The 113,056-nt window shown below is 60.9% G+C and carries 109 protein-coding genes, 1 tRNA gene and 3 pseudogenes (1 of these 113 cut by a window edge); 62 read left to right on the top strand and 51 right to left on the bottom strand.

Annotated features, from left to right (window positions below):
* On the bottom strand, positions 1–367 hold the start of the coding sequence (locus tag ACKLNI_RS09760; protein ID WP_413718872.1) for a serine/threonine protein kinase. Its footprint begins 1,139 nt before the window's first position; only the first 367 of its 1,506 coding nucleotides appear in the window; the start codon lies at positions 365–367; its stop codon lies off the left edge, out of view.
* A 393-nt stretch (positions 368–760) separates the two neighbouring features.
* Here ACKLNI_RS09760 and ACKLNI_RS09755 point away from each other — a divergent pair, with 393 nt between their 5' ends.
* Entirely contained in the window at positions 761–1,453 is a 693-nt protein-coding gene (locus ACKLNI_RS09755) for a M48 family metallopeptidase (protein ID WP_413718871.1), read from the top strand.
* On the opposite strand, the gene ACKLNI_RS09750 is transcribed toward ACKLNI_RS09755, so the two are convergent.
* The gene (locus ACKLNI_RS09750; protein ID WP_413718870.1) at positions 1,444–1,989 is read right to left on the bottom strand and encodes an RSP_2648 family PIN domain-containing protein; all 546 of its coding nucleotides are present in this window, start codon (positions 1,987–1,989) and stop codon (positions 1,444–1,446) included. The genes ACKLNI_RS09755 and ACKLNI_RS09750 overlap by 10 nt on opposite strands.
* Complete coding sequence (locus ACKLNI_RS09745) at positions 1,986–3,182, bottom strand: RSP_2647 family RNA methyltransferase (RefSeq protein ID WP_413718869.1); 1,197 nt, start codon at positions 3,180–3,182, stop codon at positions 1,986–1,988. The genes ACKLNI_RS09750 and ACKLNI_RS09745 overlap by 4 nt, the downstream gene beginning before the upstream one ends.
* A 332-nt stretch (positions 3,183–3,514) precedes the next feature.
* Between ACKLNI_RS09745 and edd the strand changes: the two genes are divergently transcribed.
* From edd to ACKLNI_RS09730, 3 genes are all read left to right on the top strand, one after another.
* Complete coding sequence (edd, locus tag ACKLNI_RS09740) at positions 3,515–5,320, top strand: phosphogluconate dehydratase (protein ID WP_413718868.1); 1,806 nt, start codon at positions 3,515–3,517, stop codon at positions 5,318–5,320.
* A gap of 73 nt (positions 5,321–5,393) precedes the next feature.
* Positions 5,394–6,035 carry a bifunctional 4-hydroxy-2-oxoglutarate aldolase/2-dehydro-3-deoxy-phosphogluconate aldolase gene (gene eda / locus ACKLNI_RS09735; RefSeq protein WP_413718954.1) on the top strand — a complete coding sequence of 214 codons (642 nt, stop codon included), beginning with the start codon at positions 5,394–5,396 and terminating at the stop codon, positions 6,033–6,035.
* 163 nt (positions 6,036–6,198) lie between these two features.
* Entirely contained in the window at positions 6,199–7,080 is an 882-nt protein-coding gene (locus ACKLNI_RS09730; RefSeq protein WP_413718867.1) for a YHYH protein, read from the top strand.
* An 11-nt stretch (positions 7,081–7,091) separates the two neighbouring features.
* On the opposite strand, the gene ACKLNI_RS09725 is transcribed toward ACKLNI_RS09730, so the two are convergent.
* The 3 genes from ACKLNI_RS09725 to ACKLNI_RS09715 all read right to left on the bottom strand — a co-directional run bounded on the left by ACKLNI_RS09725 (position 7,092) and on the right by ACKLNI_RS09715 (position 11,423).
* Positions 7,092–7,991 (bottom strand): LysR substrate-binding domain-containing protein, encoded by a 900-nt coding sequence (locus ACKLNI_RS09725; RefSeq protein WP_413718866.1) that lies wholly within the window; start codon positions 7,989–7,991, stop codon positions 7,092–7,094.
* Positions 7,992–8,318: 327 nt separating this feature from the next.
* The gene (locus ACKLNI_RS09720; RefSeq protein WP_413718865.1) at positions 8,319–8,600 is read right to left on the bottom strand and encodes a hypothetical protein; all 282 of its coding nucleotides are present in this window, start codon (positions 8,598–8,600) and stop codon (positions 8,319–8,321) included.
* 48 nt (positions 8,601–8,648) lie between these two features.
* Complete coding sequence (locus ACKLNI_RS09715) at positions 8,649–11,423, bottom strand: [protein-PII] uridylyltransferase family protein (protein ID WP_413718864.1); 2,775 nt, start codon at positions 11,421–11,423, stop codon at positions 8,649–8,651.
* A gap of 102 nt (positions 11,424–11,525) precedes the next feature.
* On the opposite strand from ACKLNI_RS09715, the gene ACKLNI_RS09710 reads away from it, so the two are divergent.
* From ACKLNI_RS09710 to ACKLNI_RS09690, 5 genes are all read left to right on the top strand, one after another.
* Positions 11,526–11,996, top strand: a complete 471-nt coding sequence (locus ACKLNI_RS09710) for a YbaK/EbsC family protein (RefSeq protein ID WP_413718863.1) — start codon at positions 11,526–11,528, stop codon at positions 11,994–11,996.
* A complete protein-coding gene (locus ACKLNI_RS09705; RefSeq protein WP_413718862.1) occupies positions 11,993–12,619 on the top strand; it encodes a transglycosylase domain-containing protein in 627 nt (208 codons plus the stop codon). The genes ACKLNI_RS09710 and ACKLNI_RS09705 overlap by 4 nt, the downstream gene beginning before the upstream one ends.
* 131 nt (positions 12,620–12,750) lie before the next feature.
* Positions 12,751–13,176 (top strand): DUF2852 domain-containing protein, encoded by a 426-nt coding sequence (locus ACKLNI_RS09700; protein ID WP_413718861.1) that lies wholly within the window; start codon positions 12,751–12,753, stop codon positions 13,174–13,176.
* 83 nt (positions 13,177–13,259) lie between these two features.
* Positions 13,260–13,721, top strand: a complete 462-nt coding sequence (locus ACKLNI_RS09695; protein WP_413718953.1) for an RDD family protein — start codon at positions 13,260–13,262, stop codon at positions 13,719–13,721.
* Positions 13,722–13,806: 85 nt separating this feature from the next.
* Positions 13,807–14,634, top strand: coding sequence for an arginyltransferase (locus tag ACKLNI_RS09690; protein ID WP_413718860.1), 828 nt, complete (start codon positions 13,807–13,809; stop codon positions 14,632–14,634).
* 180 nt (positions 14,635–14,814) lie between these two features.
* Here the strand turns inward: ACKLNI_RS09690 and ACKLNI_RS09685 are convergent, their stop codons facing one another.
* The 4 genes from ACKLNI_RS09685 to ACKLNI_RS09670 all read right to left on the bottom strand — a co-directional run bounded on the left by ACKLNI_RS09685 (position 14,815) and on the right by ACKLNI_RS09670 (position 19,685).
* Positions 14,815–15,255 (bottom strand): hypothetical protein, encoded by a 441-nt coding sequence (locus ACKLNI_RS09685; RefSeq protein WP_413718859.1) that lies wholly within the window; start codon positions 15,253–15,255, stop codon positions 14,815–14,817.
* On the bottom strand, positions 15,252–17,606 hold the full coding sequence (locus ACKLNI_RS09680) for a TRAP transporter large permease (RefSeq protein WP_413718858.1): 2,355 nt from the start codon (positions 17,604–17,606) through the stop codon (positions 15,252–15,254). The genes ACKLNI_RS09685 and ACKLNI_RS09680 overlap by 4 nt, the downstream gene beginning before the upstream one ends.
* A 12-nt stretch (positions 17,607–17,618) precedes the next feature.
* On the bottom strand, positions 17,619–18,521 hold the full coding sequence (locus ACKLNI_RS09675; protein WP_413718857.1) for a TRAP transporter small permease subunit: 903 nt from the start codon (positions 18,519–18,521) through the stop codon (positions 17,619–17,621).
* An 81-nt stretch (positions 18,522–18,602) separates the two neighbouring features.
* Positions 18,603–19,685 (bottom strand): TRAP transporter substrate-binding protein, encoded by a 1,083-nt coding sequence (locus tag ACKLNI_RS09670; RefSeq protein ID WP_413718856.1) that lies wholly within the window; start codon positions 19,683–19,685, stop codon positions 18,603–18,605.
* 210 nt (positions 19,686–19,895) lie between these two features.
* Between ACKLNI_RS09670 and ACKLNI_RS09665 the strand changes: the two genes are divergently transcribed.
* Entirely contained in the window at positions 19,896–21,314 is a 1,419-nt protein-coding gene (locus ACKLNI_RS09665; RefSeq protein WP_413718855.1) for a cache domain-containing protein, read from the top strand.
* Positions 21,311–21,952, top strand: a complete 642-nt coding sequence (locus ACKLNI_RS09660) for a response regulator transcription factor (RefSeq protein ID WP_413718854.1) — start codon at positions 21,311–21,313, stop codon at positions 21,950–21,952. The genes ACKLNI_RS09665 and ACKLNI_RS09660 overlap by 4 nt, the downstream gene beginning before the upstream one ends.
* On the opposite strand, the gene ACKLNI_RS09655 is transcribed toward ACKLNI_RS09660, so the two are convergent.
* Entirely contained in the window at positions 21,931–22,797 is an 867-nt protein-coding gene (locus ACKLNI_RS09655) for a YihY/virulence factor BrkB family protein (protein WP_413718853.1), read from the bottom strand. The two genes, ACKLNI_RS09660 and ACKLNI_RS09655, sit on opposite strands and share 22 nt — an antisense overlap.
* Positions 22,798–23,098: 301 nt before the next feature.
* On the opposite strand from ACKLNI_RS09655, the gene ACKLNI_RS09650 reads away from it, so the two are divergent.
* Both ACKLNI_RS09650 and ilvN read left to right on the top strand, forming a co-directional pair.
* Positions 23,099–24,862, top strand: coding sequence for an acetolactate synthase 3 large subunit (locus ACKLNI_RS09650; protein WP_413718852.1), 1,764 nt, complete (start codon positions 23,099–23,101; stop codon positions 24,860–24,862).
* Positions 24,863–24,929: 67 nt separating this feature from the next.
* Complete coding sequence (gene ilvN, locus ACKLNI_RS09645) at positions 24,930–25,496, top strand: acetolactate synthase small subunit (RefSeq protein ID WP_413718851.1); 567 nt, start codon at positions 24,930–24,932, stop codon at positions 25,494–25,496.
* A gap of 72 nt (positions 25,497–25,568) precedes the next feature.
* Here ilvN and ACKLNI_RS09640 read toward each other — a convergent pair whose 3' ends face one another.
* The 8 genes from ACKLNI_RS09640 to pdxH form a co-directional block, all read right to left on the bottom strand.
* Positions 25,569–26,204, bottom strand: coding sequence for an EF-hand domain-containing protein (locus tag ACKLNI_RS09640; RefSeq protein WP_413718850.1), 636 nt, complete (start codon positions 26,202–26,204; stop codon positions 25,569–25,571).
* Positions 26,205–26,507: 303 nt separating this feature from the next.
* Complete coding sequence (locus tag ACKLNI_RS09635) at positions 26,508–27,137, bottom strand: EF-hand domain-containing protein (RefSeq protein ID WP_413718849.1); 630 nt, start codon at positions 27,135–27,137, stop codon at positions 26,508–26,510.
* A 229-nt stretch (positions 27,138–27,366) separates the two neighbouring features.
* Positions 27,367–27,672, bottom strand: a complete 306-nt coding sequence (locus ACKLNI_RS09630; RefSeq protein WP_413718848.1) for an EF-hand domain-containing protein — start codon at positions 27,670–27,672, stop codon at positions 27,367–27,369.
* Positions 27,673–28,105: 433 nt separating this feature from the next.
* Positions 28,106–31,792, bottom strand: a complete 3,687-nt coding sequence (locus tag ACKLNI_RS09625) for a vitamin B12-dependent ribonucleotide reductase (RefSeq protein WP_413718847.1) — start codon at positions 31,790–31,792, stop codon at positions 28,106–28,108.
* Positions 31,793–32,369: 577 nt separating this feature from the next.
* Positions 32,370–32,446: transfer RNA gene (locus tag ACKLNI_RS09620), tRNA-Pro, on the bottom strand.
* Between the two features lie 84 nt (positions 32,447–32,530).
* Positions 32,531–32,992 carry a DUF192 domain-containing protein gene (locus tag ACKLNI_RS09615; protein WP_413718952.1) on the bottom strand — a complete coding sequence of 154 codons (462 nt, stop codon included), beginning with the start codon at positions 32,990–32,992 and terminating at the stop codon, positions 32,531–32,533.
* Positions 32,992–33,531, bottom strand: a complete 540-nt coding sequence (locus ACKLNI_RS09610) for a cold-shock protein (RefSeq protein ID WP_413718846.1) — start codon at positions 33,529–33,531, stop codon at positions 32,992–32,994. The genes ACKLNI_RS09615 and ACKLNI_RS09610 overlap by 1 nt, the downstream gene beginning before the upstream one ends.
* 111 nt (positions 33,532–33,642) lie before the next feature.
* Positions 33,643–34,248, bottom strand: coding sequence for a pyridoxamine 5'-phosphate oxidase (pdxH, locus tag ACKLNI_RS09605; RefSeq protein ID WP_413718845.1), 606 nt, complete (start codon positions 34,246–34,248; stop codon positions 33,643–33,645).
* A 79-nt stretch (positions 34,249–34,327) separates the two neighbouring features.
* On the opposite strand from pdxH, the gene fabI reads away from it, so the two are divergent.
* The 6 genes from fabI (at position 34,328) to trpE (ending at position 40,998) form a co-directional block, all read left to right on the top strand.
* Entirely contained in the window at positions 34,328–35,143 is an 816-nt protein-coding gene (fabI, locus tag ACKLNI_RS09600) for an enoyl-ACP reductase FabI (protein WP_413718844.1), read from the top strand.
* A gap of 4 nt (positions 35,144–35,147) precedes the next feature.
* A complete protein-coding gene (gene gpt, locus ACKLNI_RS09595; RefSeq protein WP_413718843.1) occupies positions 35,148–35,651 on the top strand; it encodes a xanthine phosphoribosyltransferase in 504 nt (167 codons plus the stop codon).
* Between the two features lie 3 nt (positions 35,652–35,654).
* On the top strand, positions 35,655–36,836 hold the full coding sequence (locus ACKLNI_RS09590) for an aminotransferase (RefSeq protein WP_413718842.1): 1,182 nt from the start codon (positions 35,655–35,657) through the stop codon (positions 36,834–36,836).
* Positions 36,833–37,573 (top strand): YkgJ family cysteine cluster protein, encoded by a 741-nt coding sequence (locus ACKLNI_RS09585; RefSeq protein WP_413718841.1) that lies wholly within the window; start codon positions 36,833–36,835, stop codon positions 37,571–37,573. Before ACKLNI_RS09590 ends, ACKLNI_RS09585 begins: the two co-directional genes overlap by 4 nt.
* Positions 37,574–37,643: 70 nt before the next feature.
* Positions 37,644–39,485, top strand: a complete 1,842-nt coding sequence (locus ACKLNI_RS09580; protein WP_413718840.1) for a peptidylprolyl isomerase — start codon at positions 37,644–37,646, stop codon at positions 39,483–39,485.
* Position 39,486: 1 nt separating this feature from the next.
* Positions 39,487–40,998 (top strand): anthranilate synthase component I, encoded by a 1,512-nt coding sequence (gene trpE / locus ACKLNI_RS09575; RefSeq protein ID WP_413718839.1) that lies wholly within the window; start codon positions 39,487–39,489, stop codon positions 40,996–40,998.
* 68 nt (positions 40,999–41,066) lie between these two features.
* Here trpE and ACKLNI_RS09570 read toward each other — a convergent pair whose 3' ends face one another.
* Together ACKLNI_RS09570 and ACKLNI_RS09565 are read right to left on the bottom strand one after the other, a co-directional pair.
* Positions 41,067–41,372 (bottom strand): hypothetical protein, encoded by a 306-nt coding sequence (locus ACKLNI_RS09570; RefSeq protein ID WP_413718838.1) that lies wholly within the window; start codon positions 41,370–41,372, stop codon positions 41,067–41,069.
* A 274-nt stretch (positions 41,373–41,646) separates the two neighbouring features.
* The gene (locus ACKLNI_RS09565; RefSeq protein ID WP_413718837.1) at positions 41,647–42,090 is read right to left on the bottom strand and encodes a type II toxin-antitoxin system RatA family toxin; all 444 of its coding nucleotides are present in this window, start codon (positions 42,088–42,090) and stop codon (positions 41,647–41,649) included.
* Positions 42,091–42,161: 71 nt separating this feature from the next.
* On the opposite strand from ACKLNI_RS09565, the gene hpt reads away from it, so the two are divergent.
* Together hpt and ACKLNI_RS09555 are read left to right on the top strand one after the other, a co-directional pair.
* Positions 42,162–42,707 (top strand): hypoxanthine phosphoribosyltransferase, encoded by a 546-nt coding sequence (gene hpt, locus ACKLNI_RS09560; RefSeq protein WP_413718951.1) that lies wholly within the window; start codon positions 42,162–42,164, stop codon positions 42,705–42,707.
* 126 nt (positions 42,708–42,833) lie between these two features.
* Positions 42,834–43,433, top strand: coding sequence for a hypothetical protein (locus ACKLNI_RS09555; RefSeq protein WP_413718836.1), 600 nt, complete (start codon positions 42,834–42,836; stop codon positions 43,431–43,433).
* A gap of 7 nt (positions 43,434–43,440) precedes the next feature.
* On the opposite strand, the gene ACKLNI_RS09550 is transcribed toward ACKLNI_RS09555, so the two are convergent.
* The gene (locus ACKLNI_RS09550) at positions 43,441–44,301 is read right to left on the bottom strand and encodes a LysR family transcriptional regulator (protein WP_413718835.1); all 861 of its coding nucleotides are present in this window, start codon (positions 44,299–44,301) and stop codon (positions 43,441–43,443) included.
* An 82-nt stretch (positions 44,302–44,383) separates the two neighbouring features.
* On the opposite strand from ACKLNI_RS09550, the gene ACKLNI_RS09545 reads away from it, so the two are divergent.
* The gene (locus ACKLNI_RS09545; protein ID WP_413718834.1) at positions 44,384–44,854 is read left to right on the top strand and encodes a c-type cytochrome; all 471 of its coding nucleotides are present in this window, start codon (positions 44,384–44,386) and stop codon (positions 44,852–44,854) included.
* 39 nt (positions 44,855–44,893) lie between these two features.
* Entirely contained in the window at positions 44,894–45,778 is an 885-nt protein-coding gene (locus ACKLNI_RS09540) for a cytochrome c (protein WP_413718833.1), read from the top strand.
* Positions 45,779–45,826: 48 nt separating this feature from the next.
* Here ACKLNI_RS09540 and ACKLNI_RS09535 read toward each other — a convergent pair whose 3' ends face one another.
* From ACKLNI_RS09535 to ACKLNI_RS09525, 3 genes are all read right to left on the bottom strand, one after another.
* Positions 45,827–47,116 carry a tetratricopeptide repeat protein gene (locus ACKLNI_RS09535; protein WP_413718832.1) on the bottom strand — a complete coding sequence of 430 codons (1,290 nt, stop codon included), beginning with the start codon at positions 47,114–47,116 and terminating at the stop codon, positions 45,827–45,829.
* Between the two features lie 10 nt (positions 47,117–47,126).
* On the bottom strand, positions 47,127–48,083 hold the full coding sequence (lipA, locus tag ACKLNI_RS09530; protein ID WP_413718831.1) for a lipoyl synthase: 957 nt from the start codon (positions 48,081–48,083) through the stop codon (positions 47,127–47,129).
* Between the two features lie 338 nt (positions 48,084–48,421).
* Positions 48,422–48,748 (bottom strand): DUF4342 domain-containing protein, encoded by a 327-nt coding sequence (locus tag ACKLNI_RS09525; protein ID WP_413718830.1) that lies wholly within the window; start codon positions 48,746–48,748, stop codon positions 48,422–48,424.
* Positions 48,749–48,969: 221 nt separating this feature from the next.
* Here ACKLNI_RS09525 and ACKLNI_RS09520 point away from each other — a divergent pair, with 221 nt between their 5' ends.
* The gene (locus ACKLNI_RS09520) at positions 48,970–50,643 is read left to right on the top strand and encodes a saccharopine dehydrogenase family protein (RefSeq protein WP_413718829.1); all 1,674 of its coding nucleotides are present in this window, start codon (positions 48,970–48,972) and stop codon (positions 50,641–50,643) included.
* Here ACKLNI_RS09520 and ACKLNI_RS09515 read toward each other — a convergent pair.
* Positions 50,604–51,728, bottom strand: a complete 1,125-nt coding sequence (locus ACKLNI_RS09515; RefSeq protein ID WP_413718828.1) for a DUF6456 domain-containing protein — start codon at positions 51,726–51,728, stop codon at positions 50,604–50,606. The genes ACKLNI_RS09520 and ACKLNI_RS09515 overlap by 40 nt on opposite strands.
* Positions 51,729–51,933: 205 nt before the next feature.
* Between ACKLNI_RS09515 and ACKLNI_RS09510 the strand changes: the two genes are divergently transcribed.
* Positions 51,934–52,221 carry a DUF6477 family protein gene (locus ACKLNI_RS09510; RefSeq protein WP_413718827.1) on the top strand — a complete coding sequence of 96 codons (288 nt, stop codon included), beginning with the start codon at positions 51,934–51,936 and terminating at the stop codon, positions 52,219–52,221.
* A 7-nt stretch (positions 52,222–52,228) separates the two neighbouring features.
* Here ACKLNI_RS09510 and ACKLNI_RS09505 read toward each other — a convergent pair whose 3' ends face one another.
* Entirely contained in the window at positions 52,229–53,773 is a 1,545-nt protein-coding gene (locus ACKLNI_RS09505; RefSeq protein ID WP_413718950.1) for a trimethylamine methyltransferase family protein, read from the bottom strand.
* Between the two features lie 156 nt (positions 53,774–53,929).
* Between ACKLNI_RS09505 and guaA the strand changes: the two genes are divergently transcribed.
* The 5 genes from guaA (at position 53,930) to ACKLNI_RS09480 (ending at position 59,395) form a co-directional block, all read left to right on the top strand.
* Positions 53,930–55,489 carry a glutamine-hydrolyzing GMP synthase gene (guaA, locus tag ACKLNI_RS09500; RefSeq protein ID WP_413718826.1) on the top strand — a complete coding sequence of 520 codons (1,560 nt, stop codon included), beginning with the start codon at positions 53,930–53,932 and terminating at the stop codon, positions 55,487–55,489.
* A 169-nt stretch (positions 55,490–55,658) separates the two neighbouring features.
* Positions 55,659–56,300: a YdcF family protein gene (locus tag ACKLNI_RS09495; RefSeq protein ID WP_413718825.1), complete on the top strand. Its 642-nt coding sequence runs from the start codon at positions 55,659–55,661 to the stop codon at positions 56,298–56,300.
* Positions 56,297–57,172, top strand: a complete 876-nt coding sequence (locus ACKLNI_RS09490; RefSeq protein ID WP_413718824.1) for a DMT family transporter — start codon at positions 56,297–56,299, stop codon at positions 57,170–57,172. Before ACKLNI_RS09495 ends, ACKLNI_RS09490 begins: the two co-directional genes overlap by 4 nt.
* A 120-nt stretch (positions 57,173–57,292) precedes the next feature.
* Entirely contained in the window at positions 57,293–58,375 is a 1,083-nt protein-coding gene (locus ACKLNI_RS09485; RefSeq protein ID WP_413718823.1) for an OmpP1/FadL family transporter, read from the top strand.
* 156 nt (positions 58,376–58,531) lie between these two features.
* Complete coding sequence (locus ACKLNI_RS09480) at positions 58,532–59,395, top strand: DEAD/DEAH box helicase family protein (protein ID WP_413718822.1); 864 nt, start codon at positions 58,532–58,534, stop codon at positions 59,393–59,395.
* A gap of 51 nt (positions 59,396–59,446) precedes the next feature.
* Here the strand turns inward: ACKLNI_RS09480 and ACKLNI_RS09475 are convergent, their stop codons facing one another.
* The gene (locus ACKLNI_RS09475) at positions 59,447–62,434 is read right to left on the bottom strand and encodes a methyl-accepting chemotaxis protein (protein ID WP_413718821.1); all 2,988 of its coding nucleotides are present in this window, start codon (positions 62,432–62,434) and stop codon (positions 59,447–59,449) included.
* 136 nt (positions 62,435–62,570) lie between these two features.
* Between ACKLNI_RS09475 and metA the strand changes: the two genes are divergently transcribed.
* The 7 genes from metA to ACKLNI_RS09440 all read left to right on the top strand — a co-directional run bounded on the left by metA (position 62,571) and on the right by ACKLNI_RS09440 (position 67,702).
* Positions 62,571–63,509, top strand: a complete 939-nt coding sequence (gene metA / locus ACKLNI_RS09470) for a homoserine O-acetyltransferase MetA (RefSeq protein ID WP_413718820.1) — start codon at positions 62,571–62,573, stop codon at positions 63,507–63,509.
* 64 nt (positions 63,510–63,573) lie between these two features.
* Entirely contained in the window at positions 63,574–64,557 is a 984-nt protein-coding gene (locus ACKLNI_RS09465; protein WP_413718819.1) for an alpha/beta fold hydrolase, read from the top strand.
* A 44-nt stretch (positions 64,558–64,601) separates the two neighbouring features.
* Positions 64,602–65,465 (top strand): polyphosphate kinase 2, encoded by an 864-nt coding sequence (ppk2, locus tag ACKLNI_RS09460; RefSeq protein ID WP_413718818.1) that lies wholly within the window; start codon positions 64,602–64,604, stop codon positions 65,463–65,465.
* The gene (locus ACKLNI_RS09455) at positions 65,458–66,075 is read left to right on the top strand and encodes a TetR/AcrR family transcriptional regulator (RefSeq protein ID WP_413718817.1); all 618 of its coding nucleotides are present in this window, start codon (positions 65,458–65,460) and stop codon (positions 66,073–66,075) included. Before ppk2 ends, ACKLNI_RS09455 begins: the two co-directional genes overlap by 8 nt.
* Positions 66,076–66,173: 98 nt before the next feature.
* Positions 66,174–66,404, top strand: a complete 231-nt coding sequence (locus tag ACKLNI_RS09450; protein ID WP_413718816.1) for a hypothetical protein — start codon at positions 66,174–66,176, stop codon at positions 66,402–66,404.
* 51 nt (positions 66,405–66,455) lie between these two features.
* Positions 66,456–67,082, top strand: a complete 627-nt coding sequence (locus tag ACKLNI_RS09445) for a MarC family protein (RefSeq protein WP_413718815.1) — start codon at positions 66,456–66,458, stop codon at positions 67,080–67,082.
* A 38-nt stretch (positions 67,083–67,120) separates the two neighbouring features.
* The gene (locus ACKLNI_RS09440; protein ID WP_413718814.1) at positions 67,121–67,702 is read left to right on the top strand and encodes a retropepsin-like aspartic protease family protein; all 582 of its coding nucleotides are present in this window, start codon (positions 67,121–67,123) and stop codon (positions 67,700–67,702) included.
* Here ACKLNI_RS09440 and ACKLNI_RS09435 read toward each other — a convergent pair.
* Complete coding sequence (locus ACKLNI_RS09435) at positions 67,699–68,160, bottom strand: DNA polymerase III subunit chi (protein WP_413718813.1); 462 nt, start codon at positions 68,158–68,160, stop codon at positions 67,699–67,701. The genes ACKLNI_RS09440 and ACKLNI_RS09435 overlap by 4 nt on opposite strands.
* A gap of 4 nt (positions 68,161–68,164) precedes the next feature.
* A complete protein-coding gene (locus ACKLNI_RS09430) occupies positions 68,165–69,643 on the bottom strand; it encodes a leucyl aminopeptidase (RefSeq protein WP_413718812.1) in 1,479 nt (492 codons plus the stop codon).
* Positions 69,644–69,776: 133 nt separating this feature from the next.
* Between ACKLNI_RS09430 and lptF the strand changes: the two genes are divergently transcribed.
* From lptF to rsmA, 6 genes are read left to right on the top strand one after another with little or no spacing between them, the layout of a single operon-like run.
* Entirely contained in the window at positions 69,777–70,904 is a 1,128-nt protein-coding gene (lptF, locus tag ACKLNI_RS09425; RefSeq protein ID WP_413718811.1) for an LPS export ABC transporter permease LptF, read from the top strand.
* Positions 70,901–71,998, top strand: a complete 1,098-nt coding sequence (gene lptG, locus ACKLNI_RS09420) for an LPS export ABC transporter permease LptG (protein ID WP_413718810.1) — start codon at positions 70,901–70,903, stop codon at positions 71,996–71,998. The genes lptF and lptG overlap by 4 nt, the downstream gene beginning before the upstream one ends.
* Positions 71,995–74,106: an LPS-assembly protein LptD gene (locus tag ACKLNI_RS09415; protein ID WP_413718809.1), complete on the top strand. Its 2,112-nt coding sequence runs from the start codon at positions 71,995–71,997 to the stop codon at positions 74,104–74,106. Before lptG ends, ACKLNI_RS09415 begins: the two co-directional genes overlap by 4 nt.
* Positions 74,107–74,112: 6 nt before the next feature.
* The gene (locus ACKLNI_RS09410) at positions 74,113–75,333 is read left to right on the top strand and encodes a peptidylprolyl isomerase (protein ID WP_413718808.1); all 1,221 of its coding nucleotides are present in this window, start codon (positions 74,113–74,115) and stop codon (positions 75,331–75,333) included.
* Between the two features lie 3 nt (positions 75,334–75,336).
* Positions 75,337–76,326, top strand: coding sequence for a 4-hydroxythreonine-4-phosphate dehydrogenase PdxA (pdxA, locus tag ACKLNI_RS09405; protein WP_413718807.1), 990 nt, complete (start codon positions 75,337–75,339; stop codon positions 76,324–76,326).
* 2 nt (positions 76,327–76,328) lie between these two features.
* Complete coding sequence (rsmA, locus tag ACKLNI_RS09400) at positions 76,329–77,168, top strand: 16S rRNA (adenine(1518)-N(6)/adenine(1519)-N(6))-dimethyltransferase RsmA (RefSeq protein WP_413718806.1); 840 nt, start codon at positions 76,329–76,331, stop codon at positions 77,166–77,168.
* A gap of 6 nt (positions 77,169–77,174) precedes the next feature.
* Here rsmA and ACKLNI_RS09395 read toward each other — a convergent pair whose 3' ends face one another.
* The 3 genes from ACKLNI_RS09395 to prfA all read right to left on the bottom strand — a co-directional run bounded on the left by ACKLNI_RS09395 (position 77,175) and on the right by prfA (position 79,943).
* Positions 77,175–77,891, bottom strand: coding sequence for a DUF4167 domain-containing protein (locus ACKLNI_RS09395; RefSeq protein WP_413718805.1), 717 nt, complete (start codon positions 77,889–77,891; stop codon positions 77,175–77,177).
* 175 nt (positions 77,892–78,066) lie between these two features.
* Positions 78,067–78,891, bottom strand: coding sequence for a peptide chain release factor N(5)-glutamine methyltransferase (gene prmC, locus ACKLNI_RS09390; RefSeq protein ID WP_413718804.1), 825 nt, complete (start codon positions 78,889–78,891; stop codon positions 78,067–78,069).
* The gene (gene prfA / locus ACKLNI_RS09385) at positions 78,888–79,943 is read right to left on the bottom strand and encodes a peptide chain release factor 1 (protein ID WP_413718803.1); all 1,056 of its coding nucleotides are present in this window, start codon (positions 79,941–79,943) and stop codon (positions 78,888–78,890) included. Before prfA ends, prmC begins: the two co-directional genes overlap by 4 nt.
* Positions 79,944–80,014: 71 nt before the next feature.
* On the opposite strand from prfA, the gene ACKLNI_RS09380 reads away from it, so the two are divergent.
* Complete coding sequence (locus ACKLNI_RS09380) at positions 80,015–80,347, top strand: hypothetical protein (RefSeq protein WP_413718949.1); 333 nt, start codon at positions 80,015–80,017, stop codon at positions 80,345–80,347.
* Here ACKLNI_RS09380 and ACKLNI_RS09375 read toward each other — a convergent pair.
* From ACKLNI_RS09375 to ACKLNI_RS09365, 3 genes are all read right to left on the bottom strand, one after another.
* Positions 80,249–80,677, bottom strand: coding sequence for a DUF1499 domain-containing protein (locus ACKLNI_RS09375; protein ID WP_413718802.1), 429 nt, complete (start codon positions 80,675–80,677; stop codon positions 80,249–80,251). The genes ACKLNI_RS09380 and ACKLNI_RS09375 overlap by 99 nt on opposite strands.
* Before the next feature lie 117 nt (positions 80,678–80,794).
* Entirely contained in the window at positions 80,795–81,754 is a 960-nt protein-coding gene (gene speB / locus ACKLNI_RS09370; RefSeq protein ID WP_413718801.1) for an agmatinase, read from the bottom strand.
* A 32-nt stretch (positions 81,755–81,786) separates the two neighbouring features.
* Entirely contained in the window at positions 81,787–82,947 is a 1,161-nt protein-coding gene (locus tag ACKLNI_RS09365) for a M20 aminoacylase family protein (protein ID WP_413718800.1), read from the bottom strand.
* Between the two features lie 63 nt (positions 82,948–83,010).
* On the opposite strand from ACKLNI_RS09365, the gene mazG reads away from it, so the two are divergent.
* The 6 genes from mazG to ACKLNI_RS09335 all read left to right on the top strand — a co-directional run bounded on the left by mazG (position 83,011) and on the right by ACKLNI_RS09335 (position 88,456).
* A complete protein-coding gene (gene mazG / locus ACKLNI_RS09360) occupies positions 83,011–83,826 on the top strand; it encodes a nucleoside triphosphate pyrophosphohydrolase (RefSeq protein WP_413718799.1) in 816 nt (271 codons plus the stop codon).
* Complete coding sequence (gene thpR / locus ACKLNI_RS09355; RefSeq protein ID WP_413718798.1) at positions 83,823–84,371, top strand: RNA 2',3'-cyclic phosphodiesterase; 549 nt, start codon at positions 83,823–83,825, stop codon at positions 84,369–84,371. The genes mazG and thpR overlap by 4 nt, the downstream gene beginning before the upstream one ends.
* A gap of 85 nt (positions 84,372–84,456) precedes the next feature.
* Positions 84,457–85,479 (top strand): Fe(3+) ABC transporter substrate-binding protein, encoded by a 1,023-nt coding sequence (locus ACKLNI_RS09350; RefSeq protein ID WP_413718797.1) that lies wholly within the window; start codon positions 84,457–84,459, stop codon positions 85,477–85,479.
* Between the two features lie 141 nt (positions 85,480–85,620).
* Positions 85,621–86,565 carry a nucleoside hydrolase gene (locus ACKLNI_RS09345; RefSeq protein WP_413718796.1) on the top strand — a complete coding sequence of 315 codons (945 nt, stop codon included), beginning with the start codon at positions 85,621–85,623 and terminating at the stop codon, positions 86,563–86,565.
* A complete protein-coding gene (locus ACKLNI_RS09340) occupies positions 86,562–87,005 on the top strand; it encodes a GNAT family N-acetyltransferase (RefSeq protein WP_413718795.1) in 444 nt (147 codons plus the stop codon). Before ACKLNI_RS09345 ends, ACKLNI_RS09340 begins: the two co-directional genes overlap by 4 nt.
* A 26-nt stretch (positions 87,006–87,031) precedes the next feature.
* Entirely contained in the window at positions 87,032–88,456 is a 1,425-nt protein-coding gene (locus ACKLNI_RS09335; protein WP_413718794.1) for a protein adenylyltransferase SelO, read from the top strand.
* Here the strand turns inward: ACKLNI_RS09335 and ACKLNI_RS09330 are convergent.
* Positions 88,435–89,331: a DMT family transporter gene (locus ACKLNI_RS09330; protein WP_413718793.1), complete on the bottom strand. Its 897-nt coding sequence runs from the start codon at positions 89,329–89,331 to the stop codon at positions 88,435–88,437. The two genes, ACKLNI_RS09335 and ACKLNI_RS09330, sit on opposite strands and share 22 nt — an antisense overlap.
* Positions 89,332–89,512: 181 nt before the next feature.
* On the opposite strand from ACKLNI_RS09330, the gene ACKLNI_RS09325 reads away from it, so the two are divergent.
* The 4 genes from ACKLNI_RS09325 (at position 89,513) to ACKLNI_RS09310 (ending at position 93,272) form a co-directional block, all read left to right on the top strand.
* On the top strand, positions 89,513–90,379 hold the full coding sequence (locus ACKLNI_RS09325) for a PhzF family phenazine biosynthesis protein (RefSeq protein ID WP_413718792.1): 867 nt from the start codon (positions 89,513–89,515) through the stop codon (positions 90,377–90,379).
* A gap of 41 nt (positions 90,380–90,420) precedes the next feature.
* Positions 90,421–90,834 carry a Fur family transcriptional regulator gene (locus ACKLNI_RS09320; protein WP_413718791.1) on the top strand — a complete coding sequence of 138 codons (414 nt, stop codon included), beginning with the start codon at positions 90,421–90,423 and terminating at the stop codon, positions 90,832–90,834.
* Between the two features lie 323 nt (positions 90,835–91,157).
* Positions 91,158–92,393: a peptidase T gene (gene pepT, locus ACKLNI_RS09315; RefSeq protein WP_413718790.1), complete on the top strand. Its 1,236-nt coding sequence runs from the start codon at positions 91,158–91,160 to the stop codon at positions 92,391–92,393.
* Between the two features lie 132 nt (positions 92,394–92,525).
* Positions 92,526–93,272 (top strand): L,D-transpeptidase family protein, encoded by a 747-nt coding sequence (locus ACKLNI_RS09310; RefSeq protein WP_413718789.1) that lies wholly within the window; start codon positions 92,526–92,528, stop codon positions 93,270–93,272.
* A gap of 31 nt (positions 93,273–93,303) precedes the next feature.
* Here the strand turns inward: ACKLNI_RS09310 and ACKLNI_RS09305 are convergent, their stop codons facing one another.
* From ACKLNI_RS09305 to ACKLNI_RS09290, 4 genes are read right to left on the bottom strand one after another with little or no spacing between them, the layout of a single operon-like run.
* Positions 93,304–94,512, bottom strand: coding sequence for a beta-ketoacyl-[acyl-carrier-protein] synthase family protein (locus ACKLNI_RS09305; RefSeq protein ID WP_413718788.1), 1,209 nt, complete (start codon positions 94,510–94,512; stop codon positions 93,304–93,306).
* A gap of 9 nt (positions 94,513–94,521) precedes the next feature.
* Positions 94,522–94,788, bottom strand: coding sequence for an acyl carrier protein (locus ACKLNI_RS09300; RefSeq protein WP_413718787.1), 267 nt, complete (start codon positions 94,786–94,788; stop codon positions 94,522–94,524).
* A gap of 47 nt (positions 94,789–94,835) precedes the next feature.
* Positions 94,836–95,927, bottom strand: coding sequence for a UDP-3-O-(3-hydroxymyristoyl)glucosamine N-acyltransferase (gene lpxD, locus ACKLNI_RS09295; protein ID WP_413718786.1), 1,092 nt, complete (start codon positions 95,925–95,927; stop codon positions 94,836–94,838).
* A 51-nt stretch (positions 95,928–95,978) separates the two neighbouring features.
* Complete coding sequence (locus ACKLNI_RS09290) at positions 95,979–97,589, bottom strand: L,D-transpeptidase family protein (protein WP_413718785.1); 1,611 nt, start codon at positions 97,587–97,589, stop codon at positions 95,979–95,981.
* Positions 97,590–97,896: 307 nt separating this feature from the next.
* On the opposite strand from ACKLNI_RS09290, the gene mepK reads away from it, so the two are divergent.
* Positions 97,897–98,466 carry a peptidoglycan L,D-endopeptidase MepK gene (gene mepK / locus ACKLNI_RS09285; RefSeq protein ID WP_413718784.1) on the top strand — a complete coding sequence of 190 codons (570 nt, stop codon included), beginning with the start codon at positions 97,897–97,899 and terminating at the stop codon, positions 98,464–98,466.
* Positions 98,467–98,606: 140 nt separating this feature from the next.
* On the opposite strand, the gene ACKLNI_RS09280 is transcribed toward mepK, so the two are convergent.
* From ACKLNI_RS09280 to ACKLNI_RS09250, 7 genes and pseudogenes are all read right to left on the bottom strand, one after another.
* Entirely contained in the window at positions 98,607–98,759 is a 153-nt protein-coding gene (locus tag ACKLNI_RS09280; RefSeq protein WP_413718783.1) for a hypothetical protein, read from the bottom strand.
* A 236-nt stretch (positions 98,760–98,995) separates the two neighbouring features.
* Positions 98,996–99,334, bottom strand: a pseudogene (locus ACKLNI_RS09275) (transposase); the annotation flags it as partial.
* Positions 99,335–99,402: 68 nt separating this feature from the next.
* On the bottom strand, positions 99,403–100,359 hold the full coding sequence (locus ACKLNI_RS09270; RefSeq protein WP_413718782.1) for a hypothetical protein: 957 nt from the start codon (positions 100,357–100,359) through the stop codon (positions 99,403–99,405).
* A gap of 434 nt (positions 100,360–100,793) precedes the next feature.
* The gene (locus ACKLNI_RS09265) at positions 100,794–101,762 is read right to left on the bottom strand and encodes a PP2C family protein-serine/threonine phosphatase (protein ID WP_413718781.1); all 969 of its coding nucleotides are present in this window, start codon (positions 101,760–101,762) and stop codon (positions 100,794–100,796) included.
* Complete coding sequence (locus tag ACKLNI_RS09260) at positions 101,734–102,357, bottom strand: FHA domain-containing protein (RefSeq protein WP_413718780.1); 624 nt, start codon at positions 102,355–102,357, stop codon at positions 101,734–101,736. The genes ACKLNI_RS09265 and ACKLNI_RS09260 overlap by 29 nt, the downstream gene beginning before the upstream one ends.
* Before the next feature lie 32 nt (positions 102,358–102,389).
* Positions 102,390–102,914, bottom strand: a complete 525-nt coding sequence (locus ACKLNI_RS09255; RefSeq protein ID WP_413718779.1) for a hypothetical protein — start codon at positions 102,912–102,914, stop codon at positions 102,390–102,392.
* A 535-nt stretch (positions 102,915–103,449) separates the two neighbouring features.
* A complete protein-coding gene (locus ACKLNI_RS09250; protein WP_413718778.1) occupies positions 103,450–103,752 on the bottom strand; it encodes a hypothetical protein in 303 nt (100 codons plus the stop codon).
* A 248-nt stretch (positions 103,753–104,000) separates the two neighbouring features.
* Between ACKLNI_RS09250 and ACKLNI_RS09245 the strand changes: the two are divergent.
* The 7 genes and pseudogenes from ACKLNI_RS09245 to pssA form a co-directional block, all read left to right on the top strand.
* Positions 104,001–104,317 (top strand): annotated as a pseudogene (locus ACKLNI_RS09245) (transposase); the annotation flags it as partial.
* A gap of 12 nt (positions 104,318–104,329) precedes the next feature.
* The gene (locus ACKLNI_RS09240) at positions 104,330–104,713 is read left to right on the top strand and encodes a hypothetical protein (protein ID WP_413718958.1); all 384 of its coding nucleotides are present in this window, start codon (positions 104,330–104,332) and stop codon (positions 104,711–104,713) included.
* A 227-nt stretch (positions 104,714–104,940) separates the two neighbouring features.
* On the top strand, positions 104,941–109,020 hold the full coding sequence (locus ACKLNI_RS09235; protein WP_413718777.1) for an AMP-binding protein: 4,080 nt from the start codon (positions 104,941–104,943) through the stop codon (positions 109,018–109,020).
* 393 nt (positions 109,021–109,413) lie between these two features.
* The gene (locus ACKLNI_RS09230) at positions 109,414–109,923 is read left to right on the top strand and encodes a phosphoethanolamine transferase (protein WP_413718776.1); all 510 of its coding nucleotides are present in this window, start codon (positions 109,414–109,416) and stop codon (positions 109,921–109,923) included.
* Positions 109,920–110,141 carry a hypothetical protein gene (locus ACKLNI_RS09225; protein ID WP_413718775.1) on the top strand — a complete coding sequence of 74 codons (222 nt, stop codon included), beginning with the start codon at positions 109,920–109,922 and terminating at the stop codon, positions 110,139–110,141. The genes ACKLNI_RS09230 and ACKLNI_RS09225 overlap by 4 nt, the downstream gene beginning before the upstream one ends.
* A 10-nt stretch (positions 110,142–110,151) precedes the next feature.
* Complete coding sequence (locus ACKLNI_RS09220; RefSeq protein WP_413718774.1) at positions 110,152–110,844, top strand: phosphatidylserine decarboxylase; 693 nt, start codon at positions 110,152–110,154, stop codon at positions 110,842–110,844.
* 7 nt (positions 110,845–110,851) lie between these two features.
* Positions 110,852–111,607, top strand: coding sequence for a CDP-diacylglycerol--serine O-phosphatidyltransferase (gene pssA / locus ACKLNI_RS09215; RefSeq protein WP_413718773.1), 756 nt, complete (start codon positions 110,852–110,854; stop codon positions 111,605–111,607).
* A 253-nt stretch (positions 111,608–111,860) separates the two neighbouring features.
* Here the strand turns inward: pssA and ACKLNI_RS09210 are convergent.
* The 3 genes and pseudogenes from ACKLNI_RS09210 to ACKLNI_RS09200 all read right to left on the bottom strand — a co-directional run.
* Positions 111,861–112,079 (bottom strand): annotated as a pseudogene (locus ACKLNI_RS09210) (integrase core domain-containing protein); the annotation flags it as partial.
* A 365-nt stretch (positions 112,080–112,444) separates the two neighbouring features.
* Positions 112,445–112,579, bottom strand: a complete 135-nt coding sequence (locus ACKLNI_RS09205; RefSeq protein ID WP_413718772.1) for a hypothetical protein — start codon at positions 112,577–112,579, stop codon at positions 112,445–112,447.
* Positions 112,580–112,920: 341 nt separating this feature from the next.
* A complete protein-coding gene (locus tag ACKLNI_RS09200) occupies positions 112,921–113,043 on the bottom strand; it encodes an integrase core domain-containing protein (protein WP_413716966.1) in 123 nt (40 codons plus the stop codon).
* Between the last annotated feature and the right edge of the window lie 13 nt (positions 113,044–113,056).

The following is a 113,056-nucleotide window of genomic DNA, read 5'->3' as shown; positions in this document are numbered from 1 at the left end:
CAAGGACCATGTAGGCGGTCTTGTTTTCCTCAAAGGCGCGGTGAACTCCGACGACGTTCGGATGACGCAGCTTGGCGAGACTGCGGGCTTCGCGCATGAACATCTCTATGACCGACCGCATTTGCGAGGCATGAGCCGGGCTATTGGAAACGACCGCCGTGCCGTCTCGATGGCAGAGATCCGCAGGAAAGCACTCCTTGATGACGATTTCCCGACCAAGGACATTGTCCGTGGCCCGGTACGTCACACCGAACCCCCCGGCCCCGAGCTGTCCGGTGATCGTGAACTGCCCACCAGAAAGAACTGTGCCGACAGGAAGCGCCTGCTCCGACAAATCGTTCCTGTGTCCGCCGCTTTCGCCCGCCATCGGAACTCTTGCTTGAAATCAAAGGTTTCGAATCCTGTTCCGCATGGCGACGAAATGCGTCCGTTTTGAGTTGACGACGCGGCATAATTTGGGCGCCCTCGCTTATACCGGGACGATACGTTCCTTGGTCGCATGACGTTCTGTTAACCAAGGTAAACGCCCGCACCACATCTGGTGCCGGGCGGGAAGATGCCCATAGCCTTGCCATACGCTTTGCCGACGCAACGCCGACGCTTTGCCGACCCGGGGACAACCATCGGACGCCTGCGCCACAAGGCCGTTAAGGAATGAAAGCCGTGCTGATTGCACTACCGTGCGCCCGTTGCCTGCGCACGGTGCCGGAACGCAACGGAAGTGATTGGAAATGCCGCGCGGCGCCACCATATTCACCTCATGCTGAAGTTCACGCCCATACTCCTTGCGATTGTCTACGCGCTGGTGATGTACCGGTTTTCTGTCTGGCGCACGAAGCATGAGCTTGACAGCAAATCGACCGAACTGGCCGATCCGCTGCTCAAAGTCCTGACCGATCGCATGGCGGCAGCCCTCGACCTCGAACGGATTCGGGTCAATATCTACGAGATCGAACCGGTCAACGGCTTGGCCGCCCCGGATGGGCGCATCTTCATAACCCGTGGTTTTTACAAGAAATACCGGGCCGGAGAGGTGTCGGCCGACGAGATGGCAAGCGTGATCGCCCATGAGCTGGGGCATGTCGCACTCGGCCATTCCCGTCGCCGGATGATCGATTTTTCGGGTCAGAACGCGCTCCGCACCGCGCTGATGATGCTGCTCTCACGCCTGCTGCCCGGCATCGGCATTCTGATCGCCAATGCGCTCACCTCGCTTCTGGCCGCGCGCCTTTCGCGCTCCGACGAGTACGAGGCCGACGCCTATGCATCGGCGCTGCTGGTCAAGGCGGGGATCGGGACCGAACCTCAGAAATCCCTGTTCCGCAAGCTGGAGAAACTCACTGGCGCGCGCGGAGGCACACCGGTCTGGCTGATGAGCCACCCAAAAGTCGAGGACCGCATCGCCGCGATCGAGAAGCTGGAACAGCGCTGGACCGTCGCCGGTCAGAGTTGATCCAACGCTTTGGCAAAGCGGGGAATTTTTGCTCTCTTCAGCAGTTTTCGCCGGTTCGAGACGTCAATCCCGAAGGATTGCGCGCGGGCCAGGACATCGGCCACAAGTGCAATCATCTTGTCCGGCCGGGCGTGCAGGGCCTCGAGCAGGAACTCGTCCGGATGGCGGCGGATGATGCCATGCGCGGCCAGCGCATTGGTCGGAAAATCCCGAACGTTCAGGGTCAGGATCTCGTTGGCGCCGCCGTCTATGGCCGCGGCCAGAACATGGCAGTCATCGGGATCGGGCAAGTGAACGGTATCGAGCGTTTCAGGTTGAACGATCACATCCGCATCGGGGAAAACGGCAGTAAGCCCGGCGATTTCATGCGCCGCGATCTCGGCCTCTCCGGGCCCGTTCCGCGCGGCGGCCCGCCGCCATTCCTCGAGAATGCGCTCTGACCAGAGCGGTTTGAACTCACCCGCCGCAGCCCATCCCGTCACCAGTTCGCGCAAGAGCGTCGGGTAGAGAACGCAGGCGTCGATCACGACTTTCATGGAAGAAGCCGTACCGTGATCGCTTTCAGATAGCCGCTTTCGGCCAGTTGCGGGTGCTGAGGATGATCGGGGCCGGCAAATCCGGTGCGTAGGATCTGGCAGGACCGCCCCGCCCGACCGATGCCTCGAATGCTTGCCGTGCGGAATTTCTCCAAATCCGCCGCATGGGAACAGGAGCAAAGCGTCAGCGTGCCGCCTTCCGCCACAAGCGGGGCCGCCAGGCGTGCGACCTTCTCATAGGCGCGAAGTCCAGCGTCGAGAGCGCCCTTGTGAGGTGCGAACGCCGGTGGATCGCAGATGACCGTGCCGAAACTCCGGCCTTCGGTGGCCAGAGCAGCCATCACATCAAAGGCATCGCCCTGTCGCGTCTCGAACCGATCCGCCACGCCCGTCGCCTCGGCTCCCTGCCGTGCGAGCGCAAGAGCGGGTTCGGAGCCATCTACGGCAAGCGCGCTTGACGCACCGTTGGCAAGCGCAGCAAGGGCGAAGCCACCGACATGGGAAAAGACGTCGAGAACATCGCTGTTCGTCGAAAGACGGGCCACGAAGGCGTGGTTGTCCCGCTGATCGAAGAAAAGACCCGTCTTCTGCCCGCCCAGAATGTCTGCGAAATATGTCGCCGCATTCATGGGAACCGGGATCGGACCCACGATATCCGGGCCATGCACGTCCGAGATATCGTCCAGTCCTTCGAGAGACCGGGCTCGCCCGGAGGCGTTCCTGACGACGGTCGCGGCCCCCGTGACGCGTTTGACCTCGTCGGCCAGCGCCGCGAAATTCCGCTCCGCCCAGGCCGAGTTCGGCTGGATGACCGCGACCGTGCCGAAGAGATCCACGATCACACCGGGAAATCCATCGCCCTCGGCATGGATCAGGCGGTAAAAGGGAGCGTCATAGAGCGTCTGCCGAAGTGCGGCGGCTCGTGCGACACGCTCCGCGATCCACTCTCGGTCGATCACGGCAGTTGCATCGCGGTCTAGGACGCGCGCGAAAATCTTGGAATTCGGATTGACCGTCACGGTGGCCACGGGCTTTCGCTCGTGATCTTCGAGGGTCGCGACGCTGCCGGGCTCGATCGCCTTGGTGCGGCGGTCGCTGACGATCTCGTTGTCGTAGACCCAAGGGAAACCCCGCCTGATGCGGCGGGGATCGATCTTGGGTTTCAGGCGGATAATTGGACGCTCTGGGCTCATGGCCCTCCCTTATCCGCTTCCGGCGGAAGCCGAAAGAGGATCAGCCGCGGCGGCGCGACATAATCGAGCGCAGCCATTCGGCGCGCAGGCGGCGTGCCTTGCGTTCAACGTCCAGCGAGTCGATCAGGAATACGGTCTTGGGGTCGGTCATGTTGCACCTTGGTTTTTCGTGTTGCCGACCACATAGACCCTGTACCTTCCTGAAACATCGGACAATTCCACATTCCCGTCATGCACTCGCAGCATGGCTTGTGCAGCAAAGGCTTTCCTCATTGTTAGCGCTAACTAATAATGGTAGAAGCCAAGCACCACCCATCCGTTGGAGACAAGCGATGCATCTCAATGACACGATCGCCCGCGTAACGGAGCGCGTCATCGAACGATCCCGCCCCGCTCGCAGCGCATATCTCGACAAGATCGCCCGCGCGCAGGACGCCGGAGTGAAACGCGCGCATCTGACCTGTGGTAACCAGGCGCATGCCTATGCCGCAATGGGGGACGACAAGGCGGCGCTCGTCGCCGAAGAAGCTCCGAACCTCGGCATCGTCACTGCCTACAACGACATGCTGAGCGCGCATCAGCCCTTCAAGGACTACCCCGACCGGATCAAGGCGGCCGCCCGCGCCGCCGGTGCCACGGCCCAGGTTGCGGGCGGTGTGCCGGCCATGTGCGACGGGGTCACGCAGGGCCAGACCGGGATGGAACTGTCGCTATTCTCGCGCGACGTCATCGCGTTGGCGACCGGCGTATCCCTGTCTCACAACACATTCGACGCAGCGCTCTATCTTGGCGTCTGCGACAAGATCGTGCCGGGCCTCGTGATCGCTGCGGCGACCTTCGGTCATATCCCCGGCATCTTCGTTCCTGCGGGACCGATGACCAGCGGACTGCCCAATGACGAGAAAGCCAAGGTCCGTCAGAAATTCGCCACCGGAGAGGTTGGACGCGACAAGCTGATGGAGGCCGAGATGGCTTCCTACCACGGACCCGGAACCTGCACGTTCTATGGCACGGCGAACTCGAACCAGATGCTGATGGAGTTCATGGGGCTGCATCTGCCCGGCGCCTCCTTCGTCAATCCCGGCACCCCTTTGCGCGATGCGCTGACCGACGAAGCCGCGCGACGCGCCGCGGCGATCACTGCGCAGGGCAACGACTATCGTCCGGTCAGCGAGATTCTCGACGAGAAAGCCATCGTCAACGGCATCGTCGGGCTGATGGCGACCGGGGGATCGACCAACCTCGTCATCCATCTGCCGGCGATGGCGCGGGCCGCGGGCGTGATCCTCGATATCGAGGATTTCAACGACATATCAGCGGCGACGCCGCTGATGGCCAAGGTCTATCCGAACGGATTGGCAGACGTGAACCATTTCCACGCGGCAGGCGGCCTGGCCTACATGATCGGTGATCTGCTGGATGGTGGCTACCTGCACCCCGACACCAAGACCATCGCGGGCGACGGACTGGCGCTCTACGCCTCCGAGCCCAAGCTGAAGGATGGCGCGCTTGTCTGGGAGGCCGGCCCGAAGGAAAGCCTGAACGACAGGATCCTGCGTCCCACCGCCGACGCCTTCCAGCCCACAGGCGGGTTGCGCGAACTGAAGGGCAATATCGGGCGCTCGGTCATGAAGGTCTCGGCGGTCGCACCCGAACACCGCGTGGTCGAGGCAAAGGCCCGCGTGTTCCACGACCAGGACGCCGTCAAGACCGCGTTCAAGGCCGGAGAGTTCACCGAGGACACTGTCGTCGTCGTGCGCTTTCAGGGCCCGAAGGCGAATGGCATGCCCGAATTGCATTCGCTGACACCGACTCTCTCGGTGCTGCTCGGCCGGGGGCTGAAGGTGGCGCTGGTCACGGATGGCCGCATGTCCGGCGCATCCGGCAAGGTGCCTGCCGCCATCCATGTATCGCCGGAAGCGGCCGATGGCGGTCCGATCGCGAAAGTCCGTGATGGCGACCTGGTGCGCGTCGACGCGGAAACAGGATTGCTCGAAGTGCTGGAGGCCGATTTCGACGCCCGCTCGCCCGTGACCGCGGATCTCTCCGCCAACGAGACCGGACTGGGGCGTGAATTGTTCGCGGCCTTCCGCCATCACTGCGGACAGGCAAGCGATGGCGCGGGTACGGTGGTCTGATCTCCCGCTTGACGACATGAACGGCGCGCCCGAGAAACAGGCGACGCCTTTTCCGGACAAAGGAACCAAGAAGATGACACCCGAAGACGCCAGCAAGAAATCCGCCGAGATTTGCAGACTTGCCCCGGTGATACCGGTACTCGTGATCCACGACGCCGCCATCGCCGGCGACCTCGCGCGGGCGCTGGTGGCCGGAGGGCTCCCGGCGCTCGAAGTGACTCTCCGCACGCCTGCCGCGTTGGACGCGATCCGCGAGATGGCAAAAGTCGAAGGCGGCGTTGTCGGCGCAGGCACGCTGCTGACGCCGGACGACGTCACGGAAGCGAAGGACGCCGGCGCGCGCTTCGGCGTCTCGCCGGGTTCGACCGACCGGCTTCTGGATGCCGCGGAAGCCGCAGACCTGCCGATGCTTCCCGGCGCCGTCACGTCGAGTGAAGCGATGCGTCTTCTGGAACGGGGCTACACCGTGCAGAAGTTCTTTCCCGCCGAAGCGGCGGGCGGCGTGCCGACGATCAAGTCGCTGGCCGGTCCCTTGCCCCAGATCAGCTTCTGTCCGACCGGAGGGATCACGCTGACGAAGGCACCTGACTACCTGAAGTTGCCGAACATCCTCTGCGTTGGTGGATCATGGGTGGCGCCGCAGCATCTGATCGATGCCCGTGACTGGGCCGGGATCGAGAAGCTGGCCCGCGAGGCCGCGGGACTGGCGCGATAGAACCCAGTTTTTCATAAGAAATTTTTAATCGATTTTTTCAATCTCGGCCGACGGAAATCTCTGGCTGAACCGTTAAAGTCCCGGAACATTCAAAAACGAGGTACATTCTGTGACAAAAAATGTTCAAAGGCCGAACCGGATCCGGTTCGCAAACCGACTTGTAATGGCTCTTTGCGGAGGGCTTGCGATGCAGTCGGGGGCTGCCAGCGCCCATGACATGACTGCCGAGATCCTGACGGACCGCTCGGCCAGTTGCGCAGATTACGTGGCAACGCATTCGGCAAGCGCCACCGACGTTCAGAACCGCAGAGATTTCACCGCCGCAGTCGAAATCACGCACAGCGGCAGTGAATGCACGATCGTCTCCAATTCCGTGCCCAACCACGATTTCAATGCGACGGGCCGCTTCGCAACACCATTCAGCGAACAGGACCTGACGTACACGGTGACGACAAACCCCAAGGCGGCGTCCTCTCCGACGCCGCTTTCGCTGCAGTATGACAACGCAATCTTCCTGAACGGGGTCAAGTTGGACCTCATGGCGGCCGGATGCTACGGCGTCGGCAATGGGAAGATCGGCTGTTTCGACATGAGTTCTCCCTACCGGTATGATCCCATGGGACCCGGAGGCGGGTTTGGCGCGGACGAGCACAATGCGCATACCCAGCCGGACGGCACCTACCATTATCACGGCAACCCTATGGCATTGTTCGAGCAGGACAACGCGACCGGGCCGTCACCGGTTATCGGATTCGCAGCGGACGGGTTCCCCATCTTCGGCAGCTATATCCAGGACGGTGACAAGGTGCGCCGCGCGACGACGAGCTATCGGCTGAAATCAGGCACGCGCCCGGGTGGCCCGGGTGGCGCTTATGACGGCACCTTCATCGACGACTGGGAGTATATCGCCGGCTCGGGCGATCTCGATCAGTGCAACGGCATGGTGCAGGACGGTGTTTACGGCTACGTCGTGACCGAGACCTATCCCCATGTGATGGGCTGCTTCACCGGGACGCCTGACGCGTCTTTCCGCAAGCGCCGCTGAGCTTGTTAACGTCAGGCCGGTTCTGACGGCCTGACGTCGCCCTGAGCCTGCTCTCGCATCCAACGCCGCACGGCCCGGACGGCCTTGCGCCGCCCCGCTCGGGCGTTGGTGGCAAGGAAATAACCTCCAAAGAGAAGCTCGGCTTCGGTCAAGCGCACCAATGCGCCCGAGGCCACCTCGGGTTCGCACAGACGCCGATCCATAAGAACGGCCCCCAAACCGGCCACCGCAGACTGGATCGCCAGTATCGCGCTCAAGGGATGCGGCAGATGCAGGTCGGGAAGATCGACCAGGCCGGCAGTCCTGAACCACTCCGGCCAGAGCCGGAACGTTGCCTCTTCGATCAAAGGCCCACGTGCCAGGGCAGCAAGGTCGACGGAGCCGTTCTCGATCCCCGCAAAGCCCGGCGCGGCAAAGGCACAGACCGCGCTGGGGAACAGGAGCTCGTGTGCATCGGGCGGTTCTGTTCGCAGGTACCGGAGACCCAGATCGAAATCATGGGCTTCGATATCCATCAGTTCGGTCGAAACCGAAAGCCGGAGATCGATCTCGGGATGGCGCGCTTTCAGATTTGGCAATCGGGGGATCAGCCATTTCTGAGCGACAGTCGTTTCTGTTGTCATCGTCACTACGCCTGACGCCGGCTCGGTCAGTGCCTCGGTGGCCAGCGCGATACGATCCAGCGCGGGAGTCACCTCCGCCAGATAGGCGCGACCCTGATCGGTCAGCGTGACTCCGGTCGGACCGTTTCTGAAAAGATGCACGTTGAGACGGTGCTCCAGCCCACGGACATGGCGGGAGACAGCCGAATGGGAAACGTTCAACTCTTCGGCGGCGCGCGTGAAGCTGCCAAGCCGTCCAGCGGCCTCGAAGGCGCGCAGCGGGTTCAGGGGCGGCAGAGTTCTCGGCATGCAACGTTGTGACTTTTTGGAACATCGGCTGTCAAGGAAAGGCATTTGTCGAGACCTGGTCCGGCAAGGCAGACTTTACGGGCTTCAAGAAAACTGGAGGACAGGATGGACCATGCAAGACGCCTTATCAATTCAAGCCTTCCGAAGACGCGTGGGCGTAACATTTTCTCATACCTTGGAGGCGCGCTGAAACGTCTGGTCGCAAACGGGCCCGGCCCGCTTGATCTGACCGAGCCACAGCGGCGCGATTCCGGCATCGACAGGTGCGAGATCGCACGCCTTAAGGCTGTCAGGCGACCATTGATCCGGTGAGAAGCGACCGAGCTGTCAGGCGTTACCCGTACGCCGCCCTCTGGCTCCGCCTCTTCGGACACCGCCTGTCTGGGGTCCCAGGGCGTCCTGCAGGACACTCGTCATCGGGTGGTCGGGATTGTCGCCCCCGTAGCGCAGAAGGAGATGTCGGACCATCGCGCAACTGTCTTCACCGACAGGAACCGAAATGGCCCAGTCGAGGAAGATGCTTCGGCACTCGGCGTCTCCGATGCCCTCGATCCGGTAGCTTTCATAGATCAGCCCCTTGGGATCGATACTGTCCGTCACGCGCGCCATGCAACCGGCCTTTTCCTGTTTCAGGCGCGGACATTAGGGCGATCGGTGTCAACTTCCAACATGTTTCGCGATCAGACCGGCGATCCGGGCGGAGAGATCGGTAAGACGACCCTCCAGCGCTTCGACCGTTGCGTCTCCGGTTTCCCGCAAGAGAAACGAGCTGGCCCCCGCACCCGTGGTCTCGGACTTGACCGATCCTTCTCCCGCAACCAGCCGGGCCGCAGCCTGCACACGCCAGAACAACGCCACGGCTTCGGTCAGCAGACTTGTTTCATCGGGAGAGAGATCGAATGCAGCGACCGCAGCCGCGACCTGATCGGCGATGTGGCGCTCGGGGCTGCCGTTCAAAAGGGCTCCGGTCTCGGCAAAGAGTTCGATATCCTGCAACCGGCCAGGGCCTGCCTTGGCGTCCAGAGGAAGGCCGCCGGGGCGCGCTTCGGCCAGACGCGCGCGCATGTCCGCGACGTCTTTCAGTACCTTGGCTCGATCCTTTGGACGCGCCAGCAACTCGCGGCGAAACGCCTCGATCTCCTCTGCGACCTCAGAATTCCCGGCGACGGGCCGCGCGCGGGTAAGCGCGAGGTGCTCCCATGTCCATGCCTCTTCCGACTGGTAGGCGCGGAACGAGGCCAGCGACGTCGCAACCGGCCCCTGCCGACCCGAGGGACGAAGTCGCATGTCCACCTCGTAGAGCCTGCCCTCGGCCGTGGGTGCGGAAAGTGCCGTCACCAGCGCCTGTGTCAGCCGGGCATAATAGGCACGTGTTGCCAGCGGACGGCGGCCGTCGGACATCTCGGCATTGCCGCCGTCGTAGATCACGATCAGGTCCAGGTCCGATGCAGCGTTCAGCCGCTCGGCGCCGAGAGACCCCATGCCGAGAACCGCAGCGCCGCGTCCGGGCGGCGGCCCGTGTTTCTCGGAAAAGGACGCCACCACCACCGGCCAGAGCGCCTCGACGGTGGCACTGGCAACCTGCGCGTATTCGAGTCCAGCACGCTCGGCGTCAGTGAGGCCCCGCAGATGGTGAACGCCAGCCCGGAACCGCCACTCCCGCGCCCAGACACGCGCCCGGTCAAGCTGCTTCTCATAGTCCCCTTCCTCGGAAAGCGCGGCCGTCAGCATGTTTGTCAGCGCAGCCTGTCCCGGCCAATCCGAGAAGAAATCGCCGCCGATCACCGCATCGAAGACAGCCGCGTTTCGGGACAGGTACTGCCCAAGCGCCGGCGCCGTGTCGACGATATCGACCACAAGGTCCAGAAGCTGGGGATTTGCCTCGAACAGCGAGAAGAGCTGCACCCCTGCCGGCAGACCGGCAAGGAAGCCATCGAGATGCGCCATCGCTTCTTCGGGACGCGCCGCTTTTTCCAGTCGTGCGATCAACTGTGGCTGGACGCGCTCGAAGATCTGAACTGCGCGTGAGGAGCGTAGCGCGGGATACCCCTGCCATCGCTCGATGGTCTCGCGGAACCGCTCGGGCGGCCCTTCGCGTTTTCCCGTCCCGCCCGGCGCGAAAAACTGCTGCGTCAGACGGCTGACGCGCCTCAGTCGTTCGGTGATCTCGACGGCATACTCGCCGGGATCGCGTCCGGCGAGGCAGGCCAGGCGGCGGAACTCGTCCTCGGTCGAGGGTAGCATGTGGGTCTGCTGGTCCGCGATCATCTGCACCCGGTGTTCGGCTTCTCTGTGAGCCCGGTAATCATCGATCAGCGTCCGCGCCTCGTCGTCTCCGATCCAGCCTTTGGTGGCCAGGACTTTCAGCCCTTCCACGGTGCCTGACACCCGCAGGTCCGGGTCCCGGCCGCCCGCGATGATCTGTCGTGTCTGGGTGAAGAACTCGATTTCGCGGATACCGCCCTCGCCAAGCTTGAGGTCGTGTCCGAGATGTGAGGGTGCACGATGGAGCCCCTTGTGATCGCGGATCCGCAACCGCATGTCATGCGCATCCTGGATGGCGGCGAAGTCGAGATGGCGCCGCCAGATGAATGGCCGTAGAGCCTCGATGAACCGTTCGCCGGCCCCGATGTCCCCGGCGCAGGCGCGCGCCTTGATGTAGGCGGCGCGCTCCCAGGTGCGCCCCAGGCTTTCGTAGTATCGCTCGGCCGCCTCCATCGACAATGCTACCGGAGTGACCGACGCGTCGGGACGCAGGCGCAAGTCGGTGCGGAAGACATAACCTTCGGCGGTGCGTTCGCTCAGTGTCTGCGTCATCCGGCGGACGGCCCGGACGAACGATGCGCGGGCTGCGGCATAGTCCTCTGGAGCGAAGCGGGTTTCGTCGAACAGACAGATCAGGTCGATGTCAGACGAATAATTCAGCTCGAACGCCCCCATCTTGCCCATGGCCAGCACAGCGAGGCCACCGGCGACCAAGACGTCGTCCTCGCCCTGCCCAGGGAGTTTCCCGCGCCGGATCTCGGCCGCGATGGCGGATTTCAGCGCCCGGTCCGTGGCGAGATCGGCAAGCGCGGTCAGGGCGCCGGTGACCTCCTCCAGGGACCACACTCCTCCAAGGTCCATCAGCGCAATCAGAAGGGCCATGCGCCGCTTCAGAAACCTGAGCTCGGTGGGGAGATCGCGGTCTTCAGCCTCGCGCGCGTGGGTCAGCAATTCGTCGCGAACAACCTCCGGGGACCGCATCAAAGCGTCTTCCAGCCAAGCGGCGTCCCGCTGCATGATGCCGTCAAGGAAAGGCGAACTGCCCGCGGTTCCTTCCAGCAGGCCCGCGATCTCTGGCGGTTGGCCGGGCAAATACCGCAACGCCTCGCGTCCGCGGTCGGGTTCGAACGGGATCGGCTGGCGGGTGATGCGGCTGGCGAGTCTCATGGGGTCAGCAAAGACAGGAATGCCGGAAAGTTCAATCACCCTGACAGCGCGACAAATTCGCGGTAACAGGTGAGTCACAAGAAGAAACGTGGCGTGGGTGGTATGAGCAAAAGCCTCAAGCGGGTGGCGGAAGCGCTGCGGTCCGCCGGGATCGAAGCCGGGATGATGGAAATGCCCGACAGCACGCGGACCGCGGCCGAGGCGGCGCGCGCGGCTGGCTGTGCGCTCGACCAGATCGCCAAATCCATCATCTTCAGGGGCGAAACGACCGGAACGGTGCATTTGTTCATCACAGCAGGCGGCAACAAGGTGGACCCTGTAATGGCTTCCATCTGTGCGGGGGAACCGCTGGGGCGTGCCGACCCGGGCTTCGTCCGCGAGGTCACCGGCTTTGCCATTGGCGGAGTGGCCCCGGTCGGGCACCTGACGCCGCCCATTGCCTATTTCGATCCGAAACTTCTGGAATTCGACACCGTCTTTGCCGCCGGCGGAACGCCGCGGCACATCTTCCCCATAGCGCCCACAGACCTGATGAAGGTCGCAGCCGCCCGTGCAGAGAGGTTCACCCAATGACCCGGATCATCGCATTCGTCCTTGCCCTTGGCGTCAGTACGCTTCCTGCCGTCGCGCAATCCCGGTTGAGCGAGAAGGCTCTGGGCCAACTTCGCGCGACCGCCGCCGAGATCGGGGCCATTGAGCCCGGAACTGTTCCGGAGATGCTTCTGAAGGCGCTGATCGCAGCCGAGGACCCCGCTCACCTGAGGCGAAGCCCCGAGACCAGCAACCTGACAAAGCAACTGGCGCGTCTGCATCTGGGCGCGATGCCGTCTCTGCAGCGGCAGGAGGCCGAGACAGCGCTGGCAACCTACCTCTCCGAATCCATGTCTCCGACGGATATTGCGCGCGCCTATGCGGCCTTGGTCTACTTCGGACGCAATTGCTACGGCTACCGCGAAGCGGCCGGAGGACTGGCGCGCCTGTCGCCCGAAAAGGCAGACGACACCGTTTGGCTTGCGCTGGCGGCGCTTCCCCGGTCGCCCAGCTTCTATCTGCGGGACCGCGCGGCTTTGCGGGACAGGGTTGCCACGCTTCTGGTCGCCATGCAGAAGGCGGGACTGATCGATCCGGAAGAGGCGCAGCGCCTTGATAACCTGCCTCTGGCAAGCGTGGATACCGGGCCGGGATGCTCTAGCTGATTGATTTTAAAAGACTTCCCAAAAAAATGTAAAATTCTTTCACATAAGGCATTGAATGCCGGCTTCCGGCTTCCGATATCGGTGATGTGAAAGCAATTCACATTAACTCGAAAACGGAGAAGGAAACCCTGATGACCTCCGCAACCCTGGACGCCGCACCGATGCACCGCGGTAACTGGCTTCGCCGCAGCGAGCTCTGGCTCGACGAGCGCGGCAAAGGGGCCTGGATCGCCGCGATGGTAGTCGGCTTCATCGTCTTCTGGCCCATCGGCCTTGCCCTTCTTGCTTACATGATCTGGAGCAAACGCATGTTTAACGGATCGTGCGCCGCGCGCACCCGCCACGCCCATACCGCCTTCAAGTCCAGCGGCAACTCGGCTTTCGACGCCTACAAGGCCGACACCCTTCGCCGTCTTGAAGAGGAACAGGACGCCTTCGAGGCCTTCCTGAACCGCCTGCGGGACGCCAAGGACAAGGCCGAATTCGACCAGTTCATGGACGAACGCTCACGGAAGAAGTCGCAGTCGGACGTCGACGGTGACGCGCAGCCTGCCTGATCAACCGGCTCCCTCCCCGCCGGTGGCGGTCCCGATGAGCGGGGCCGCCGAACCCTTCCCGACCAAGGACAAAGACCGTGACCATGACGCACCCCGCCCATTCCAGCCGCGCTTGGGGCCTTCCCGACCCTCATAGCCAAGCGGAATTCTATGACGACGTGCCCACCAAGCGCCTGATCGCCTGGATCGTGGACTCGATCATCATCGGGCTCTTCGTCTTCCTGCTGACGCTTCTTTCGATCTTCACCGCGCTGCTGATCCTGCCTCTGGTCTGGCTGACCGTGGGATTTCTCTATCGCTGGATCAGCATCGCCGGCAGTTCCGCCACGCCGGGCATGCGCCTTGTGTCGATAGAACTCCGCCGTCAGGACGGCTCTCCGTTCGACGGCACTACCGCGCTTCTGCATACGGCCGGTTACACGTTCTCGGTCGTGACCTTCCCGCTGCAACTCATCTCGATCGCCCTGATGCTGATGACCGAGAGAAAACAGGGGCTGACCGACCTGATACTCGGAACCGCAGCCATCAATCGACCAATCGATTGATCGTGCCGGAATTGGGGATTGGCGGAAGCATTTGGTATTGTTAACGTGTGGCGCAACCAAAGGACGAAGACCTTCAGTCTGACACATGCGCCACACGCTGCCCATCGCGCCCCAGTTCTATGTGACGGCTCCTCAGCCCTGTCCGTATCTTGACGACCGGATGGAGCGGAAGCTGTTTACCGCACTGCAAGGCGAATTTGCCGAACAGCTGAACAATTCACTTTCAAAACAAGGCTTTCGCCGCTCGCAGAACGTGCTGTACCGGCCGTCCTGCGCGGAATGCTCGGCCTGTCTTTCGGCCCGAATCCGGGTGGCGGACTTCAAGCCATCCCGCAGCCAGCGGCGGACCATGAAGCGCAATGACCACCTGGTACGCGAGGCGACATCGCCCTGGGCGACCGAGGAGCAATACGCACTGTTCCGGGCCTACCTGGACAGTCGTCATGCTGATGGCGGCATGGCCGACATGGACATTTTCGAGTTCGCCGCAATGATCGAAGAGACCCCGATCCGCAGCCGCGTGGTGGAATATTCGCGAAGAATTGACCGTGGACGCAAGGAACTGGCGGCGGTCTGCCTGACCGACGTTCTCGATGACGGGCTGAGCATGGTCTATTCGTTCTATGACCCCGACGATACGGCTGCGAGCCTTGGGACTCAGGTCATCCTGGACCACATCCAGATCGCGAAGGATGCGGGCCTGCCCTATGTCTACCTGGGCTATTGGGTGCCCGGGTCGTCGAAGATGGGGTACAAGGCCAAGTTTTCGGCGCTGGAAATCTATGTCGGCGGGCAGTGGCAGGACATCGGAGATCCGGACCGGCATCGCTCCGAGATGCATCCCCTTTCGACCGATCCCATCGCCGAGCAAGTGGCCCGGATCAATCTGCCGGATACGCGTCCGACGAAGTAGCGTTCGATAGGGTTAAGAAGGGGTGAAAGGCCGCCAACCTAGCGGCCTTTTGGTTTCTTAGCTTCGGACTATAATCCTCTGTTATCATGTCATTTTTTGCTCAACCTTAGAGGGACGGCCACTTGTCGGAAAACCGTATGCAAAGCGTCGGCAAAACGTATGGCAAGGGCGCGCGGTCGGTTAAGGAACGAAATCGGGATCGAGGCTGACAAACAGCGTCTCGATACCGGTCTTTCCACCGCTCCAGTCGAAGTCGTGATGAAAGGTCGCGATCCCCAGCATGGGGACGTGGATGCCGTAGCTGTCGACCTCCCAGTGCAGGCCGAGACGGACGAGCGCCGCCACAAGTGCCTTGCCATCGTCGAGGAGCAATTCCTCTCCCGACAGCTTCAGCGACGCGCCGGTCTCGGGAAACAGCTCGACACCGTTGCAACCGCCCGCTCCATCGAAGCCGACATGCAGAAGCCCCGGGCCGACATCCAGAGTTGGGTGCGAAGCCAGGGGTGTTTTGCGGAACTTTTCGACCTGGTGGCCAAGCGCCTGCTCCACAATATGTGCCGGCAGCCCGCGTTTCAGCGGGCCGCAGCTTTCATATGGTTCGAGCGTCAGCCGAAGCGTCAATTCGGCATGAGATCAGGAACGATGGTCACGACCCATGGGAAGAACCACAGGAGTGCAAGCCCGACGACCTGGATCAGCACGAAGGGAACAATACCCCGATAGATATGACGGGTCGTCACTTCTGGTGGCGCCACACCCCTGAGATAGAACAGCGCGAAGCCGAAGGGCGGCGTCAGGAAGGATGTCTGCAGGTTCACCGCGATCATGATCGTCACCCATTTCGGATCGAAGGTGCCGCCATAGATGACGGGACCCACGATCGGGATGACGATGTAGATGATCTCGAGGAAGTCCAGCACGAAGCCCAGCAGGAACAGCACCAGCATCACGATCAGGAACACCTGGAACTCGTTGTCGAAACTCTTGAGGAAGTCCTGAATGTAGTGTTCGCCCCCGAAGGAGATGACCACGAGGTTGAGAAGTTGCGAGCCGATCAGGATGGTGAAGACCATCGAAGTGACCTTGGCCGTCTCGCGGACCACCGGAGACAGAACCCCCGAACGGAAGAGCGTCCAGCAGGCGTAGAACAGGCCGAACATCGCGAAGAGATAGGTCGCCTGGGCGAGGAAGAAGGCGATCCATGTCTCTGCGGAGACTTCCTCGACATGGGTGCGCAGGTCGAAGTTGACGCCGATCAGCAGCATGATCACCAGCGAGAAGCTGGCCATGATGATGAGTTTGCCGGACTTCTGCTCGTCCCTCAGCTTGCGGAAGGCCGCCAGCATGATCGCGCCACCCGCCCCCAGCGCCGCCGCAGGTGTCGGGTTGGTGATGCCACCCAGGATGGACCCAAGCACGGCGACGATCAGGACCAGCGGCGGGAAGACCACCCGGAGAAGTTCGTTCCGCCCAAGGCGCTCGACCGCGTGGCGGCAGGACCAGAGGACCACGAGAAGCGGCGCGAGGATGATCAGGAAGGTAAAGCCCGGCGATGTCAGCGGAGAGACTGCCAGCGCGTCGAAGACCAGCACCGCGAGGATGCCCCCGGCGCCGATCAGGAGCGGCGTCGGATCGGACGAGGGCGAAATCCCGCGCGCGGTGGAAAGCACAAGACCGAAGAGCACCATCGCGATGGCGATGCCGGTACCGATCGGCGCCGCATTGGCAATGTTGATTTCCAGCTGCGCCGCACGCTCTTCTTCGGTCAGTTGATGGGCTTCCGCAACACCGCCCGCAGCGTCGATCGCGGCCTGCTGTTCGACAGCTTCGTCCCAGGCGTCCTGGCCGTGAAGTTCGATCATGGCTGCCTGACACTCCGGTCCGACGTTGGTACGCAGCGATGCCGTTTCGCCCGCTGCCGAGAAGCTGTCGACGGCGACGTTCTGGCTGCCGATCAAGCCGGCGCCCGAAAGGATGATCATGCCGCCGATCAGCGCAGCCGGAACCGCGAGGAACCATGTCAGCCCTTCGTTCCGGGTAATGACCTCGGAGTTCGTCGCCCCCATCTCCACGGCCGGAGCCTTGGACGGGTTCAGGAGCGCGTATCCGAAGGCATAGAGCGCGTAGAGCACGGCCAGCATGATGCCCGGCAGAAGCGCCGCCTGGAACAGCGTGCCGACCGAGACCACCGCGGGTTCACCAAGGTAGGTCAGCGCGTCCGAGCATCCGACGGAAGAGGCACGCTCTTCCTGTGCGGCGGAATAGAGGTCGCCCGCCAGCGTGCCCAGAAGGACGATCACGATGGACGGCGGGATGATCTGCCCAAGCGTACCCGAGGCAGCGATCACGCCCGTCGCCAGTTCCGGCGAGTAGTTGTTCCGGAGCATCGTCGGCAGGGCGAGAAGGCCCATGGTCACGACGGTCGCGCCGACGATACCGGTCGAGGCGGCCAGGAAGGCACCGACGACGACGATCGACACGGCCAGGCCACCCGGCAGCGGGCCGAAGACTCGCGCCATGGTGAGAAGCAGGTCGTTGGCGATCTTGGAGCGTTCCAGCGTGATGCCCATCAGGACGAACATCAGAACCGCGAGCAGCGTTTCGATCGACTGGCCTGCAAGCACGCGTTCGTTCATCCGGTTCACGATGAAGGACACGTTCCGGTCAAGCGCCGTCTCCCATCCCTGCGGGAAGACGGGTTCGCCCATCCGCGGTAACTCGGGGTACTTGAATATGGATATGCTGTCCGGCCGTATGCCCTCGGCGATCAGCGCGGCGTATTCCGCCGAACCGGTGTCAATCGCCTGGTGAATAAGCCAGCCCGCGCTGTCGAGACCGGCGATGATCCCGAAGGAGATCACCGCGGAGCCGCCGATGGCGAAGGCCACGGGGAAGCCGGAGAGAATTCCGCCGAAGAGGCAGAGGAAGACGATCAGCAGGCCGATCTCGACGCCATCAAGTCCAAACAACATGGGTACGGCCTCTTAGTGGTGTTCTTCGATTGCGTGGACAAACTCGGCTTCGTCATCGCCGAGAACATCGCGGTCAAGGTACTTGCCCTCGCTCTCCGGGCCTTCCTTCCACTCCAGATAGGAGCGGTAGAAGAACGCGATCGCCTGGATGAAGACCAGGGCGGTGAAGAGAACCAGCAGGATCTTGAACAGGAAGTAGCCGTCGAACCCGTTGGGCGAGAAGCCGATGGTTTCGACATTCCAGCGGAACGCACGCGACTTGTTCAGAAGCTGCTCCAACTGGTCGGAGGCCGAGGGCTTCGGCACGACGAGGTGCCGCCAGAGGAAGTACCATCCGTACATCCATGTCAGAACGGCGGCCGGGATCATGAAGAAGACCGCGCCGAACATGTCGATGATCTTCTTCCGGGAATAGGAAACGGCGGAGTAGACGAGGTCGACGCGCACATGACCGCCCTGGATGAACGTGTAGGACACGCAGAGGCAGACGACGATGGCGTTGTAGAGTTTCAGCTCTTCCGCCCACCAGGAGATGTCCTTGGTCAGCGGCAGACCGAAACCGAAGGAGATTTCAGCCGAAGCGAAGACGCGCTGTACGAAGACGATGATGATCTGCTGAAGAACCATCAGAAGGCCGGCCCATGCGGCGAACCGGCCGACGGTGTTGCCTATCCCTTCGAAGAAGCGGACCGAGGCCCACATCACGTTGTTCTTCCACATCCCGATGGCGGTCAGGATGAGGACGGCAGTGAACACGACGAAGAAGAACTCGACAGAACCGCCGTAGTAGATGACACGCATTACCGCCTGCGGGTCGGACCAGTTCAGCCAGAGCCCCGGATGTGTAATGGCGTAGAAGAAATTGTAGAACGCCAACGCGATGTTCTGGAAGAACCAGAGGATTCCCTCGACCACGTTCCCCTCCCCGGTCAATTCGTCCGAATAGCATGACGGAGAGCCCCCGCGGGGGGCTCTCCGGTTTTCGTGCTGTCAGGCTTAGCCCAGAACGCGGTCGCGCTGAGCGACGTAGGCGCCCGTCGACTTCTGGATCCAGCCCGAGGACGAACGCATGGAGACCATGGCGCTGTCGTAGATCTTCTTGAACAGCGGATCGCCGATGTTCTCGTCGATGACCTGCTGGCTGGCCGCACCGAACGCATCCCAGACCGCATCGGGGAATTCGCGAATGGTCACGCCGCCCGACTGCAGGCGCTGGAGCGCCGCGCCGTTCTCGGAGAGGAACTGCGACAGGTTGTGCTGGTGCGCTTCGCCTGCGGCGATTTCGCAAACCTTCTGCTGCGACGGCGTCAGGCTTTCGAAGACTTCGCGGTTGAAGGCCAGCGACAGGCCCGCGCCCGGCTCGTGGAAGCCAGCGGTGTAGTAGATCTTGGTGATCTCCTGGAAGCCGGCCTTCTCGTCGGCCCAGGGACCGATCCACTCGGTGCCGTCGATCGCGCCGGATGCCAGCGCCTGGTACACTTCCGAACCCGGCAGGTTCTGGACCGAAGCGCCAAGCTTGCCAAGCGCCTGGCCGCCAAGGCCGGGCATACGGAACTTGAGGCCCTGGAAGTCCTCGGGCGAGTTGATCTCTTTCGCGAACCAGCCACCGGCCTGAGCGCCCGTGTTGCCGGCCAGGAACGACTTGAGACCGAAGATCTGGCCCAGCTCGTCATGCAGCTCGTGGCCGCCATCGTGGTAGTACCAGTTCACCAGTTCCTGCGCGGTCATGCCGAAGGGAACGGCGGTGAAGAACGCATAGCCCGGGTGCTGACCCACGAAGTAGTAGTCGGCGCCGTGGTACATGTCGGCCTGACCTGCGGTCACGGCGTCGAAGACCTCGAACGCGCCGACGAGTTCGCCAGCGGCCTTGAGGTCTACGGTCAGGTTGCCATCGGTCATGGCCGTGATCATGTCGGCGCAACGCTGGGCAGAGTCATGCACGCCGGCGAGGCCGCGACCCCAGGTGGTGACCAGCGTAAGCGTGCGCTTGCCCTGAGCGTAGGCCGGAGCCGCCAGAGCGGTTGCAGCAGCCGCCGAGCCGCCAATCGCAGTGTTTTTCAGAAATGAACGACGATCCATTCGGTAAGTTCCTCCCATTCAAGAAAAGCCCGCCCCGAGGCGGGCGGATCGATGCAAGTGGGCCGGACCATAGAGGGGGCGTGAGAAATTAAAATACCCGGAACTGAGTAGATTTGCCGGGTAAACGGGCGCAAAAGGTTATGTTAGCGCAAGCAGGAGGCAAAAAGATATCTTGCCCCGCCCGGTCATGCCTGCGATTCGTATTGAACCATGTCGTCGCAGGACAAAGACATCATCGATCAGCGCCAGACGAGGCGGTATCGCAAGAAGTTCTTTCTTCTGGCGGCCCTGCCTCTGATCCTGGCGATCTCGGCAATCGCCGCCCTTGTCGCCATCCAGTCGCGCGCGCTGGCCGATCGCGAGATCGACGCTCTGGAGACCCAGCTGATCGAGGCGAAACGTGCGGAATTGAAGAACTACATCTCCATCGCGCGGACGGCGATCGGGGCGGTCTATGGCAACGCCGCGCCGGACGACGAGATATCAAAGACCCAGGTCATGCAGACGCTGGCGGCGATGATCTATGGCCAGGACGGCTATTTCTTCGTGTTCGATTACGACGGGACCAACCTCGTCGCGCCTCGCCAGACCCACCTGATCAATCAGAACTGGCTGGGCCTGCGGGACATCAACGATACACCGATCACCTCGGAATGGATCCGGCTGGCACGAACTGGCGGCGGGTATCACAGCCATCTCTGGTGGAAACCCACCACCGGGGAACAGGCCGAGATGATCTCGTACGTCGTGGGCTTCCAGGACTGGCGCTGGGCCTTGGGCACCGGCATCTTCATCGACGACATCCGGGACACCGTCGCCGCTGCGCGGGCGGGCGTCGAGATGCGCATCCAGAGAACGTTTCTCTATATTGGCGCCATCGCCGCCGCTGCACTTCTGCTGGTGTTCGTGACCGGGTTGCTCATCACCCACCGGGAACGGGTTCTTGCTGACGCCGCGCTGAAGCAGCTTACCCAGCGGATCATCGACACGCAGGAAGAGGAACGCGGTCGCGTCGCACGCGAACTTCACGACTCGATCAGCCAGATCCTCGTCGGCGTGCGCTATGCACTCGACCTGGCACAGCGCCGTCTTCAGACAGGAGACGCGCGCGCGGCTGAAAGCCTGCGCAAGGGACAGGACAGTCTTGCGACCGCCATTCAGGAAGTGCGCCGCATCAGCCGCGACCTGCGCCCCGGCACGCTGGACGACCTGGGGCTGGCCCCTGCCCTGCGCGCGCTGGTCGACGAGTTCAGCGAGCGCACCGGGATCACGTCTGAGTTGGAGACTGTCGTCTTCCGGAACCGTCTGGACGAGGATTCCAAGATCGCGCTCTTCCGCGTGGCGCAGGAGGCGCTGACCAATATCGAGCGCCATGCCGGCGCCACCCACGTCGCCATTCGCATCGCCGGTCACAAGCGGGGCGCGACGCTGCGCATTCAGGACAATGGCCACGGCTTCCGCCTGGACGAAACCACAGGCGGGCTGGGCTTGCGCAACATGCAGGAGCGGATCGAACAGCTTGACGGCACGCTGCGGATCCTTTCTTCGACCTCGGGCACCGTGATCGAGGCCGAAGTGCCTCTGAGCCACCTGTTGAGACCCGACACCGCATCGAGGGAAAGCGCATGACACAGAGAACGCGCGTCATGATCGTGGACGATCATCCAATGGTCGCCGAAGGGATCGAGGCCATTCTGGAAACCTATGACGATATCGAGGTGGTCGGAACCCTGTCGAGCGGGCGGCAGGCCCTGACCGCGGCTGAAAGCCTGAACCCGGACGTGGTGCTGCTGGACCTGAATATGCCCGGAATGTCGGGGCTGACGGCAACCGAACTGCTTCTGGAACAAAGGCCGGATATCCGCATCCTGATCCTGACCATGCATGACAGCCGCGAGTATATCTCGACTGCCCTGAATCACGGAGCGCGGGGCTATGTGCTGAAGGACGTGCCGACCGAGGAAATCAAGACGGCGATCGACGCGGTGATGCGCGGCGAGCAGTATCTCTGCACTGGCGCCGAGGCCTCTCTCCAGCCCCGCATCTCGGACGGGCGCGAGCCGCTGACGTCGCGCGAGCAGACGGTGCTCCTGGAACTGGCGCAGGGCAAGTCGAACCGAGATGTGGCCGAGGCCCTGAACATCTCGATCCACACGGTCGAAACGCATCGGAAGAACATCAAGCGCAAGTTGGGCATTTCCTCGACGGCCGGACTGACGCGCTATGCCCTGGAGCATGGCGTGCTTCAGGGCACGGGAGAGCTTTGATCTCGGGCGCTCGCGGCGCCCGTTCCCATCTCCGCGTCGATCAACGCACCCAGCAGAACGACATAGGCCGACAGCCAGAGCCAGGTCAGCAGAACGATGACCCCGCCAAGGCTTCCGAAGGTCTGATTGTAGTGGGCGATATTGGCGACATAGAAGGCAAAGGCGTAGGAGCCCGCGAACCACAGAAGCGTGGCGATGGTCGAGCCGAGTGTCAGGAACCGCCATTTCGGTGGCCGCCCCGACGGCCCCCAGTGATAGAGAACTCCCAGACCGACCACGACAACCACCGCCACGACGCCCCAACGCACCCAGCCGATCAGCGCCTCGGTTCCGATATCCACTCGCAGGAAGGCGAGCGCCGCCGGCACGCCTATCATGAGGAGAAGCAGCAGAAGCGAGCCGAAGAGGAGCGCGGCGGTCAGCAGGATGACGACGCACCAGAAGTGGACGACGCCTCTGTCCTCGGTCTTGCCGTTGATCATGTTGAGCCCGTGAATGAGGCTCGAGGTTGCCCGGGTCGAAAGATAGATCGCGAAGGCGACACCCAGCCAGAGCGTCAGCGAAAGCCCCTCGTCGGGAGCGCCCGCCACGAGTTGCGCCTGGTTCAGGAGGATCGCGGCCGCCTGGTCGGGCATCAGCTCGGTCACTGTCCGAAGCTGGTCGACGATGCTGGCCGGATCAGTGACGAGACCCGCAAGCGCCACCAGCGCGGCAATCGCGGGAAACGCGGCCATAAGCGTGTAAAACGCAACGCCGGCGGCGATCAGCCCGATCTGCGTCGTACTGATCCTCGATACGAAACGGACCGGCGGCATGGCGCCGATGCGGTGAATCCTGTCCCTCATGGAGTGGAGCATAGCGCAGAGACAGCCCTGAGACAGGGTGATAACGCATCAACAGGAGGGTCAGCAGGAAATTTCACAAATCGCCCTCGAAACGAAAGATTCCGCAATTTTTGCGGTTGACGCCCCTGGAACCCCCGCCTAGTCTCCCCGCACTTTGACGGAGGAAGCCCGGATGGTCCGGATCGTACTTCTTGTAGGAACATGGCGCATGGGCCGGTAGCGGAAACCCTGAACGGTACCCCATGCGCCCCCGAGAACCGGGGGCTTTTTTTATGCGCGGAATACAAAGGAAGCAGGCGCGATGAGCAAGACGCAGATGACTGGAGCGAAAATGGTGGTCGAAGCCCTGAAGGATCAGGGTGTCGAAGTCGTATTCGGGTATCCCGGCGGCGCCGTGCTCCCGATCTATGACGAGATCTTCCAGCAGAACCAGATCAAGCACGTGCTCGTGCGCCACGAACAGGGCGCGGTCCATATGGCCGAAGGCTATGCGCGTTCGACCGGCAAGCCGGGCGTCTGCCTTGTGACCTCCGGTCCGGGCGCGACGAACGCGGTCACCGGAATGACAGACGCTCTGATGGATTCGATCCCGATCGTCGTGCTGACCGGCCAGGTGCCGACCTTCATGATCGGCAACGACGCCTTCCAGGAGGCCGATACGGTCGGCATCACGCGGCCCTGCACCAAGCACAACTGGCTGGTGAAGGAGACCGACAAGCTGGCCGACACCATTCACCAGGCGTTCCATGTCGCCAAGTCTGGCCGCCCCGGCCCGGTGCTGATCGACATCCCGAAAGACGTCCAGTTCGCCAGCGGCACCTATGTCGGGCCGAAGCAGGCAAAACCATCGCGCTATCAGCCCCAGGTCAAGGGCGACGTCGAGATGATCACCGACCTCGTCAAGGCGATGGAGACGGCGAAGCGCCCGATCTTCTATACCGGTGGGGGCGTCATCAACTCGGGCACCGCGGCCAGCCAGCTTCTGCGCGAACTGGTCGATGCCACGGGCTTTCCGATCACCTCGACACTGATGGGTCTTGGCGCCTATCCCGCCTCTGGCAAGAACTGGCTGGGCATGCTGGGGATGCACGGGCTGTACGAGGCCAACCTGGCGATGCACGGCTGCGACCTGATGATCAACATCGGCGCGCGCTTCGACGACCGGATCACCGGCCGCGTGCAGGATTTCAGCCCGAAGAGCCGCAAGGCTCATGTCGATATCGACCCGTCGTCGGTCAACAAGGTCATCCACGTGGACTGGCCGATCATCGGCGACGTAGGCCATGTGCTGGAAGACATGCTGAAAATCTGGAAGGCCCGCGGCCGCAAGACGAATGCCGAGGCCGTCGCCAAGTGGTGGGACCAGATCGAAGAGTGGAAGAAGGTCGATTGCCTGAAGTTCACCCAGAACGGACCGACCATCAAGCCGCAGCATGCGCTGGCGCGGCTGGAGGCGCTGACCAAGGACCATCCCGACCGCTATATCTGCACCGAGGTCGGCCAGCATCAGATGTGGGCTGCGCAGTATCTCGGCTTCGAGGATCCCAACCGCTGGATGACCAGCGGCGGCCTGGGCACCATGGGATATGGCTTCCCCGCGTCGATCGGCGTCCAGATGGCGCATCCCGACGCGCTGGTCATCAACGTGGCCGGCGAGGCGAGCTGGCTGATGAACATGCAGGAACTTGGTACGGCCGTGCAGTTCCGCCTGCCGGTCAAGCAGTTCATCCTGAACAACGAGCGTCTTGGCATGGTCCGCCAGTGGCAGGAACTTCTGCACGGCGAGCGCTATTCGCATTCCTGGTCCGAGGCCCTGCCCGACTTCGTCAAGCTGGCCGAGGCATTCGGCGCGAAGGGCATCCATTGCCACGACCCCAAGGATCTGGACGATGCGATCATGGAAATGATCAACTACGATGGACCCGTGGTGTTCGACTGCCTTGTCGAGAAGCACGAGAACTGCTTCCCGATGATCCCGTCAGGCAAGCCGCACAACGAGATGCTGTTGGGCGAAAACGCCGATACCAAGAACGCCATCAAGGAAGGCGGCGCGGTCCTGGTCTGAGGGGGCCTTGCCCCCTCGCCGCCAGGGCGGCTCACCCCAAGAGTATTTCGGAAAAGAAGAAGCGATCATGTCCCCTCTCAAGATCAAAAAAGGCACTTCGAAGCATTCGGCCTATGACCTGCGCGACCCGAATGCCGAACCGGTGGAACGTCACACGCTGGCCGTGGTTGTCGACAACGAGGCCGGTGTTCTGGCGCGCGTCATCGGGCTGTTCTCGGGCCGCGGCTACAACATCGAGAGCCTGACGGTGGCCGAGACCGATCACACCGGTCACGTCAGCCGGATCACCATCGTGACCACGGGCACGCCCAGTGTGATCGAGCAGATCAAGGCGCAGCTTGGCCGGATCGTTCCGGTGCACGAAGTGCATGACCTGACGGTCGAGGGTGCCTCGGTCGAGCGCGAACTGGGCCTGTTCAAAGTCGTGGGCACCGGCGAAAAGCGCGTCGAGGCGCTGCGGCTGGCCGATATTTTCCGTGCGAATGTGGTCGATTCCACCTTGGGGAGCTTCATCTTCGAGATCACCGGATCGCCCGAGAAGATCGACGCCTTCGCCGATCTGATGCGGCCGCTGGGCCTGCGGGAAATGGCGCGCACCGGCGTTGCCGCGCTTTCGCGCGGGGAAATGGCCTGACGCCACGGCACGCGCCGCACAACGAAAAAGGCCGCCCGTCCGGGCGGCCTTTTCTTTTGATCCCGCCGGGGATCAGAGGTTCTTGCCAAGCACCTCTATGGCGTCGAGGTCATAGAGTTCGCTGAAGGAAATCCGGTTGTCGTCGTTCGCATCCAGCCGCTGGAAATCCACCGCCGAGAGGTTCGGGTACTGCGCCACCAGTTCGTTCAGCGAGGCGAAGCCCGATCCGTCGGTGTCGACCTCGTTCAGAGAGACGAGGATGGACGACCCGGTCTCGTAACGGCTGACAACGTCCTGGGCGACCGGGGCATAAAGCTCGACCGCGCTGATCCGGCCGTCGTTGTTGGCGTCGATATCGTCGAAGTCGATCTCGCCGAAGCCGGGATAGGCCGTGGCCAGTTCTGCCGGCGATGCAAAGCCGTCGCCGTTCGTGTCGATCTCCGTCACGTCACGGACCGGCACGCCGGCCACGTGCTTGTTCAGAATGGCCGCCGCCCCCGGCGCCGTGAATTCGGCGGCGCTGATGCGGTTGTCGCGGTTCTGGTCCAGATCGCGGAAATCATTGACCGACAGCGTCGTGTAGACGGCGGCGATCTCGGCCTTGGAGGCGAAGCGGTCGCCGTTCTGATCGACGGCGCCGATGCCGGCGGCGGAAGCGACGGTTGCGGTCAGAGCGGTGGTGGCGATGGCCAGCGCGAGGGTTTTCATGGTCAGTGTCCTTTCGGTGAACCCGGTCTTCCGGGCTGATTGTTTTCAAAGTTCAGTCTCAGGGAGTGGCGGCGTTTGTCGCCGTCCGTGACAGAGCATTTGGGGATGATTTCCGGTCTTCAAACCCGGCGTTCCGCACAGGGCCCTGTGCAGTTTTGTGAATTTTAAGTGTTTGATTTCAATATGTTCACGAATGCGAGAGGCCGCGTGAACACGCCGTCACCGCAAGTTGCCGCTAGAATGCGAAAAGGGCCGCCGGTTCCCCGGCGGCCCTCTCCCTTTGTTACCAATGACTGTCGGCGATTACTTGCCTTCGAGGCACTGTGCCGTCGGCGCCAGATACTCGACCGAACTGATCCGGTTGTCGCGGTTCAGGTCGATGGTCTGGAAGTCGAACGCCGTGACCCCCGGATATCCGCCCTTCAGTTCTTCCATGGACAGGAAGTTGTCGCCGTTCGCATCCAGCGAGGCGAGATCCTGGAAACTGGAAGCCGAGCACTGGGCGATGGCGATCTGAGCATCCGTCGAGAAATACTCGGCATAGCTGAGGCGGTTGTCGCCGTTCGAGTCGATTCCCTGGAAGGTAACCCGAGTCATGGTGGGATAGACCCGGGCCATGTCGTTCCAGCCAATGAAGCCGTCTCCATCGGTATCGAGGTTGCGGATCGGCTGATCCTTGTGCATCAGGATAGAGTGTTCTGCGAGGCGAGCCTGAGCGGCAGGATCGTTGATCTCTTCGGCGCTGAGGCGCATGTCACTGTTCGCGTCGATGGCCTTGAAGTCGACCATGTCCATTTTCGGCATGGCGTTCTTCACTTCTTCGAACGTGGCGAAGCTGTCGCCCGAAACATCGAGGTCCTGAATGGTTACGGCCGCAAAGCCGGCGGTGGCAGCGAAACAAGCGGCGGTGGTACCAAGGATAATACGTTTCACGGTCATCTTCCTCCTTCATGACTGCGCCTGAAATGACGCTATAACCCCTTTGTAGGACTCATTCGGGATGGCGGCGTTGATGGATGTCAAATAGCAAATGTTTTATGCGTCTGACCTAGGTCAATCTTTTTGCCAGGCCTCCGGGGCATCATCCTGCACCCCAAAAATCATGGCCGCTGCCGGGGAAAGCAGCGGCCATGTCATTCGCGGCCAGGGAGGGGATTGGGGACTAGTTGCCGCGAAGTAATGTCAAAGACGGGCCGTCGGCGCGATAGAGCTCTTCGAAACTGATCCGCCCGTCGCCATCGGTATCGATCTCGGAAAATCCGAGTTTCCGGAGATGCAGCATGCCCGGCCCTTGACCGTCCTTGCCAGCGTCGTTCCGAAATACCGACATAGCAACGGCGGCATTTCCGGGATTGGCGACAAGCAAGGAACCGGACGCGCCAGAAGGCGATGCATTGAAATTCTCGCCAGCCGAAGCCGCCTGGGTGGCAAGCACGGTAACAACAAGGGCAAGCGCTTCTCGTTTCATGGACCTGGCTCGTTCGAAATGGCGATACGTTGTTTCTTGCAGAGCAGATGGTGACCCGGTGTCGGGAGCAAAACGTCAGAAACCGCACATCGAATTGTGCAGTTTTGCATTTTCTCCATAATTTTCAGTGAGTTCACGGATTTGTGTAGGAAGAGAGAGGGCGTGTAACCGTGCGGACAAAAGAAAATGGGCCCCCGAAGGGGCCCAGTTTCGCTGATCAGGCTCACTCTGTTGTACCGCCCGGTTTCTGCCTGCGGCCTGATCCGCGTTCAGGGCGAGCGCACCCGCCCCACGTCGAAAGGCAGCGCCTTCCAACAGGCCAGAGGTAAGGGGTTCCTGTAAAACCCCGGGCCTCCGGCCCAGTTTGAGTGGGGAGGCGTTGCCGCCCCACCCGGTTCCTTGCCGGAGCTGAAGTCAACCCCGGCAAATCTCGTCAGCTACACCCGCTTGTCGCGCCGCAGGTGTTGCACTTCATGCAGGTGCCGTTGCGCACCAGCGTGTAGTTGCCGCAGTCGCCGCAAGGATCGCCTTCGTAGCCCTGCATCTTGGCCTTCTGGCGCGCGTCCATCTGGATCGTGCCGGTGGCGATCGCGGTCGTCTCGGTCATCACCGCCGCGCCGATCTCGGGCACGAGCGTCTGAAGCGCGGCAGAGGGATCGCCAGCCGTGGAAAGCGCCGTGGCCCCTGCTCCGCCCTGGACCACGAAGAGGTCCTGAGGCACGCGGCCACGGGTGTAGCCCGCCGAGGCGACCTTCTTGATCACCTCGAAGGCCGAGGTGCCGGTGCTTTCGGGCACTTCCTTGAAGTTGCGCTTGCCCTCGTCCTCGCCACGGCCCATCTCGTCGAAGGTCATGCCGTCCGGCTTGACATGGGCGAGATCGGTCCGGTCGAGGTAGGACACGGCCAGTTCGCGGAAGATGTAGTCGAGGATCGACGTCGCGTTCTTGATCGAGTCGTTGCCCTGTACCATGCCCGCCGGTTCGAACCGGGTGAAGGTGAAGGCGTCGACGAACTCCTCCAGCGGCACGCCGTACTGAAGGCCGACCGAGACCGCTATAGCGAAGTTGTTCATCATCGCCCGGAAGCCAGCGCCTTCCTTGTGCATGTCGATGAAGATCTCGCCCAGCGAACCGTCCTGGTATTCGCCGGTGCGCAGGTACACCTTGTGCCCGCCCACGATCGCCTTCTGGGTATAGCCCCGGCGGCGTTCCGGCATCTTCTCGCGGTGGCTCTTGACGATTTCCTTGACGATCACCTTCTCGACGATCTTCTCGGCCAGCACTGCCGCTTTCTCTTGCGGAGAGCCCGTGGCGAGGATTTCCTCGGCCTCCTCGTCGTCTTCCACCAGCGCGGCGGCCAGCGGCTGCGACAGCTTGGAGCCGTCACGGTAGAGGGCGTTCGCCTTGATGCCGAGGCTCCAGGACAACTCGTAGGCCGATTTGCAGTCTTCGATGGTCGCATTGTTCGGCATGTTGATCGTCTTCGAGATCGCACCCGAGATGAAGGACTGAGCGGCGGCCATCATGGTGATGTGGCTGTTGACCGAGAGGAACCGCTTGCCCTTCTTGCCGCAGGGGTTGGCGCAGTCGAAGACATGGTAGTGGTCTTCGCTGAGGTGCGGCGCCCCTTCCAGCGTCATCGTTCCGCAGACGTGATCATTAGCGGCTTCGATGTCCTTGCGGCTGTAGCCGAGGTGACGCAGCAGGTCGAAGGAAGGGTCGTTCAACTTTTCGGCCGGGATGCCCAGCGTCTTGGTGCAGAACTCCTCGCCCAGCGTCCACTGGTTGAAGACAAAGCGGATGTCGAAGGCCGAAGGCAGCGCCGCCTCGATCTTGTCGATCTCCTTCGGGCCGAAGCCGTGGCCGATCAGCGAGGTGTGGTTGATCCCAGGCGCGTTGCCGATGGTGCCATGACCGACGGCATAGGAGACGATCTCCTCGATCTGCGACGAGGAATAGCCAAGCGTCTCGAGCGCACCGGGAACCGAGCGGTTGATGATCTTGAAGTACCCGCCGCCGGCGAGCTTCTTGAACTTGACCAGCGCGAAGTCGGGCTCGATGCCGGTGGTGTCGCAGTCCATGACGAGGCCGATCGTGCCGGTCGGCGCGATCACGGTGGCCTGCGCGTTGCGGTAGCCGTTCTTCTCGCCAAGGCTGAGCGCCTCGTCCCAGGCTTCGGCGGCCAGTTGCACCAAACGCTGGTCCGGGCAGTTGGCGCGGTCAAGCGCCACCGGGTTCACGTTCATCGCCTCGTACCCATCCGTCTCGCCATAGGCCGCGCGGCGGTGGTTGCGGATGACGCGCAGCATGTGCTGGGCGTTGCGCTCGTAGCCCGGGAACGCGCCCAGCTCGCCCGCGATCTCGGCCGAGGTCGCATAAGCCACGCCGGTCATGATCGCGGTCAGCGCGCCGGCCAGAGCCCGGCCCTCGTCGCTGTCGTAACCAAGGCCCATGTTCATCAGAAGGCCGCCGATATTGGCGTAGCCGAGACCCAGCGTGCGGAAGTCGTAGCTGAGCTGCGCGATTTCCTTCGACGGGAACTGCGCCATGGTCACCGAGATTTCCAGCGTCAGCGTCCAGAGACGCGTGGCATGCATGTAGTCGTCAGCCTGGAACTCGCCGTCCTTGTAGAAGGTCAGCAGGTTCATCGACGCCAGGTTACAGGCCGTGTCGTCCAGGAACATGTATTCCGAGCACGGATTCGAGCCGCGGATCGGGCCGTCTTCAGGGCAGGTGTGCCAGGCGTTGACGGTGTCGTGGTACTGGATGCCGGGATCGGCGCAGGCCCAGGCGGCGTGGCCGACCTGTTCCCAGAGATCGCGGGCCTTGATCGTCTTCGACACCTTGCCGTCCTTGCGGCGCAAGAGTTCCCAGTCGGCATCGTCACGGACCGCCTGCAGGAAGGCGTCGGTCACTCGGATCGAGTTGTTCGAGTTCTGGCCCGAGACGGACGAGTAGGCTTCGCTGTCCCAATCGGTGTTGTAGGTCGGGAATTCGATCGAGGTGTAGCCCTGACGCGCATAGTCGAGGACTCGCTTGATGTAGGTCTCGGGAATCGCCGATTTCTTGGCCGACTTGATCGCAGCCTTCAGGCTGTCATTCGCTGCCGGGTCGTAAGCGCCCTCTTCCGAGCCGTCGAAGTCGCGGATCGCGGCGAAGATACCGTTCAGTTCGCGCTCGTGCATCTTGGAGCCGGCGACGATCGAGGCCACCTTCTGCTCTTCGATGACCTTCCAGTTGATGAAATCCTCAATATCCGGGTGGTCGGCATCGACGATCACCATCTTGGCCGCGCGGCGCGTGGTGCCGCCCGACTTGATCGCGCCCGCTGCGCGGTCACCGATCTTGAGGAAGCCCATCAGGCCCGACGATTTGCCGCCGCCCGAGAGTTTCTCGCCCTCGCCGCGCAGGTGGCTGAAGTTTGTGCCCGTGCCCGAGCCGTACTTGAAGAGCCGCGCTTCCCGGACCCAGAGGTCCATGATGCCGCCTTCGTTCACGAGGTCGTCGGCGCAGGACTGGATGAAGCACGCATGCGGTTGCGGATGCTCGTAGGCCGAATCCGACTTGGTCAGCTGGCCGGTCTTGAAGTCCACATAGTAATGGCCCTGGCTGGGGCCATCGATGCCGTAGGCCCAGTGAAGACCCGTGTTGAACCACTGCGGGCTGTTCGGCGCCGCGCGCTGGGTGGCCAGCATGTAGCGCATCTCGTCGAAATAGGCGCGCGCGTCCGACTCCTTGGTGAAGTAGCCGCCCTTCCAGCCCCAGTAGGCCCAAGCTCCGGCCAGACGATCGAACACCTGACGGGCCGATGTCTCGCCGATGAAGCGCTCGTCTTCAGGCAGTTCGGCCAGGGCCTTGTCGTCGGGCACGGAACGCCACAGGAACTCGGGAACGCCTTTTTCACGCAGTTTCTTCAGACGTGCAGGAACGCCAGCCTTGCGGAAATATTTCTGAGCGATGACATCCGAAGCCACCTGGCTCCAGCCCGCCGGAATCTCGACATCATCGAGCTTGAACACGACCGTACCATCGGGATTCCGGATCTCCGACGATGTCGTGGTGAATTCCAGCTCCGCGTACGCGTCTTTACCTGCTTTGGTGAACGAACGTTCGATCTTCATGTTTTTCCGTGCCCCGCATCCGGTCTTGTATTCGGCTCGCCTCTGAGTGCGATGCCATTGCCTGGTCGCGCCGGTCGGATGGCTTGGGACAATAATAACCACTTCGCCGGAAACGAGTTTCGCGGCGGCACCTCGGCCCTCGAACGAGGGCGAGAATTCGGTGATCATCTGTCCCCTGCCGGAACCACTACATCTTGTGGCCTCCCGACCGGCTCACACAAACTGCTGCAAACCGGAGCGACTCGTCAACGACCTTTTTCACAAAATCGTCACTTTTTTGAGTTGACCCCGACCCTCGCTTGAGCGGTCCGATTCTTCGTGGGATTTACGTCTCCGAAACGGTGCCGGATGCCCCAGACGTCATCATCGCAAAAACCCTTTTCGGGTTGGTAGGTTAGAAGAAGATACCGACACCCGACATGAACACACCCGTCGCGAAAGCGGTCCTTTTTCCGATCATTCCTGAAATTAGCGTCCACCCGGAGAAATGCGCGCGTGCCACAAATTCAGGCAACACATATACCACAGCTAGCGGCTTTCCCCGAAGAGAGCACACTAGATGTAGTTGTTGTGGTGGTGGTCGGGGCGGCGAGATTCGAACTCACGACCCCCTGTACCCAAAACAGGTGCGCTACCAGACTGCGCCACGCCCCGACTCTCTGCGCTGTTAATCGGATTTTCGCCGGGACGCAAATTCCTTTGACCACAAAGACGAGAATCTTTTTGCGGCGTTCCGCGTCAGTCGCAGGGCCAGGCGGCATCCGGCCCGATCGCCGGATGGCGCAATACACTTCCTTCGACGATCCCCAACCGCCCTGCCAGGCCGCCATTGATTTCGAGCACGAACTGAACGTTTTCTCCGCCATCGATTCCTGTCAGGTCCAGCGGTATGGCGTTCTCGTGTATGCGTGTCACGGTTCCCGCGGAGTCCATGAAGATCATGTCGAGCGGGATCAGCGTGTTCTTCATCCAGAACACCGCGCGCTGCGGCCGTTCGTAGACGAACAGCATTCCGGCGCTGCGCGGCATGACTTCGCGATTCATGAGACCCTGAGACCGCTCACGGGGATCGTCGGCAACCTCGACGGAGAATCGCGCGGCGCCCCAGTCGCCCTTCAGATCGACACGTCCGGCATCACATTCCGCAAGCGCAGGCAACGCGTACGCAGCGCATGCGCAAAGCGTTGCAACACATCGGATCAATGGTGATCCTTGAGCGCCGCTTCCCAGCTTGTGACCTGCATGGCCATCCTGCCGCGCTTGCCTTCGACGACCCTCAAGGAGACAGCTTCGCCGGGCTGCAGATCGGCAAGCCCGGACCTGCGAAGGACTTCAATGTGAAGAAAGACATCTTCGGGTCTGCCAAAGACATTCGCGAAGCCAAAACCCTTGGCTTTGTCGAACCATTTGACGCGTGCCGGCTCCAACGGCAGGGACATATCGACGGGTTCGGTGATTTCGCTGTTCTCGTCGGACATCATCGCTGCGCCGACGCCGGTCGCCGGGGGCTCGATGTGGAGGACTTCCACCGCCTGGATCCCGCGCGCGGTTTCCTGAACGATAATCTCGATCCCGGCCGAGTCCGCGATAGAGGACTGACCGAAATTGCGCAGGACATTGGCATGCAAAAGAATGTCCGGACCACCTGTATCGGCAACAACGAAGCCGAAGCCCTTGGTCGGGTCGAACCACTTCACGACACCCGTGACATGCACCCCGTCTTTTTCCGTGTCTGACATAGACAAATTCATCCCTCGGGTCTTTCGCCCTTTATACCGAGTGTGCTTTATCGGCCCCCGGAAATGCAAGGTTAAAGATTGAAAAAATCACAATTTTAAAGCGTGTGCTCATCACGGGTTTAGACGCTGGACCGTCCAGGGGTCCAGCGGGCCGTTTCTGGTCCACCGGAATCGGTCGTGTAGCCTAAACGCCCCATCCGCCCAGAACTCGATTTCCACGGGGCTGATACGGAATCCGCCCCAGAACGGCGGCCGTTTCGGCGAGGTTCCATGGGTCAGGCCAAGTTTCGCCGCCTTTGCCATCAATGCCTCGCGCGAGGCAAGCGGACGAGACTGTTCCGAGGCCCATGCGCCGATCCGGCTTTCCAGGGGGCGCGACGCATAATAGGCATCCGCCTGCGGTCCGTCCTCTTTCGTGACATGCCCGCGCACCCGAACCTGACGGCGCAGCGACTTCCAGTGCATAACGAAAGCGGCCTTTCCACTGGCGATGATCTCCCGCCCCTTGGCGCTTTCATAGTTGGTGTAGAAAACGAAGGCGTCGTCCTCGATTTCCTTCAGAAGCACCATGCGCACGTTGGGCAAACCGTCGGGATCGACCGATGCCAGCGCGATCGCGTTGGGGTCGTTGATCTCGGACGTTTCCGCCTCGGCCAGCCAACTGCGGACGATGGCGAAAGGGTCGTCTCCTGCGAATTTCCCGCTGCGGGCGCTCATCGACTGGTCTCCTGCACTTGATGGTGGTGCCGTGATGGCATAGACCCGGCCCACGGTAAACGGGTCGAGGAACAAGAAAATGACCGGGGGATTGATGGCGGGCAAGCGCGGCCTGATCATGGGACTTGCCAATGACAAATCGATCGCATGGGGCATCGCGAAGGCCGTTGCCGAACAGGGCGCGGAACTTGCCTTTTCCTACCAGGGCGAAGCACTTCTGAAGCGGGTCGCACCGCTGGCCGAACAACTGGGATCGGATTTCGTGATCCCGTGTGACGTCAGCGATACCGACAGCATGGACGCGCTGTTCGCGGCGCTGAAGGACCGCTGGGGCAAGATCGACTTCGTCGTTCACGCGATCGGGTTCTCGGACAAGAACCAGCTGCGCGGACGGTACGTGGACACGACCCGCGACAACTTCCTGATGTCGATGGATATTTCCGTCTTCTCCTTCACCGAGGTCGCGCGCCGCGCCGCAGAGATCATGCCCGATGGCGGATCGCTTCTGACGCTGACCTATTACGGCGCCGAGAAGGTCATGCCGCATTACAACGTGATGGGGCTGTGCAAGGCGGCGCTGGAATGCTCGGTGCGCTATATCGCCGAGGATCTGGGCCGTGACGGCATCCGCTGCAACGCGATCAGCGCGGGCACGATCAAGACGCTGGCCGCAAGCGGCATCGGAGACTTCCGCTATATTCTGAAGTGGAACGAGTACAACTCGCCGATGCGCCGGAACGTCTCGATCGAGGACGTGGGCGGTGCGGCGATGTACCTTCTCTCGGATCTCTCGCGCGGCGTGACGGGCGAGGTTCACCATGTCGACTCGGGCTACCATGTGGTGGGCATGAAGGCGCTGGATGCGCCGGACATGACCTACGACAAGAAGGAGTAAGGTCATGACCGACCGCCTGCCCCACGAGAAAGGCTTTCACGTCAGCTGGGACCAGATTCACCGCGATGCACGTGCGCTGGCATGGCGTCTGGACGGGCGCGGCCCGGACAACGGCACCTGGAAGGCCGTCGTCGCGATCACTCGCGGCGGCATGGCACCCGCGATGATTGTCGCCCGCGAACTGGACATCCGCACCGTCGATACCATCAGCGTGAAAAGCTACGACCACCAGTCGCAAATGGATGCCGTGGTTCTGAAAAGCCCGGACAAGGACATGATGGGCGACGGCACCGGCATATTGATCGTCGACGACCTCGTCGACACCGGAAAGACGCTGGAAGTCGTGCGCAGACTTTATCCGAAGGCACATTTCGCGACGGTTTATGCCAAGCCGCAGGGCGAGCCGATGGTGGACACGTTCATCACCGGCGTAAGCCAGGACACGTGGATCTTCTTTCCGTGGGACATGGCGCTGCAATATGTCGAGCCCTATCGCGGCAAGGAGTGACGCTTGCGCCTGAACCCGGTCATGCTGGCGACCGACGCGCCGCCGATCCCGGAGGCGAAGCGCTGGCTTGACGGCGTGACATTCCCGCCGGAACGCCCCCTTCTGAACGTCAGCCAGGCCGCGCCGGTCGATCCTCCGCCCGAAACCCTTCGGAGAGCCATCGCGGAAGCCGCGTTGAACGACGCAGAATCGCATCTCTACGGGTCGGTTCTGGGCATGGACGATCTCCGTGCCGAAGTCGCGGCGAACTGGTCGGCCCACTACGGCGGCCATGTCGCCCCGGGACAGGTGGCGATCACTGCAGGCTGCAACCAGGCCTTTGTCGCGGTGATGGCGACTCTGGCCGGACACGGGGATGAAGTCATCCTTCCAACCCCATGGTATTTCAACCATAAAATGTGGCTGGACATGACGGGCGTGCGCACCGTTGCTCTGCCCTGCGATACGGCCATGATCCCCCATGCTGGCGACGCAGAGGCGTTGATCACGGACCGCACGCGCGCCATCGTTCTTGTCACGCCGAACAATCCCACAGGCGCGGAATATCCGCCGGAGACCCTTGCCGCGTTCCGCGACCTGGCCCGCGCCAGGGGCATCGCCCTCGTCGTCGATGAAACCTACCGCGATTTCCACAGCCGTCCGGGCGCGCCGCACGACCTGATCGCCGATCCCGACTGGGACGATACCGTGATCTCGCTCTATTCGTTCTCCAAGACCTACCGCCTGACCGGGCATCGTGTCGGTGCAGCAATTGCGTCCTCCAAGCTGCTGAGAGAGATGGAGAAATTTCAGGACACCGCCATCATCTGCGCAAATATGCTGGGTCAGAAGGCGGCGCTTTGGGGAATGCGGAACCTGAGCCAGTGGGTGGCGGGCGAGCGCGCCGAGATCCTCGACAGGCGCGCGGCGGTCGAAGACCATATCGGTCCGCTGGCCGGATGGGACATTCTGGGACTGGGCGCCTATTTCGCCTTTGTCAGCCATCCGTTCGATGCCCCTTCGGACACGGTCGCGCGGAGGCTGGTTCAGGAAGCGGGCGTGCTGGCCCTGCCGGCGACGATGTTCGCCCCCGAAGGCGACCCGATTTGCGCCAAGGGGCTGCGCATCGCATTTGCAAATATCGACCGGTCTCAGATCGCCGAACTCGCCAGACGGCTGGCCGCCATGACACCCGAACGCGCATGAGCGCGCCGAAGGACATGGCGGGGCTGCGCGCTCGGGCACTGGCCGCCCGCGCCTCTGGCCTGCCGCCGGCGCTGCGCGACACGGCGCGCCGGACGCTTGTCGCCTGGATCGACACGGCCGCCGCGCATGGCATGCCGCTGCGCGAGGCCCTGCGGCGCCTGCGGGACGGGGAAGCCGCCCAGCAGGCCGGTCTGGCGGTGATCGCGGGGCAAATGGCCGATTCCGAAGGGCCTGCCGCCTCGGCGGCCTGCGCCGAGGGCTGCGCCTTCTGCTGCATCCTGACGGGCGAGGATGGCGGCACCATGACCGGGGCCGAGGCCAGGGCGATGCAGGCCGCCCTTGCGCCGGTGAGCGGCCAACCGGACGGGCGCGCATGGCATCCTGCCGCCTGCCCGGCGCTCGATCCCGACCGCCGCACATGCCGCGCCTATGACGCGCGACCGATGATCTGCCGCAGTTATCTCTCGCCCGACGCCGCGCTCTGCCAGCGGATCGCAGAGGGCGAGGCGGTCTCCGGTCCCGGCGTTCTCGGGGCCTATCCTGTCTATCTCGCGGTTCTTGCGCTGACCCGCGAAATGCTGCGTGGGACGGTGGCGGTCCCGACCTATTCGCTCCGGCGCATCGCGGCTGGCTCCGTCGCTGGCGAGGATGCTGAAACCGCGCTCGACGCCGCCCGCCACGCGCCCCGCGAACTGACCCGCGAACTGGACCGTCAGGCCGCCGCGATCCGCCGCTGACGCCTGCCCCTTGCCCTGCTTCCGTGGCTCGCGTAGGAAGTCCCGACCTTTGAAGAACGGGCTTTGATACATGGCGAAGAATAAGGCTGGAAACGCGGCGCTCTGGGTAATCATCCTGCTTCTGATCGTGGGGCTTGCGGGCTTTGGCGCGACGAATTTCGGCGGCTCGGTCCGCACGGTCGCCACGGTCGGCGATGCCGAGGTCGACGTGAACGAATACGCCCGCGCCGTCGAGGCCCAGGTACGGAATTTCCAGCGTGCCACCGGCCAGCAACTGACGTTCCAGCAGGCCCGGCTGATGGGCCTGGACAGAACCGCGCTGTCCCAGCTTGTCTCCGGAGCGGCGCTTGAAAACGAGATGAACCGCCTTGGCATTTCGGCCGGCGATGCAGCCGTCAGCGAGGAAATCCTGTCCTCGCCCGCATTCCAGGGCGCGGGCGGCACCTTTGACCGCCAGATTTATGAGCTGTCGCTGGAGCAGAACGGCATCGACGTGCCCGAGTTCGAGGACCGCGTGCGCAGCGATATTTCCAGCGGCCTGCTGCGCAGCGCCGTGGGGTCCGGCGTCCGCACCCCGGAGGTCTTCGTGGATACGCTCTTCAACTACGTGCGCGAGACACGGGACGTGACCTGGGCGCGGCTGACCGAGGTCGACATGACCGAGGCGCTGCCGGAGCCGACCGACGCCGATCTTGCCGCCTTCCACGAGGCGAATATCGCCGAATTCACCCGCCCCGAGACCAAGACCGTGCGTTACGCATGGCTGTCACCGGACATGATCGTGGACCAGATCGAGGTGGACGAGGCGCAGGTGCGCGCGCTCTACGATGGACGCATCGACGAATTCGTTCAGCCGGAACGCCGGCTTGTCGAGCGGCTGGTCTTCACCAGCGAGGCTGATGCGGTGGCCGCCAAGGCGCGCATCGATGCCGGCGAGGCCGAATTCGATGCGCTGGTCGCCGAGCGGGGTCTGACGCTGGCCGATGTCGATCTGGGCGACGTGTCGGCTGCCGATCTGGGCGAGGCCGCCGCGGACATCTTCGCGCTAAACGAACCGGCAGTCGTCGGCCCCCTGCCCTCGAATCTCGGACCCGCGCTGTACCGGATGAACGGAATTCTGGCCGCGCAGGAAACTCCTTTCGAAGAAGCCAGGGAAGAACTGGCCGCCGAAGCCGCCGCCGATCGCGCGCGGCGCATCATCGCCGAGACGATTCCGCAGATCGAAGACCTGCTGGCCGGAGGCGCCGACATGGACCTTCTTGCCGAGCGGACCGACATGCAGGCCGACACCATCGAGTGGAACGTCGACAGCTTCGACGGTATCGCGGCCTATGACGCGTTCCGCAACGCCGCCGGCGCCGCTCAGCCCGGCGACTTCCCGGTGGTGATCGAACTGGACGACGGCGGGATCTTCGCGCTGAGCGTCACCGAGATCGCCGAGCCCGCCCCCATCCCGTTGGACGAGGTGCGCGAGGAGGTCACGACCGCATGGGAACGGGCAGAGACCGGCAAGGCGCTCGCTGCCCGCGCCGAGGCTCTGGCGCAGGACATTCGCAACGGCCGCGAGATGGCGGCGCTGCGGCTTTCGCTGGAAACGGACCGCGGGCTGACCCGCGACACCTTCCTCGACAGGACCCCGCCGGATTTCATCTCTGCGGTCTTCGAAATGGAGCCGAACGAAGTGCGGGTCTTGTCCGCCGATGGCTTTGCCTGGCTTGTGCGTCTTGACGCCGTAAACGCACCGGATCCGACGACACCCGAGGCGGAGGCCGTGCGCGGCCAGTTCGCCGGCCAGACCGCGGTCGAGATGTCGACGGCGCTGATCCAGGCCTACACCCAGTCGCTGCTGGATGAGACACCAGTCGAACTGAACCAGGCCGCGATCAACGCCGTCAACGCGCAGTTGCCCTGATATGGCTCTCGAACCTTCATACGAAGCCTTTGCCGAGGGGTACGACGCCGGCCGCAACCAGCTGGTCTTTACGCGGCTTGCGGCCGATCTCGACACGCCGGTGTCGCTGATGCTGAAGCTCTCGGGCGCGCAGGCAGATGCCTTCATGCTGGAGAGCGTCACGGGCGGCGAGGTACGCGGGCGTTACTCTATCATCGGCATGAAGCCCGACATCATTTGGGAGTGCCATGGCACCGGCGCGCGGATCAACCGGCAGGCCCGTTATGACAGGAACGCGTTCGAGGACGAGACGGCAGACCCGTTGACGTCGCTTCGCGCCCTGATCGAGGAAAGCCGAATCGACCTCCCCGAGAGCCTGCCCGCTGCGTCTGCCGGGCTCTTCGGCTATCTTGGCTATGACATGATCCGGCTGGTCGAACGCCTGCCCGACATCAATCCCGATCCCATCGGCCTGCCCGACGCGGTTCTGCTGCGCCCTTCGGTGGTGGCCGTTCTGGACGGGGTGAAGGGCGAAGTGATCGTGGTCTCGCCCGCCTGGGTCTCGTCGGGCCTGACGGCCAAGGCGGCCTATGCCCAGGCCGCGGAACGAGTGATGGACGCCGTGCGCGACCTCGACCGGCCACTGCCGAATGTCGGACACGGGTTTGGCGAAGCGCTGGAGGTGGCCGAGCCGGTTTCGAACTTCGCCAAGGACGACTACAAGGCGGCGGTCGAGAAAGCGCGCGAGTACATCGCCGCCGGCGACATCTTCCAGGTGGTGCCTTCGCAGCGCTGGCGGCAGGACTTCAAGCTGCCCCCGTTCTCGCTTTACCGGGCGCTGCGCCGAACGAACCCGTCGCCTTTCATGTTCCATTTCGATTTCGGGGGCTTCCAGGTGATCGGGGCTTCGCCCGAAATCCTCGTTCGCGTCTTCGGCGGCGAGGTCACGATCCGTCCCATCGCTGGAACGCGTCCGCGCGGCGCAACCCCGGAACAGGACCGCGCCTACGAGGCGGATCTTCTGTCGGATGAAAAGGAACTGGCCGAGCACCTGATGCTGCTCGACCTCGGCCGGAACGATGTGGGCCGGGTGGCGAAGATCGGCACGGTGCATCCGACTGAAGAGTTCATCATCGAACGCTACAGCCACGTCATGCATATCGTCTCGAACGTCGTGGGCGAGTTGTCGGAGGAACACGACGCGCTCTCGGCGCTTCTTGCGGGCCTGCCTGCGGGCACCGTCTCGGGCGCACCCAAGGTGCGCGCGATGGAGATCATCGACGAACTGGAGCCGGAAAAGCGCGGCGTCTATGGCGGCGGCGTGGGGTACTTCTCGGCAGGCGGCGACATGGACATGTGCATCGCGCTGCGCACGGCCGTGCTGAAGGACGAACAGCTTTACATCCAGGCCGGCGGCGGCGTTGTCTGGGACAGCGACCCGGAAGCCGAATGGCAGGAAACGGTGAACAAGAGCCGCGCGCTGAAAGCGGCGGCGGCGGAAGCCGGCCGGTTCACGCGCGACGGGAACCGCTAGGCGATCGTTTCATTCCCAGAGTTGCGCCGAGCGGCAGAAAGTGCAGCCCGGCACAGGCGCAGAGCGCCTCAGCAATCCTCCGAGGGCAACATCGTCACGTCGGAAAACCGGCCGTCCCAAGTGCTGATCCGGGCACAGGCGCCGGTCGAGCGGTTGAACCAGTAACTGGTCAGCCCTTCTGTGCGGACCACCTCGTAGCCAAGAGCACGCAAGCCTCCATCGGCCTGTCCTGCCCGGGCGCCCTCAAAAGCTGTCACGTCCGTCGAGCTTCCGACAAGCGGCAGGCCCGATTGGCTCGACGAACCGGTATCCTCGACGCAGCCCGCCAAGGCCGAGACTGCGACCGCTCCCAGAGCGAATTCAATGATATGCATATTAAGTCATCCATCTTTGGGTTTTGGAATCACAGCCGAAGCATGGCGAAAGATGAATGATTCTTCCACGGACAGGAGTACGCCTGGAGCCGTTCCCCTGATCAAGCTCTCGGACTTCGGGAAGAATGTTATCAGCGGATGCGAAGAACGCTTGCCATACGTTTTGCCGACGCTTCGCCGACCGATGGCTGACGCTCCCTTTCGCTTGAAGACGGGCATCGCGGAATTGGCCTTGCCCGAACCACGCGCGATTCGCCGGTTTGCAGGGGCGTCGCTATCCGTAGAGATCTGCCGCGCGGCGCTCGAATGCACGCACGACGCGCTGCATCGCTTCGTTGAAGAACACCGTCGCAGTGGCCTGCAGTACGCGGTTCCGGAACTCGAAATCGACGTGGAACGAGACGTCGCAACCATCCTCGACCTGGGCAAAAGACCAGTTGGAAATCATGTACTTGAAGGGCCCGTCCAGGTATTCGGTGTCGATTTTTCGCGCCTCGGGCCAGAGCGTCACGCGGCTGCCGAACCGCTCTCTGAACACCTTGAACGAAATGACGAGGTCAGCCAGCATCACGACATGATCGCCCTCGTCCCGCGTCTCGCGGATCCGAGCCGCTGCCGTCCAGGGCAGGAACTCGGGGTATCGCGCCACGTCGGCCACGAGGTCATACATCTGTTGCGCCGTGTAAGGGAGGCGGCGCGTCTCGGAATGCGTCGGCATGCGCTCTCGGGACTGGTGCTGTCGATGCCCTTAGGTGTAAGGACGGGACGCAAGGGTCAAGGGGGAGCGTGATCGTGACGCAGCCATATGTGATCGACGAGATGATCTCCGCCAAGGCAATCGCCGCGCGGATCGAGGCGTTGGCCGCCGAGATCAAGAAGGCCTACGCGGGCACCGACAAGCTGGTCGTCGTCGGACTGCTGAGGGGCTCTTTCGTCTTCATCGCGGACCTTGTGCGCGAACTTGACATGAACGTCGAGGTCGATTTCCTCGAGGCGTCTTCTTACGGCGACAGCATGGAATCAAGCCGGGAGGTTCGGATTCTGAAGGACCTTCGGGGCGAGATCGGCGGCCGAGACGTTCTTGTCGTGGAAGATATCGTTGATACAGGGTTTACGCTGAGCCACGTTCTGCAGCTTTTGAAATCGCGGAATCCCCGCAAGCTGGAGACGATTGCACTGCTGGACAAGCCGTCCCGGCGCGAGACGGAAATTCGCGCCACGTGGACCGGTTTCGAAATTCCTGACGAATTCGTGGTAGGTTACGGGATCGATTTCGCGCAGAGGAACAGAAATCTTCCCTACATCGGCAAGGTTCGGTTCCTAGAGGAAAGCTGATCGGCGAACCCTTGCCACTGAGGCTGAACTGCCACAACCGGGTCGCGTTCCGGCGCACTGCCTCTGGCTCGTTTCGCTGTTCTGTCGCAATGTCCAAGCGGGTGGGCAAAGGACAGGACGGGACCCTTGCGCACCCTTTCCGTTTCACTTGCTGTTTTCCTTCTGACGCTTCAGGCGCAGGCTCAGGCGATTCCGGATCTGGCCGAGTCGCCCGGCCCCGAAATGGAATTCGAACTGGGCGGTTCGGCCACTCTGGCTGCGAGACTGGCGCCCCAGGACAATATCTCGGGCAGCACGGACAACCCGACGGGCTTTCGCTATCCCGTGATCCCTCCCGTATCGCTGCTGACAGCGGCGGGCCACGGCTATGACCCAGGCGATCTTTCGGTTTTCGGCGGCGGTGAAACCCAGGACGGCGAGGACGTTCTCAGGCTTGGCTCTGCACTGACGCGGGGGCGCACCACCACAGGCATCAGCGTGACCTATGGTTCAGAAAGACAGCGAACCCGTTCGGAGGTGTTCTTGGACTATGCGGTGACCGACAGCTTCAGCGTAGGCCTGTCCGGCATCCTCGCGCAGGACGGGCGACGGACAGATAAGCCACTGGCACGGTTGGGTATCAGCGCCGCCTACACGCTGGAGGACGGCAGCTTCCTGCAAGGTGGCGTAGCAAACGCCCCGGATACAGACCCCGTCTTGGGCCTCTCACTTGGGTTTCGGTTCTAGGGAGCACTCAGCCCATCAGCGTAGGTTCGACTTCGGATAGGCGTTCAGCAAGGTAACTGCGCGCGCGCCGCAACCGCCCGGAATCCAAAAGATCCACATGGCTGGCGACCCAGATCGGCAGAGCGGGCACATCCTCAGGGATTTCGATCAGTTCGAGTTGCGGCCACGCATTGCCCACGAACATCGGAAGGATGGCCCGACCGCGACCCTCGGCCGCGAGAGAGGCCAACATGATGAAGCTGTCAGAAGATACGGGGGCCCGTGCCCCGTGCGCCTTGCTGCGCATCCACTCTCCTGCACTGCTTCGAGCGATCGCGCCTTCGAGTCCAAGCCACGAGCCATCGCAGTCCCCGGTGCTGAAGATCCCGAACCGGAAATTCGCGGCGTGAATACCCGACAGCTCGTCGGGAAGTTTGCGCGCCGGGCGCACGGTGATATCAGCCTGAAGCCTGTCGAAGTCTAGGTGAATATTGCTCGACAGAATACTGATATTGCTTGATATTTCTCTCGGCAACCCTGAAATTATGGGGCCGAGTATGAAGTGGCAGAACGCATCAGTCGATGTGATCCGAATGCTGGATGACAGGTTCGGGCGCTCGGCTTCGATCAGTCGCTCGACCTGACCGAATGCTTCTCCCGCTTCGCGCAATGCCTCGATCAGACTGCGGCGGTCGGCCGATACACGGTAACCTGTCGGGGTCTTTTCAAAGACTTTCAGGCCATGGCGCGTTTCGAAGGCCGCGATCCGGCGAAGCACGGTGGCATGATTTACACCCAAGGTCCGCCCTGCGCTGGCGACGGACCCTTCGTCCGCAACTGCCAACACGAAGCGTAAATCATCCCAGTTCGTCTGTGCACTCGTACTCATGGGTTCCGCATATTCGCATAGTTTCCTTTTGCCTAGCGTAAACTATTTTTCCTAATGCGAGTCACATTTCTGGGAGAACCCAATGACCTTTAAGCGCACCATCATTGCATCTGTCATCATCGCCGCCACAGCGAGCTTTGCCTTTGCAGGCAGCCACGGCGGAAATCCGGCTGTCAAGGCGCGCAAGGCGCATATGCAGCTCTATGCCCACAACCTTGGAATTCTCGGTGCCATGGCGAAGGGCGAGACCGAATACAGCGCAGATGCCGCATCGGCCGCGGCGAACAATCTCGTGGCTCTCGCGAACATGAGCGGGATGAGCTACTGGGCTCCCGGCACCTCCAACGCGGAACTTGGCGAGGAAACCCGCGCCCTTCCCGCAATCTGGGAGGCCGGATCCAAAGCGGGCGAGATCGCGGGGCAACTCCGCGAGGGCGCTGCAGCCCTGGCTGCCGTTGCCGGCAACGGACAGGAAGCTCTTGGACCGGCGCTGGGTCCGGTAGGTGGTGCCTGCGCCGCATGCCACAAGGACTATCGCCAGTCGAACAACTGATGACGTCGCGGGGCCTTCGGGCCCCGCGTATCCTTAGACATGAAAAAGTTTCTCACAGCACTTGCCGTCGTGGGGCTTGCGGTTGTTGCCGCAGGTCTTTTGCTGACTCGCCCAAAGACCGTCGATACGGCGCGCTTCGCGTCGCTGGAGGCAGATTCAAGCCGTGGGGAGACGGTATTCTGGGCCGGCGGTTGTGCATCTTGCCATAAGGCTGAGGGGAGCGAAGACGCTCTCGCTCTTCCCGGCGGACGCCGGTTCGTGACACAGTTCGGAACGTTCGTCGCACCGAACATCTCGCCGGACGCCACACACGGCATCGGGGGATGGACTCTGGATCAATTCGCGTCCGCTTTGCTGGAAGGCACTTCGCCTGAAGGAGAGCACTACTATCCGTCGTTCCCCTACGCGACTTATGCCAAGATGACCGACCAGGACGTTGCCGATCTCTGGGCGTTCCTCCAGACGCTTCCGGCCGAAGATCGCGCAAACGAAGCGCACGAACTGGGGTTTCCGTTCAATATCAGACTGACGCTCGGCGGCTGGAAGATGCTGTTCCTGAACGAGGACTGGGTTCTGACTGATGCGAGCGATCCACAACTGGAGCGCGGGCGTTATCTGGTCGAAGCGCTGGGGCATTGCGCGGAATGCCATACGCCGCGTAACGCGCTTGGTGGACTCGACACGTCGCGCTGGATGGCCGGTGCGCCCAACCCGTCTGGCAAGGGCAACATTCCCGGGATCGCTCCGGGCAAGCTCGACTGGGCCGCCGAAGACATTGCGTATTATCTTGAAACCGGGTTCACGCCTGAGTTCGACAGCGCGGGAGGCGAGATGACCGAGGTCGTCGCCAATATGTCCAAACTGTCCGCGGAGGACCGGGCTGCGATCGCGGTCTATGTGAAAGCGGTACCCGCAGTCGAGTGATTCAAGCTCTTTCGGCCCGAGACTTTCGCAGAAAACGGTTCCAGATTTTCAGGCCGCGGACAGTTCCGGCAAGTCCGGGAGCCCGGAGCGGTAGTCTGTGCGCGGTCGATGCATCGCCAGCAATCTGGCGGCTTCGTCACCCTTGCCCAATCTGAGCAGAGCAATCGCCATGGCATATTCGATGAGGTCACGCTGCGCTCGGCTTCCGCCAAACCGGGCATGTTGCGCCATAACCGGGGTGAGCAGGTTCAGCGCAGAGCGCCAGTCGGCACGGGCCATGGCACCGAACGCCTCGGCAGTCGGTCGAACGATGTCGGCAGCCGGTCCCGCGGCATCGCGCATGACCTTCATCAGCGCTTCTCCATCTCCTGCCATGGCATGGGCCAAGGCCGCATGGATATCGGCGAACTGCACACCCGGAGTGGGAAACGACTGTGTGGCGTAGGCGCTTAGTTCTGCCCAGCGACCATCCGGAACCGCCAGTCCTGCCCATTCAGCACGCGCATAAAGTGACGCAAGGTCCGTCAGGATGTTCAGCGAGGGGCTGACCGAGACCCCTGGCCGGAGATCTCGTTCGACGACCTGCCACATGGCGGTCTCGTCTCCGCTGGCCAATGCCCAGAGGGCAATATGCCAGGCATTGTGGCAGTGCATCAGCGCGGTTCTGTCATAGCCCTTCATCCAGGCGCTGAGAAATGCGAGCCCTTCCGACGTCTCGCCCACTTCGTAGTAGAGATGCGCGCGGTAATGGGCAGCATTGGCGTTTCGCGGATGAAGCTCAAGCGCACGGTCGATGTTCGGCAAAGCGGCATCGAGAAGACCCGATTCCAACTGCGCGAATGACAACTGGCCAAGGAACCACCAGTCGTCGCCAAAATGAGGCGCAAGACTTTCAGTCAATGAAAGGTTTTCCATTTCGCGGCCCGGACGGCCGGAAAATCCCAGCAGGCTGAACACGCCCATCAGCGTCCCGGTGATGATTGCGTCGCACGGCCATTCAGCGGCATGTGCCATCGCGGCCAACCGCGCCGCCTCGGCTTTCCCCCGGATGGCCAGACCAAGCATTGCGATGTGGCTGGCCTCCCGCGGGGTCACGCCACCGAGACGCCCCTCGGCGGCCTCGATGGCCGCCTGCGCCTTGTCGCGAAACCCGAAACTTTGATGCGCGCGGGCAAGACCAGCATGGCCAAGAGCGAAACTATCATCCAGTTCGACAACTCTCGCGAAAGCCGCGGCTGTGTCGGGCCCGGCCGCCAAGAAGTTGTCTACGGCAGAGATATAGGCGTCGCGTGCGTCAGGCGAAGTCGTGGTGAGCAGGTTTCCGTAGCGATCCTTCACCGTATCTGTCTCAGGCGTTCAGTTTCCTGAGACGCGCTTCTCGCAGGCGCGCGAAGTCCTCGCCCGCATGGTAGCTGGAGCGCGTAAGCGGCGTGGCGGAGACCATCAGGAAACCCTTGCCCCAGGCTGCCTTCTCGTATCCTGCGAATTCCTCGGGCGTCACGAAGCGATCAACGCGGTGATGCTTGGGCGTGGGCTGGAGGTATTGGCCGATGGTGAGGAAGTCGATGTCGGCAGCACGCATGTCGTCCATGACCTGGAGAACCGCCTGGCGGTCCTCTCCTAGGCCAACCATGATGCCGGACTTGGTGAACATCGTCGGGTCCAGTTCCTTGACCCGCTGCAGCAGTCGCAGGGAATGGAAATAGCGCGCACCGGGGCGCACTTCCGGGTAGAGGCCCGGAACGGTTTCGAGGTTGTGGTTGAAGACGTCCGGTTTCGCGTCAACGACAACTTCCAGCACCTTCGGATCGCAACGCAAGAAATCGGGTGTCAGGATCTCGATCGTAGTTCCGGGCGACTGTTTGCGGACCGCGCGGATTGTCATGGCGAAATGCTCCGCGCCACCGTCCTCGACATCGTCGCGATCGACCGAGGTGATGACGACATGATTGAGCCCGAGCTTCTTGACCGCATCGGCCACCCGGCCCGGCTCGAACACGTCGAGCGCCTCGGGTGGCTTTCCGGTGGCGATGTTGCAGAAGGTGCAAGCACGCGTGCAGACCTCGCCCATGATCATCATGGTGGCGTGGCCCTGGCTCCAGCATTCGCCGACGTTGGGGCAGCCCGCCTCTTCACAGACCGTGACCAGCTTGTGCTCGCGCATGATATCGCGGGTCTGCTTGTATCCTGTACTTGTCGGAGCCTTGACGCGGATCCAGTCAGGTTTTTTCGGCTGCGGGTTGTCCGGGCGACGCGCCTTCTCGGGGTGCCGCAGTTCGGGAATTTTCAGGTCTTTCGGGCTCATGTCGGCTCCGTCCTCTGCTGGGCCGGATGTAACGCCTTCCTGCATGAAAGTCCAATGGAGAGGATGGCTGGCATGACGGGTATGCATTCGGCGCAAACTGTTGTTTTAAAGATTTTTCAGCTCGCGAGGTGTCATCCAGAAAGGAGGTTCAGGTCATCCTTCTTGCCAGAGAGTTCCTTGCCCGTGATTGCCGGGCATCCTGAACAGCAAGGACGGCAACGGGCAGACCTTTACCTCAACGCACAATCGCAGATGTGCTTCAACACAAAAACAGAAAGATGGCATCCGCCGCCACACCGCGCGTGCAGCCGGACGGCGATGTTGCGGCGGAGACCCGTTCAGGATCCCGGCTGATCGGCGCTGTCTTCGGGCTCTTCGTTGATGATCTCGACTTTCACCTTGGCTACCAGCGCGGCCAGCGCGCCGACGACGGCAAGTACGGGCGCGGCAATGACAACCGCTCCTCCAGCGATGGCGCCGTATGTCAGCGGGATCTCCAGCGCGATGTCGCCGTCAGGCTCCACGACGCGGATCTTCTTGACCTTGTTGTCCGCCGCCAATTGCTTGACGCGGGCGACAAGCTCGTCACCCTTGACCTCGATCTCTTCCTTCCAGGTCCGGGTTTTTCCTTGCTCCGGGGACGCGTTCTGTTCGTTCTCGCTCATTGGGACAATCCTTTGTTTGCTGGAATGCGCGCAGTCTGAAGTGAGGGAACTGTCATGTCCTTGACCCGGATCAAGCGAGGCGGGAGCGAAGTCAGATCGGCGAGACGTTCCCCGAAAGTCGGCGTTTCGGAGCGCCGCCGAATGCACCCGTCCGGGCAGCGGCACCTGACCGCATCGCTTCGGGAGGTGCGAGGACTAATCTCGCTGACATGCAGGAAGGAATGGAAAAGCCTGTAGTCGTCATCGGCGGCGCGGGAGTGTTCGGAAGCCGGCTGGCCGAGGGGCTGGTCCGTGATGGTGTTCCGAACGTGGTCGTCGCGGGGCGCAATTCCCAGGCCCTGCAGAAGACAGCAAAGCGCATCGGCTGCAGCTGGATCGAACTGGACCTCGACGCAGAGGATGTGACTGAACGACTTTGCGCCAAGAGGCCGTTCGTCGTGATCGACGCTGCCGGCCCGTTTCAGGCCTATGGCGGCAAGGGCGCCTATTCCTTGCCGCGCATTGCGCTGGCGGCGGGTGCTCATTACTTCGACCTATCGGACGACGCGACATTTACCGCGGGAATCGCGGAATTGGACGTGGAAGCGCGGCGGGCCGGCCTGTCTGTTCTGTCTGGTGTTTCGAGCGTGCCGGCGCTGTCTGCCGCGGCAGTCCGGGCGCTTTCGTCGGACATGACGCGGATCGACCTGATCGACAGCATGATCCTGCCGGGAAACCGCGCGCCACGGGGACGGTCGGTCATGGCTGCGATCCTGGCGCAAGCTGGCAAACCCCTTCCCCGCACGTCAGCGCGTGCCTGGCTTGGAAGTGAGAAAATCCGGATCGAACTGAAGGATGGCAGATCCATTGAACGGCTCGCAAGTCCGATCGGCGCACCTGACCTTGTCTTGATGCCAGAACGGTTTGGCTGCGACGACGTGCGTTTTCGGGCCGGGTTGGAACTGCGGCTTATGCATCGCGGGCTGGAGGCGATGTCATGGCTGGTTCGCTCAGGCTTGCTGAAATCGGCCTCACCCTTCCTGCCGATCCTGTTTCGGGTTGCGCAGTACCTGGAGCCTTTCGGAACCGACATCGGAGCAATGCGTGTGCTGGTGCGGGGGCAAACTTTTGGCGGAGATCTCGTCGAGCGTTGCTGGACACTGACGGCCAAGGCCGGCGACGGCCCACATGTTCCGGCCATTCCGGGGCGCGCGATCGTTCGCAAGCTCTTGGCTGGCGAAGTTCCTTCTGGCGCGCGGGCCTGTCTCGACGATCTGGACCTCACCGAATGCGAAACTGCGGCGCCGGAACGTGCCGTTGGCTTTGAGCGCTCCGAAATGCCCTTTGTGCCGCTCTTCAAGGGCATTCTGGGCGATGCATGGCTCCGTCTTCCGAAGGAAGTTCGGGCGCTGCATGAGGTGGCGGGGACCCGCAGTTGGAACGGAGCGGCAAAGGTCATCCGAAGCAGGAATCTCGTAAGCCAAACCGTCGCGTGGTTGTTCGGTTTTCCTCCCGAAGCCGAGGATACGCCGGTGTTCGTCACGATGCGGCGAGACGGCCGAGAAGAAATCTGGACGCGGGATTTTTCCGGGCATCGCTTCCTGTCCCATCTCCGCGCCGATCCGAGGCGACCCGGGCGCATGTGGGAACGCTTCGGCCCGTTTCGGTTCGCCATCGATTTGAAGGTGGACGAAGCCGGCCTGAGCTATCCTGTCAGCTCAGGCCGGTTCCTGGGATTTCCCATCCCGCGCGTCCTTTTGCCAAAGAGCAATACGCACGAGGCGGTTGACGATCGGGGGCGAGTCACGTTCGACGTGGCACTGTCCATGCCGGTTTTCGGCCCGGTCGTCCGATACCAGGGCTGGCTGGTGGCAGATCAGCCAATCATGGGAGACCAGGAACTGACCGTGTCGTAGTGTGTCTTCAAGCGCATCAGCGCGATCCTGAGGACGATTTTTCCTGAACGGGCGGACCAGCCCATGTGCCGTTCAACCGCTTCCATACCTTCAAGAAAGCAGCAGCATCGCAGGACAACATCGCCGAGGCCCGGCCCCAGATCCTTGAGCGCTTTCAACACCCGATCCTTTGCGGCCTCGGAACCCCCGGAACCCGAATCTGAGAAATCGCCGCGCGCGCCTCCGGTCAGGAACCTTTCCCAATTTTGCGTCACGCGCGGACCGAGTTGCGAAAGTTCGAAGTCCTCGCGCAATCGCTCGCCCGCCGCCACAAGATCAGGCTGAAGAAACGCCTGGCCATCCTTGTCCTTGCGTCGCGCCAGTATCGAGAGCGGACTCTCGGCAGCGTTGTAGCGTATGCCGTATTTCTTGTTTTTGTCCCCGGAGGCATGGCGCATGACCCAGTCCCGGTGCTGTTCGGAAGCGGGATCGGCGCCCTCGCCCATGCCGACACGCATCGCTTCCTCCTCCGCCAGAATGCGTCGAAGCGCCATTCGGCCCGGACCGCTGATCTGGTAGCGCGCGATGCGTCCTTCGCCGGTTTGGGTAAGCCAGTCCTTGAGCGCCATGGCTTCAGCAACAGCGCGGTCGACTATCGCAGTGCGGATTGTTTCTCCATCCGGCATCTCGCGGACCACCACCGCTTTTTCCATGTCGCGAGCAATGGCCAGACTGGCCCCTCGCTCGTTCATCCGTCGAAGGACCCGGGATGCAGTCGTCCGGAATTCCTGGTCGTCAGGAAGTGAGTTTTCGTGAACCGTTTCGCCTATCGTCATGGCCTTTGTCGCCCCTTCTGATGCTGTGCCAGTTGTGAAGGGCATGCGCTTGTCCCGAAGCCGGCTAAGTGCCAAGTCCACGAGCAGGTCCTCACGCCTTTGCTCTGTGCGCCGCACCTGCCTGAGAACAGTCGAGGCATGGCATCCGGCCTGTCGAGCGATGGACCTGATAGAGTGTCCTGCTTCGACATGAGCGAGATACCTGCGAGCCTCGTCAGGGACCCAATCCGGCATAGAGGACGACTTCTGGACATTCGTTTCGGCGAGCACAATTTCCCTCCTAACGCCGCAATTGATGGGATGAACAAATGCAACCTGAGATTGTATTTGTTACCAGACAGTTAATCTTGCGGCGAGGACGAGGATTGAGGGCAATTGTAAATATTGAGAAATTCGTCCGAACGCTCTGAAGCGATGCACCGCAACACCCGCATAGGTTGTGTACCCTGCAAGGCGAAAACCGCAGGAGACCACCATGAACGACGCCTTCAGCATTCTCGGCAGACTCAAGAGACCCCGGCTATTGGTTCGTGCCGCGCACCTTGGGCTTGAAGATTACAACCGTGAACGAAGCCTCCGGCAACTTCTTCCGGACGGAACAGGTTCGACAGGCAGCGAAACGTTCAGAATGTTGATCGAACACGAGGCAGATTTGGATTCCAACCGCGTGTCCGGCGACGCGACCTACTCGGCCGCGCGTCATATAGAAACCCTGGCCGCGCTTATTTTCGAAGCGCGACTGTTGCGGATATCTGCACTCTAGCGGTTGTTCAGGTGAACGCGTCCGGAACAGACGCCTTCTTGCGGGCGACATAGCTCGCAAGCCCTTCCGCTATGCCCGGATCGATAGGCGGCGCCTGATACTCTCCGAGCATGCGGGCGACCTTGGCCGACGCCAAAGCAACGGTATCTCTTTCGCCTTCGTCGGCCCATGTCTCGAACGGTTTGTAGTCGAGCAGACCAGTCCGCCAGAACGCGTCCTTGAAGTTGGCCTGTGTGTGGGCGCACCCAAGATAATGCCCCCCCGGCCCCACTTCGCGGATCGCATCCATCGCCTGGGCGTTCTCCGAGACATCAACGCCCTTCGCGAGGTGATGAAGCACCCCAAGCTGATCGGCATCCATGACGAATTTCTCGAAACTCGCCACCAATCCGCCTTCCAGCCATCCGGCGGCGTGAAGCATGAAGTTGACGCCGGACAAGAGCCCCATGTTCAGACTGTTGGAACTTTCGTAGGCAGCCTGTGCATCCGGGAGTTTCGATCCGCAGAATGCACCCGCGGAGCGGTACGGCAGACCCAATCTGCGCGCCAGTTGCCCCATGCCGTAGGTGATCTGCGCGGCCTCGGGAGTGCCAAAGGTCGGCGCCCCGGAATTCATGTCGATCGACGTCACGAAGGCGCCGGCGATGACCGGTGCGCCAGGACGGACAAGCTGCGAATAGGCGACGCCTGCCAGAACCTCGGCAAGAACCTGGGTGAGCGTGCCGGCCACGCTGACGGGCGCCATCGCTCCGCCCACGATGAACGGCGAAATGATCGCTGCCTGGTTTGCGCGGGCATAGACCTCGAGTGCGCCCATCATGGTGCGGTCGAACGTCAGCGGCGAGTTTATGTTGATAAGCGACGTCATCACCGTGTTTTCAGCCACGAAATCCTTGCCAAAAAGAATCTCGCACATCTCGACGGAGTCCGCTGCCCGCTCGGGTTCGGTAACCGAGCCCATGAAAGGCTTGTCCGACAGGGTCATGTGGGCGTGCAGCATGTCGAGATGCCGTTTGTTGACGGCGATATCGGTCGGTTCGCACACGGTACCGCCGGAATGGTGCAGCCACTTGGACATGTAGGTGAGCTTCACGAAGGTGCGGAAGTCTGCCATTGTCGCATAGCGGCGACCGCCGGTGACATCGCGGACGAAGGGTGGACCGTAGACCGGAGCAAGCACGAGGCTGTTTCCACCGATCGTGACGTTGCGCTCGGGATTTCTGGCGTGCTGGATGTAGCTGGACGGGGCGGTCTTGCAGAGTTCGCGTGCCAGACCTTTCGGAAGCCGGACACGTTCGCCATCGACGCTGGCCCCGGCGTCTTTCCAAAGCTTGAGCGCTGCGGGGTTCTCGACGAAATTGACGCCGATCTCCTCAAGGACGATGTCGGCGTTGGTCTCGATGATCTCGATGGCCTCAGCGTTCAGAATGTCCAGATTCGGGATGTTTCTTTCAATGAAACGCGCCGCTTCGATGCGCACCGCTGTGCGCTCCGCCCGCCGAGCGGCACCGCCGCCACCTCGCGCCCTGCGACGTTCACCTACATCACCCATGCCCGTATGCTCCGAAAAGGCCTTGTCCCTGCCTTCAAATACACCATGGGACGGCACGCCCCGGACGAATAACGTCAGATCCGGTGCGAAACCGACATTTGCCCCGACGCCGCGATCCATCTTGCACCTATTGCGGGTCCCTCGTATGTCGCTGGCATGACCCAGCACGACCGTCTTCTCATCATCGACTTCGGCAGCCAGGTGACGCAATTGATCGCCCGGCGTCTTCGCGAGCTGAATGTCTATTGCGAAATCCATCCCTATCAGAATGTCAGCGACGAATTCCTGAAAGATTTCGCACCAAAGGCGATCATCTTTTCGGGCGGTCCCGACAGCGTGATGCGCGAGGGCAGCCCAAGACCGCCCAAGGCGGCGTACGAGTTGGGCGTGCCGATTCTCGGCATTTGTTACGGTCAGCAGGTCATGATGCATGATCTGGGCGGTCGGGTCGAAGCAGGCGAGCACGCCACTGCGGAGTTCGGGCGCGCCTATGTGACGCCGGCCGGAGCGGACATTCCGCTGCTGAATGGATGGTATGAGGCCGGTCGCGAGCAGGTTTGGATGAGCCACGGCGATCATGTCGCTGAAATTGCACCGGGATTCGAGGTTTACGGCACTTCTCCCGGCGCGCCTTTCGCGATCACGGCGGATACATCGCGCAATTTCTTCGCGGTGCAGTTCCACCCGGAAGTACACCACACGCCGAACGGCGCGAAGCTCTACGAGAATTTCGTTCGGCTAGCCGGATTCGGCGGCGACTGGACGATGGGCGCCTACCGCGAGGAAGCAGTTGCCCGGATTCGGGATCAGGTCGGCGATGCCAAGGTGATTTGCGCGCTTTCGGGCGGTGTCGATTCTTCTGTCGCCGCGGCTCTTATCCACGAGGCGATCGGCGACCAGCTGACCTGCGTTTTCGTCGACCACGGCCTGTTGCGACTGAACGAGGCGGAAGAGGTCGTCGGCATGTTCCGAGACCACATGAACCTCTCCGTGATCCACGCGCAGGAGCAGGAATTGTTCCTGGGCCGCCTGGAGGGCGTCAGCGACCCCGAGACCAAACGCAAGATCATCGGCGGACTCTTCATCGACGTGTTCCAGAAATATGCCGACCAGATCGAGGGAGCGGCCTTTCTGGCGCAAGGAACATTGTATCCGGATGTTATTGAATCCGTGAGTTTTTCCGGCGGACCCTCGGTGACGATCAAGTCGCACCATAACGTCGGAGGTCTGCCCGAGAAGATGGGCCTGAAGCTGGTCGAGCCCCTTCGGGAACTGTTCAAGGACGAGGTGCGGGCTTTGGGCCACGAACTGGGCCTGCCCGATCATTTCATTGGACGCCACCCCTTCCCCGGCCCCGGACTTGCGATTCGCTGCCCGGGCGAAATCACCCGGGAGAAGCTGGAAATCCTGCGCAAGGCCGACGCGGTTTATATCGACCAGATTCGGAAGCATGGGCTTTACGACGAGATCTGGCAGGCCTTCGTCGCCATCCTTCCGGTTCGGACGGTTGGTGTCATGGGGGACGGGCGAACCTATGACTATGCCTGCGCACTTCGAGCCGTGACTTCGGTGGACGGGATGACAGCGGATTACTATCCGTTCAGTCATGAGTTCCTCGGCGAGACCGCGACGCGGATCATCAACGAGGTCAAGGGCATCAACCGGGTGACGTATGACATCACATCCAAGCCGCCGGGAACGATCGAGTGGGAATAAGCGCGATAAGCGTGGGTCAATTGTGCCGCAGTGAGCATATCTGCCACGGGTTGTGAACAGTTTGATGTTTACACGTCGAGGCACTTTGGCGCTTTGGGTTGCTTTGTTAATGTTTCATAAATCAACCTGAACACGTCCTTAGCGGGACATTGAGCACAGGAACTTTGGTATGAAACTCGTTCGCTGGATTGTCGCCATAGTTGTGTTGTCGATCTGGGCAGCATTGATTGGAACGGCCCTCTACGTCGCGCTCTACGAACCGTCGGAAGAAGTGCCGTCTGGCGAGGCGATCATAGCGCTGGCCGGAAACGCCGGGAAGACCGGCGTTGTAACCGGAGAGACCGAGGCTCGCATCAAGCGAGCCGTCGAACTTTATGAGGCCGGAGCGGCGCCGCTGATTGTTGTGACTGGCGGGACAGGTCAGGCAGACGGCCCCTCGGTTGCTGAGGCCATGCGGGACTTCGCCTTGGCCGCCGGCGTGCCCGAAGACGCGATCCTGATGGAAGACGCGTCCCACTCCACTTTGCAGAATGCTCTCTTCACGGCCGATCTGAGCGAATTGGACAAATCGAAACCTGTCATCATCGTGACCCACCGCTATCACCTGCCCCGCGCTAATGCATCTTTCCGCTGGGCAGGCTTCGAAAACGTCGCGAATGCGGCAGCGGACAACGTCTCAGGCTTCCTTCTTACCGAAGGCTTGCTTTGGGAGGCCGTGAAATGGCCCCTGAACATCGTGCGCGCAGCAGCGGCAAGCGCCGCCATGGCGGGTGACGTGCCTCGCGAGAACTTCGTGAAGTACCTCGAATGACCGAAGGGTCGCGGCCGCTTTTGGCCGCGGCCTGGATGACGGGGGCAATCATCTCGTTCTCATCCATGGCCGTTGCAGGTCGTGCGCTTAGCGGGGAACTCGATACATTCGAAATGATGATGTACCGCTCGTTCATCGGATTGGCGGTCGTCTTGGTTTTTGGTCTCTCCACCGGCAAATTGCGCGAGGTTCGTTTCGATCGTCTGCCGCTTCACCTTCTACGAAACATTGCGCATTTCACAGGCCAGAACCTTTGGTTCTACTCCCTTACCCTGATCACGCTCGCCCAGGTGTTCGCTCTGGAGTTCACCTCGCCGATCTGGGTCGTTGTCTTTGCGGTTCTCTTCCTTGGAGAAAAACTGACGCGGGTGCGGACGCTGGCCGTGGTTCTGGGGTTTCTGGGAGCCTTGGCGGTGGCGCGCCCCGGCGCGGGCGGCGACCCCCTGGGGCTCGCCCTGGCTGCATCTTCCGCGCTTGGCTTCGCCTGCTCTATCGTTTGCACGAAACTTTTGACGCGGACGGAGACCATCCTCGGCATTTTGTTCTGGCTGACCGCAATGCAGGCGGTGATGGGGTTGATTGCGACGGGATGGGACGGGGACATCGCCTGGCCGTCAGCCGCGGCCTGGCCCTGGGTCGCGCTGATTGGATGCGCCGGCCTCGTTGCGCACACCTGTCTGACGAACGCGCTTGCCGTCGCGCCCGCAACAGTTGTCACGCCGATGGATTTTCTGCGGCTACCAGTGATCGCCCTGGTCGGAATGTTGTTCTATGGCGAACCTTTGGATGTCTGGGTTTTCGCGGGCGCTGCCCTGATTTTTGGCGGCAACTACCTGAATATATGGTCGGAATCACGTCGACATCGAGGTTGATGTCTCTTTTGTGACGCTACGGCAAAACCAGAAAGTAACGCTCCGTCAATAATTGACGCTCCCGTGGTCGTTTCACTAACGTGCGCGAACTTTTTTCGTCTTTCAGGGAGGGGACCCCACATGAAGACACTATTGCTTTCGACTGTCGCTATGTCGATGGTTACCAGTGTTGCGTATGCCGGCGGCGTCGAACGCTCGAACCAATCGGTCGCTGTGCTTTTCGAAAAAGGCCGTTATCTGGAACTCGGTCTTGGCACGGCGGATCCTTCAGTTTCGGGCTCGATTGGCACATTTCAGTCCGGCGATATGACAGAAAGATTCCTGAACTTCGGGGCGGCCTACAAAGCCGACCTCAACGAGACGTGGTCTTACGCAATTATTTACAACCAGCCCTTTGGCGCGAATGTCTCCTATCCGCTGGTTGCCTACCCATTTGCTGGCTCAACAGCAGAACTGACGTCCCACGCATTGACCGGAATGCTGCAATACAACCTGCCCTCCAATGTCAGCTTTTACGCTGGCATCCGAGCGCAGTCTCTTGAAGCTCAGGCTTCAGTTAACGCCGTACCTTCCTTCAGCGGCTACAACGCAACTACGGAGCGGGACTTCCGGTTAGGATATCTCGTCGGGGCTGCGTACGAACGGCCAGACATCGCTCTGCGGGTATCCCTGACCTACAATTCGGCAATCGATCATAAGCTGGACACTGTGGAAACCGGGTTCACGCCATCGCCCGTGCCCTCTGTGACGAACATCACGACACCGCAGTCTTTGCATCTGGAATTCCAAACCGGTATCGCCGCGGACACCCTGCTCTTCGGCGGAATTCGCTGGGTCGACTGGACCGAATTCGATATTTCGCCCGCTGTTTACTCCAGCCCGCTCGCCGTGAATGCGCCGCTGGTCAGCTATGCGGATGACCGCACGACGTTCACTCTGGGCGTCGGGCGCCGCCTGAACGAAACATGGTCGGTCGCGGCCTCCGTAAGCTACGAAGAGCATACCGGTAGCTTGACCGGAAACCTCGGCCCCACCGACGGGCTTCTCGGGGTTACCCTTGGCGGGTCCTACACCAAAGACAACATGAAGATCACAGGCGGAGTCAGTTATATCGATATCGGTAATGCGACCACGACCGCCAGCGCCAACTTCACCGGCAACAGCGCTGTTGGTGTAGGTCTGAAAGTCGGCTATACATTCTGAACGTGCGCAAACACGGCTGATGGGCCCCGCGTTCGCACGGGGTCATGTTATTAGCTGCCCTATTTCGCCACAGGTTTCCATTTTGAGGGATTGTCCGATTGACCCGCTGCAGTCGGCAACGTAACCCATCCGCTGCAAGCGGGAGACCAAATCGCGATGATTTACGGAAGCGCGGATGAGTGGCGGGAAGCGCCCTCGAAACGGATCATGCTGTTCGGCATGTCCGGACTTGGTAAAACGCATATCTCCAACCTTCTCAGGGCCGAGGGCGGCTGGTTCCACTATTCGGTCGACTACCGCATTGGCACCCGCTACATGGGCGAACATATCGCGGACAACTTCAAGCGCGAAGCCATGAAGGTGCCGCTTCTACGCGAACTGCTGATGTCGGACTCGGTTCACATCGTTTCGAACATCACCTTCAACAATCTCGCACCACTTTCGACTTACCTGGGGAAACCGGGTGATCCCGACAAGGGCGGCGTGCCCTGGGAGGAATACCTGCGGAGACAGGAGCAACACCGCGTGGCTGAAACCGCCGCGATGCTCGACACCGCGCATTTCATCCGGCGAGCGAGTGAGCTTTACGGGTACGAAAACTTCATCTGCGACACCTCGGGGTCCATCTGTGAGATCGTTGATCCGCATGACCCGAACGATCCTGTTCTGTCGGCGCTTGGGCACAATCTTCTGATGATTTGGATCGAAGGTTCCGAGGCGCATACGCAGGAACTCGTTCGCCGGTTCGATCGTGCACCGAAGCCGATGTGCTATCAGCAGGACTTCCTGGAAGACGCCTGGGCGGAGTACCTGACCTTGAAAAAGGTGCCAGCCTCAAAAGTTGACCCGGATGATTTCGTACGCTGGACGTATGCGCGTGCGCTGGCGCACCGCCAGCCCCGTTATCGCGCCATGGCCGAGAACTGGGGGATAACGATCGCCGCCGATGACATTGCCAAGGTACGTCATCAGACTGACATGATAGAACTTGTCGCGCACACGATAGAAAGTTCGCGGTAAGCGTCCCCCCGCAGAGTTCGCCCAGAAAACCGTTTAGTACCACTCCGAGTGTCATACAGCCGCGCGGGCCGTCACGCCTTGGCGTTCGAAACGGCTCTGACCGTCCTGGTTGCCCCGGACTATGAACTTGCCCGCAGTCTCTGTCAGACGTTCGGATTCGAGAAGCAGAGCCTGAGTTGCCGCAGTCGTTTCCTCGGCCATTGCGGCATTGTGCTGCGTCGTCTGATCCAGGTTGTTCAAGGCCGAGTTGATTTCGCCAAGACCGTGCGATTGTTCAGTCGAAGCCTCGGCAATTTGACGGACGTCGTCAGAAATCTGAACAACTGACGTCGCGATCTTTTCCAGAGCCGATGCAACATCCCCCACAAGTGTTACGCCGCGCTTTACGGTATCGCTCGAGACAGTGATCAAGGATGTTATCTCATTCGACGCATCGAGGCAGCGCTGTGCCAGCGCGCGAACCTCGGAAGCCACTACGGCGAAACCTCTCCCAGCCTCACCTGCCCTCGCCGCTTCGACGCCGGCGTTCAGTGCCAGAAGATTCGTCTGGAAGGCGATATCGTCGATGACCCCGATGATTTTCGAAACTTCCAGAGAGGAAGACTCGATCTCTTCCATTGCCGACGCCGCCTCACGGACAACGGCGCCGCTGGCCTCCGCACTTGCGCGCGCTTCCTCGGCTACGATCGCGGCGTTTTCGGCACCTTTGGATGACGAAGCGACCGAGGCCGTGAGTTCACCCATCGCGGCGGCCGTCTGTTCCAACGTCGCCGCCTGGGATTCCGTACGCCGCGACAATTCCGATACCGCGGAGTTGATCCCGCCTGCCTCGGAGCCGATCAGCTGAGCATTTTCAATCACAAAAGTCACAGTCTCGCGCAGACGTTCGACTGTAACGTTGAAATCGTGGCGGAGAGGTTCGTACTCCTGCGCGAACACCGTCTCGATCTCTACGGTAAGGTCCCCTCCAGACAAGCGCTTCAACTCGTGGCTTAATGCATCGACCACATGAGCCATGTCCGCTGCGACCCGCGCCTCTCGAGCCGAAGCCTCGGCCTTTTCCAATTGGGCTTCGGAGACGTCATTCCCTATAAGAAGAAACCCTTTCGCCACCCCGTCCTGATCAGGAATCGGGCTGAAACTGCCTTCTATGATCCGGCTTCCGCTTTGAGCTTTCATGCGGAAGAGGCCAGACGTCCCGCGACCGCCCAATGCCGCGGTCCAGATGTCGTGTTCCTCGCTTCCTTCCATGGAAATCAACTTACGGCCCGGCCGCCCAAGGAGAGATGCTTCCTCTTCCCCTACTGCTTCGCAACACCGTGCATTTGCTGACTGCACCGCGCCATCGACATCCATCTCCATGCGGATTTGTTGCGCATCGATGGCCTGAAGAACGGTTTCACTCATCATCTGGAAAGTCTGGTTCTTCATATCCAGAACATATCCGATCGGAGACCCGTCCTTTGCCCGAACAAGATCTATCAGCAAACCTACGTAGCTGTTGCCAACTGGCAGCTTTCTCTTGATTGGCAGCCTCTCGTGATTACGGACCGCGGCACGGATTTCCGCTGGTGGAAAAGATAGCGAGGCAAGCTCGGCGCCCAGAACATCAGCATGAGATAGTTCCTTTGCACTTACGCCGAAATCGGCGTTGTTTTCATTCACAAGACGGAAAAACGCATTGTTGGCTCCGACGATCTGAAGCTCGAGATCCGTCAGCAGCATCGGGGCGCCGGTTGACTCGAATGCCGCGCTCTTGAAGGCCGCATCGCGAGCTGTACGATCCGATTCAGCAAGCTGAAGGCGAAAGGCGTCCAGCGCTCGCGCGATCCCTCCGATCTCGTCGCCCCTTGCCTTCGCCGGGATCTCGACGTCGTAGTCCTTTGCGGAAATCCTGTCGACGGCCAGGTTGAGACCCTGAAGAGGTGTGCTGAGACTTCGGGAAAAGACGATTGCAACCAGAGTGGCCACGCTGAGCGCCACAGCACTGACCAACAGCATTGTGTCCCGATTGCGCTTCACCTGAGCGAAGAGTTCCTCGGTTTCCTGCTGAACGATGATGATCCAGCCCGTTCGAAGTGTCTGTAAAGGCGCGTAATAGCCCGTAAACTCGACCCCATCGTTGTTGAGATATCGCGCCATGCCCGATCGACCGGCGGCACCTTCCGTCAGTGCGACGCCGTCAAAGCGTCGGTTCAGCACGTCATCCTCTTCCGTCAGATGAGAGTCCGTGCGCAACAAGCCGTCTCTGCCAACCACGATGGCCTCTCCGGTCGATCCAATGCCTGATGCATGCCCCACGGCAGCGTTCATAACATCGATCGGCATCTGGTAGGCGAGCACGCCGAGCTGCGTTCCGTCTTCGGAAAACACAGGCCTCCCTACAAAAGCCGCCGGCGCATTCGCACTCGGAGCATAAGGCGCGAAGTCTATGAACGCCGTCGGATCACTGCCGGATAGCGCCTTCGCAGCCCGAAACACATCGCCAAGACCGGATTTGGCCCATTCGCCGTTCATGAGATTGGTGGCGTAGTCCAATTCCTTGAAGACGCTGTAGACAAGGTTTCCATCCATATCGAAAAGGAAGATGTCGTAGTAGCCCATCGCATCCTGAAGCGCGTCGAATTTCCCGTGAAACCGGTGATGAACGCGGTCATATTCCGTCCCGTTCCCGACGCTGAGGAGCTTGTCTTTCTGTCCGAGCGGATTGGGGTTGTTGGAGATGTAGTCAGCCTGCAACTGGCTGAGCGGATTTTCCATACGCCGAAATGCCCCGGCAAAGGCCGCGAGGGCTTCGGCAACGAATGGGTGCGACGCCTGCAAATGCAGGTCGCGATCGATGCTTGCGAGTTCCTGTTCGAATTCGAAGGCCTGCAGTCGAGCGACACCTTCGAGCCTGTCCGCAGCCTCTCCCTCGATCGCGGAGCGCAGCGAAGTGTAGCTGAGAGCGCTCATCGTCAGCACGTTTGCCGTCACAAACCCGGCCATAACCAAGGTCAGCTTTTTACCCAGTTTCAACTTGCTGAAGATTTTGAACATGTCTCTTCCCGCCTTCAAAAACCCAGGTTTGTCTATCGGCGATGGGTGAATACTTCGTTGAGACGAATTCGCGGTCGGGCTTGAGTATGGAGCCAGTGCTGGCTATCTCGGAGTTTCCGTTCCGGAGAATGACGACATGCCGATCAAATTGCCTTCGAACCTGCCCGCTTTCGACGTTCTGACGCGTGAAGGTGTGATGGTCATGCCGGAGGACGCAGCCGAGCATCAGGATATCCGTCCGCTCAAGATCGGACTGCTGAACCTGATGCCCAAGAAGATCCAGACGGAGAACCAGTTCGCGCGACTGATCGGTGCGACCCCCCTGCAGATCGACTTCCGTCTGATCCGTATGTCCGAACACGAGACCAAGAACACGGCCGCCGAACACATGGCCGAATTCTATCGTCCGTTTCAGGAAATCAAGGACGAGAAATTCGACGGGCTGATCATTACCGGCGCGCCGATCGAGCACCTTCCATTCGAAGAGGTGACATACTGGGACGAATTGAAGGAGGTGATGGACTGGACACAGACCAACGTCCATATGACCTTCGGCGTTTGCTGGGGCGGCATGGCAATGGCCTATCATTTTCATGGGCTTGAGAAGCACATGCTGCCGCACAAGGCGTTCGGATGTTTCCGGCACCAGAACCTCTCGCCTGCGTCGCCCTATCTGCGCGGGTTTTCGGATGATTTCGTCATTCCGGTGAGCCGCTGGACTGAAATGCGCCAGTCGGAAATCGATGGCATTCCAGAACTCTCGACGCTTCTCGGTTCCGAAGAAGTTGGACCGTGCTTGATCGAGGACACCGACCACAGGGCGCTCTACATATTCAATCACTTCGAATACGACAGCGGCACGCTCAAGGAAGAATACGACCGAGACGTTTCAAACGGCACGCCGATCAATGTGCCTATGAACTATTATCCGGGCGACGATCCCTCGATGACGCCGCAGAACCGCTGGCGCAGTCACGGCCATCTTCTGTACGGGAACTGGGTCAGCGAGATGTATCTGACCACACCGTTCGACCAGTCTCTGATCGGCCAGTCCAGCACGGACCTGCGCAAGTGAGCAGTCTGGAGGAACAGGCGCATCGCGCTAGGTTCCCGACGATGTTCAACCAGACCCAAACAGAATGCGTCGTCTTACCTTGCTGACCACGGCTGCAGTCCTGTCGGCTTCTGCCTGCGCGTTCTGGTATATTGCCGACCGGCGCGCCGACTTGCGAGAGGCCGAGATCGAGGCGCGCAATCCGCCGCTTGGCGAAACCGTCGTCGTTGACGGTCGCCGGGTGCATGTCGACATACAAGGCCAGGGACCGGATGTCGTGCTGATCCACGGTGCAGGCGGCACGTACCGGGATTTCACTTTTGATCTGACTGAGAGACTGGCCCGGGACTACCGGGTTTTGTCGTTCGACCGCCCGGGCTTCGGGTGGAGCGAGCGGATCAGTGAAGACCTGAACGGACCATTGAGCAATGGCGCGGAAAGTCCCATCCAGCAGGCGCGACACCTCGCACAGGCGGCCAGACAGTTGGGCGCGGACCGCCCCCTGATCGTCGGGCACTCCTATGGCGGTGCCGTGGCGATGGGCTGGGCACTGGAAGAGCCTGCCGCGGGTATCGTCATTCTTTCAGGAGCCACCATGCCATGGCCAGGTAGCGTCGATTGGACCTACCGGGTACTGGGCTCGCGCGCCGGGGGCCTGGCCTTGCCGCCATTCGTTTCGGCACTCGTGCCGCAGAGCTATGTTCAGAACGCGCTGAGCGGGGTTTTTGCGCCGCAACCCGTGCCTGAGGGCTATCTGGCCAAGGCCGGCATCATGATGGCGACACGAATAGACACTTTGCGGGCCAATGCTCGTCAGGTGAATGCACTTCGACCGCATGTCTTGGAGATGTCGCGCCGCTATCCGGAGATCAGCATACCTGTAGAGATCCTGCATGGCACCGAAGATCGCACAGTATATGCGGAGGTTCATGCCGAACCTCTGGCCACGCTGTTGCCGAACGCTTCACTGACCATTCTGGAAGGCATCGGTCATATGCCGCATCATGGCGCAACGGACGATGTTATCGAAGCGATCCACCGCGCAGCCTCACGTGCCGGATTGCGCTAAGCCATCGCCGCGCTTAGGTTCCCTCAAAAGTGAAAGAGCATAACATGACCCTTCCTTTCGACGGCGCAATCTCATCCTTCTATGAGAACGAGGCTCCATCCGATGTTCGCGAGGCCATCGCGGCAGCGGACAAGAATGAGATTCTTTCCAAGTCCTTCCCCTATTCGGAAGAAATGAAATCAAAGGACTACGAGGAGGAGATCGCGGCACTTCAGCTTGAGCTCGTGCGCCTGCAGGCCGATGCAAGGGAGACCGGGAAACGCATCGTCGTGGTGTTCGAGGGGCGCGATGCGGCCGGCAAGGGCGGGACGATCAAGAGGTTCCGCGAGAACCTCAATCCTCGCGGGGCGCGGGTCGTGGCCCTGTCGAAACCGACAGAACGCGAACAGGGCGAGTGGTATTTCCAGCGCTATGTCGACCACCTGCCAACCTCTGGCGAGATCGTCCTGTTCGACAGATCCTGGTATAATCGCGCCGTCGTCGAGCATGTATTCGGGTTCTGCACCCCGAAGCAGAGAGAGCACTTTTTTCGCCAGGTTCCGGAGTTCGAGGACATGCTGGTGGATGAAGGCATCACTCTCCGCAAGCTTTGGCTGAATGTCGGACGCGCCGAACAGTTGCGCCGATTTCTGAAGCGCGAGAAAGATCCTCTGAAGCAATGGAAACTCTCCTGGATCGATGTTGAAGGCCTGAAGAAATGGGATGCCTATACCGCTGCCATCGCCGAGACCCTCGACCGGTCGCACAACGATGCGGCACCGTGGACGGTCATCCGCTCGGATGACAAGAAGCGTGCCCGTCTTCAGGCAATCCGCGCGGTGCTGAACGGGCTTGATTATGCCGGCAAGGGCAAGGTTGCGGCTCCCGATGCCAAACTCTGTGGTGGGCCGGACATCTGGAATGCCTAAGCGCGGATATCACCACGGCAACCTGAGGCAGGCGCTTGTCGACGCCGCGCTGGACCTGATCGAGGAGAAGGGTCCGACAGGCTTTACGTTGTCCGAGGCGGCCAAGGAAGCCGGGGTTACCCCCGCCGCGGTCTACCGGCATTTCGAGGGGCGCGAGGATCTGATCGCGGAAGCTGCGCGCCAAGGGTACGAGATTTTCGCCGAGCTGATGGAATACGCCTTCGAAACAGGACAGCCTTCCGCCCTAGCCTCATTCGAGGCCACCGGGAGGGCCTACCTTGCATTTGCGCGGCGACATCCTGGCCACTACGTCGCTATGTTCGAAAGCGGTGTGTCGATCAACCGGACACCCGAACTGGCTCTGGTCGCGAAACGCGCGTTCAACGTCCTGGAAAGGGCCGCCGCAGAGCTTTCGAAACACATTCCTCCCGAAAAACGGCCGCCACCCCAGATGTTTTCGGCACATATCTGGGCACTCTCTCACGGCGTCGTCGAACTCTTCGCTCGGGGTTCCCCGGGGACCAAGTCGCCGTTCCCCCCCGAAGACCTTCTGGAAACGGGGATTGGCATCTATCTCCGCGGTCTCGGACTGATCCCGGGAGACGACTGACAAACGGTGAAAAAACCCGGAAAGGCCGACTCTCGGCCAAAATTTTATCATTTTTTAAGAGTAGAAAGATCAAGTTATTAGTTTGTATCGAGTGCCCAATGAGTATCCTTTTGCCCCTTGGCGGATTTGTTCTTTCCGCATTTTTCGGATTTGTCGGCTATCGCCTTGCGAATGCGACGCGTAACCGCGACATCAAAAAGAATTTCACCTATCATGGACGTGTTCAGGCGCTGTACGACGAAGTCAGCCGTTCTGGCGCGATGTCCATGGCCTCAATTCTGAAAAGGGCCGTGATAGCAAGATCGGCTCCCTACCAGGTTAGGTTCTGAGCTCCGCCATCGGGACTTGCACCCGGCTGAAAATCCTGTTCAACGAACGGGATGACACCGGAACTGGCTCCTTACGTGACGGCGTTTGTCACACTGGTCGTGATCATCGACCCGGTGGGCCTTGTGCCGCTTTTCGCTGCCCTGACACAGGGACAGGACGCGTCCCACCGGCGAGGCATCGCCTTGCGGGCCTGCCTGACGGCCGCCTTTCTCCTGACGATCTTCGGACTGCTTGGTGATGCCGTCCTGAATTTCGTCGGCATATCCATGCCCGCATTCAGGATCGCAGGCGGCATACTTCTGTTTCTGACTGCGCTCGACATGCTTTTCGAGAGACGAACCAAGCGTCGTGAAGACAAAACCCATGTGCACGAGCAGGATCCCTCTGTTTTCCCTCTGGCCATACCGCTGATCGCGGGCCCCGGAGCAATCGCCACCATGATTCTGCTTGCCGGTCAGGAAGGGGCGGACTGGTCGTGGATCGTTGCAGTGCATGGCGTGATGCTCGGCGTCCTTGTGCTGACCTTTCTGATGTTTCTCACCGCTGGTCCGCTGGAACGACTTTTAGGACCAACGGGAATCAATGTGGTCACCAGACTTTTGGGCATGCTTCTGGCAGCGCTGTCCGTCCAGTTCGTACTGGATGGGCTTGCGGATTTCGGCTTCGCGGGCGCATAGACCTTCCGATTGCCTTCCGAAGAACATATCTCCTTCCCATGGACAGTTCGGATTTCCCTCGCCTCGTTTACCTGGTCATTCTTCTGACCGCAGTTGTCGGCTGGCTGATTGCCGAGAACCGTAACTCACTGGGCAAGACGGTCAGGTCGCTTCTGGCCTGGGGTATGATTTTCATTGGTGTAATGGCCGGCTATGGTCTCTGGGGGGACATCCGTAAGGACATCGCACCGCAGCAATCGGTTCTGGAAGATGGCGCCGGCATATCCGTTCCGCGATCGGCTGACGGACATTTCCACCTGACGCTCCAGGTCAATGGTATACCGGTGGAGTTTCTCGTGGATACAGGGGCAACGGACATGGTCCTGACACGCAAGGATGCGGTACGCGTCGGACTGAACCCGGATACCATGCCGTTCCTTGGGCGAGCTCGCACGGCCAACGGCGTCGTCGAGACGGCATATGGCAGCGTCGAAAGCGTCGCATTGGGGCCATTTCGCTTCCGTGACGTCGATGTCGCCGTGAATGGCGGCGATATGTCCGGCTCACTTCTGGGCATGTCTTTCCTCAGCCGCTTCGGAAGGCTGGAAATCTCGGGCAATCAGTTGCTGCTGGAGCCCTAGGCCCCAGAGCTCTCGGCCTTCTTGACCCAGCGCCCACCGTCCTCGGCCCAATACTGGGCCGATACACCGCCGGCGATCAGGCTTTTCCACTGATTACGAGCAAGTTCCACTGCGGACGGGTCCGCGCCATCGAACAGGATGCAGGCGCGCTCCACGGCAAGAATTTCTTCTGGAGTGAGATCGGCCCCACCCACGCTCATGATGCACGAAGCATCGTTGGGGCAGTCGGAACCTGTCGTCAGAAGTACAGGCTGCATCGCGTCATGCTCACCGCCTGCAATCCCGTGCGGAAGAAATCCATCTCCTGACCAAAGCTGACGATCAAGCCGCTCGATCAGGTCCTGATCACGCCCGCGCACGATCACCTTCCACCCAGCATCCAGCGCTTTCGACAAAAGAACCGGCAATGTCCTTTCCAGCGGTCGCTCCGTCAGGTGATAGAATAGCACGGCCCCCATGGCGTCAGCCTTCGTACCGGTCGTTTATGAGACGGTTCAGCGCCAGAACGCCCCAGCCCGTTGCGCCCTTGGGGGCATAAAGTGAATCGGTGCTGAGGCTGGCGACACCCGCGATATCGATGTGAATCCAAGGCGTTTCGTCCTTGACGAAACGATGCAGGAACTCTGCCGCCGTGATCGAACCTGCAGGACGCCCTCCGACGTTCTTCACATCGGCCACGCGGCTCTTGAGCTGTTTGGCATACCCCGGTCCGAGAGGCATCCTCCACGCGCCCTCGCCTTCGAGCTCGGCAGACTCGAGGAATGCCTGGGCCAGTGAATCGTCATTCGAGAAGATACCCGCATTTTCATGCCCAAGCGCGATCACCATGGCACCTGTCAGTGTTGCGAGGTCGATCATGCCGCTGGGCTTGAACCGTTCTTGCGCGTACCACATGACGTCGCAAAGCACGAGACGGCCCTCGGCATCCGTGTTGATTACTTCGACCGTATCGCCCTTCATGCTGCGTACGACATCGCCAGGGCGCTGCGCGCGCCCGTCCGGCATGTTTTCGACGAGGCCAACAAGTCCTACCACGTTCGCCTTGGCCTTTCTGAGCGCAAGGGCGCGCATCACCCCGGCCACAGTGCCTGCGCCGCCCATGTCCATGGTCATGTCTTCCATGCCGCCCGCAGGCTTCAGAGAGATGCCGCCGGTATCGAAACAGACGCCTTTGCCGATCAAAGCGAACGGCGCCTCTTTGCCGCCGCCGTTCCACTCCATTACGACGACTTTCGAAGGACTTTCGCTGCCCTGGCCAACCGCCAGAAGCGTGCGCATGCCGAGTTTCTCCAGTTCGGGCTCGTCCAGAACCTGAACCTTTAGCCCGAGTTGCTGCATCTCCAGCAAACGCTCGGCGAATTCCACCGTGGTCAGTACGTTCGATGGCTCGTTGACGAGATCGCGGGTGAACCAGACACCTTCCGCCAGCGCGGTCACAATCTCCCCCTCCGCGGCAAGCGCGTCGGGCTGGGTGGTCATGACGGTCAGAGCGCCGGCGCCTTTGTTCTTGTCATCGGAACTTTCGGTCTGGTGCCGCTCAAACGCATAGGCGCGCAAGAGAGCACCGAGGACGATGTCCGGCAGCCCTTTCATCGCGCCGGCAAGAAGGAGAACGCTTGCGCCGCGCAGATGTTTGCCAATGGAGGCGCCTGCCTTGCGGGCCGCATCTCCGCGGATGCGCCGATCAAGTCGAACGACCAGGATCTCTTCGGCAGCCAGGCCGGTCGGGAACGATAGTGATCGCGCCTCACCGTCCTTCATGCGCGCGAAGGATGTGCTTTCGGCAAAGCGTTCCAGCGCACCGCGCGTCAAGCGGTTCACGCGGCGCGCAAGTTGGTCAAGTTTCCCGCTCTCAGGCAGGAAAACAACGATATGGCCTCCTGCATCCTTAATCGCATCCAGATTCACGGGCACGAAAGACAGACTTGGCAGTTCAGACATTGAGCAGGCTCCCTCGGGGTCCCCTCTCCTTACCCCTGCCCTTGACGGCTGACCAGCGCCGATGGGCCGCCTATGCGGTTTTACCCCAGATCATGATGGTCTAGTGTCGCGTTAACGTATTCCAGGCGCATGAATGACCGGACGATTCGACAGATATCTCTTGTCCCAGTTTCTGATGTTGTTCGGGTTCTTCGCGCTCGTTCTGGTACTGGTCTATTGGGTCAATCGCGCCGTCGTGCTGTTTGATCAGTTGATCGCCAACGGCCAATCTGCCGCAGTGTTCCTCGAGTTCACTGCGTTGTCCCTGCCGAACGTCATCCGGGTCGTACTGCCGATCGCGGCTTTCGCGGGAACGGTCTATGTCACGAACCGGCTGACCTCGGAGAGCGAACTGGTCGTGGTCCAGGCGACGGGGTTTTCACCGTGGCGGCTGGTGAGGCCCGTTCTGGTCTTCGGAATCTTTGTATTCGTACTTGGATCCATCCTCGCCCATATTCTTGTGCCGATCAGTCTCAGCCGTTTGAGCGACCGGACTGTCGAGATTTCCGAGAACATGACCGCCCGCTTGTTGAGGGAAGGACAGTTTCTGCATCCCTCGGATGGAGTCACCTTCTACATCAGGGAGATATCGGCGGTTGGTGAATTGAAGAACATCTTTCTTTCAGACACCCGAAATCCAGGCGTTTCGGTTACCTACACCGCTCGCGAGGCACTTCTGCTTCGAGGCGCGACCGCACCGACATTGGTGATGATTGATGGAATGGCGCAACGCTACGATGTCGGCGAACGCAACCTTTCAGTGACGCGGTTTGACGATTTTGCCTTCAATCTTGAAGGGCTGCTCGAAACAATCGGCAAGTCACGGACGCGTCCGCAAGAACTCTCGACAGGGGAACTCCTTGCTGCCAGCCAGGAGACTCAGACTTTGACCGGCGCGACGCGGGCGGTTCTTGTTGCCGAAGCTCATGAACGCATCGGAAATGCCTTGAATGGTCTTGTTGCGCCTCTGATCGGTTTTGCGACGCTGCTGCTGGGCGGTTTCTCGCGGTTTGGGATCTGGCGGCAAATCATTGGCGCGATCTTCGCGCTGATCCTTGTCCAGATGATCACGCAAATGGGTCAGGATGCTGTGCAAGGCAATGCGGATCTCTGGCCGGCGGCCTACATCGGCCCGACATTCGGTGGCCTGCTGGCTTTGGCCTTGCTGTATCTTGCGGCCAATCCAACCGCATTACGGCCAAGACGCGGGGCAACCCAATGACGCTCCATCTGTACTTCGCACGACGGTTCTTGAAGAGTTTCGTCTCGGTCCTTCTTGTTTTCTTCGCAATCCTCAGCCTGATCGATCTGGTCGAGCAGATCCGGCGTTTCGGCGCGGCAGACACAGGCTTTGGAACTCTGATCATCCTGACATTCCTGAACGTTCCGGAAGGCCTTTACCGCATTCTGCCACTGATCACGATCCTGGCAACCTTGTCGCTCTTTCTGGCGCTTGCCCGCTCGTCGGAACTGGTGGTCACACGCGCTTCGGGGCGGTCGGCTTTGAAGAGTCTTGTATCTCCGGTTCTGATGTCCCTCTTCCTTGGTATCTTAGCCGTCGCCCTCATAAACCCGATAGTGGCGGCCACTCAAAAGCAGTACGAGGTCATGACGCAGCGTATCTCCGGCGTCGTTTCAACCCTGTCAGTCAGCTCCGAGGGGCTATGGCTCAGACAGGGATCGCGTGATGGTCAGACGGTGATCCGGGCAAACCGCTCCAATCTGGATGGCACCATCCTGTTCGGCGTTACCTTCCTTGGATACGATCGCGAAGGAACGCCAACTTTCCGTATCGAGGCCCAACAGGCCCAACTTGTGCCTGGGGCCTGGGCGATAACCGACGCAAAGGAGTGGCGCTTTGACACCGATGCCGCGGTTCCCGAGGTCGATGCTTTCGAAAGCCCGAACCTGAGCCTTGCGTCGAACCTCACACGGAACCAGATCCTTGACAGTTTCGGCACGCCATCGGCCATTCCCATCTGGGAACTACCCGCCTTCATCGCGCGACTGGAATCGGCCGGCTTTTCGGCGCGTTCGCATCGCACCTTCCTGCACATGGAACTCGCTTTGCCGGTACTTCTGGCGGCGATGGTTCTGGTTGGCGCGGGCTTCACCATGCGCCACACCCGCTTCGGGAGAACCGGCGTCATGGTACTTGCGGCGCTGGCGTTGGGTTTCACGCTTTACTTCATCCGCAATTTTGCGGCGATCCTTGGTGAGAACGGTCAGATCCCTGTCATCATGGCGGCTTGGGGGCCGCCTGTTGCGGCCGTTCTCTTGCCACTTGGTTTGCTGCTCCACCTGGAAGACGGATGATGCGGGCGCTTCTTGCTGTCTTTCTCCTTTGGCTGGCCGCTTCGCCTGCCTTTGCCCAGGATCTTGCGTCGCTGATCGCAGACAGGATTAGCGTGGACCCCTCGGGTCAGGTCACCGCGACGGGCAATGTCGAGGTTTTTTATGCCGGCACACGGCTTACTGCTCAATCAATCACGTACTCGCAGGATGGAGACCGGCTGACGATCGAAGGCCCAATCAAGGTGACTGAAGCGGATGGGACAGTCCTGACCGCCAGCAGCGCCGAACTTGACCGGGACTTGCGAGATGGGATCCTGCGATCGGCACGCATCGTCCTTGACCAGCAATTGCAAATGGCCGCGAACGAAATCGCGCGGGTCGGTGGGAGGTACACCCGGCTCGAGCGCGTGGTCGCCTCGTCCTGCGAAATCTGCGCGTCGAATCCGACACCGGTTTGGGAAATTCGCGCGCGGTCGGTTATCCATGACCAACAAGAGCGTCAGCTTTATTTCACTGGCGCTCAGATGCGAGTCGTCGGAGTTCCGGTATTGTATTTTCCGCGGCTCCGGCTGCCCGATCCGACGCTGGAGCGCGCGAGAGGGTTCCTTATCCCGCGCTTTCGCACCTCATCCGATCTCGGCACCGGTCTAAAGCAGCCCTATTTTGTTCCCATAGGCGCGCATGCCGATATCACGCTGACCCCTTACCTTTCCTCCTCCACCCGGACCCTGGAACTGTCTTATCGCCAGAGCCTCCGTGGCGGCGAAATCTCGGCAACTGGCGCGATCACGAACGATGATATTCTTGGAGACCGTGGGTATCTCTTTGCAAATGCCACATACAGACTGCCCAAGGACTTCATCCTCTCCGCGCAGTTGGAGTTCGTCTCGGATCCGGGATACCTGTTCACCTACGACTATTCCGACAAGGATCGATTGACCAACGAACTTGCCGTCAAGCGGGTACGCAGTAAGGATCTTTTCCGAGCTTCAGTGACCGAGTTCAAAACGCTGCGAAGCGAAGAAATCCCCATCCGCGACACGCTTCCAGACCGCTTTATCGAGGTCTTCTATGAACGCGAATTGCCCCGGTTGGCATTTGGCGGTCGTACGACGCTTTCCGTTGAAACGTCGGCTTTGAATCGTCCCTCCGCGGTCAACATAGACGGTCGGGACGTCAGCCGGATCGGGACGTCCCTTGAATGGCGCCGTGATACCATTTTCGCTTCCGGCGTAGTGGCCGCCGCCGAACTTGGCTTCAGAATGGATGTTTACAACACCGGTCAGGACAACAGCTTCAAGGGAAACATGACCCGGTTCGTTCCCCGAGGGGCCCTGGAATTGCGCTGGCCATTGGGACGCGATACCGCTGATGGCGGACGCGAAGTACTGGAGCCTGTTATCAGGCTCGATATTGCGGACGCGGGCAGCAATGCTCCACCAGTCGAGGACAGCCGGATCGTGGAGTTCGACGAGGCAAACCTATTCTCGCATACGCGCTATCCCGGAACTGACGGAATCGAGGATGGAACAAGGGTCGCGGCAGGCCTGGCATGGCGTCGCGACGATCCTCAGGGTTGGAGCATGGATTTCGCTTTTGGCCGCATCGCACATCTGGACGGCGATCTCGGATTCAGTTCCGGCACCGGATTGGATGGCGACCGTTCCGAATGGCTGATCGCGGCCCGGTTCGGAATCGGCGACCGCCTTTTCCTCGCCAACAGGTCGCTCTTCGACGAAAAGGCGAACTTCACCCTCAACGAATCCCGTGTTGACTGGTCGACCGACTCTTTTCGGCTTAGTTCCAGTTACATCTACGCCGTTCCAGAACCCGCCGAGGGGCGCGACGACAGGTTGTCGGAATGGTCTTTCGACGGCAGCTACGACCTGAACGACAGGTGGACGGCCAGTGCCGATTGGCGTTATGACTTCACCGCGGGCCGTTCGGCACGCACCGGGATCGGGATGGGCTATCGGAGCGAGTGCATTGATATCATGCTTTCACTATCAAGGCGCTATGCCACGTCTAGTTCGGTTAATCCAACAACCGACTTCGGCTTCCGCGTCTCGCTGGTCGGCCTCGGTGGCACCGCAAGCGATAAACCCCGAAGCAGGGTCTGCAGAGGATAAAGGGTCGTGAGACAAAGCCGTATTCTTGAATGCCTGATTGGCGCAGTGCTTGCCGCATCGATTTTCGCGGCTTCACAACCCGCACAGGCCCAAAGCCGCTTCTCGCCCGCTATCAAGGTCGGCGACTCGATTGTCACCCGGTACGAACTGGACCAGCGGACCCGGTTTCTGTCGCTCCTGGGTGCTCCGGGAGATCCGCGAAACCTGGCGCGGGAACAACTGATAAACGAGGCCGTACAATTGTCAGCAGCGTCCGACGCTGGCATCGAGACGTCGGCGGAAGAGATCGAAGCGGGGATGGAGGAGTTCGCCGGACGGGCGAACCTGACAGCTGAAGAATTCGTCGCCGCACTCGGACAGAATGGCGTCGACTCCGAAACTTTCCGCGATTTCATCGGTGCCGGTGTCGCATGGCGCAGTTTCGTGCGCCAGACACTCGGCGAAACCGCCCAGGAAATTCCACGGGACCTAGTGCGTCGCACTCTCGCTCAGACCGGAACTGAGGGAGGGTTGCGGGTTCTCGTCTCGGAAATCCTTTTGCCCGCCACTACCCCTGAGACAGCCGCAGCATCCCGTGCCCGGGCTGCACAGATCTCGGCGCTGACAAGCGAAGAAGCCTTTTCGGCAGCTGCACGCGAATTATCCGTTGCGGCCTCTTCCGCCTCGGGCGGCGCCTTGAACTGGGTCGCGCTCGATACTCTGCCGGATATGATCCAGCCGGTGATCGCCGGCCTGACGCCAGGCCAGATAAGCCGCCCTATCGAACTGGAAAACGCGATTGGCGTTTTCCTTCTGCGCAAAGTGGAGCGTGTCGATCCCGGTGCGACCAACGATCTGGCGGTCGACTATGCGCTGTTCATCACCGACGGCACGCCGGGCGCCGCGGAACGGGTCGCGCAGGAGGTCGACGTGTGCGATGACCTTTACGGAATCGCGCGCGGACTTCCCGAGGAACGACTTGTCCGCGATCTGCAGCCGTTGGGTGCCCTGCCCGCCGATATCCGGGCTGAAGTCACCCAGTTGGATCAGAACGAGGTTTCCACGCGGATCATTCGAAACGGTGCTCCGGCTGTCCTCATGCTTTGTGAGCGCAAGCCCGCCCGCGAGTCCTCCGTGGACCTCGAAATCGTTGGCAACCGGCTTTTGAATACACGTCTCGGGACAATGGCCGCAGACCGCCTTGCCGATCTTCGGGCAAATACGATCATCACCGATATTGCCAACTGACAAATGGCGGAGACACGTTTTCCGCCCGTCGCTTTGACTTGTGGCGATCCCGCCGGAATAGGTCCGGAGATCGCATGCAAAGCTTGGGAAGTGCTTGGGAAAGACTTGCCGTTCTTCTGGATCGGCGATCCACGGCACCTTCCGGAGAACGCCAGGTTTGAGACCATCGACACTCCTGACGGCGCAGCGGATGCCGCACAATGCGGGCTACCTGTTCTGGTGCATGAATTCCCCAGCCTGGCCACTCCCGGACACCCAGCCCCTGAAAATGCTATCGTCGTTGTGCAGGTGATCGAACGCGCTGTGCGGCTGGTGCAGCAGGGCGCGGCTTCTTCGCTGTGCACAGCTCCGATCTCGAAGAAGGAACTGGTCGATCACGCTGGCTTCTCTCATCCCGGCCACACAGAGTTTCTTGCCGATCTTGCCAGCGTTGACCGTGTGGTGATGATGCTTGCGGCCGAGGAGTTGAAGGTCGTACCCGCCACGATCCACATCCCGCTCGCCGACGTTCCGCAAAAGTTGACGCCCGGCCTGCTTAAAGACACCCTTCGGATTGTCGCGAATGCCATGGAATCCGATTTCGGAATCGCAGCGCCCAGGATCGCGGTAGCCGGTCTCAACCCTCATGCCGGAGAAGGTGGACTGCTGGGAAAGGAAGAGACCGACTGGATAGCGCCTTTGTGCAAGGCTCTATGCGATGAAGGGCTGAACCTAACAGGCCCACTTCCTGCCGACACCATGTTTCATGCCCGAGCCCGTTCCCAGTACGACGCCGCGGTCGCGATGTATCACGATCAGGCGTTGATCCCCATAAAGACGCTGGCATTCGATCGCGGAGTGAACGTCACGCTAGGATTGCCCTTTATCCGAACCTCGCCCGATCACGGCACCGCGTTCAACATCGCGGGAAGTGGAGAAGCCGATCCGACATCTTTGATCGAGGCGTTGAAACTGGCGGACACGATGGCGCGGAAACGCGCGGGACTAAACTGACCGTGCCCGCAATCGACTCTCTTCCTCCGCTACGCGAAGTCATCGCGACACATGGGCTTGCCGCTAAGAAATCCTTGGGGCAGAATTTTCTTCTGGACTTGAACCTCACTGCGAAGATTGCGCGCTCGGCGGGAGACCTTACCGGAGCAGACGTTCTGGAGATTGGCCCGGGGCCCGGAGGGCTGACGCGAGGATTGCTTGCGGAGGGAGCGAGAAAGGTACTCGCTGTCGAAAAGGATGCCCGCTGCCTTCCGGCGCTGCAGGAGATCGCGGCTGCCTACCCAGGCAGGCTTGAAGTGATCAACGCAGATGCACTGGCGCTCGACCCCTCCGAGCGTCTGACGCCGCCGATAAAGATCGTGGCAAACCTCCCCTACAATGTCGGCACCGAGCTTCTCACTCGCTGGCTCGACCCGGCTGACTGGCCACCTTTCTGGGATAGCCTGACCCTGATGTTCCAGCGCGAAGTGGCGGAACGGATCGTCGCGCAGCCTGGTTCCAAGGCCTATGGAAGGCTTGCCGTACTGGCCCAGTGGCGCTGCACTGCGCGGATTGTCATGGAACTGCCTCCGGAGGCTTTCACGCCGCCGCCCAAAGTGCGATCCGCGGTCGTTCATCTTCAGGCACTGCCGGAACCACGCTTCCCCGCCGATGCCCGACTGCTCCAGGCAGTTGTCGCGCAGGCGTTCAACCAAAGACGCAAGATGCTTCGCGCGAGCCTCAAAGGATTGCGACCCGATATCGAGGATCGCCTTCTTGCCGCAGGAATTCAACCGACCGACCGGGCCGAGACCGTAGATCTCGAGAGGTTTTGCGCCCTTGCTCGGAACTTGGAGAGCTGACCCCCGCTACTCGGCCGCGTCCGGCGTTGGCTGCGCCGGGATTTGTTCCGCGTCCTCAGGCTTGCTGCGCGCCCGGCGTTTGCGTTTGGGCTTGTCCTCGGGCGTTTCAACCAATCCGCCGTCCGAGCTTTCGTCCAGGTCTATGATGTCTTGCCGGCTATCGCTCGATTTCTGATGCTCTTCCGAAGTTGCAGGAGCCACGGAATCGCGGTTACGACCGCCACTGGACCGACCGCGCTGTTCGTTCGCGCCGTATCCGCCATCGTTGCGATCGTCAGAGACGTCCGGCTGTCGGTCACCGGAACCCTGATCGCTCTGCGGCTGATCCGAAGCGCCGTTGTTCGTGTATCCACCCTGCCCTTGATTGCCCTGCTGCTGACGCTCCTGCATCTCGCGCTGAGCTTCTGAAAGCATGCGCAAATAATGCTCCGCATGCTGCTGGAAGTTCTCAGCCGCGACACGGTCGTTGGACAACTGTGCATCGCGAGCAAGCTGGTTGTACTTGTCGATAATCTGCTGGGGCGTGCCACGCACCTTCCCCTCGGGACCCGAGGAGTCAAAGACGCGGTTCACGATGTTACCCACCGAACGGTTGCGGTTCCCCTTGGACCGCGAACGTGACTTGGAAGATCTCATAAAAGGTCCTGTAACAGCCTTTAATTGGTCTTGCGCGGTGTCTTGGCTGATGCGTTCGGCCCAATGCCGAGCTTTCTCTCCGTGCAAGTCTGGCAAGGTGCAAATGGGGAGATACGCTAGCGGACCAAATCAGCGATCCACGGCCTCCAGCCGCTTGCAAGAAACGGTCTAGCCAGTGAGTCCCCGCAGGGCAAGCGCAAACTTACCGAACATGTGGCATTTTCTGCTGGTTTGCGCCCTTTCGTGGCACAAACCCGCCAATTTACACGCTTGGCGCGACTCCAGAGACGACTCGTTCTCTTCTGTCAAGATCGTGGTGAACTTCGACATTTTCAAGTCCGCCCTCACGGAAGAGGCTTGAAACGGCGGCTCCTTGGGTGGGGCCGATCTCCACAAGCAAGCGTCCGCCAGGTTTCAGGTGCTGGAGAGCGCGACTTGATATGCGGCGATATGCGGTCAGACCGTCGGCTTCATCCGTCAACGCGGCCCGCGGTTCGTAGTCTCGCACTTCGGGTTGCAAAGCCTCCATCTCTCCGGCGGCGATATAGGGCGGATTGGATACAATGAGATCGAACCGGCCTCCGATGTCGTCGTACCAGTCGGAAAGCGGCAAAACGAGGCGGTCTGCCATACCAAGCCGCGCCGCGTTCTCACCGGCAACAAGAACCGCCTTGTGGGAAATATCTGTACCGACTCCAGTGGCCTCGGGGCGCTCGATGAGAAGAGATATCAGAATGCAACCGGACCCCGTTCCCAAATCCAGTACCCGATTGAAGGGCTTGCTCAGCGCCAGTTCAACAAGAGTTTCTGTATCGGGACGCGGATCGAGGACATCCGGCGTAACCCGAAAGGAGGACTTGTAAAACATCCGCCGGCCGGAGATGTGCGAAAATGGCTCGCGTCGTGCACGTCGATCCACAAAATACTGAAATTTCGCTAATTTCTCGGAATCCACGTTTGCAGAGCGATCGACGAAAGCGGACGAATCGATCAGTCCCCAGAGCGCGATTGCTTCGGCCTGCCCGGTCTCGATTCCCGCCTCCTGGAGGCGTTTACCTGCTTGCCGTAAAGCTTCGCCGATTGTCAAAGCCCCTGCTCCGCAAGCTTGGCTGCCTGATCCTCTGCGACGAGTGCGTCTATGACCTCGTCCAGATCGCCTTGCAGGATATCGGCCAGACGATAGAGCGTGAGGCCAATTCGGTGATCCGTCAGCCGGCCTTGCGGGAAATTATAGGTCCGGATTCGTTCCGAACGATCCCCCGACCCGACTTGCGACTTACGATCGGCCGCGCGTTCATCGGCAGCCTTCTGACGTTCCATGTCGAAAAGCTTGGCGCGCAAATGCGCCATGGCGATGGCCCGGTTCTGATGCTGGGACTTCTCCGAGGACGTGACCACAATACCAGTCGGGATATGCGTGATGCGTACCGCGGAATCCGTCGTGTTGACATGCTGACCACCCGCACCGCTGGCACGCATGGTGTCGATCCGGATGTCCGTCGCCGGAATGTCGATATCGACCTCTTCTGCCTCCGGCAGAACCGCAACCGTGGCGGCAGACGTATGGATACGTCCACCCGACTCGGTTTCCGGGACACGTTGCACCCTATGCACACCCGATTCAAACTTGAGACGTGCAAACACGCCCTCACCCGAGACATTGACGACAGCTTCCTTGACCCCACCAAGCTCGGTCTCGGCCAGTTCGATAATGTTGAACTTCCAGCCTTTTGCTTCAGCGTAGCGCTGGTACATCCGCAAGAGGTCGCCTGCGAAAAGCGCGGCCTCCTCTCCTCCTGTTCCGGGTCTGATCTCCATTATGGCTGGACGGGCATCAGCGGAATCCTTGGGAAGCAGAGCCAGCCGCAGACGCTGCTCGGCCTCAGGGAGCCGTTCCTTCAAATCGGCAAGCTCTTCCTCGGCCAGAGCCTTCATTTCCGGATCGCCAAGCATGCTTTGTGCATCCTGTCGCGACTCGAGCATGGCACGATAGGCTTCGATTTCGGCAACGACCGGCTTCAGCTCAGAATATTCCCGCGCCAACTGCGCGATTTCTCCCGCCTCGGCGCCACCCGACATTTTCGCTTCCAGGAACTGAAAGCGCTCGCGTATCTGGTTGAGTGTCTGTTCTGGGACCATGTGTTCCTGTTGCCGATCATCGGTGCGGCGTCAAGCTGGCGCGCGGTTTCTTTGAATGCTATTATGATATGATGAAGTTGCAATTCGCCCTCTTGCCGCTTCTCGTAGCGTCGGCGGCGTATGCCGATGTGAAGGGTCCCGGCGGCAAGACAATCGACTGTTACTGCACGGACACTCAGGGAGCCAGGGTCGAACTTGGCGAGACGATCTGTCTTTTCGTAAACGGGCGCGCATTCATGGCTCAGTGCCAGATGTCCCTGAACGTGCCGATGTGGCGCGAGGTCAGTGAGGGTTGCCTTTCGTCGTCACTCTCCAAGCCGCAGTCGCATGTCCTGCAACCATCGGTCGAGACGCTCGGCATTGACGCCCCAATCGTATCCACGGGTGCCGACCCGCGCTCTTGAGATTACCGAAAGCTTTGTCACATCCCCTTCGCTCACGGCCTTTACCGTGATGAAGTCTGCGAAACCGAAGACACGGCTGCGCGTGACATATGTCAGCATCCCTTCGTCGATGTCTCCTTCGAGCAACCGTGTACGCGGCTCCGCCGTCGCAATCTCGTCGAAGGTCGAAAGAACGGTTTCGGGATCGGCAGGATAACGCGGCGCATCGCGACCAATAAACCGTACGCCGGACCTTTCCGGGTTCCCAGCATCCGCGGGATCGACGTGCCAGCGATCCCGGTCAATAGGCGCGAAACGTATCCAGAATAGTCCGATGGCAATCAGCGCCAAGAAAAGAAAAATTACTGTTTTCATCGCCTTACCAAATGATCCGAATGTTACCCTATCTTGCCTCAGGGAAGGTAATACATCCCGCTTTCCAATACATTACGAAGCATTTAGTGATTTTCAGCGACGCGTCCAGCACCAAAGGCTGATAAGCTCATAGGCGACATGCGCTCCCATGATCGACGTCATGTTGGCGTGATCGAACGGCGGAGCGACTTCGACCACATCCATGCCAACGAGATTTACGCCGGCCAAAGACCGTAGGATTGGAGCCACTTCGGACGAGGTCAGCCCCTCCCAGACCGGTGTCCCAGTGCCCGGAGCACAGGACGGATCGAAGGCATCGATGTCGAATGTCAGATAAGTCTTGCGATCCCCCAAACGTGCCCGAATCCGCTCGGATATCCTGTCCGGTCCTTCGCGATGGACGCTGCGGGCGTCGATCCTCTCGATCCCAAGGGTGGGTTCATTCTCGACCCGGATACCAATCTGCACCGAATGCTCCACGTCGATCAGACCTTCCTTGACCGCCTTGTATATGATCGTGCCATGATCCACGCGGGTTGGATCATTATCCACCCAAGTGTCGGAATGGGCATCGAACTGTAAGAGAGCCAGCGGCCCATGGCGGGCCGCATGAGCGCGAAGGACGGGGAGCGTAATAGAATGATCTCCCCCGAGCGTCAGGCAGGCTGCTCCACCATCCATCAAGGAACCGATGTGAGCCTCGATACGTCCGGGGACCTCGGAAACTTTGGCATAATCGAATGACATGTCGCCTGTATCCGCGATGGCAAATTCCTCCAGCGGGCTGAATCCCCAGCCATAGGGCGGATCGCCCGCCATCAGCGTCGACGCCTCCCGCAGTGCCCGCGGCCCGAAACGGGCACCAGACCGATGTGTCACGGCCTGGTCGAAAGGAATTCCGGTGACAGCGATATCGATCCCTTCGAGAGATTTCGTCAGTTTTCGACGAAGAAAGGACGGGACGCCGCTGAAGACATTCTCATAGGACAGGCCTTTTGGATTGTCGCGGGTGATGGCCGTATCGACTTCGTTCGCAGCGTCTTCAAGACCCATGGAATCCTCCTATTCCCGCCTTTCCGCTGGGCTTACACCGGCTGCGCGCGTTCGACCAGACGGGCAAAGAAACTGGCTCCTATCGGGGCGATCTCGTCATTGAAGTCGAACTCCGGGTGGTGGCAGGCCGCAGTCGGCCCCTGACCCAGGTTCAAATACGCACCTGGGCACGCGTCGAGCATGTATGCGAAGTCCTCTGCATACATTTCCGGCAGTGCATCTTCGGTTACTGCGTCAGGTCCCACCACATCACGGGCGACTTCAGCGGCGAAGGCGGCTTCTCGGGTGTCGTTCACTGTCGCCGGATACCCCTTTCTGAAGTCCAGTTCGGCTTTCAATCCGTAAGCCGCCGCGGTGCCTGAGATGATCTCTTCCATCCGTCGGATCACCATCGCCTGCACGCTCTTGTCGAAACTTCTGACGGTGCCCCCGAAAGTGCAGGTCGACGGAATGATATTCGACGCCGTGCCCGCGTGAATCGTCGTCACCGAAATGACAAGTCGGTCATAGGCGCTGTGGTTGCGGCTCACGATCGTCTGAAATGCCGAGACCATGGCCAAAGCTGCCGGAATGGGGTCTGCGGCCTGTTCCGGCGCCGCAGCATGACCGCCGACGCCGGATACGGTGACATCAAACTCGTCGGACGCCGCCAACATTGCCCCCGGGCAAAAAGAGAAATGACCAAATGGGGCTTCGGGACTGTTGTGGACGGCAAAGACTCTCGAAATCTCGAAGCGTTCCATGATGCCTTCTTCGACCATGACACGTCCACCGCCATCACCTTCTTCATCAGGCTGAAAGATCAGGGCCACGCGACCGCGGAAACGGCGCGTTTCCGCCAGATAGCGCGCAGCCCCAAGCAACATCGCCGTGTGCCCGTCATGGCCGCAGGCATGCATCCGCCCGGGCAGCTTACTCGCATAGCTCAGCCCTGTTTCCTCGGTCATGGGCAAGGCGTCCATATCTGCCCGCAGACCGATCGTTGGCCCGTCTCCCTGGCCGTGAATGATCGCGACCACGCCGGTCCTCGCAATTCCCTCGTGGATCTCCTCGATACCGAACTCCCGCAGTTTGCTAACCACGAAGGCAGCCGTCTGGTGGCAATCAAGACCGACCTCGGGATGCTGATGAATCCAGCGGCGCCATTCCTTCATGTCATCCGAGTATCCGGCGATACGATTGAGGACGGGCATGTGGACTCCTTTGCCACTTCGTGAAACCTCTGAGCACGGTTTCAGAGCAACCGGAAGAATGCAATGACACGCGACCCGATCTACGACGTGACCGACGGCATCCCGCGGCTTTTGGAGCTTATGCGTCGCCTGCGCGACCCGGAAACCGGCTGCCCCTGGGATATCGAACAGGATTTCCGCTCGATCGCGCCCTACTCGATCGAAGAGGCCTACGAGGTGGCCGATGCGATCGAACGCGAGGCGTGGGGCGAGTTGGAAAGCGAACTGGGAGACCTGCTGTTGCAGGTCGTCTATCATGGTCAGATGGGGGCCGAGGCGGGGCATTTCGATTTCAACAGCATAGCGCGCATGGTGACTTCGAAGATGATCGATCGTCACCCGCACATTTTCGGCGACGAAAGCCGTGAAAAAAGTGCGGAACAACAGACACGCGACTGGGAAACAGTGAAGGCGGCGGAGCGGGCCCGGCGCGATGCCGGCGGTGTTCTGGACGACGTCGCTCTGGGGCTGCCGGCATTGATGCGGGCGGTCAAACTGCAGAAACGGGCCGCCCGAGTGGGATTCGACTGGCCGGATGCCGGCGCGGTACTGGATAAGATCACCGAGGAAACCGCTGAACTGGTCGAAGCGCGGGACAAGGGCGACAAAGCACATCTGCACGAAGAATTCGGCGACCTGATGTTTGTCATGGCCAACCTCGCACGCCACCTGGATATCGATCCGGAAACAGCCCTGCGCGATGCAAACGCCAAGTTCACACGGCGATTCCGCTCAGTGGAGAACGCGCTGGCGACCGAGGGGCGGCGGCCGGAGCAGGCAACTCTCGAAGAAATGGATGCACTTTGGAATGATGCCAAACGTGCCGAGCGAGGCGCATGATACGTAGTTTCATAGGTCTGCCCCTACCGGAACACGCGGTCCGGGGACTGCAGTCACTCCAGACTGGCTTGCCGATCGCCCGCGCAGTGGAGCCGGAGAATCTTCACCTGACACTCGCCTTTCTGGATAATCAGCCCGAAGCGATGTTGCGGAGCCTTGCGGAGGATTTGGGTGAAATCCGCTTCGATCCCTTTGAAATCCGTTTATCCGGAATATCGTTGCTTGGCGGCAAGCAGCCCGGTGCGATCGCGGTGAACGCAGACGGCGGAGATACTCTCGTTGCGCTGCAAGCCCGGATTGCACACACTGTCCGAATGGTCGGCATCGAACTGGAACGCCGGCGCTTCAGACCTCATGTCACCATCTTTCGACTTCATAAACACCTCGATCAGAGAGGGCATGAAAAGATTCAGGGTTGGATCGACAGGTTCGCCCGCTTTGAGGCCATCCCCTATAGCGTTGATCGTTTTGCACTTTTCGAGTCCCGCTTGTCAAAAAATGGAGCTTCCCATTTCGTTCTCGCAGAATATTTCCAGGAAGGCTGAAAAATTAAACCAAGTAATATTGTCAGGTATTGACCCGACAAAAAGACTCAGGTTTAAGTCGGGCAAACGCAACAAGGAGTGTTCGATGCGCACAACGTTATTCGCTCTCGCAGCAGCCGCCGTCGCGGCTCCGGCCTTTGCCGACGAGGTCAACATTTATTCCTATCGACAGCCTGAACTCATTCAACCGCTCCTGGATGCATTCACAGCCGAGACAGGCATTCAGACCAATGTAGCGTTCGTCGAAAAGGGTCTGGTCGAACGCCTGAAGGCGGAAGGCCGGCGGTCCCCTGCGGACATCATCCTGACCGTCGACATCTCGCGCCTTACCGAAGCCAAGGAGGCCGGTGTGACGCAGGCGGTGGAGAGCGCGGTTCTGGATGCGGCGATTCCCGCGTCCCTGCGTGACATCGATGACCAGTGGTTCGGCCTGACGACACGCGCACGCATCGTTTACGCTTCGAAGGATCGCGTCGCCGAGGGCGAGGTGACAACCTACGAAGACCTCGCCGACCCCAAGTGGAAAGGACGCATCTGCACCCGCTCGGGCACCCATGTCTACACTCTGGGCCTTGTCGGCGCGATGATTGCTCACAACGGCGTCGAGGCCACGGAAACCTGGCTGGAGGGCGTCAAGGCGAACCTTGCGCGTCAGCCGGAGGGCAATGACCGCGCACAGGTCAAGGCGATCTGGGCCGGGGAATGCGATATCTCTCTGGGTAATACCTATTACATGGGCGCGATGCTGGACGACCCCGAACAACAGGACTGGGCCAATGCCGTCCGCATCGAGTTCCCGACCTTCGCCGATGGCTCTGGCACCCATGTGAACGTCTCGGGCGTGGCGATGACCGCCTCGGCTCCGAATCGTGAACAGGCGCTGGCCTTCATGGAGTTCCTGGTTTCGCCCGAAGCGCAGGCCATTTATGCCGCCGAAGTGGATGAATACCCCGTACATCCCGACGCGGCGACAAGCGAACGGGTCGCAAGCTGGGGTGACTTCGTACCGGATGCAACAAGCCTGACTGCCATAGCGGATCAGCGCCCGGAAGCCCTGAAGATGGTCGAGCGCGTCGATTTTGACGGTGCGACCGGAACCGACGGCTGACTGACCCCTCAAAGATCGGCCTGACAAGCGCGCGCTCCGCCATCACGGGGCGCGCGTTCGCTTATCAGCCGACCCATCTCAGCCGGCGCTGGACAAGCCCCGCGCCCTTGGGCATCGTCGCACTCTCGAAGGGAGCAAGGCATGGCAGCGCGCAAAATCATCATCGACACGGATCCCGGACAGGATGATGCCGTAGCGATCCTGCTGGCGCTGGCTTCGCCCGAGGAACTGGACGTTCTCGGAATCGTCGCCGTGGCCGGGAACGTGCCACTGGCCCTGACGCAGAAAAATGCGCGGATCGTCTGTGAACTGGCACGAAAGACCCACGTCCCGGTCTTTGCCGGTTGCGACAGGCCGATGACCCGGAAACTGGTCACGGCCGAGCACGTGCACGGAAAGACGGGGTTGGACGGCCCCCAACTGGCCGATCCGACGATGCCCCTTCAGGACCGACATGGCGTCGATTTCATCATCGAGACTCTTCGGCGCGAACCCTCCGGCAGTGTCACACTGGTCCCGGTGGGACCTTTGACCAATATCGCCACGGCGTTTCAAAAAGCCCCCGACATCGTCGGGCGCGTGGCCGAGATCGTGCTGATGGGGGGTGCGTATTTCGAAGTGGGCAACATCACGCCCGCAGCCGAATTCAACATTTACGTCGATCCGGAAGCCGCTGAAATCGTGTTCAAATCCGGCATCAAACTGACTGTGATGCCGCTGGATGTCACCCACAAGGCGCTGACGACGCGTCCTCGGGTCGATGCCTTTCGTTCGATGGGAACCGAAGTGGGGCGCATGGTTGGGGAGTGGACCGACTTTTTCGAGCGCTTCGACAAGGAGAAATACGGCTCGGAAGGTGCTCCGCTCCACGACCCCTGCACTATCGCCTACCTGCTGGAGCCGGAGATTTTCTCGGGACGGCACATCAACGTCGAGATCGAGACGGTCTCGGACCTGACACTTGGCATGACGGTCGCCGACTGGTGGCGGGTCAGCCTGCGTCCGGCGAACGCGACTTTCATCGGGCACCTCGACGCAGATCGTTTCTATGCCCTGCTCACGGAAAGACTGGCGAGGTTGGGATGAGCCACGTATTGCATCTTGCTGCACCGCAGGACCTCGACCGCCTGATGCCGATGGTACAAGCCTATCACGAGGCTGAAGGGATCGACGTCTCGGACGAGCATCGGCGCGCGGCGCTTGAGCCCCTGCTCGAAGGTTCGCCCCATGGTGCCGTCTGGTTCATCGGGCCCAAAATGTCTCCGGTGGGCTATGTCGCGGTCTCGTTCGGCTGGTCCATCGAGCTGGGAGGTATGGACGGCTTCATCGACGAGATATGGGTTCGCGAGAAGGTGCGCGGCCGGGGAATGGGCACGGAAGCGTTGCATTTGCTTCTGAAAACATTGAAGGAAAGCGGCCTCAGGGCCATGCACCTTGAAATGGCCGAGAACAACCCTGCCGAGCGGCTGTATCGGCGGGCAGGTTTCCGGCGCAGGGACTTCGCGCTGATGACATGGGTGGCATAAGCGCGGTGGACTCCTAGATAAGCGTCATGAGCCTCGATCTGCCTTTCGACAATTCCTATGCCCGGCTGCCGGACCGCTTTTATACGAAGCTGGCGCCAACCCCTGTGCGCGCGCCGGCACTGGTCGCTTTAAACCAGAGCCTCGCCTTGACGCTGGGCCTTGACCCGGACGCACTTGCCTCGGAAGCGGGTGTGGCGGCGCTGGCAGGCAATGCCATTCCCGGCGGCGCGGAGCCGCTGGCGCAGGTTTACGCCGGGCACCAGTTTGGCGGCTGGTCGCCCCAACTGGGAGATGGCCGCGCGATCCTTCTGGGCGAGGTCGTGACGCCGGAAGGCGCTCGGTTCGACGTGCAATTGAAAGGTTCGGGGCCCACCCCCTATTCGCGGATGGGAGACGGGCGCGCGTGGCTCGGGCCCGTCATGCGGGAATATATCGTGTCCGAGGCGATGGCTGCTCTCGGCGTGCCCACGACCCGTGCACTGGCCGCTGTCACCACAGGCGATATCGTGTTGCGGGAAGGTCCGCTGCCGGGGGCCGTGTTCACGCGGATCGCGTCCAGCCATATCAGGGTCGGGACTTTCCAGTTCTTCGCCGCGCGGCAGGATACCGATGCGCTGAAGGCGCTGACCGGCCATGCCATCGAGCGGCACGATCCCGGCGCAAACGGGGCGCTCGGGCTACTGGAGGGTGTGATTGCGCGGCAGGCCGGGCTGATCGCGCAATGGATGGGCCTGGGGTTCATTCACGGCGTGATGAATACCGACAACATGACGATCTCGGGTGAGACGATCGACTATGGGCCCTGCGCGTTCATGGATGTCTATCACCCGATGCGGGTCTTTTCGTCCATTGATCATCATGGACGGTATGCTTTCGGTCGGCAGCCGGATGTGGCGATGTGGAACCTTGCGCAACTGGCGTCGGCCCTGTTGCCGCTGATCGGCGAGGTCGAGCCGGCGCAGGCTGCGATCGATCGGTTCCCCGAACTGTTTCGAGCCGAATGGCTGCGGGTTTTCCGGGCCAAGATCGGCCTTCAAACCGAAGCCGAGGGTGACGAGGCCCTTATCCATCGCCTGCTGGACGCAATGGCGAATGGGCAGGCTGATTTCACAAATAGTTTCAGGGCGTTGGGAACACCCGGCGCACGGGACCAGTTCATGGACCGGAACGCTTTCGATGCTTGGGAACGGGAGTGGCGCGACCGTCTGTCCGCGGAAGAGTCCAGCCCGGAAGATCGGCTGGACGCCATGCGACAGGTTAATCCGGGGTTAATCCCGCGCACGCACCGGATCGAACAGGCGATCCAGGCCGGTGTGGCAGGCGATTATGGACCGTTTCACCGCCTGAACGCCGCCCTTGCCACTCCATTTGCCGATCCCGGACCCTATGCCGATCTGATGACCCCTCCGACACAGGACGAGGTGGTGCCTCAGACCTTCTGCGGGACTTGAGACGGCCTGTTGATCAGGATCAGCCCGGCCGCGACAAGCACGAGCGCAAGCAGGATCGGCAGCCCCACGTGCTCGCCCAGAAGCGCCCAGCCGAATAGCACACCGAACACCGGTGACAGAAAGCTGAACGCCGCCACACTTGCAGCCGGGTAAATCGAGAGGAGCCAGAGCCAGAAGGCGAAGCCCAGCGTCACCACGACGACGATCTGGAAGGCGAGGCCCCAGAGATGAATCGGCTCCAGTTCGCGAATGAAGGGTCCGAAGAACGGCGCCGCAAGGAACAGGATCGGCGCAGAGACCGTCACCTGCCAAAGAAGCTGCCGGTCCGGCGCGACGTCCTTCAGCAGGGTCTTGGCCACGACGGCCAGGGCGGCCCATCCGATGGCCGCCACCAGGGCAAGGAGATCACCCAGAAGCGAGGCCTGGCCACCCTGCCCCCGATAAAGGATCGCGATGACAACACCGGCAAAGGCAAGAAGCTGTCCAAGCGCCTTGGTGCGCGTGATCGCCTCTCCCGGGATGAGCCAGTGCCCGAGCAGCGCCAGCCAGAGCGGCATCGTATAGAAGTTGATGCTGGCGCGGCTGACGGTCGTGAGGTCGAGCGCGATGAAGAGCAGGATGAATTCGAAGGCGAAAAAGCCGCCCAGCAAGAGACCTCCGGCAAGGTCCGCGCGGCGGAGCCCGAAGGGCCGGCCACGCAGCAGGAACCAGCCGCCGAGGCACAGAACCGCCCCGGCCGAGCGGAGCGCGGCAAAGAAAACCGGCTGAAGCCCTTCGTTGACCACGGCGATCACGACCTGGTTGAAGGCGAGAAGCGCGGAGAACAGCACAAGGGATACCGTGCCGAACGTGTCGATCCTGTCTTTCCTTGGCATTTCGCCGCCTGCTTTGCTGATCCGGACCTTTCCGGCAGATTCCGGAGTATGCGTGCTTTTCCGGAAGCGCAAGTTAACTGGGCGGGCCCGGCGCCAATTCCGGGTACGAAAACCGCGGTCGCGACAACCGGGACGGAACGCGCTAAGGGACATGCGGGCGCAGCGATCGCGGGAGAGACTAATGACTCAGTATCTGGTCTATGACGTGTTCACCGAAATCCCGTTCGGCGGGAACCCTCTAGCGGTTATCCCGGACGCGAGCGGATTGAGCGAAGATCAGCTTTTGCCGATAGCACGGGAATTCAACTTCTCCGAGACCACATTCGTCTATCCGCCGGACGATCCCTCTCATACGGCGAAGGTCAGGATTTTCACGCCTGCGATGGAGCTGCGGTTTGCCGGCCATCCGACGGTGGGCACGGCCATCGCCCTTGCCGGGTTGGGCCTTGGCGGATCCGAGATGGTGTTGGAACTGGGCGTGGGCCCGATTCCCGTGACCGTGACGCAAGGCCATGCGCGGTTCGAGACGCGGGTGCCGCTGAGCCTTGGAGAGGCGCCCGCCACGGTTGCGCTTGGCGCCTGTATCGGGCAGTCGGCAAAGGCGATCCGGACAGACCGGCACATGCCCGTTCTGGCGGGGCTGGGAACGGATTTCGTCCTTGCCGAGTTGACCGGCGAGGCCGCGCTTGCGACCGCGCGCCCTGTCACGGATGTCTTCCGCGAGGCCGCGGGACCGGAGGCCGACCGTCTGGCGGTCTATGTCTATATCAGGGATGGCGGGCGCATCCGGGCGCGGATGTTTCAGCCCCTTGGAGGGATCATGGAAGACCCGGCCACCGGCAGCGCGGCGGCGGCGCTTGCGGCGTACCTGGGCAAGCTGGACGGCAGATCGCAGTCCTTCGATATCCACCAGGGGATTGAGATGGGGCGCCCCAGCAGGATCGAGGCGGAGGTCACCGTCGAAAACGAAGAACCGGTCGCGGTCAGGATCGGCGGAAACGCGGTGAAGGTGATGGAAGGAAGATTGACCTTCCAAGGGTTTTCCTGAGATCAAGCTTGCCGTAAACCCCATGCCCGAAAGGCAGGTGCATGACCGACACGATTATCGAGAGATGCGAGGCCCAGGGGCTGAGGCTGACAGAGCAGCGCCGCACCATTGCGACCGTTCTGGAAGAGGCCGACGATCATCCCGACGTGGAGGAACTGTATTCGCGCGCCAGCGCCATCGACCCGAAGATCTCGCTTGCCACGGTGTACCGGACGGTCAAGCTGTTCGAGGAATCCGGCATTCTCGAAAAACTGGACTTCCGCGACGGGCGCGCCCGGTATGAGGACGCCGACCGCGACCACCACGACCACCTGATCGACCTGCATTCCGGCGAAGTGATCGAATTCGTCGATGAAGAGATCGAGGAACTGCAGGAACGGATCGCCCGAAAACTGGGATACGAGTTGAAGGGACACCGGATGGAGCTTTACGGCGTCCCGCTGAAACGGACCTGAGCAGCGCGCGCAGGCAACGGGCGTGCGGCGGTGTAACGTTTTCGACCTCGAACCCTTAACACGCCTTTATTTACAGGTGTCCGGCGATATGTCCCGGTGCTGCAAAGCGTATGCAATGCGTCGGCAAAGCGTATGGCAAAGGTATGGGAATTTCGCCCCCAGCCACCAGATGTGGTGCCCGCGTTAAGGAAGGTAAAAAAGCGGTTGCCGGGTGAGGCGCGCCGGGAAGCCGCCAATCCCATGCGGTGACGGCCCCGATGCCGGATACTTGACACTTCGCGGACAGTCAGGCCCCTTCCCCGTCAAGCAAAGGGAGAAGTCTCATGAGCCAGTTCCATGCCGAGTTGAAGGCCCGCCTGCTGCGCTATTGTGCCATCGACAGCCAGTCCGACATGGACAGCCCTTCGGCGCCGTCCACTGAATGCCAGCACGCGATGCTGGACCTCCTTGTCGGAGAGTTGCAGGAGATCGGCGCCAGCGATGTGACGAAAACCGGCTATGGCACGGTCATCGCCACCATTCCCGGCACAGTCGAGGGACCGACCGTCGGCTTTCTGGCCCATGTCGACACGGCGCCCCAGTTCAACGCCACCGGGGTCAGGCCAAGAGTGATCGAGGGCTACAACGGCGGCGCGATCACTTTTCCCGACAACCCGGACCTGACCCTTTCGCCCGATGAGTTTCCCTACCTCGCCGGGAAGGTCGGCGACGACATCGTGACGGCGTCCGGGCTGACCCTTCTCGGGGCGGATGACAAGGCAGGCATCGCGATCATCATGACCGCCGCACGTCACCTACTGGCGAACCCCGAGATAAGGCGGCCGACGCTTCGTGTGGCCTTCACCCCGGACGAGGAGATCGGGCGCGGGGTCGACGCACGGCTGCCCGCCGACCTTGGCGTCGATTTCGCGTATACGTTCGATGGCGGTGATCTGGGAGAGATCGTCTACGAGACCTTCTCGGCCGATTTCGCCGTCGTCACCGTGAAGGGCGTCTCGATCCACCCGGGAGAGGCGAAAGACAAGCTTGTGAACGCCATCCATCTTGCTTCGAAGATCGTCGAGACCCTGCCCCAGACGACGCTGACGCCGGAGACGACGGAGGGCTACCAGGGCTTCATACACGCTATCGAAATGAAGGGCAGCGCGGCCGCGATGGAGCTGCGGTTCATCCTTCGCGATTTCGAACTGGCGGGACTGGAGGCGAAGGGCGCGCTGTTGCGCAAGGTCTGCGACACGATCGCCGCCACCGAGCCTCGCGCCGAGATCGCATGCAAAATCAAGCCACAGTACCGCAACATGCGGTACTGGCTGGAAACGGACATGACACCGGTGGAGCTTGCGCGGTCGGCCCTTGCCGATTTGGGAATTGCGGAAATTTCGATACCGATCCGGGGCGGGACGGACGGTTCGCGCCTGACCGAACTGGGCGTTCCGTGTCCCAACCTTTTCACTGGCATGCAGAACCTGCACGGGCCGCTGGAATGGATCTCGGTTCAGGACATGGTCAAGGCGACGGATCTGTGCCTGCGCATTGCCGAGCGCGCGGCGGGACGATGAGGGCACCGGGCATGCCGGATGGAGGCACGGTCCCGAGTTGACCTGCGGGTCCCTGTTGGTACGCTTTCCTGGTCGACAACGGCATCTGGACGCATCCATGCGGTTGCGCGGCCAATGACAACGGAATGTATCATGCGCGGTTTGATCGTGACACTTGCCCTCCTGGTCCTTGCGTCCTGCGGGGCGCAGCCCTCCTACCTGAGTACGGGAAGTGGCGACATGAAGGTCGCGCGTTCGGAGTTCCAGACGCTGCTGGACCGTCACGACATTCCGCTGTCGCTTCCCATGGGGCGTGCCATCCTCGTGAACATCCCGCATTTCGAGCTGGTTGCCTTCGAAGATGGCGAACCGGTTCTGAGAAGCCGCATCATCGTGGGCACACCTTGGAACAGGACGCCGCGGATCGACACCTACACGACGCGGGTGACGTTCAGGCCGTCCTGGCGTCCGACACCGGAGATGGTCGCCAGCGGCGAATACCGGGACGAGGTGCGGCCGCCCGGCGAGAACAATCCGCTGGGGCTTGCGGCCGTCCGGCTGGAGCCCGGTCTGCTGGTCTATCTTCACGACACCAACCAGCGGCACCTGTTCGACCGCGAAATGCGCGCGTTGTCCCATGGCTGCATCCGTGTCCAGCGCTGGGAAGCGCTGATCGCCTGGCTACTGGGTCAGAGCGAGGACTGGGTCCGGCAGATGGCCGAGGTGCCTCCCACGAAGGAAGTAGAGGCGCCGGCGGTACCGGTTCTGATCCGTTACCTGACGACCTTTCCGTCGGAGGACGGTACCTTGCTCCGGTACCCGGATATCTACGGCCTGGACGAAAGCGCTCTCCGCAAATCGGCCGCAACGGTGGACCCGCTGGAAACCTGCTCCGGCTGACAGACCGCATGTCGCCCCGCGGCAGGGTGCCCTACCCCTTCTTCAGCGCCAGAACCGCGTTCAGGCCGCCGAAGGCGAAGGCGTTGGAAAGGGCATAGTCGATCCTGGCCTCGCGCGCCTCGTTCGGCACGACATCGAGGGCGCATTCGGGGTCGGGTTCTTCGTAGCCGATGGTGGGGGCAATGACGCCGTCCTTCAGCGCCATGATGCAGGCCAGAAGCTCGACGGCGCCCGTGCCGCCGATCAGGTGGCCGTGCATGGACTTCGTGGACGAGATCATGACCGTATCCGCGTGATGGCCGAACACATGGGCCACCGCGGCGCATTCCGTCTTGTCATTGGCCGCCGTGCCGGTGCCGTGGGCATTGATGTAGCCCACCTGCTGGGCATTGATGCCCGCGTCCCGGAGCGCGCCAGAGATCGCGCGGGCCGCGCCTTGCTGGGAAGGCATCACGATATCGCTGGCGTCCGAGGACATCGAGAACCCGACGACTTCGGCCAGGATTTCGGCCCCGCGGGCGCGTGCATGTTCGTACTCTTCGAAAACGAACACGCCGGCGCCCTCGCCCTGCACCATGCCGTTCCTGTTGGCCGAGAACGGCCGGCAGGCGTCCTTCGACATCACGCGAAGGCCCTCCCAGGCTTTGACGCCGCCGAAGCACAGCATGGATTCCGAACCTCCGGTCACCATGACCTTCGCCAGCCCGGAACGGATCAGGTAGAAGGCCTGTCCCATGGCGTGGTTCGATGACGCGCAAGCGGTCGCGACGGTGAAGGACGGGCCGCGCAGGTTCCATTCCATGGACACATGGCTGGCGGCGGCGTTGTTCATCAGTTTGGGGACGATGAAGGGGTGGACGCGGTTCTTCCCCTCCTCGTAGACGGCGCGGTAGTTCTCGTCCTGTGTGGTCAGCCCGCCGCCGGATGTGCCAAGCACAACCCCGGACCGGTCGGCCAGATGGCCATGAAATTCCAGCCCGGACTGACGGATCGCCTCCTCGGCGGCGATCAACGTGAACTGGGTAAAGCGGTCGTAGAGCGCCTGCTGCTGGCGGTTGAAGCGATCATCGGGATGATAATCTCGCACCTGTCCGCCGATGCGGATCGCAAGGCGCTCGACGTCGCGAATGTCAAGCTCGCCGATCCCGCAGCGGCCTTCGCGGAACGCTTCGAACGTGTCCTTGACGGAGTGACCGAGGGGATTGATCGTCCCAGCCCCGGTTATCACCACGCGGTGCATATGACCAACCTATGCCGCCCGATCGGCGACGAGTTTCTCGACAGCGGCAACAACGGCGCCGACGGAGGAAATGTCGAAGTCGGACTTTTCGGGCTCATTCGCGTTGAAGGGAACCTGGATGTCGAAGCTTTCCTCGATCGAGAAAATCGCTTCGACAAGGCCCATGGAGTCGATGCCGAGATCCTCCAGCGACTGGTCCAGCGAGATGTCCGAAGGCTCCAGCACCGCCTGCTCGGCGATGATCTCCAGGATGCGGTCTTTGACGCTATCGCTCATGCCCATACGTCCAATTGTTGTGCCCGGACCAGTTATTGATGCGTTACTTAGTCGTCCTTGTCGTCCTTTAAAACCGATTTCTTCAACGTTTTTATGTCATCCATGACCCGCGGCAGCCGCCGCCAGTTGCGGCTGGCTTCGAGGTATTGCTCCATTTTCATGGCGGGATACCCAAGCATCACCCGCCCCGCGGGAACATTGGTGAAAACCTTCGTGGCCCCTCCGCAGACGACATCGTCGCCGACGAAGATGTTGTCGTTCACGCCGCATTGACCGCCCATGACCACGCGGTTGCCGATCTTCGTCGATCCGGCGATGCCGACCTGACCGCAGAGCAGCGTGTCCTCGCCCACCTCGACGTTGTGGCCGATATGGACAAGGTTATCGAGCTTTGTGCGATGCCCGATGCGGGTCGCGCGGATGGTGCCCCGGTCGATCGTCGTGTTCGCACCTATCTCGACGTCGTCGCCGATCTCGACCGCTCCCAGCGAATGGATGCGTGTCCAGCTGGCGTTTTGCGCAGTCGTCTCGGTTCCTAGGCTGGCACGCGCCTCTTCGACACGGCTTTTCTCGGGCGTGACGAAGCTGAATCCGTCGGAGCCGACAACCGCACCGGGCTGCGCGATGAAACGGTCACCGATCGAGACACGCGCGCCAATGCGCACCCCGGCATGGATCAGGGCGCCTTCGCCGATGACGGCGTCTTCCGCGATGGAGACGTGCGAGGCTATCCGGGCGTTTGCGCCGATTTTCGCGCGCGCTCCGATCACGGCAAGCGGGCCGATCGCGGCCCCGTCGCCGATCTCGGCGGTCGGGTCGACAAAAGAGGATGGGTGAATGCCCGGAGCGATCTCGGGGCCCGGATCGAGAAGCGCCGTCAGCCCGGACATCGCATAGCGCGGCCGAGGCACGACAATCGCGGCTTCCAGACCCAGCGCCTGCCAGTCGGCACCGTCCCAGACGATGGCGGCTCTGGCGGACCCTTTCGACAGGCCCTCGGCATACTCGGGCTTGAGGGCAAGGGCGATATCCTCAGAACCCGCCATCGCCGGTTCGGCTGCGCCGGTGATCGAAAGTCCGGACGCTCCGAAGACTGTTGCCCCCAGCGCGTCCGCGATTTCCTTGACGGTATGGCTCATGCCTGCTCTCCATCCAGGCGTGCCAAGCGCACGCCCGTTTTGGAGAAAGATTTAGCCCCGAACGGACCGAAGCGAAACCCCGGCGCGCTCCAAAGCCTTCCAGATTACCGCGTCGCGTCCGTACACATCGTTGCGGAACTGGATGTTGCCCTTCGCAGGCGTAAACGCCGTGCGATAGACGAGATGCACCGGAATGTGTTCTTCAAGCTCGACAACGGTTTCACGACTCGTCGAGAGCTTTTCCTTGAAGAAGGCCTCGGGATCGCGAACCTGCTTCCTCAGAAGCGTATAGGCGAAGTCGAACGGGTCGTTGAGCCGGATGCAGCCGTGGCTGAAGGCCCGGGACTCGCGCCCGAACAACTTTTTTGCCGGCGTGTCGTGGAGATAGATGTTGTAGCGGTTCGGGAACATGAACTTCACGAGACCGAGCGCATTTCCCTGGCTGGGCGGCTCTTTCAGATCGAACGGGAACGTTCTTTCGTCGAACTGAGAGAAGTCGATTCCATCGCGTGAGACGATGCGGCCACTTGCATCCACGAGGTTGAGATTGCCCACGGCATATGGGTTTTCCTGCAGAAGCGGCAGGTATTCCTTGGTGGCAATCGAGCGCGGCACGTTCCACGTCGGATTGATGACCATGTGTTCCATAACATCCGAGAATTCGGGCGTGCGGCGGTCATGTGAATTCGCGCCCACGACGGACCGCGTCTGGAAGGTCACCTTGCCATTGTCGACGACCCGGGCATGGAAATCGGTAATGTTCACCCAGATGTGCCGCTTGCCGCGCGGCATGTTCATCCAGCGTTCGCGCTCCATGGCAACGATGATCTGGGACAGGCGCGTGGTGGGTTCGATGTTGATCGCCGACATCGTGCCAGGCCCGGCGACGCCATCGGTGAAAAGACCGTGGTCGCTCTGAAACGCCGCGACAGCCTGCGACATGCGGTCGTCATAGGTCGCCGTATTGGTCCGGTCGAGATACCCCATGGCGATCAACCGGTTGCGCAATTGCACGACAGCATTGCCCGATTGGCCGGGCTTCAGCGCCTTGGACTGGACTCTCGGCCCCCAACCGCCCTGGCCGATAATCCGCTCGAAGCGCATTTTCTCTTTCATGAGCCGCGCATATTCAGGATCCTTCGGCGGCAGGTTCTTGATGAAGCCGCTTGCGGAGGACTTGGAGAACGCTGTGAGAAGCGCGGTTCTGCCACGATAGGGAACTTCGCGCTTGATGCCGTCGTCCACCTGCGAAGGCACGAGAATTCCCGTCTGCACATCCCGCGCATAGCGCAGGAACAGACGGCTCATCTCGACTTCGATACGGCCGAGATCCCGCTCGGAGCGCACCGAGCGCAGGTTGATCTGCAGCGTATCGGGATCGTAACGCGCGGCCGGAAGACCGTGTTCGGGCGCGTCATTGACTGCGCGCAGAAACGCCTCGCGCCGATCCTTCGACTTGCGGTCCTTACCCGTCCAGATCGGCTCGTATCCGGTGGACCGGTAAAATTCGGCGATATCCCGGTCAGACGCCGCAGCCTCGGCGACCGCCTGAACGAAAGCCGTGACCTGGGCGCGCGCCATTCCGGGGAGCGACACCGTCAGAAGAACCGCTGAAAGCAGTCCGAAAAAAGTCAGTCGTGCAAATGCAACCGTGGCAGTCATTTCAAATCCGATGCTCTTGCGCCCCAAGCCAGATTGTCTCGACAAAGCAGGACGCGTTGTCCATTCACTTTACACTGATCTTAGGTTGCTGTCGCTGAACGGCAACGGTCCTCGTGCAAGTTTGCCACGAAGTGCAACAATCGCTCCGGTGAGCAGATTTTTGCCGATTTCGCAGTCCGCACAGCATTTTACGGAATCAGAGGTTCCGCTCGTTAACCTTGCGTGCCATACAAAGCCTGCACCTGGGGGACAAAGGTGGCTCTCACGGCATGAAAGTGTCGGAGACAGAACGGGACACAGTGGCAGAATGACGACCTCGGAAAAGACGAGCGTTACGCGGCGCGGTTTGCTGCGCGCTTTCGCGGCGACCACTCTGGTTGCGGCACCGACATATTCAAATGCTTTCGGCCTGTTGCGCGGGGCTGGCGACATCCGCCGGATCCGGATGCACTCGGGGCGGACCGGAGAGCGCCTTGATACGATCTACTGGATCGAGGGCGACTATATCCCGGAAGCGCTGGCCGAGGTGAACCGCTTCATGCGCGACTGGCGCACCGATGGCGTGATAGACATCGATCACCGCACGGTTGATATCCTGGCGGCATCGCACCGTTTGCTGGACGCCGAAACCCCCTACCTTCTGCTTTCGGGCTACCGCTCGCCGCAGACGAACCAGATGCTGCGCTCGAAGTCGCGCTCGGTCGCCCGCAATTCTCTTCACATGAAGGGTCAGGCCGCCGATATCCGTCTTGCGAACCGCAGCGTCGGGCAAATCTCGAAGGCGGCGATTTCGTGCTCGGCCGGCGGCGTCGGGAAGTACTCGCGCTCGAACTTCGTGCACATGGACTGCGGTCCGGTTCGCATCTGGGGGCGCTGAGGCCCCTCCTCCCGCAAGCCGCCTTTTTGAGCGCCGCGCCAGACGCGGCGTTTTGTTTTTTTGCACGACGTGCCGGGCTGCAAACAAGAAAAGAGCGGCTGAGGATGCGCCGCTCCTTTCGCACGTCAAGCGAGGATGGCTCAGATGTGGAGCTTGCCCGCCTCGGTGTACATCCCGACGACCTTGTCCATGTCGACCATGGTCTTGTTGAGACCCTTGATCTTGAGATCGGCGTCACCGAATTCGAGTCCGGCGAGGATCTTCGCGAATTCCTTCGTGGCGCCATCCAGCATCTTGGCCGCGCTTCCGCCATCGATCCCGGCAGCCAGATGGAAGGCGGCGGACGGAGGTCGAGTTCGGAAAGCCCGTGGCGAAGCGCCATGAGTGTTGTCTCGTAAGGGCGCATACCGTTACAGCTGGCGTCCTTGGCAAGGGAACTGTCGCTAGCACTCCAGATGTCGCACGGATGTGTAGTGAATTCCTGCGTAAGCCGCCCCTCGCGCCCCGCGTTACCCCTGTTTCTGAGTTTCCTCTTTGCACCTGCCGCCTGATGATGGGCGCGAACCACGGTGCTGTCGAAGATTTGCAGCGCATCTGGGACGGCCCGGCTTTGGTTGAACGCCTCCTTGATATCTTCCCACCGGCCCGCAAGCGACCAACGCCGGAACTGCCGGTGGACGCTCGACCGCTTTCCAAACTCTTCGGGTAGGTCGCGCTACGGTGCACCGGCGATCCAGAAAATTCCATCTAGAACAAGGCAGTGGTTTGTAGGTTTGCATCCGTTCGGTGTTCGGACGGCTTGGATGACGCGCCAAAACAACGACCATTCGTCGCCCATCTTCAGGTCGCGCGCCAAGCTGGTCTGCATCGCAGACACCTGCCTGAATCACGCCTGACGCCCAGACTGCCTCCCTTTTGTCAACATGACCTAGAAAATTACAGCCCAAGGGACCAAGGTGTCACCGGACGCGGCTCATTATCGGAAGGTCGAGACGAAGTGGCATCGCGCGCTAAGCGCGACTGCAGGGATTCGACGTTTCGCTCTTTCCGCGATGCTGCCGGTTCTGGCGCCGCTGTCCCGCTGCCCGATGCCGGATTGTCCGCCAATGCTGCAACGGGCGCGTTGTAGTGAGGTGAGGCAGGAGGACTTGTCATGGTTCCAGACCCGGGCCACGCGCCCTGCCCGGTTTTCTGCATGTCAACGGCACGATCGCCGGTCGGCCGGACGTCGTGACCTGTAAGGGCAACCGGTCGCTTTGAAGGGTCGCCGCGCAAACTGCGTTGAAGCGCAATCAAGCTGATGGGTTCTGTGACGGCGCGGCCCGGTTTGGTTGCATCGGCGTCGAACGATGTGCGGAGACGATCCGAGAGAGAGGTCAACACGGTCGTAGGGCGCGACTCGAGAACCTCCTTACCCTCTGAGATTAATGATTTTTCGCTGATTTCTCTTTCGTTGATTATCGAACGCGGCTTCGCGTTCAAAGGCTCGGAAGGATCGACAACGGTTTCTTGCGTTTCGGCCAACTGCGCATCGTAACGGAGGCAGAGAATTTCGACGACGTCTTCGGACTGCTTGATGAGTTGGTCGATCTCCTTCTTGATAATCTTGACCAGTTCGGTGCCGCCGGCAGCTTTGAAGGACTCCTTGTCGACGCCGCGGCGGCGGTTCTTGGCGTGAAGCGCAAGGCGCGCATCGACACTCAGTGCCCCCGCGAATTCCTGCGCGAGATCGTCCCAGCCCGGGGCATCGCCATTGGGAGGCAGAACGAGGTAGCTGTGCGCCCTGACCATCTCAGGAAGCTGATCCCAGAGATCGCGCATGGCCTCGGAACAGGCGCCGCCCGTCCAGATGGCAACATCCGTCGAGTCCAGGAGAGAGACACCGCCCGCCATCAGGCGTTCCGAATTCGAGTCCGCAAGGACTGTAAAGGACAGCTTTTGGAGCGACGGAAGATCGATGCCGATACGAACCCGGACAGGATCATTGTCGAAAATCGATGCGAATTCCGATCCCGATAATTTCCGTTGAGTTCGATCCGCGTATTGCAAATTTGCGAAAGATTTTTCGCTATGTACAATCGTTGCGTTTACACTGTCCAATTTTGCCGGAATTACCGGATGTCCAATAATCAAATTGAGCAGATGTGCAGCATTTTTGGGATCAGAGCCAAAGATGATCATGCGCAGCGGTTGGGTCAGCCGCCGCTGGCAGACCTCGGCCAGCGCACGATCCTTCGGGCTCAGAAACGTTCCGCCAAGCAGGCGGGACAGGCGGACCGAAACACACTGGTCCAACTTAAACTCGTTACTCGACATGTACTTTTACCTCAGGCGCGGCCTCTTACGGATGCCGGCATATCTTCGTCCCCGGCCTCATTTTCTGCCGAGAGGATTGTCGTGTTATCGGCCCCTGCGACCGCTTCGCCCGCCAGCCGGGTGGAATGGAAATCCACTTCTGTGACGTTGGTGCGGCGCACCGGCCGGATCACGGGCTTCTCGTGACGGACCTTGACCACCGCGAAGGAGATATTGTCCTGCTCGGGGTCTTCGAGGGCCTTGACCGCCTGTAACAGCGCATTTGCGATGTCGGCACTTGGCTTGCGCCGGTTGCGGCCGATGATCTTGGCGATCACCTTGTCCTCGAGGAACTGCAGGCCGTCACTGGACACGACGATGATGTCGCCCGCCTTGAGCTCGAAGGCCTGGCCGCGGTTGTCCATCTTGGCAATCTTGCTGCCGACGATGGCCGATGTCAGGCAGTTGCGATCGGGATGCGATTTCGCATCTTCTTCGGTGATAATACCGGCAAACGCCATGGCATCAATCTGTGGCGCCATGGAGTGGTCCTCGTTCAGCTGTGTCATCTGACCGCCACGGAAGTGGTAGAGCGGGCTGTCGCCGACCGAGCACCAGTGCAGGCGGTTGCCTGCTATCACGGTGGCGACGACGGTCGAGCCCATCCCGCGGGCGGATTCGTTTGTGTTCATCGCCTCGCGAATGCATTCGTTCGCTGCGGAGATCGCGTTCGACATCAGCGTCGGCAGACTTCTGGCATGATCGAAGAAGAGGTCGCCATGAAACTTCAGCTCGCTGAAGACTTCGGTAACAACGATTTTCGAGGCCAGGTCCCCGGCGGAATGGCCACCCATGCCATCGGCAAGGACCACGATTCCGCAATCGTCGCCGACCGCGAAGTCGGATACGAGAGAATCCTCCTGATAGTCACGACCTCCTCGGTCGAGCGCGGACGCAACATCAAAGCGGGGCTCAGGCAATCTCCAGATCATCGTCGTCATCCCCTTCTTCACGTTCGGCGTTTTCCCAGTTGAATTCATTCGAGCAGAGCGCAACGAAGCGCATCCTCGTCTCTCCGATTTCAATCTCGTCACCGTTCGTGAGATCGGAAGTGCTGACCACGGGCTTACCGTTCAGCCGCACGATGTTCGATTTTCCACCATGGCCCAGCAGAAAGGAGTGTTCTTTCGGATCGTAGACGATGGCGGCGTGGTTGGAGCGCGAAATGGCCATGTCGCCGAAATCGAGCCGGATCGCCTGGTCTTCGCCGCGTCCAATCTGGGACATGCCGGACTTGATGGCGAAGCATTCGCCGAGGCCGGCGCCCTTGATGACCATCACAAGGCCAACCGGGAACTGGATGCGTCCGATGTCCGTGTTCACCTTGTCCTCGGAGAACAGGTCGACAATGCGGCCATCCGAAGTGTCGTAGCCCATCAGGCGCGTTTTAGCCGCAATGGGGCGGCGACGCTTGCCCATCGCCGGGTCGATGGCGGGCGCCTCTTCGGCGGGCTTCTGGGGTGCAATCCTGGCGAACTCATCTACCTGAGATTGTTTGCCTTCAGGCACGACAACTTTTTTCCTGAAACGGAACATCGTAATACTCCTAAGTATGTCTTGGGGATGCTTTAGTTTGAGAGCGAAGCGAGATTAAATTCTTCAACCCACATTTCGCCCTTGCGTTCGAGAGCAAAACCAAAGGTTCTGAATCCGGCCTCGAGTTCGCGTTCGAGGATGGACTTCAAGGTAATTGCGCCGTCGAGACGGGTCTCGACCGGCGACGCAGCCATCGCCGTGGCCATCGCTTCCGGAATCGGTGCGCTTTCAATCGCGGCGACCTCGTTGGCGGCAGGCGCGGGATCGGCAGCAACCGGAGTAGACACCCCGGTCGCGGTTGCGGACTTGAGGAGCACAACCGCAGTCATTGACACTTCTATCAGAGCGCGGGAACGGGCGACGCGAAGCGGGAAATCGTCAGCTTCGGTGCGGCGGTCGGTCTGGATGGCGTCGCTCAGCGACGTATTCTTCTCGATTGTCGTATTGGTTGCCAGATCGGTGGTGAAGGTTCCGGTCATGACGGCAACCGCGCCCGGCTTCGGTTCATCTTCGAACTCACCCTCGATCAAATCGACGGGTTGCGCATTGGATCGCATAAGTGCAGTCCTCGTAACAAATCACTAGTCAACAGCCGTCTGTTTGACCTGAAAATCAGCCTGATTTTAGGATGATGCGGGACTTTTGGGCGGTAAATATATGGCAGAATTAATTTTCGATGCCTTCGGACTATCCAAATCTCGTCACGGAAACGTCCGATTTCCATAAATTCGATCCGGCCCACCCGGTGCGAGTTCCATTATCACAGTCCTGTTTCTGAAAGGTTTTCCTAACTGCCAGCAGGTCTCGTACGAAAAAAACTGCGTGTACGGAATAGACGGCAAACCTGGCGGGGCGAACTATGTCTAGTGCGAACCCGGCTCGAAATCCCATCTTCCCGTGGTGGAGAAGTTCGAACGGACGGACTGGCATCGCCACTTCCTGCACCTGAGCGTTCCAAGTACCCTCGCCGCCCCTTCCTATGGATGTCCCAGGATCCTCGCAGCTTCTCTTGGCACCCTTGCGCTGAAAAACGGCTTGGTGATCTTGGCCTCGGAGGTGGTCAGCCAGCTCGGCCGCTGGTGACCCGCTCCATTAAAGACACCTGCCTACGTAGTATATCCAATACTCATAGCCGAGCCTTTGAACGACTGTCCTGTCGGCAATCTGGTAGCCATTCGGGCAGAGCCCGGCATCCTCGGTCCAGTCCTGCAATGTCTCCAGGCGCTTTGCTTCGGCGTTTCGACCATTTACCGGAGTCGTCTTGGCGTTCACGCCAAAGGTCGCCTCGAAACCTGACTCCGTTGGCCTGAGATCCCCGAATTCCCGTATTGAATTGTCCACGCAGCCGGAAAGAGCGAAAGAACAGAGTATGACAGAAAGAGAGGTTTGTTTCATTTTGGCTCCTTTCAGGACAGCAGCCTCATTGAAATCAACCATTTTATCAAGCGGATCGGACTGGCGCGTCGGCGCCTCTCAACGCAACCACGCGCCGGACGGCAGCTTGGAGCGTACACGATGAGCGCGAGGGCCCGCTGGTGAGGAAGGACAAGACCGAAAGGACTAACTTGATCGCCGAGCCGTCCGTTTGAGCGCGAAGGTCCGCTCAACGCGGAAAGCAGACCTTGGTGAGAATTGCCTCAATGTCCGAGGTGCGGCTTTGTAAAGAGGTCCACATGAACCTAACTTATAGCTGGTTCTGCGGTATCGATCTGAGCGGCCGCCTACTCGACCTTTCGATCTCTTCAAAGAACTGGCATGGCCGTTTCCGCGAGAGCGAACTGCTGCGTCATCTGTTCGAAACTATTGTTGCCCGCGCATCGCGGAAGGTGCGGTCAGCGGCCAACGTATGGCAATCGATGCCAGCCTGATCGAGGCAGAGTGAAACGAACAGAACTCCACACCGAAGGAAGAGTGGGACGCATCGACCATCGATACCGCAGACGCCCTCCAAATCGCGCGCGACATCGCCAGAATGAAGAAAAACGAAATCTCGATGGCGCTCCGAAAGAAGGTCGAAATGCCCCAGGCCCAACCCAAGCGCATACCCGGCCTCGGCAGGCTGCGATTGCGAGGCCCATGCGGCGCAAATGACGAATTCCTGCTCGCCGCCACCGCCCAAAAAAACCTCGCAAAACGGCGAGGATCTTTGTTCAACGCAGCAAACGAGAATAGCCTGACAAGTAAGACGGCCGCATTCAGTATTGGCCACTACGTTTTACGCTCGCAACACATTGTTTTTCCGCAGAATGATCGTCGAGCAGATGTTTGCAAAATTCGAGACTACGACAGAGTTCGGGACGAAGCAGACCTTCAGCTTTCTTCAATCTCGAACCATTCATATTCGCAGATGCGTTGATGCGTGGACTTGGTCCTTGTCCACTTTTTGAAGCTTGCGTTCCTTCCGCTCGAGTTCCGTTGGGATTTGCAGTCGTGTGTTGCGGCCATGATACCATCCTCACCCCACAAAAAACCGGAAGTTGTTCAACGCGAAAAGTCTGGGTAAATAATTGCGGCATATCAGGTTGGTAGCCCTTGATACCCGGTTTTTTTGAGATGGCACCGATCGCGTTTCAAGAGTGTGCCATGTACCAAGATGTTTCGTCCGAGCCGAAGATCGCGACAGGTAACCAGTTCCGATACGTAAAAGCGGAAATGGCGGGTGCCGGGACTTACATGATTGCAGTCGGTCATCTGGTCCATGGCCCACTGGATCGAGAACGGCTCCACGAAGCTGCAAGGGCGCTGGTGCAGCGACACGAAGCACTACGAACGAGCTTCCGGATCGACAGCGGCACTGTAACCGCCCATGTATCGCGGGAGGCACGGTTCGAGTTTCATGCGTTCGAATTGGCGGATCGTGGATTTGAGACGTTCCGGCAGCGCGCACTTCCCCTGATCTTCAACAAGGTCGACACCCGCAAGCCGGGATCACTCGTCCGATTTGTGGTCGCGGATTGCGGCGAGTGCTGGCGGTTCACCATAGCGGCGCATCACGCCATTACCGACGGATTTTCCCGTGGGGTCATGAATCGCGAGCTTCTCAAACTGTATTGCGGAGAGGAGCTTCCGCCGGTCGGGTCCTACTATGACTTCGCACAAGCCCAGGATCCACTAGGCGAGCTGTCGCCGGAAGCGCAGAGCCTTGTTTCTTCCCTTCCGCCACCTGTCCGGCTGGTAGGTGACGGCGTTTCGCAAGGCCAGTCCGACGAAGCCGGCCAGGTGGCCGTTCGCGCCTTCGAGGAGTTCGGGCACTCGCTGCGGACACTGACGCGGCAAACCGGGGCCACGAGGTTCGGCATACTGGCGGCCGCCTATGCGCTTGCGGTGCAGGGTTTCATGGGCGACCGAGGGGTGACGAGCTTTTTCCAGTCGGAAGGACGGAAGTCTCTTGGCGCGCCCAACTCGATCGTCGGCCCGTTTTCCAACACTCTCCCACTCGACCTCACCGTCGACCCGGATAGAGATTTCGCCTCCTTCGCGCGCCACATTTCCGAGCGCACCAGCCAAACGGTGGCACACGAGACCGAACCACTTCTGGACAGCGTGCTGTCGGAGGGAAAGGCGCCCGGCATCTCGATCAACATGTTCCCGCCCACGAACCGAATTCGGGCCGGGAAACTGGAGGTCGGTCCCCGAGAGTTTCTGGACCGTCGTACGGAGTTCGAACTGAACCTCGTTTGGGCGGAGGATGAAAACGTTCTGAAGGCCCATGCATATTACGACCGGGCTGTCCTGACCGACCAGCGGGTCGAACTGTTTCTGAGCTTTCTCGACCGGGTCTTGAATGCGGCTCTGGAGACCCCTGAGGCCCTTTGCCGGGACATCATTAAGAAGGGTCGCAGAAACCACGAGGTTGTCCTCCCGCGGACCAGTCTGGACCCGACGCCCGGCCACCGCCTGCATCAGCCATTTTTCGAGACCGCCGAGCGCCAGCCCGAAGCCACCGCGATCATCACGTCCAAGGGCAGGATGAGCTACGGCGTTCTTGCGGAACGCACGCGCGCAGTTGCGGCTGCGATCCAGGCGGCGGGCGTCACGGCGGACGACCGTGTGGCGATCCTGGCACAGCGCGATCCGGCCTTGGTCGAAGCCATGCTGGGCGTCTCCGCTGCCGGGGCCTCTTTCGCCATCATCGACAGCACGTACCCGATGGACAGAATCCTGTTCATGCTCGAACGTCTAGGTGCCCGGTATCTTGTCCCGGCGGGCGCGGAGGTCCCACTCTGTCTGGCCCGTAGGGTCACGATCATTCGGCCGGACCATTCCGCTGACGCGAACCCGACAATCGTGAACGGCCCGCCGCGCCAATATTGCTGTCACCTGTTTACCTCGGGAACGACTGGCCGCCCCAAGCTTGTCTCGCACCCAGATACGACCTTGTTGCGGTTCGTCTCATGGCAAGCGGAGACACTGGATCTTCGCGACGGCATCACCACCATGTTGATGGCCGGTATTGCTCATGACCCAACCTTGCGTGACGTCTTCCTGCCCCTCTGTCACGGTGGCATGGTCGCCATTCCGACGCCCGAGGAAATGTCGCGACCGGAGGCCCTTCGCCAATTCTTCAAACAGGCGAAATGCAATGTCGTTCGCTTCAGCCCTTCGACAGCCCGGCTGATCATGGCGGGAGATGCCGCGGCTAGCGATTTCACGAGCCTGCGTGGTATCTTCTGGGGCGGGGAACGGTTGCCGCAGTCGAGTGTGCGACACTTCGAAACGCTTGCTCCTCGAGCCAGGCAATTCCATGTCTTTGGGACGACCGAGACCCCGCAGGCGTTTCTCGTTCACGAGATAATCGATTCCCCCAAACCGTCGCAACGCGACATCCCTATGGGCCTTCCCTTGCCGTGGACCGGTGTGCGTTTGCTGGATGACGACGGGAATGCCGTCTCCACCGGGGAAGTCGGCGAGATCGTGGCGGAACTGGCCGATCCGGTCGAAGGGATCAATCAGAAACGACATATTGCCGGCGCGACCAGCGCTTGTCAGCATTTCACAGGCGATCTCGGCTATCAGCTTTCTGACGGAAACATCTATTTCGCCGGTCGCCGTGATGGGCAGGTGAAAATCAACGGATTCCGCGTCGAACTTGGGGAGATCGAGGCGACGGTAGAGGCGGTTTCAGGGATCGAACGGTCCTTTGCCACGCTTTCCGAGGGCAGGATTCTGCTTTTCGCGCAGACGGTTTCCAATACGGTCACAGACGCCGCAGTCAAAGCTGCGCTGGCGAGAAGCCTGCCGTCCTACATGATGCCGGCCCGGATTCTTCTGCTGGAGGAGTTTCCTCTAACGCGCAACGGCAAGATCGACCGAGAGGCTCTTGTCGCGCTCGCGGACCGGAGCCAGCAGGATGAAGCGAACATATCCGACGGCATCGGACAAAAGAGCGACGCCGAAGAGGTCATCTCGGCCGTTTTCGCAAAGGCCACGGGACGACCGGTGATCGGCCGGGGCGAGTCCCTATTCGACCTCGGCGCCGATAGCCTTTCGACGATCGAGGCGCGGCTCGAACTTGAGGCGCATGGGTTTGTTCTGCCCGAAAACTGGGAATGGATGCCGGTCTCGAAACTCGCGCTCCATCGTGAAGACGCCCACGCCGGACAGAAACAGACCGGTTGGCTCTTTCAGACGCGGCGCCTGGACACGTTCATCGTCATGCGGAGTATCGCCATCGCTCTTGTTGTCGCCCATCACACGGGCTGGGAGCTGGCGGTGGGGGCTTCGCTCGCACTGTTCGCGCTGGCCGGATACACGTTCGGGCGTCTGCACCTGCCGGCGATCTTGGAGGACGGCCGGACCGGACGCATCTGGGCGTTGATCGCCAAACTGCTCGTGCCGCTGGTTCCGGCTTCGATATTGATCTTCATGGTGCACAGCCAGATCGGCAATTCGCCTCATCCCGCAGCCATACTTCTCTTTGAGAATGTGGCGAAGTTCATTGATGTAGTGATCCTCGGCTTCGAGTCCCAGCGTTATCACATAATCTGGCTATGGTTCCTTCACGCCTATTTGCAGATCTTCTTCCTGCTGGGCGTCTTGCTGGCAATACCGGGGCTGCGGGCAGCCCTGGCGTCAAATCCATGGCGCGGAGCGCTTGTGTTCTACGGGTTGGCCGAGATCATAGGTGCCGGTCTGATCCTGCTGCTGTCCGGTCCGCTCGACATGGGGGATATCGGCCACGTGTCAGCTTTGCTCCAGAACGCACCGACGACGCTGCTTCCGCTCTTCGCACTTGGTGTACTTTTTGGGTATGCCGACACTTCAATGCGGCGGCTCGTCTCGATCATGCTTGGGCTTGTACATCTTGCTCTGGCTCAGTTCGTCTATCCGAACAACGCGGAAATTGCCTGGCTGTTGGCAATAGGCCTGTGCGTATTCGTTCCCTTTGTCACACTTCCGCGCATCCTAACCGCCATTTTCGTCATCATTTCGGGTCATGCGTTGATGATCTATCTCAGTCATCGCGCTGTTGATTTCACCCTGAATCAGTTTGTGCCGGGGCTCCTTCCCACACCGCTGGAAATCTCCGTGCAGTTGGCGATCGGCGTGCTGCTTGGGATAGGACTTCGGCCGGTTCTGGAGCTGTTGGGCATCAACCGTCTCGCCCAGAAGCGGATATCCTTTGGAGCGGGGCCGCGCGTTCCGCGTACCGACGGCACGTAAGACAGGCCCCTGCTTCACGGATAGTCTGGCGGCAGGTATCAACGAAAGCCAAACTGAACAGTGCTTCCGAGATCAACAGCAAGACTATGAAAACGTCGCTCGGTTTTCAGAGGATGGCCGCGACGGGTGCAAGCGCAGCAGACAGCACGTCAGTTCATAGGTGCGCCAGTGCATTCCCTTGGGCGTACCCCAGTCGCCACCTGCCAGGATGCCACCAGGCCAGCCCACCTTGTCGCGGATGCAGTTGACGGCCTCACATCAAAGAAGCACATTTTTGATGCAAGGTGCTTGCCCATTGACGTGACTCCTCCGGCCTTTAGAGCTTTCATCTTGCCAGATTGAACAATGGTCCTGAGTTTCTCTGGCAAGCAAATAGAATGGCACTTTGATTGAGTGTTCGGCAGCCACGGGCCAGCGTACTTCCTTCGTTATCCCGAGGGCTTCGAGAAGTTCGGACGATCATGCCGGACGGCCGAGTTCACGGAATGCACACTGGAGGAGATCGTCAACGCCTATGACAACACGATTGCCTTTACGGACAACTTTCTCGCCGAAGCCATCGGCGTTCTCGACGGGCAAAGCCGGGCGGACACCGCGCTGATCTATGTTTCCGACCATGGTGAATCGCTCGGCGACGGCGGGCTTTACCTGCATGGCGCGCCTTACTTCATGGCGCTGGAGCTTCAGACCAGGGTGCCGATGATCATGTGGATGTCAGAAGCGTTCCATGACCGTTTTGCGATCGACGTGGCGTGTCTTTCGGCGAAAAAGGATGCCGCGATTTCGCACGACAACCTGTTTCATTCTCTTCTTGGGATGCTTGACATCGCGACCGTCGAACATCATGCCGAACTGGACGTCTTCGCCTCGTGCACAAGCAGACAGCGGATCGCCAACCGATGACCGACAGATTTCCAAACCAGGCCGTGAAACCCGAGCGAATGGCCGGGGCGGCGCACCTTTTCGCAGCCGCAGGCTATTCGGCTGCAGGCGTCCGGCGTCTGTGGCAGGGGTTCGCGCGTGAGGCCAAGGAGCTCGGCTCGCTCGCGACCATGTGCCTGCTCTTTGCGAATGGTGTCTTCATACTTGCCGTGGTAGCAAGTTCCTTCTCCCCGGGCTGAGGATCGATACATGGACATGCTCAGGATAGTCGCGGTTCCGATGCACAAGGAGGGCCGCAAGTTCGTCGCGGCCTTCGCGCTTGGCACGCTCGTTCTGACCCTCGTCTGGGCCCCGCTGTTCTGGGTCGGGCTCGGGCTGACGGTATGGTGCTATTACTTTTTCCGAGATCCGGTGCGCGTCGTCCCGCAGGCCCCCTCTCTGGTCCTGTCTCCGGCGGACGGGATCGTGTCCCTGATCGAGGAGGTCGCACCACCGGAAGACATGGGTCTTGGAACTTCGCCAAGGACCCGGGTGTCGATCTTCATGAATGTCTTCAACTGTCACATCAACCGGGCACCGATCAGCGGGACCGTGCGGGAGGTTATCTACCATCATGGCAAGTTCCTGAATGCCTCGCTCGACAAGGCGAGCATTCACAACGAGCGCAACAGCGTAACGATCGAGGCGGAGGATGGCACGCGGATCGGGGTCGTGCAGATCGCGGGGCTTGTCGCGCGGCGGATCGTCTGTTTCGTGAAGCCGGGCGATGCCTGCGCGGCGGGTGAACGCTTCGGCCTTATCCGGTTCGGCAGCCGACTGGACGTCCTTCTTCCCGAAGGCGTCGCGCCTCGGGTGTCCGTCGGTCAGACGGCCGTAGCCGGCGAAACGATCCTTGCCGACCTGTCACACCCCTCCGGACTTCTGTCAGGGCGTCCGAGTTAGATTGCACATGAGACAGAACCTCGCCCTCTCCCTCCGACGTATAATTCCAAGTCTTGTGACGTTATGCGCACTTGTTGCGGGCATGAACGCGTTGCGGCTGGACCTCGAAGGGCATCTCGAAGCAGCGCTCGCTCTGTTGTTGGTGGCGATGCTCCTCGACGCGCTGGACGGCAAGATCGCACGTCTCCTCAATGCGACGAGCGACATGGGAGCTGAACTCGACATGCTGTCGGACTTCTTCAACTTCGGGGTCGTTCCGGCCATTCTCATCTATCACAACCTGTATGCAGACACTGACTATGCCAGCCTCGGCTGGATCGCGTCGCTGAGCATCGCGATCTGTTGCGCGCTTCGCCTTGCGAGGTTCAACGTGGCAAGAAAGAACGGTGGTAGCGACGATTTCTTCGTCGGCGTTCCCGCCCCGGCGCTGGCGCTCCTGGCCCTTATGCCGGTCTTCATGCACCTGAGCGACTGGAATACGCCGACCCATCCATTTCTGCGCACGGTCTATGTCGTCGGCGTGGGCCTGCTCGCGATAAGCACGATACCAACGATCTCCATCAAGCATATCGGCTTAAGATCACCTCTTTCCGTGCCGGCCGCCGTGCTTGCCTTGATCGGCATCTATTGCTTGCTGACCAACCCGTGGCCGACACTCGTATTTGCGAACTTCCTTTATCTTGCCATTCTGCCGTTCTATTTTCTCAAACGAACAAGGCAGGCGAAGAACCCTCAGGACACCTTTGCGCATTCTGCTGATTGAGGACGAACGCGCCCTCGCCGCTCCGGTCATCGAGCATCTCGAGGCCGACCACCAGGTCGTCGACTGGTTCGGGACACTACAGGATGTCGTATCGAAATCTCCAATGATTGTGACACGGTTGCTCCCGAAGACCTGGAAGAGATAGCGCGCAGGTTTATCCGGAAGCCCCCCTCACGGAGGGGCTCGGACTGGGTCTGTCGATCGTGCAGCAACTCTGCGAGCAGTCAGGCTGCACGCTGGAAGTGAGTTTCCCTCAGGCGGGAAAGGCCCGCGGGGTGAGCCCGTCGAGGCTCGAGTGCGGGCGGTGATGGTTGTAATCGTCGCGCCATGCCGCAATCAGATAGCGGGCATGGCGCAGTGTTGGGAACAGGTGTTCGTTCAGGCACTCATCCCGCAGGCGGCCATTGAAGCTGTCGACCAGACCGTTTTGCATTGGCTCGCCTGACGCGATGTAATGCCATTCCACCTCGCGACAAGCGTAAGGCTGGCCGGCGCTTGTCCCGGTAGACCCATTTATGTCGGGGATACTTCACATTCATGCCGCTTGGCACAAATGCGCGCTTTGATGTCTGAGTTGGGCCTGACGGACTTGCGGCAGCGCTTCACGACGCCAGCCGAGGAAGAAGACGACCCGTTTGCTATGTTTGACGCCTAGCACCGTTGGCAGCCTAGGGATTCACCAGAATATGTGTTCGCATCCCATGAGAAGAAGCGGTCCAGTGATCATAACAAGAAACTTGACGCGTCTTTTCATGCTGTGTCCTCCGTATTTGAGTACCGTTGCACCAATCACCCGATATCCCAAGAATTACTTTTCCTTGGCCACGCACGAAGGCGTCACCCACGCAACACCTCGTCCACGGCTTCCTCAGACAGCCCCAGCACCTTCGCCACTTCCCGCAGCATCCACGCCCCGGCGCGCAGCTTGGCGATTTCGGCCCGGTCGGCCCAGATTCCCCGCGCCCACGTCACATTCGCCGGTCATGCTTCACCGTACACAGGAGAAAAATCACTGATTGACTTCCATCAAAGAACGTTAGGCCGGGCAATATACCCTGAAAACATATCAGAGGCTTATGGGGTTCCATGATATGCAAGTAGTCAAATCTTTCCGAACCTTGATGCTAATTCTTGCGATTGGGGTATCAGGATGTACGGCCCCAAAATCTTCAGCTGAAATAGAGAACAACGCGGAAGTGTCTGAGTCGGCCGAACAAATAGCCAATGAGAATGAGGAAGATGAAGAGGGTGAACTCAGTGCAGGCAAAGCAGCACTTGGCATAGCCCTCCTGCCGGTTGTTGCTGTCTGGTGTCTAGCCCCCTGTGTATGGGCCACTGATCAGGGGTTTCTCTAATAGGGTTTCAGGAACGGGCGGGCGCATGTTGAGTGCCTGATGCGGCCGGGTGTGATTGTACTGCCTGAGCCAGTGATTGATGACGATCTGAGCT

Origin of the sequence: Silicimonas lutimaris (assembly GCF_047314965.1) — a bacterium.
In the GTDB taxonomy this organism is placed as follows: Bacteria; Pseudomonadota; Alphaproteobacteria; order Rhodobacterales; family Rhodobacteraceae; genus JAVJUV01.
The sequence above is the reverse complement of the archived record's forward strand: the minus strand, read 5'-3'. Positions and strand labels throughout refer to the sequence as shown.

Bases quoted from the DNA above. Each gene is read 5' to 3' on its own strand.
- guaA (WP_413718826.1), top strand. From the start codon at position 53,930: ATGACCCAGCACGACCGTCTTCTCATCATCGACTTCGGCAGCCAGGTG.
- ACKLNI_RS09660 (WP_413718854.1), top strand. From the start codon at position 21,311: ATGACACAGAGAACGCGCGTCATGATCGTGGACGATCATCCAATGGTC.
- ACKLNI_RS09225 (WP_413718775.1), top strand. From the start codon at position 109,920: ATGACCGACAGATTTCCAAACCAGGCCGTGAAACCCGAGCGAATGGCC.
- ACKLNI_RS09435 (WP_413718813.1), bottom strand. From the start codon at position 68,160: ATGGGGGCCGTGCTATTCTATCACCTGACGGAGCGACCGCTGGAAAGG.
- ACKLNI_RS09305 (WP_413718788.1), bottom strand. From the start codon at position 94,512: ATGCACCGCGTGGTGATAACCGGGGCTGGGACGATCAATCCCCTCGGT.
- ACKLNI_RS09280 (WP_413718783.1), bottom strand. From the start codon at position 98,759: ATGCTGGATGGCGCCACGAAGGAATTCGCGAAGATCCTCGCCGGACTC.
- ACKLNI_RS09450 (WP_413718816.1), top strand. From the start codon at position 66,174: ATGAGTATCCTTTTGCCCCTTGGCGGATTTGTTCTTTCCGCATTTTTC.
- ACKLNI_RS09455 (WP_413718817.1), top strand. From the start codon at position 65,458: ATGCCTAAGCGCGGATATCACCACGGCAACCTGAGGCAGGCGCTTGTC.
- ACKLNI_RS09550 (WP_413718835.1), bottom strand. From the start codon at position 44,301: ATGAGTACGAGTGCACAGACGAACTGGGATGATTTACGCTTCGTGTTG.
- ACKLNI_RS09300 (WP_413718787.1), bottom strand. From the start codon at position 94,788: ATGAGCGATAGCGTCAAAGACCGCATCCTGGAGATCATCGCCGAGCAG.
- ACKLNI_RS09380 (WP_413718949.1), top strand. From the start codon at position 80,015: ATGAAGTTGCAATTCGCCCTCTTGCCGCTTCTCGTAGCGTCGGCGGCG.
- ACKLNI_RS09570 (WP_413718838.1), bottom strand. From the start codon at position 41,372: ATGCATATCATTGAATTCGCTCTGGGAGCGGTCGCAGTCTCGGCCTTG.
- pepT (WP_413718790.1), top strand. From the start codon at position 91,158: ATGAGCCAGTTCCATGCCGAGTTGAAGGCCCGCCTGCTGCGCTATTGT.
- ACKLNI_RS09565 (WP_413718837.1), bottom strand. From the start codon at position 42,090: ATGCCGACGCATTCCGAGACGCGCCGCCTCCCTTACACGGCGCAACAG.
- ACKLNI_RS09415 (WP_413718809.1), top strand. From the start codon at position 71,995: ATGATGCGGGCGCTTCTTGCTGTCTTTCTCCTTTGGCTGGCCGCTTCG.
- ACKLNI_RS09625 (WP_413718847.1), bottom strand. From the start codon at position 31,792: ATGAAGATCGAACGTTCGTTCACCAAAGCAGGTAAAGACGCGTACGCG.
- speB (WP_413718801.1), bottom strand. From the start codon at position 81,754: ATGGGTCTTGAAGACGCTGCGAACGAAGTCGATACGGCCATCACCCGC.
- ACKLNI_RS09335 (WP_413718794.1), top strand. From the start codon at position 87,032: ATGAGCCTCGATCTGCCTTTCGACAATTCCTATGCCCGGCTGCCGGAC.
- ACKLNI_RS09255 (WP_413718779.1), bottom strand. From the start codon at position 102,914: ATGCGATCCAATGCGCAACCCGTCGATTTGATCGAGGGTGAGTTCGAA.
- ACKLNI_RS09505 (WP_413718950.1), bottom strand. From the start codon at position 53,773: ATGGGTGATGTAGGTGAACGTCGCAGGGCGCGAGGTGGCGGCGGTGCC.
- ACKLNI_RS09485 (WP_413718823.1), top strand. From the start codon at position 57,293: ATGAAGACACTATTGCTTTCGACTGTCGCTATGTCGATGGTTACCAGT.
- ACKLNI_RS09585 (WP_413718841.1), top strand. From the start codon at position 36,833: ATGAGCGCGCCGAAGGACATGGCGGGGCTGCGCGCTCGGGCACTGGCC.
- ACKLNI_RS09475 (WP_413718821.1), bottom strand. From the start codon at position 62,434: ATGTTCAAAATCTTCAGCAAGTTGAAACTGGGTAAAAAGCTGACCTTG.
- mepK (WP_413718784.1), top strand. From the start codon at position 97,897: ATGACGACCTCGGAAAAGACGAGCGTTACGCGGCGCGGTTTGCTGCGC.
- metA (WP_413718820.1), top strand. From the start codon at position 62,571: ATGCCGATCAAATTGCCTTCGAACCTGCCCGCTTTCGACGTTCTGACG.
- ACKLNI_RS09465 (WP_413718819.1), top strand. From the start codon at position 63,574: ATGCGTCGTCTTACCTTGCTGACCACGGCTGCAGTCCTGTCGGCTTCT.
- ACKLNI_RS09480 (WP_413718822.1), top strand. From the start codon at position 58,532: ATGATTTACGGAAGCGCGGATGAGTGGCGGGAAGCGCCCTCGAAACGG.
- ACKLNI_RS09325 (WP_413718792.1), top strand. From the start codon at position 89,513: ATGACTCAGTATCTGGTCTATGACGTGTTCACCGAAATCCCGTTCGGC.
- eda (WP_413718954.1), top strand. From the start codon at position 5,394: ATGACACCCGAAGACGCCAGCAAGAAATCCGCCGAGATTTGCAGACTT.
- ACKLNI_RS09240 (WP_413718958.1), top strand. From the start codon at position 104,330: ATGAAGAAAAACGAAATCTCGATGGCGCTCCGAAAGAAGGTCGAAATG.
- ACKLNI_RS09445 (WP_413718815.1), top strand. From the start codon at position 66,456: ATGACACCGGAACTGGCTCCTTACGTGACGGCGTTTGTCACACTGGTC.
- ACKLNI_RS09330 (WP_413718793.1), bottom strand. From the start codon at position 89,331: ATGCCAAGGAAAGACAGGATCGACACGTTCGGCACGGTATCCCTTGTG.
- thpR (WP_413718798.1), top strand. From the start codon at position 83,823: ATGATACGTAGTTTCATAGGTCTGCCCCTACCGGAACACGCGGTCCGG.
- ACKLNI_RS09310 (WP_413718789.1), top strand. From the start codon at position 92,526: ATGCGCGGTTTGATCGTGACACTTGCCCTCCTGGTCCTTGCGTCCTGC.
- ACKLNI_RS09640 (WP_413718850.1), bottom strand. From the start codon at position 26,204: ATGAAAACCCTCGCGCTGGCCATCGCCACCACCGCTCTGACCGCAACC.
- ACKLNI_RS09345 (WP_413718796.1), top strand. From the start codon at position 85,621: ATGGCAGCGCGCAAAATCATCATCGACACGGATCCCGGACAGGATGAT.
- ACKLNI_RS09730 (WP_413718867.1), top strand. From the start codon at position 6,199: ATGGCTCTTTGCGGAGGGCTTGCGATGCAGTCGGGGGCTGCCAGCGCC.
- ACKLNI_RS09705 (WP_413718862.1), top strand. From the start codon at position 11,993: ATGACCCGGATCATCGCATTCGTCCTTGCCCTTGGCGTCAGTACGCTT.
- ACKLNI_RS09650 (WP_413718852.1), top strand. From the start codon at position 23,099: ATGAGCAAGACGCAGATGACTGGAGCGAAAATGGTGGTCGAAGCCCTG.
- ACKLNI_RS09340 (WP_413718795.1), top strand. From the start codon at position 86,562: ATGAGCCACGTATTGCATCTTGCTGCACCGCAGGACCTCGACCGCCTG.
- ACKLNI_RS09700 (WP_413718861.1), top strand. From the start codon at position 12,751: ATGACCTCCGCAACCCTGGACGCCGCACCGATGCACCGCGGTAACTGG.
- ACKLNI_RS09430 (WP_413718812.1), bottom strand. From the start codon at position 69,643: ATGTCTGAACTGCCAAGTCTGTCTTTCGTGCCCGTGAATCTGGATGCG.
- ACKLNI_RS09490 (WP_413718824.1), top strand. From the start codon at position 56,297: ATGACCGAAGGGTCGCGGCCGCTTTTGGCCGCGGCCTGGATGACGGGG.
- ACKLNI_RS09710 (WP_413718863.1), top strand. From the start codon at position 11,526: ATGAGCAAAAGCCTCAAGCGGGTGGCGGAAGCGCTGCGGTCCGCCGGG.
- ACKLNI_RS09720 (WP_413718865.1), bottom strand. From the start codon at position 8,600: ATGGCGCGCGTGACGGACAGTATCGATCCCAAGGGGCTGATCTATGAA.
- ACKLNI_RS09440 (WP_413718814.1), top strand. From the start codon at position 67,121: ATGGACAGTTCGGATTTCCCTCGCCTCGTTTACCTGGTCATTCTTCTG.
- ACKLNI_RS09610 (WP_413718846.1), bottom strand. From the start codon at position 33,531: ATGTCAGACACGGAAAAAGACGGGGTGCATGTCACGGGTGTCGTGAAG.
- ACKLNI_RS09260 (WP_413718780.1), bottom strand. From the start codon at position 102,357: ATGTTCCGTTTCAGGAAAAAAGTTGTCGTGCCTGAAGGCAAACAATCT.
- gpt (WP_413718843.1), top strand. From the start codon at position 35,148: ATGACCGACCGCCTGCCCCACGAGAAAGGCTTTCACGTCAGCTGGGAC.
- ACKLNI_RS09350 (WP_413718797.1), top strand. From the start codon at position 84,457: ATGCGCACAACGTTATTCGCTCTCGCAGCAGCCGCCGTCGCGGCTCCG.
- lptG (WP_413718810.1), top strand. From the start codon at position 70,901: ATGACGCTCCATCTGTACTTCGCACGACGGTTCTTGAAGAGTTTCGTC.
- ACKLNI_RS09290 (WP_413718785.1), bottom strand. From the start codon at position 97,589: ATGACTGCCACGGTTGCATTTGCACGACTGACTTTTTTCGGACTGCTT.
- ACKLNI_RS09580 (WP_413718840.1), top strand. From the start codon at position 37,644: ATGGCGAAGAATAAGGCTGGAAACGCGGCGCTCTGGGTAATCATCCTG.
- ACKLNI_RS09630 (WP_413718848.1), bottom strand. From the start codon at position 27,672: ATGAAACGAGAAGCGCTTGCCCTTGTTGTTACCGTGCTTGCCACCCAG.
- ACKLNI_RS09510 (WP_413718827.1), top strand. From the start codon at position 51,934: ATGAACGACGCCTTCAGCATTCTCGGCAGACTCAAGAGACCCCGGCTA.
- ACKLNI_RS09265 (WP_413718781.1), bottom strand. From the start codon at position 101,762: ATGACGACGATGATCTGGAGATTGCCTGAGCCCCGCTTTGATGTTGCG.
- prfA (WP_413718803.1), bottom strand. From the start codon at position 79,943: ATGGTCCCAGAACAGACACTCAACCAGATACGCGAGCGCTTTCAGTTC.
- ACKLNI_RS09495 (WP_413718825.1), top strand. From the start codon at position 55,659: ATGAAACTCGTTCGCTGGATTGTCGCCATAGTTGTGTTGTCGATCTGG.
- ACKLNI_RS09750 (WP_413718870.1), bottom strand. From the start codon at position 1,989: ATGAAAGTCGTGATCGACGCCTGCGTTCTCTACCCGACGCTCTTGCGC.
- ACKLNI_RS09365 (WP_413718800.1), bottom strand. From the start codon at position 82,947: ATGCCCGTCCTCAATCGTATCGCCGGATACTCGGATGACATGAAGGAA.
- ACKLNI_RS09690 (WP_413718860.1), top strand. From the start codon at position 13,807: ATGCGCCACACGCTGCCCATCGCGCCCCAGTTCTATGTGACGGCTCCT.
- ACKLNI_RS09755 (WP_413718871.1), top strand. From the start codon at position 761: ATGCTGAAGTTCACGCCCATACTCCTTGCGATTGTCTACGCGCTGGTG.
- ACKLNI_RS09320 (WP_413718791.1), top strand. From the start codon at position 90,421: ATGACCGACACGATTATCGAGAGATGCGAGGCCCAGGGGCTGAGGCTG.
- mazG (WP_413718799.1), top strand. From the start codon at position 83,011: ATGACACGCGACCCGATCTACGACGTGACCGACGGCATCCCGCGGCTT.
- ACKLNI_RS09520 (WP_413718829.1), top strand. From the start codon at position 48,970: ATGGAAAAGCCTGTAGTCGTCATCGGCGGCGCGGGAGTGTTCGGAAGC.
- ACKLNI_RS09665 (WP_413718855.1), top strand. From the start codon at position 19,896: ATGTCGTCGCAGGACAAAGACATCATCGATCAGCGCCAGACGAGGCGG.
- ACKLNI_RS09725 (WP_413718866.1), bottom strand. From the start codon at position 7,991: ATGCCGAGAACTCTGCCGCCCCTGAACCCGCTGCGCGCCTTCGAGGCC.
- lptF (WP_413718811.1), top strand. From the start codon at position 69,777: ATGACCGGACGATTCGACAGATATCTCTTGTCCCAGTTTCTGATGTTG.
- lpxD (WP_413718786.1), bottom strand. From the start codon at position 95,927: ATGAGCCATACCGTCAAGGAAATCGCGGACGCGCTGGGGGCAACAGTC.
- ACKLNI_RS09745 (WP_413718869.1), bottom strand. From the start codon at position 3,182: ATGAGCCCAGAGCGTCCAATTATCCGCCTGAAACCCAAGATCGATCCC.
- ACKLNI_RS09695 (WP_413718953.1), top strand. From the start codon at position 13,260: ATGACGCACCCCGCCCATTCCAGCCGCGCTTGGGGCCTTCCCGACCCT.
- ACKLNI_RS09670 (WP_413718856.1), bottom strand. From the start codon at position 19,685: ATGGATCGTCGTTCATTTCTGAAAAACACTGCGATTGGCGGCTCGGCG.
- trpE (WP_413718839.1), top strand. From the start codon at position 39,487: ATGGCTCTCGAACCTTCATACGAAGCCTTTGCCGAGGGGTACGACGCC.
- pssA (WP_413718773.1), top strand. From the start codon at position 110,852: ATGAGACAGAACCTCGCCCTCTCCCTCCGACGTATAATTCCAAGTCTT.
- ACKLNI_RS09540 (WP_413718833.1), top strand. From the start codon at position 44,894: ATGAAAAAGTTTCTCACAGCACTTGCCGTCGTGGGGCTTGCGGTTGTT.
- ACKLNI_RS09220 (WP_413718774.1), top strand. From the start codon at position 110,152: ATGGACATGCTCAGGATAGTCGCGGTTCCGATGCACAAGGAGGGCCGC.
- ACKLNI_RS09680 (WP_413718858.1), bottom strand. From the start codon at position 17,606: ATGTTGTTTGGACTTGATGGCGTCGAGATCGGCCTGCTGATCGTCTTC.
- ACKLNI_RS09250 (WP_413718778.1), bottom strand. From the start codon at position 103,752: ATGAAACAAACCTCTCTTTCTGTCATACTCTGTTCTTTCGCTCTTTCC.
- ACKLNI_RS09655 (WP_413718853.1), bottom strand. From the start codon at position 22,797: ATGAGGGACAGGATTCACCGCATCGGCGCCATGCCGCCGGTCCGTTTC.
- ACKLNI_RS09270 (WP_413718782.1), bottom strand. From the start codon at position 100,359: ATGGCGGGCGGTGTCTCTCTCCTGGACTCGACGGATGTTGCCATCTGG.
- lipA (WP_413718831.1), bottom strand. From the start codon at position 48,083: ATGAGCCCGAAAGACCTGAAAATTCCCGAACTGCGGCACCCCGAGAAG.
- ACKLNI_RS09545 (WP_413718834.1), top strand. From the start codon at position 44,384: ATGACCTTTAAGCGCACCATCATTGCATCTGTCATCATCGCCGCCACA.
- ACKLNI_RS09235 (WP_413718777.1), top strand. From the start codon at position 104,941: ATGTACCAAGATGTTTCGTCCGAGCCGAAGATCGCGACAGGTAACCAG.
- pdxH (WP_413718845.1), bottom strand. From the start codon at position 34,248: ATGAGCGCCCGCAGCGGGAAATTCGCAGGAGACGACCCTTTCGCCATC.
- fabI (WP_413718844.1), top strand. From the start codon at position 34,328: ATGACCGGGGGATTGATGGCGGGCAAGCGCGGCCTGATCATGGGACTT.
- pdxA (WP_413718807.1), top strand. From the start codon at position 75,337: ATGGCGGAGACACGTTTTCCGCCCGTCGCTTTGACTTGTGGCGATCCC.
- ilvN (WP_413718851.1), top strand. From the start codon at position 24,930: ATGTCCCCTCTCAAGATCAAAAAAGGCACTTCGAAGCATTCGGCCTAT.
- ppk2 (WP_413718818.1), top strand. From the start codon at position 64,602: ATGACCCTTCCTTTCGACGGCGCAATCTCATCCTTCTATGAGAACGAG.
- ACKLNI_RS09715 (WP_413718864.1), bottom strand. From the start codon at position 11,423: ATGAGACTCGCCAGCCGCATCACCCGCCAGCCGATCCCGTTCGAACCC.
- ACKLNI_RS09525 (WP_413718830.1), bottom strand. From the start codon at position 48,748: ATGAGCGAGAACGAACAGAACGCGTCCCCGGAGCAAGGAAAAACCCGG.
- edd (WP_413718868.1), top strand. From the start codon at position 3,515: ATGCATCTCAATGACACGATCGCCCGCGTAACGGAGCGCGTCATCGAA.